The sequence below is a fragment of the Phreatobacter sp. genome (assembly GCF_016793595.1).
Taxonomy (GTDB): Bacteria; Pseudomonadota; Alphaproteobacteria; order Rhizobiales; family Phreatobacteraceae; genus Phreatobacter.
Genome location: NZ_JAEULY010000004.1, coordinates 608132 through 718781 on the forward strand (window position 1 = coordinate 608132; position 110650 = coordinate 718781).

The 110650-nt window shown below is 67.8% G+C and carries 110 protein-coding genes and 2 tRNA genes (2 of these 112 cut by a window edge); 58 read left to right on the forward strand and 54 right to left on the reverse strand.

Annotation, left to right across the window (positions count from 1 at the left end; genetic code table 11):
- From JNK84_RS07015 to JNK84_RS07030, 4 genes are all read left to right on the forward strand, one after another.
- Nucleotides 1-3 carry the final stretch of a pyridoxal-phosphate-dependent aminotransferase family protein gene (locus JNK84_RS07015; protein WP_293422027.1) on the forward strand. 1200 nt of this gene lie to the left of the window's left edge, so the window shows 3 of its 1203 coding nt (coding positions 1201-1203); its start codon lies off the left edge, out of view; the stop codon is at nucleotides 1-3.
- A 1-nt stretch (nucleotide 4) separates the two neighbouring features.
- Nucleotides 5-685, forward strand: coding sequence for a GntR family transcriptional regulator (locus JNK84_RS07020; protein ID WP_293422030.1), 681 nt, complete (start codon nucleotides 5-7; stop codon nucleotides 683-685).
- An 84-nt stretch (nucleotides 686-769) separates the two neighbouring features.
- A complete protein-coding gene (locus JNK84_RS07025) occupies nucleotides 770-1777 on the forward strand; it encodes an LLM class flavin-dependent oxidoreductase (protein WP_293422033.1) in 1008 nt (335 codons plus the stop codon).
- 72 nt (nucleotides 1778-1849) lie between these two features.
- Nucleotides 1850-3271, forward strand: a complete 1422-nt coding sequence (locus JNK84_RS07030; protein ID WP_293422036.1) for a protein adenylyltransferase SelO family protein — start codon at nucleotides 1850-1852, stop codon at nucleotides 3269-3271.
- Here the strand turns inward: JNK84_RS07030 and JNK84_RS07035 are convergent.
- A complete protein-coding gene (locus JNK84_RS07035; RefSeq protein ID WP_293422039.1) occupies nucleotides 3261-3860 on the reverse strand; it encodes a biotin transporter BioY in 600 nt (199 codons plus the stop codon). The two genes, JNK84_RS07030 and JNK84_RS07035, sit on opposite strands and share 11 nt — an antisense overlap.
- A 134-nt stretch (nucleotides 3861-3994) precedes the next feature.
- On the opposite strand from JNK84_RS07035, the gene JNK84_RS07040 reads away from it, so the two are divergent.
- Nucleotides 3995-4906, forward strand: coding sequence for an MBL fold metallo-hydrolase (locus JNK84_RS07040; protein WP_293422042.1), 912 nt, complete (start codon nucleotides 3995-3997; stop codon nucleotides 4904-4906).
- Between the two features lie 156 nt (nucleotides 4907-5062).
- Here JNK84_RS07040 and JNK84_RS07045 read toward each other — a convergent pair whose 3' ends face one another.
- The gene (locus tag JNK84_RS07045; protein WP_293422045.1) at nucleotides 5063-5539 is read right to left on the reverse strand and encodes an Lrp/AsnC family transcriptional regulator; all 477 of its coding nucleotides are present in this window, start codon (nucleotides 5537-5539) and stop codon (nucleotides 5063-5065) included.
- Nucleotides 5540-5671: 132 nt separating this feature from the next.
- On the opposite strand from JNK84_RS07045, the gene JNK84_RS07050 reads away from it, so the two are divergent.
- From JNK84_RS07050 to JNK84_RS07135, 18 genes are all read left to right on the forward strand, one after another.
- The gene (locus JNK84_RS07050; RefSeq protein ID WP_293422048.1) at nucleotides 5672-5929 is read left to right on the forward strand and encodes a DUF6356 family protein; all 258 of its coding nucleotides are present in this window, start codon (nucleotides 5672-5674) and stop codon (nucleotides 5927-5929) included.
- Nucleotides 5930-5982: 53 nt separating this feature from the next.
- Complete coding sequence (locus JNK84_RS07055; RefSeq protein WP_293422051.1) at nucleotides 5983-6990, forward strand: asparaginase; 1008 nt, start codon at nucleotides 5983-5985, stop codon at nucleotides 6988-6990.
- A gap of 214 nt (nucleotides 6991-7204) precedes the next feature.
- A complete protein-coding gene (locus JNK84_RS07060) occupies nucleotides 7205-8431 on the forward strand; it encodes an ABC transporter substrate-binding protein (protein ID WP_293422053.1) in 1227 nt (408 codons plus the stop codon).
- Nucleotides 8432-8541: 110 nt separating this feature from the next.
- Nucleotides 8542-10455, forward strand: coding sequence for an ABC transporter permease (locus JNK84_RS07065; RefSeq protein ID WP_293422056.1), 1914 nt, complete (start codon nucleotides 8542-8544; stop codon nucleotides 10453-10455).
- Nucleotides 10452-11246: an ABC transporter ATP-binding protein gene (locus tag JNK84_RS07070; protein WP_293422059.1), complete on the forward strand. Its 795-nt coding sequence runs from the start codon at nucleotides 10452-10454 to the stop codon at nucleotides 11244-11246. The genes JNK84_RS07065 and JNK84_RS07070 overlap by 4 nt, the downstream gene beginning before the upstream one ends.
- Entirely contained in the window at nucleotides 11246-11974 is a 729-nt protein-coding gene (locus JNK84_RS07075) for an ABC transporter ATP-binding protein (protein WP_293422062.1), read from the forward strand. Before JNK84_RS07070 ends, JNK84_RS07075 begins: the two co-directional genes overlap by 1 nt.
- Nucleotides 11975-12024: 50 nt before the next feature.
- Complete coding sequence (locus tag JNK84_RS07080) at nucleotides 12025-14076, forward strand: hydantoinase/oxoprolinase family protein (RefSeq protein ID WP_293422065.1); 2052 nt, start codon at nucleotides 12025-12027, stop codon at nucleotides 14074-14076.
- A complete protein-coding gene (locus JNK84_RS07085) occupies nucleotides 14073-15788 on the forward strand; it encodes a hydantoinase B/oxoprolinase family protein (protein WP_293422068.1) in 1716 nt (571 codons plus the stop codon). The genes JNK84_RS07080 and JNK84_RS07085 overlap by 4 nt, the downstream gene beginning before the upstream one ends.
- Complete coding sequence (locus tag JNK84_RS07090; RefSeq protein ID WP_293422071.1) at nucleotides 15788-16651, forward strand: FAD binding domain-containing protein; 864 nt, start codon at nucleotides 15788-15790, stop codon at nucleotides 16649-16651. The genes JNK84_RS07085 and JNK84_RS07090 overlap by 1 nt, the downstream gene beginning before the upstream one ends.
- The gene (locus tag JNK84_RS07095; protein ID WP_293422074.1) at nucleotides 16651-19404 is read left to right on the forward strand and encodes a molybdopterin-dependent oxidoreductase; all 2754 of its coding nucleotides are present in this window, start codon (nucleotides 16651-16653) and stop codon (nucleotides 19402-19404) included. The genes JNK84_RS07090 and JNK84_RS07095 overlap by 1 nt, the downstream gene beginning before the upstream one ends.
- The gene (locus JNK84_RS07100; protein ID WP_293422077.1) at nucleotides 19401-20909 is read left to right on the forward strand and encodes a 6-hydroxynicotinate reductase; all 1509 of its coding nucleotides are present in this window, start codon (nucleotides 19401-19403) and stop codon (nucleotides 20907-20909) included. The genes JNK84_RS07095 and JNK84_RS07100 overlap by 4 nt, the downstream gene beginning before the upstream one ends.
- Nucleotides 20906-21364: a MarR family winged helix-turn-helix transcriptional regulator gene (locus JNK84_RS07105; protein ID WP_293422080.1), complete on the forward strand. Its 459-nt coding sequence runs from the start codon at nucleotides 20906-20908 to the stop codon at nucleotides 21362-21364. The genes JNK84_RS07100 and JNK84_RS07105 overlap by 4 nt, the downstream gene beginning before the upstream one ends.
- A gap of 3 nt (nucleotides 21365-21367) precedes the next feature.
- Nucleotides 21368-22234, forward strand: coding sequence for a UPF0280 family protein (locus JNK84_RS07110; RefSeq protein WP_293422083.1), 867 nt, complete (start codon nucleotides 21368-21370; stop codon nucleotides 22232-22234).
- Nucleotides 22231-22812: an amino acid synthesis family protein gene (locus JNK84_RS07115; protein ID WP_293422086.1), complete on the forward strand. Its 582-nt coding sequence runs from the start codon at nucleotides 22231-22233 to the stop codon at nucleotides 22810-22812. The genes JNK84_RS07110 and JNK84_RS07115 overlap by 4 nt, the downstream gene beginning before the upstream one ends.
- Nucleotides 22812-23273, forward strand: a complete 462-nt coding sequence (locus tag JNK84_RS07120) for a GNAT family N-acetyltransferase (protein WP_293422089.1) — start codon at nucleotides 22812-22814, stop codon at nucleotides 23271-23273. The genes JNK84_RS07115 and JNK84_RS07120 overlap by 1 nt, the downstream gene beginning before the upstream one ends.
- Nucleotides 23274-23307: 34 nt before the next feature.
- Entirely contained in the window at nucleotides 23308-24441 is a 1134-nt protein-coding gene (locus tag JNK84_RS07125) for a CaiB/BaiF CoA transferase family protein (protein WP_293422092.1), read from the forward strand.
- A gap of 55 nt (nucleotides 24442-24496) precedes the next feature.
- The gene (locus JNK84_RS07130; protein WP_293422095.1) at nucleotides 24497-24754 is read left to right on the forward strand and encodes a type II toxin-antitoxin system Phd/YefM family antitoxin; all 258 of its coding nucleotides are present in this window, start codon (nucleotides 24497-24499) and stop codon (nucleotides 24752-24754) included.
- Entirely contained in the window at nucleotides 24751-25140 is a 390-nt protein-coding gene (locus JNK84_RS07135) for a type II toxin-antitoxin system VapC family toxin (RefSeq protein WP_293422098.1), read from the forward strand. The genes JNK84_RS07130 and JNK84_RS07135 overlap by 4 nt, the downstream gene beginning before the upstream one ends.
- 3 nt (nucleotides 25141-25143) lie before the next feature.
- On the opposite strand, the gene JNK84_RS07140 is transcribed toward JNK84_RS07135, so the two are convergent.
- Complete coding sequence (locus tag JNK84_RS07140; RefSeq protein ID WP_293422101.1) at nucleotides 25144-25770, reverse strand: histidine phosphatase family protein; 627 nt, start codon at nucleotides 25768-25770, stop codon at nucleotides 25144-25146.
- A 126-nt stretch (nucleotides 25771-25896) separates the two neighbouring features.
- Between JNK84_RS07140 and JNK84_RS07145 the strand changes: the two genes are divergently transcribed.
- Nucleotides 25897-26895 carry a WD40 repeat domain-containing protein gene (locus tag JNK84_RS07145; RefSeq protein WP_293422104.1) on the forward strand — a complete coding sequence of 333 codons (999 nt, stop codon included), beginning with the start codon at nucleotides 25897-25899 and terminating at the stop codon, nucleotides 26893-26895.
- Between the two features lie 3 nt (nucleotides 26896-26898).
- Here the strand turns inward: JNK84_RS07145 and JNK84_RS07150 are convergent, their stop codons facing one another.
- The 3 genes from JNK84_RS07150 to JNK84_RS07160 form a co-directional block, all read right to left on the reverse strand.
- A complete protein-coding gene (locus JNK84_RS07150) occupies nucleotides 26899-29709 on the reverse strand; it encodes a DUF2339 domain-containing protein (RefSeq protein ID WP_293422107.1) in 2811 nt (936 codons plus the stop codon).
- A 116-nt stretch (nucleotides 29710-29825) separates the two neighbouring features.
- Nucleotides 29826-30350: a tyrosine phosphatase family protein gene (locus tag JNK84_RS07155; protein WP_293422110.1), complete on the reverse strand. Its 525-nt coding sequence runs from the start codon at nucleotides 30348-30350 to the stop codon at nucleotides 29826-29828.
- Between the two features lie 62 nt (nucleotides 30351-30412).
- Nucleotides 30413-30982: a hydrolase gene (locus JNK84_RS07160; protein WP_441343209.1), complete on the reverse strand. Its 570-nt coding sequence runs from the start codon at nucleotides 30980-30982 to the stop codon at nucleotides 30413-30415.
- A gap of 185 nt (nucleotides 30983-31167) precedes the next feature.
- On the opposite strand from JNK84_RS07160, the gene JNK84_RS07165 reads away from it, so the two are divergent.
- Nucleotides 31168-32163 carry a DUF1624 domain-containing protein gene (locus JNK84_RS07165; RefSeq protein ID WP_293422116.1) on the forward strand — a complete coding sequence of 332 codons (996 nt, stop codon included), beginning with the start codon at nucleotides 31168-31170 and terminating at the stop codon, nucleotides 32161-32163.
- 6 nt (nucleotides 32164-32169) lie between these two features.
- Here the strand turns inward: JNK84_RS07165 and JNK84_RS07170 are convergent, their stop codons facing one another.
- Nucleotides 32170-32766 (reverse strand): DNA-3-methyladenine glycosylase I, encoded by a 597-nt coding sequence (locus JNK84_RS07170; protein WP_293422119.1) that lies wholly within the window; start codon nucleotides 32764-32766, stop codon nucleotides 32170-32172.
- A 160-nt stretch (nucleotides 32767-32926) separates the two neighbouring features.
- Here JNK84_RS07170 and JNK84_RS07175 point away from each other — a divergent pair, with 160 nt between their 5' ends.
- The 8 genes from JNK84_RS07175 (at nucleotide 32927) to JNK84_RS07210 (ending at nucleotide 39832) form a co-directional block, all read left to right on the forward strand.
- Nucleotides 32927-34105 carry an ABC transporter substrate-binding protein gene (locus JNK84_RS07175; RefSeq protein ID WP_293422122.1) on the forward strand — a complete coding sequence of 393 codons (1179 nt, stop codon included), beginning with the start codon at nucleotides 32927-32929 and terminating at the stop codon, nucleotides 34103-34105.
- A gap of 207 nt (nucleotides 34106-34312) precedes the next feature.
- Nucleotides 34313-35236 carry a branched-chain amino acid ABC transporter permease gene (locus JNK84_RS07180; RefSeq protein WP_293422125.1) on the forward strand — a complete coding sequence of 308 codons (924 nt, stop codon included), beginning with the start codon at nucleotides 34313-34315 and terminating at the stop codon, nucleotides 35234-35236.
- Between the two features lie 3 nt (nucleotides 35237-35239).
- A complete protein-coding gene (locus tag JNK84_RS07185; protein WP_293422128.1) occupies nucleotides 35240-36208 on the forward strand; it encodes a branched-chain amino acid ABC transporter permease in 969 nt (322 codons plus the stop codon).
- Nucleotides 36205-36960, forward strand: coding sequence for an ABC transporter ATP-binding protein (locus JNK84_RS07190; protein ID WP_293422131.1), 756 nt, complete (start codon nucleotides 36205-36207; stop codon nucleotides 36958-36960). The genes JNK84_RS07185 and JNK84_RS07190 overlap by 4 nt, the downstream gene beginning before the upstream one ends.
- Nucleotides 36957-37481, forward strand: a complete 525-nt coding sequence (locus tag JNK84_RS07195) for a MarR family winged helix-turn-helix transcriptional regulator (RefSeq protein WP_293422134.1) — start codon at nucleotides 36957-36959, stop codon at nucleotides 37479-37481. Before JNK84_RS07190 ends, JNK84_RS07195 begins: the two co-directional genes overlap by 4 nt.
- A gap of 1 nt (nucleotide 37482) precedes the next feature.
- Nucleotides 37483-38184 (forward strand): ABC transporter ATP-binding protein, encoded by a 702-nt coding sequence (locus JNK84_RS07200; RefSeq protein ID WP_293422137.1) that lies wholly within the window; start codon nucleotides 37483-37485, stop codon nucleotides 38182-38184.
- A gap of 12 nt (nucleotides 38185-38196) precedes the next feature.
- Entirely contained in the window at nucleotides 38197-39279 is a 1083-nt protein-coding gene (locus tag JNK84_RS07205; RefSeq protein WP_293422140.1) for a D-TA family PLP-dependent enzyme, read from the forward strand.
- Nucleotides 39280-39370: 91 nt separating this feature from the next.
- Nucleotides 39371-39832, forward strand: a complete 462-nt coding sequence (locus tag JNK84_RS07210) for a RidA family protein (RefSeq protein WP_293422143.1) — start codon at nucleotides 39371-39373, stop codon at nucleotides 39830-39832.
- Between the two features lie 85 nt (nucleotides 39833-39917).
- Here the strand turns inward: JNK84_RS07210 and JNK84_RS07215 are convergent, their stop codons facing one another.
- The 5 genes from JNK84_RS07215 to JNK84_RS07235 are packed head-to-tail and all read right to left on the reverse strand — an operon-like array spanning nucleotide 39918 to nucleotide 44846.
- The gene (locus tag JNK84_RS07215) at nucleotides 39918-40364 is read right to left on the reverse strand and encodes a RidA family protein (protein WP_293422146.1); all 447 of its coding nucleotides are present in this window, start codon (nucleotides 40362-40364) and stop codon (nucleotides 39918-39920) included.
- Nucleotides 40361-42013, reverse strand: coding sequence for an AMP-binding protein (locus JNK84_RS07220; protein ID WP_293422149.1), 1653 nt, complete (start codon nucleotides 42011-42013; stop codon nucleotides 40361-40363). The genes JNK84_RS07215 and JNK84_RS07220 overlap by 4 nt, the downstream gene beginning before the upstream one ends.
- A gap of 8 nt (nucleotides 42014-42021) precedes the next feature.
- Nucleotides 42022-43206: an acyl-CoA dehydrogenase family protein gene (locus JNK84_RS07225; RefSeq protein WP_293422152.1), complete on the reverse strand. Its 1185-nt coding sequence runs from the start codon at nucleotides 43204-43206 to the stop codon at nucleotides 42022-42024.
- A 1-nt stretch (nucleotide 43207) separates the two neighbouring features.
- The gene (locus JNK84_RS07230; protein WP_293422155.1) at nucleotides 43208-44050 is read right to left on the reverse strand and encodes an enoyl-CoA hydratase family protein; all 843 of its coding nucleotides are present in this window, start codon (nucleotides 44048-44050) and stop codon (nucleotides 43208-43210) included.
- 10 nt (nucleotides 44051-44060) lie between these two features.
- Complete coding sequence (locus tag JNK84_RS07235) at nucleotides 44061-44846, reverse strand: SDR family NAD(P)-dependent oxidoreductase (protein WP_293422158.1); 786 nt, start codon at nucleotides 44844-44846, stop codon at nucleotides 44061-44063.
- 121 nt (nucleotides 44847-44967) lie between these two features.
- Here JNK84_RS07235 and JNK84_RS07240 point away from each other — a divergent pair, with 121 nt between their 5' ends.
- Nucleotides 44968-47298, forward strand: coding sequence for a bifunctional salicylyl-CoA 5-hydroxylase/oxidoreductase (locus JNK84_RS07240; protein WP_293422161.1), 2331 nt, complete (start codon nucleotides 44968-44970; stop codon nucleotides 47296-47298).
- Here JNK84_RS07240 and JNK84_RS07245 read toward each other — a convergent pair whose 3' ends face one another.
- The 8 genes from JNK84_RS07245 to JNK84_RS07280 form a co-directional block, all read right to left on the reverse strand.
- On the reverse strand, nucleotides 47299-48099 hold the full coding sequence (locus JNK84_RS07245; RefSeq protein ID WP_293422164.1) for an SDR family NAD(P)-dependent oxidoreductase: 801 nt from the start codon (nucleotides 48097-48099) through the stop codon (nucleotides 47299-47301). It lies immediately after the preceding gene.
- 33 nt (nucleotides 48100-48132) lie between these two features.
- Nucleotides 48133-49449, reverse strand: coding sequence for a nicotinate phosphoribosyltransferase (locus JNK84_RS07250; protein ID WP_293422167.1), 1317 nt, complete (start codon nucleotides 49447-49449; stop codon nucleotides 48133-48135).
- Nucleotides 49450-49556: 107 nt separating this feature from the next.
- Nucleotides 49557-50252, reverse strand: a complete 696-nt coding sequence (gene modB / locus JNK84_RS07255; protein ID WP_293422170.1) for a molybdate ABC transporter permease subunit — start codon at nucleotides 50250-50252, stop codon at nucleotides 49557-49559.
- 66 nt (nucleotides 50253-50318) lie between these two features.
- Nucleotides 50319-51953, reverse strand: a complete 1635-nt coding sequence (locus tag JNK84_RS07260) for an ABC transporter ATP-binding protein (protein ID WP_293422173.1) — start codon at nucleotides 51951-51953, stop codon at nucleotides 50319-50321.
- Complete coding sequence (locus JNK84_RS07265; protein ID WP_293422176.1) at nucleotides 51950-52780, reverse strand: ABC transporter permease; 831 nt, start codon at nucleotides 52778-52780, stop codon at nucleotides 51950-51952. The genes JNK84_RS07260 and JNK84_RS07265 overlap by 4 nt, the downstream gene beginning before the upstream one ends.
- 3 nt (nucleotides 52781-52783) lie before the next feature.
- Nucleotides 52784-53761, reverse strand: a complete 978-nt coding sequence (locus tag JNK84_RS07270) for an ABC transporter permease (protein WP_293422179.1) — start codon at nucleotides 53759-53761, stop codon at nucleotides 52784-52786.
- A 30-nt stretch (nucleotides 53762-53791) separates the two neighbouring features.
- Nucleotides 53792-55393 (reverse strand): ABC transporter substrate-binding protein, encoded by a 1602-nt coding sequence (locus JNK84_RS07275; protein WP_293422183.1) that lies wholly within the window; start codon nucleotides 55391-55393, stop codon nucleotides 53792-53794.
- 94 nt (nucleotides 55394-55487) lie between these two features.
- The gene (locus tag JNK84_RS07280) at nucleotides 55488-56336 is read right to left on the reverse strand and encodes a VOC family protein (RefSeq protein WP_293422186.1); all 849 of its coding nucleotides are present in this window, start codon (nucleotides 56334-56336) and stop codon (nucleotides 55488-55490) included.
- Nucleotides 56337-56689: 353 nt separating this feature from the next.
- Here JNK84_RS07280 and JNK84_RS07285 point away from each other — a divergent pair, with 353 nt between their 5' ends.
- The 3 genes from JNK84_RS07285 to JNK84_RS07295 are packed head-to-tail and all read left to right on the forward strand — an operon-like array spanning nucleotide 56690 to nucleotide 58848.
- Complete coding sequence (locus JNK84_RS07285; protein ID WP_293422189.1) at nucleotides 56690-58018, forward strand: NAD(P)/FAD-dependent oxidoreductase; 1329 nt, start codon at nucleotides 56690-56692, stop codon at nucleotides 58016-58018.
- 3 nt (nucleotides 58019-58021) lie between these two features.
- Nucleotides 58022-58537 carry a cupin domain-containing protein gene (locus tag JNK84_RS07290; protein WP_293422192.1) on the forward strand — a complete coding sequence of 172 codons (516 nt, stop codon included), beginning with the start codon at nucleotides 58022-58024 and terminating at the stop codon, nucleotides 58535-58537.
- The gene (locus tag JNK84_RS07295; RefSeq protein ID WP_293422195.1) at nucleotides 58534-58848 is read left to right on the forward strand and encodes an NIPSNAP family protein; all 315 of its coding nucleotides are present in this window, start codon (nucleotides 58534-58536) and stop codon (nucleotides 58846-58848) included. The genes JNK84_RS07290 and JNK84_RS07295 overlap by 4 nt, the downstream gene beginning before the upstream one ends.
- Nucleotides 58849-58956: 108 nt before the next feature.
- Here JNK84_RS07295 and JNK84_RS07300 read toward each other — a convergent pair whose 3' ends face one another.
- The 12 genes from JNK84_RS07300 to JNK84_RS07355 form a co-directional block, all read right to left on the reverse strand.
- Nucleotides 58957-59937: an aldo/keto reductase gene (locus tag JNK84_RS07300; RefSeq protein ID WP_293422198.1), complete on the reverse strand. Its 981-nt coding sequence runs from the start codon at nucleotides 59935-59937 to the stop codon at nucleotides 58957-58959.
- Between the two features lie 83 nt (nucleotides 59938-60020).
- A complete protein-coding gene (locus JNK84_RS07305; protein WP_293422201.1) occupies nucleotides 60021-61298 on the reverse strand; it encodes a DUF3422 family protein in 1278 nt (425 codons plus the stop codon).
- Nucleotides 61299-61373: 75 nt separating this feature from the next.
- Nucleotides 61374-63005 carry an alkaline phosphatase family protein gene (locus tag JNK84_RS07310; protein WP_293422204.1) on the reverse strand — a complete coding sequence of 544 codons (1632 nt, stop codon included), beginning with the start codon at nucleotides 63003-63005 and terminating at the stop codon, nucleotides 61374-61376.
- A gap of 13 nt (nucleotides 63006-63018) precedes the next feature.
- Nucleotides 63019-63975 carry a Bug family tripartite tricarboxylate transporter substrate binding protein gene (locus JNK84_RS07315; RefSeq protein ID WP_293422207.1) on the reverse strand — a complete coding sequence of 319 codons (957 nt, stop codon included), beginning with the start codon at nucleotides 63973-63975 and terminating at the stop codon, nucleotides 63019-63021.
- Nucleotides 63976-64180: 205 nt separating this feature from the next.
- Nucleotides 64181-65827 (reverse strand): thiamine pyrophosphate-dependent enzyme, encoded by a 1647-nt coding sequence (locus JNK84_RS07320; protein WP_293422210.1) that lies wholly within the window; start codon nucleotides 65825-65827, stop codon nucleotides 64181-64183.
- A 90-nt stretch (nucleotides 65828-65917) separates the two neighbouring features.
- Entirely contained in the window at nucleotides 65918-66841 is a 924-nt protein-coding gene (gene hemF, locus JNK84_RS07325) for an oxygen-dependent coproporphyrinogen oxidase (protein ID WP_293422213.1), read from the reverse strand.
- Nucleotides 66842-66904: 63 nt separating this feature from the next.
- Nucleotides 66905-67801, reverse strand: coding sequence for an aminoglycoside phosphotransferase family protein (locus tag JNK84_RS07330; protein ID WP_293422216.1), 897 nt, complete (start codon nucleotides 67799-67801; stop codon nucleotides 66905-66907).
- A 109-nt stretch (nucleotides 67802-67910) separates the two neighbouring features.
- Entirely contained in the window at nucleotides 67911-68531 is a 621-nt protein-coding gene (locus tag JNK84_RS07335; RefSeq protein WP_293422219.1) for an SCO family protein, read from the reverse strand.
- Between the two features lie 7 nt (nucleotides 68532-68538).
- Nucleotides 68539-69516, reverse strand: a complete 978-nt coding sequence (locus JNK84_RS07340; protein ID WP_293422222.1) for a DUF1775 domain-containing protein — start codon at nucleotides 69514-69516, stop codon at nucleotides 68539-68541.
- 14 nt (nucleotides 69517-69530) lie between these two features.
- Nucleotides 69531-70619: a TonB family protein gene (locus tag JNK84_RS07345; protein WP_293422225.1), complete on the reverse strand. Its 1089-nt coding sequence runs from the start codon at nucleotides 70617-70619 to the stop codon at nucleotides 69531-69533.
- A gap of 67 nt (nucleotides 70620-70686) precedes the next feature.
- Complete coding sequence (locus JNK84_RS07350) at nucleotides 70687-72780, reverse strand: TonB-dependent receptor family protein (protein WP_293422229.1); 2094 nt, start codon at nucleotides 72778-72780, stop codon at nucleotides 70687-70689.
- A 65-nt stretch (nucleotides 72781-72845) separates the two neighbouring features.
- A complete protein-coding gene (locus JNK84_RS07355; protein WP_293422232.1) occupies nucleotides 72846-73244 on the reverse strand; it encodes a DUF2946 family protein in 399 nt (132 codons plus the stop codon).
- 125 nt (nucleotides 73245-73369) lie between these two features.
- Between JNK84_RS07355 and JNK84_RS07360 the strand changes: the two genes are divergently transcribed.
- Entirely contained in the window at nucleotides 73370-73774 is a 405-nt protein-coding gene (locus JNK84_RS07360; RefSeq protein WP_293422235.1) for a winged helix-turn-helix domain-containing protein, read from the forward strand.
- Here JNK84_RS07360 and JNK84_RS07365 read toward each other — a convergent pair.
- Genes JNK84_RS07365 through modA form a run of 3 tightly spaced genes read right to left on the reverse strand, consistent with a single transcriptional unit; the run spans nucleotide 73771 to nucleotide 76135 of the window.
- Nucleotides 73771-74196 carry a DUF3574 domain-containing protein gene (locus tag JNK84_RS07365; protein WP_293422238.1) on the reverse strand — a complete coding sequence of 142 codons (426 nt, stop codon included), beginning with the start codon at nucleotides 74194-74196 and terminating at the stop codon, nucleotides 73771-73773. The two genes, JNK84_RS07360 and JNK84_RS07365, sit on opposite strands and share 4 nt — an antisense overlap.
- On the reverse strand, nucleotides 74193-75296 hold the full coding sequence (gene modC, locus JNK84_RS07370) for a molybdenum ABC transporter ATP-binding protein (RefSeq protein WP_293422241.1): 1104 nt from the start codon (nucleotides 75294-75296) through the stop codon (nucleotides 74193-74195). Before modC ends, JNK84_RS07365 begins: the two co-directional genes overlap by 4 nt.
- Nucleotides 75297-75355: 59 nt before the next feature.
- Nucleotides 75356-76135: a molybdate ABC transporter substrate-binding protein gene (gene modA, locus JNK84_RS07375; protein WP_293422244.1), complete on the reverse strand. Its 780-nt coding sequence runs from the start codon at nucleotides 76133-76135 to the stop codon at nucleotides 75356-75358.
- A gap of 209 nt (nucleotides 76136-76344) precedes the next feature.
- Here modA and JNK84_RS07380 point away from each other — a divergent pair, with 209 nt between their 5' ends.
- From JNK84_RS07380 to JNK84_RS07390, 3 genes are read left to right on the forward strand one after another with little or no spacing between them, the layout of a single operon-like run.
- A complete protein-coding gene (locus JNK84_RS07380; RefSeq protein WP_293422247.1) occupies nucleotides 76345-76938 on the forward strand; it encodes a GbsR/MarR family transcriptional regulator in 594 nt (197 codons plus the stop codon).
- A gap of 2 nt (nucleotides 76939-76940) precedes the next feature.
- Nucleotides 76941-78320 (forward strand): cytochrome ubiquinol oxidase subunit I, encoded by a 1380-nt coding sequence (locus tag JNK84_RS07385; RefSeq protein WP_293422250.1) that lies wholly within the window; start codon nucleotides 76941-76943, stop codon nucleotides 78318-78320.
- Nucleotides 78321-78330: 10 nt separating this feature from the next.
- The gene (locus JNK84_RS07390; protein ID WP_293422253.1) at nucleotides 78331-79329 is read left to right on the forward strand and encodes a cytochrome d ubiquinol oxidase subunit II; all 999 of its coding nucleotides are present in this window, start codon (nucleotides 78331-78333) and stop codon (nucleotides 79327-79329) included.
- A gap of 12 nt (nucleotides 79330-79341) precedes the next feature.
- Here the strand turns inward: JNK84_RS07390 and JNK84_RS07395 are convergent, their stop codons facing one another.
- Nucleotides 79342-79725, reverse strand: coding sequence for a response regulator (locus tag JNK84_RS07395; RefSeq protein ID WP_293422256.1), 384 nt, complete (start codon nucleotides 79723-79725; stop codon nucleotides 79342-79344).
- 50 nt (nucleotides 79726-79775) lie between these two features.
- Entirely contained in the window at nucleotides 79776-81962 is a 2187-nt protein-coding gene (locus tag JNK84_RS07400) for a sensor histidine kinase (protein WP_293422259.1), read from the reverse strand.
- A 501-nt stretch (nucleotides 81963-82463) separates the two neighbouring features.
- On the opposite strand from JNK84_RS07400, the gene JNK84_RS07405 reads away from it, so the two are divergent.
- Both JNK84_RS07405 and JNK84_RS07410 read left to right on the forward strand, forming a co-directional pair.
- Complete coding sequence (locus tag JNK84_RS07405; protein WP_441343210.1) at nucleotides 82464-83945, forward strand: methyl-accepting chemotaxis protein; 1482 nt, start codon at nucleotides 82464-82466, stop codon at nucleotides 83943-83945.
- Nucleotides 83946-84098: 153 nt separating this feature from the next.
- On the forward strand, nucleotides 84099-84848 hold the full coding sequence (locus tag JNK84_RS07410) for a DUF6639 family protein (RefSeq protein ID WP_293422262.1): 750 nt from the start codon (nucleotides 84099-84101) through the stop codon (nucleotides 84846-84848).
- Between the two features lie 29 nt (nucleotides 84849-84877).
- On the opposite strand, the gene JNK84_RS07415 is transcribed toward JNK84_RS07410, so the two are convergent.
- The 5 genes from JNK84_RS07415 to JNK84_RS07435 form a co-directional block, all read right to left on the reverse strand.
- Entirely contained in the window at nucleotides 84878-86080 is a 1203-nt protein-coding gene (locus JNK84_RS07415; RefSeq protein WP_293422265.1) for a CaiB/BaiF CoA transferase family protein, read from the reverse strand.
- 114 nt (nucleotides 86081-86194) lie between these two features.
- A complete protein-coding gene (locus JNK84_RS07420; protein WP_293422268.1) occupies nucleotides 86195-87217 on the reverse strand; it encodes an amino acid ABC transporter substrate-binding protein in 1023 nt (340 codons plus the stop codon).
- A gap of 37 nt (nucleotides 87218-87254) precedes the next feature.
- Complete coding sequence (locus JNK84_RS07425) at nucleotides 87255-87887, reverse strand: L,D-transpeptidase (protein ID WP_293422271.1); 633 nt, start codon at nucleotides 87885-87887, stop codon at nucleotides 87255-87257.
- 17 nt (nucleotides 87888-87904) lie between these two features.
- Nucleotides 87905-88390 (reverse strand): hypothetical protein, encoded by a 486-nt coding sequence (locus JNK84_RS07430; protein ID WP_293422274.1) that lies wholly within the window; start codon nucleotides 88388-88390, stop codon nucleotides 87905-87907.
- A 381-nt stretch (nucleotides 88391-88771) separates the two neighbouring features.
- Nucleotides 88772-89038, reverse strand: coding sequence for a hypothetical protein (locus tag JNK84_RS07435; protein ID WP_293422277.1), 267 nt, complete (start codon nucleotides 89036-89038; stop codon nucleotides 88772-88774).
- Between the two features lie 284 nt (nucleotides 89039-89322).
- Between JNK84_RS07435 and JNK84_RS07440 the strand changes: the two genes are divergently transcribed.
- Both JNK84_RS07440 and JNK84_RS07445 read left to right on the forward strand, forming a co-directional pair.
- Nucleotides 89323-89766 (forward strand): response regulator, encoded by a 444-nt coding sequence (locus JNK84_RS07440; protein ID WP_293422280.1) that lies wholly within the window; start codon nucleotides 89323-89325, stop codon nucleotides 89764-89766.
- A 122-nt stretch (nucleotides 89767-89888) separates the two neighbouring features.
- A complete protein-coding gene (locus tag JNK84_RS07445; protein ID WP_293422283.1) occupies nucleotides 89889-90233 on the forward strand; it encodes a hypothetical protein in 345 nt (114 codons plus the stop codon).
- Between the two features lie 4 nt (nucleotides 90234-90237).
- On the opposite strand, the gene JNK84_RS07450 is transcribed toward JNK84_RS07445, so the two are convergent.
- A tRNA-Gln gene (locus tag JNK84_RS07450) sits at nucleotides 90238-90311 on the reverse strand.
- 225 nt (nucleotides 90312-90536) lie between these two features.
- On the opposite strand from JNK84_RS07450, the gene JNK84_RS07455 reads away from it, so the two are divergent.
- The 6 genes from JNK84_RS07455 to JNK84_RS07480 all read left to right on the forward strand — a co-directional run bounded on the left by JNK84_RS07455 (nucleotide 90537) and on the right by JNK84_RS07480 (nucleotide 97038).
- Nucleotides 90537-92162, forward strand: a complete 1626-nt coding sequence (locus tag JNK84_RS07455; RefSeq protein ID WP_293422286.1) for a long-chain-fatty-acid--CoA ligase — start codon at nucleotides 90537-90539, stop codon at nucleotides 92160-92162.
- A gap of 111 nt (nucleotides 92163-92273) precedes the next feature.
- Complete coding sequence (locus JNK84_RS07460) at nucleotides 92274-93647, forward strand: DUF898 family protein (RefSeq protein ID WP_293422289.1); 1374 nt, start codon at nucleotides 92274-92276, stop codon at nucleotides 93645-93647.
- Nucleotides 93648-93649: 2 nt separating this feature from the next.
- Nucleotides 93650-94756, forward strand: a complete 1107-nt coding sequence (locus JNK84_RS07465; RefSeq protein ID WP_293422292.1) for a M48 family metallopeptidase — start codon at nucleotides 93650-93652, stop codon at nucleotides 94754-94756.
- Between the two features lie 49 nt (nucleotides 94757-94805).
- The gene (locus JNK84_RS07470; RefSeq protein WP_293422295.1) at nucleotides 94806-95594 is read left to right on the forward strand and encodes a DUF1499 domain-containing protein; all 789 of its coding nucleotides are present in this window, start codon (nucleotides 94806-94808) and stop codon (nucleotides 95592-95594) included.
- Between the two features lie 6 nt (nucleotides 95595-95600).
- Nucleotides 95601-96746: a M20 family metallopeptidase gene (locus JNK84_RS07475; protein ID WP_293422298.1), complete on the forward strand. Its 1146-nt coding sequence runs from the start codon at nucleotides 95601-95603 to the stop codon at nucleotides 96744-96746.
- A gap of 97 nt (nucleotides 96747-96843) precedes the next feature.
- Nucleotides 96844-97038 carry a hypothetical protein gene (locus JNK84_RS07480; protein ID WP_293422300.1) on the forward strand — a complete coding sequence of 65 codons (195 nt, stop codon included), beginning with the start codon at nucleotides 96844-96846 and terminating at the stop codon, nucleotides 97036-97038.
- Nucleotides 97039-97153: 115 nt separating this feature from the next.
- Here the strand turns inward: JNK84_RS07480 and JNK84_RS07485 are convergent.
- Nucleotides 97154-97230 (reverse strand) — tRNA-Pro (locus JNK84_RS07485).
- Nucleotides 97231-97352: 122 nt separating this feature from the next.
- On the opposite strand from JNK84_RS07485, the gene JNK84_RS07490 reads away from it, so the two are divergent.
- Complete coding sequence (locus JNK84_RS07490; RefSeq protein ID WP_293422303.1) at nucleotides 97353-98198, forward strand: patatin-like phospholipase family protein; 846 nt, start codon at nucleotides 97353-97355, stop codon at nucleotides 98196-98198.
- Here the strand turns inward: JNK84_RS07490 and JNK84_RS07495 are convergent.
- Complete coding sequence (locus JNK84_RS07495) at nucleotides 98147-98908, reverse strand: HAD family hydrolase (protein WP_293422306.1); 762 nt, start codon at nucleotides 98906-98908, stop codon at nucleotides 98147-98149. The two genes, JNK84_RS07490 and JNK84_RS07495, sit on opposite strands and share 52 nt — an antisense overlap.
- A 126-nt stretch (nucleotides 98909-99034) precedes the next feature.
- On the opposite strand from JNK84_RS07495, the gene thrC reads away from it, so the two are divergent.
- Nucleotides 99035-100447, forward strand: a complete 1413-nt coding sequence (gene thrC / locus JNK84_RS07500; RefSeq protein WP_293422309.1) for a threonine synthase — start codon at nucleotides 99035-99037, stop codon at nucleotides 100445-100447.
- A gap of 4 nt (nucleotides 100448-100451) precedes the next feature.
- On the opposite strand, the gene JNK84_RS07505 is transcribed toward thrC, so the two are convergent.
- The 8 genes from JNK84_RS07505 to nth all read right to left on the reverse strand — a co-directional run bounded on the left by JNK84_RS07505 (nucleotide 100452) and on the right by nth (nucleotide 106459).
- On the reverse strand, nucleotides 100452-101156 hold the full coding sequence (locus JNK84_RS07505; protein ID WP_293423520.1) for an ABC transporter ATP-binding protein: 705 nt from the start codon (nucleotides 101154-101156) through the stop codon (nucleotides 100452-100454).
- Nucleotides 101157-101158: 2 nt separating this feature from the next.
- A complete protein-coding gene (locus JNK84_RS07510; RefSeq protein WP_293422313.1) occupies nucleotides 101159-101881 on the reverse strand; it encodes an ABC transporter ATP-binding protein in 723 nt (240 codons plus the stop codon).
- Nucleotides 101878-102897 carry a branched-chain amino acid ABC transporter permease gene (locus JNK84_RS07515; protein WP_293422316.1) on the reverse strand — a complete coding sequence of 340 codons (1020 nt, stop codon included), beginning with the start codon at nucleotides 102895-102897 and terminating at the stop codon, nucleotides 101878-101880. The genes JNK84_RS07510 and JNK84_RS07515 overlap by 4 nt, the downstream gene beginning before the upstream one ends.
- Before the next feature lie 10 nt (nucleotides 102898-102907).
- Nucleotides 102908-103777, reverse strand: coding sequence for a branched-chain amino acid ABC transporter permease (locus tag JNK84_RS07520; RefSeq protein WP_293422318.1), 870 nt, complete (start codon nucleotides 103775-103777; stop codon nucleotides 102908-102910).
- Between the two features lie 87 nt (nucleotides 103778-103864).
- On the reverse strand, nucleotides 103865-104008 hold the full coding sequence (locus JNK84_RS07525) for a hypothetical protein (RefSeq protein WP_293422321.1): 144 nt from the start codon (nucleotides 104006-104008) through the stop codon (nucleotides 103865-103867).
- Nucleotides 104008-104250 (reverse strand): type II toxin-antitoxin system Phd/YefM family antitoxin, encoded by a 243-nt coding sequence (locus JNK84_RS07530; protein WP_293422324.1) that lies wholly within the window; start codon nucleotides 104248-104250, stop codon nucleotides 104008-104010. The genes JNK84_RS07525 and JNK84_RS07530 overlap by 1 nt, the downstream gene beginning before the upstream one ends.
- Nucleotides 104251-104360: 110 nt before the next feature.
- On the reverse strand, nucleotides 104361-105587 hold the full coding sequence (locus JNK84_RS07535) for an ABC transporter substrate-binding protein (protein ID WP_293422327.1): 1227 nt from the start codon (nucleotides 105585-105587) through the stop codon (nucleotides 104361-104363).
- A gap of 116 nt (nucleotides 105588-105703) precedes the next feature.
- The gene (gene nth, locus JNK84_RS07540; protein ID WP_293422330.1) at nucleotides 105704-106459 is read right to left on the reverse strand and encodes an endonuclease III; all 756 of its coding nucleotides are present in this window, start codon (nucleotides 106457-106459) and stop codon (nucleotides 105704-105706) included.
- A 22-nt stretch (nucleotides 106460-106481) separates the two neighbouring features.
- Between nth and JNK84_RS07545 the strand changes: the two genes are divergently transcribed.
- Nucleotides 106482-107015, forward strand: a complete 534-nt coding sequence (locus JNK84_RS07545) for a DUF2244 domain-containing protein (protein WP_293422333.1) — start codon at nucleotides 106482-106484, stop codon at nucleotides 107013-107015.
- A gap of 29 nt (nucleotides 107016-107044) precedes the next feature.
- Nucleotides 107045-107509, forward strand: a complete 465-nt coding sequence (locus tag JNK84_RS07550; RefSeq protein ID WP_293422336.1) for a YbaK/EbsC family protein — start codon at nucleotides 107045-107047, stop codon at nucleotides 107507-107509.
- 14 nt (nucleotides 107510-107523) lie between these two features.
- Here JNK84_RS07550 and JNK84_RS07555 read toward each other — a convergent pair whose 3' ends face one another.
- On the reverse strand, nucleotides 107524-108180 hold the full coding sequence (locus JNK84_RS07555) for an NAD(P)H-binding protein (RefSeq protein WP_293422339.1): 657 nt from the start codon (nucleotides 108178-108180) through the stop codon (nucleotides 107524-107526).
- Between the two features lie 87 nt (nucleotides 108181-108267).
- Between JNK84_RS07555 and JNK84_RS07560 the strand changes: the two genes are divergently transcribed.
- From JNK84_RS07560 to JNK84_RS07570, 3 genes are all read left to right on the forward strand, one after another.
- A complete protein-coding gene (locus JNK84_RS07560; RefSeq protein WP_293422342.1) occupies nucleotides 108268-108648 on the forward strand; it encodes a VOC family protein in 381 nt (126 codons plus the stop codon).
- A gap of 137 nt (nucleotides 108649-108785) precedes the next feature.
- Nucleotides 108786-109673, forward strand: a complete 888-nt coding sequence (locus JNK84_RS07565) for a methylated-DNA--[protein]-cysteine S-methyltransferase (RefSeq protein WP_441343211.1) — start codon at nucleotides 108786-108788, stop codon at nucleotides 109671-109673.
- A gap of 72 nt (nucleotides 109674-109745) precedes the next feature.
- Nucleotides 109746-110650 carry the 5' portion of an MATE family efflux transporter gene (locus tag JNK84_RS07570; protein WP_293422345.1) on the forward strand. It continues 427 nt past the right edge of the window, so only the first 905 of its 1332 coding nucleotides appear in the window; its start codon is at nucleotides 109746-109748; its stop codon lies off the right edge, out of view.

The following is a 110650-nucleotide window of genomic DNA, read 5'->3' on the forward strand; positions in this document are numbered from 1 at the left end:
TGATATGAACGAGCACCCGCTCATCGCCCGCCGTTCTCTCGCAACGGAGCTGACCAGCCGCCTGCGCGACATGATCGTCGAGGGCACGCTGAAGGCGGGCGACAAGATCTCCGAACCGGACCTCTGCGCGCTGTTCGGCGTTTCGCGCACGCCGCTTCGCGAATCGCTCAAGGTGCTGGCTGCGGAAGGGCTGGTCGAACTCACCCCCAATCGTGGCGCGAAAGTCGCGCGCATCGCGCCCGAGGCGGTCGAGGAACTGTTCCCGATCATGGGCATGCTGGAGGCGCTGGCCGGGGAACTCGCCTGCGCCAGGCTGACGGCAGCCGATCTCGCGCGGCTCGAAACCATGCATGCCGAGATGGCCGGGCACTGGCGGCGCGGCGAGTGGGTGCCCTATTCGCGGCTCAACCGGGCGATCCACGAGGAAATCTTCCGCATCGCCGGCAATGCCACGCTCGCCGGCCTCTACCAGAGCCTGATGGTGCGCATCCATGCCGTCCGCTTCGTGGCGCGCAAGACGCCGGAACGCTGGGCCGAGGCGGTCGAGGACCACGAGCGGATGATGACGGCGCTCCGCGCGCGCGACGGCGCGGCGCTCTCCGCGCTGATGCGCGAGCATCTGAGGCACAAGGCCGATGTCGTGCACGAGGCGTTGCGACAGCTCGGCGCGCCGGAGCAGGGCTGATCCGCCCGGCGGGATATCCCTATCGGCGTCGCGCGACCTATCTTAAGGCACCCGACCACCGGCTCTTGACCCCGGATGCCCCGAATGACCGCATTCTCGATCCTCGACCTCGCCCCCGTGCCCGAAGGCAAGACCCCGGGCGACGCCCTGCGCAACACGATCGACCTCGCCAGACACGCGGACCGGCTCGGCTTCAACCGCTACTGGCTCGCCGAGCACCACAACATGACCGGCATCGCCAGCGCCGCGACCTCGGTGGTCATCGGGCAGGTCGCGGCGGCGACCAGCCGCATCCGCGTCGGCGCCGGCGGCATCATGCTGCCGAACCACGCGCCGATGGTGATCGCCGAGCAGTTCGGCACGCTGGAGAGCCTGTTTCCCGGCCGCATCGACCTCGGCCTCGGCCGAGCGCCGGGCACCGACCAGCGCACCATGCGGGCGCTGCGGATCGACCCGATGGAAGCCGACAATTTCCCGCAGGACGTGCTGGAGCTGCAGGCGTTTCTGGCCCCGGTTCAGGAGGGGCAGGCGATCCAGGCCGTGCCGGGCGCCGGAACCGAGGTGCCGCTCTGGATTCTCGGCTCGTCGACCTTCGGCGCGCAGCTCGCCGCGATGCTCGGGCTGCCCTACGCCTTCGCCTCGCATTTCGCGCCCGACGCGCTGATGCAGGCCCTCGCCGTCTATCGCGCCAAGTTCGAGGCATCGAAACAGCTCGGCGAAAGCTACGCCATGGCCGGCTGCAACGTCTTCCTCGCGCCGACCGACGAGGAAGCACGCCACCTCTTCACCTCGGCGCAGCAGCGGGCGGCCGGCATTTTCCGCGGCGCGCGCGGCCTTCTGCCGCCGCCGATCGACGATATCGAGGCCTTCTGGAGCCCGATGGAGAAGGCGCAGGCCTCGCGCATGCTGCACTACTCCTTCGTCGGCTCGCCGGAGACGGTGAAGCGCGGACTTCAGCATTTCATCGCCAATACGCAGGTGGACGAAGTGATGGTCGCGAGCGCCATTTTCGACCACGCCAAGCGCGTGCGCTCCTATGAGATGCTGGCGGACGTGGTGAAGGATCTCGCTGCCGCGAAGGCGGTCGCGTGAACACTGGGGTTTGGTTGACTCCCTGCATCAGTGAAGGGCGTCAATCCCCCGACGCGCAGCTATAGATCGATCATGACCTATCGTCCCTCGACGGCTCACACGGAACTCGGCCCCGGCTTCTACGATGCGGTGGAGGCCGCCTGCTTCCCGCGGCACACCCCGCGCTACCGCAACCAGCGCTGGGCCGAGGCGGTGGGTCTGGGCGACCTGTCGGACGATCAATGGATCGACCATTTCGGCCGGTTCCAGCCGCTGCCGGACAACCTGCCGGGGCCGCTTGCGCTGCGCTACCACGGCCACCAGTTCCGCTCCTACAACCCGGATATCGGCGACGGGCGCGGCTTCCTGTTCGCGCAGCTGCTGGACGCTGAAAACCGCCTGCTCGATCTCGGCACCAAGGGCTCGGGTAAGACGCCCTATTCGCGCTTCGGCGACGGCCGCCTGACGCTCAAGGGCGGCGTCCGCGAGGTGCTGGCGACGGCCCTCCTGGAGGCCTTCGGTGTCTACACCTCCAAGAGCTTCTCGCTGATCGAGACGGGCGAGGCGCTCCAGCGCAACGACGAGCCCTCGCCGACCCGTGCCGCGGTACTCGTGCGCCTGTCGCACAGCCATGTCCGCTTCGGCACGTTCCAGCGCCTGCTGGCGGAGAACGATCAGGCCCCCATCGCCAGGCTCGTCGCCCACTGCGTCAAGCACTACCACCCGCAGGCGGCGCGGGGCGGCGATGTGTCGAAGGAGGCCCCCGCCCTGCTCGAAGCGGCCGCGCGCGCATCGGGCGCGATGGTCGCGGAGTGGATGGCCGCCGGTTTCGTCCACGGCGTGCTGAACACCGACAATTGCGTCATCACCGGCGAGAGCTTCGATTACGGGCCGTGGCGCTTCCTGCCGCGCTACGATCCCGGCTTCACCGCCGCCTATTTCGACCAGACCGGGCTCTATGCCTTCGGCCGCCAGCCGGGCGCCATCGCATGGAATCTCGAACGCTTCGCCGAATGCCTGACGCTGGTCGCGCCGATCGCGCCGCTGGAAGATGCGCTGCGCACCTATGCGCCGGCCTTCCACGGAGGGCTGAGGCGGGCGATCTGCGGGCGGCTCGGCGTCAGGCAGGCCGGCGAGGCGGAAGACGATGAGCTTGCCGCCGCCCTGTTCCAGTTTCTTTTGAAGTCACAGGCGCTGTTCGAGCGGACCATGTTCGACTGGCACGGCGGCACGGACCGCAAGGCCTTCGCCATGGCCGGACCGCAAGCGGAACTCTATCAGGGCGAAGCCTTCGACCGCCTGTTCACGGCGCTCGCCGCCCACGAGCCTCTGCCGGCAAATGACAGGGCCGCCGCCTATTTCCAAGGCGACGGCCCCGCGACTTTGCTGATCGAGGACGTGGAAGGGCTCTGGGCCGACATCGCCGAGCGCGACGACTGGAGCCTGTTCCAGGCGAAGCTCGACCAGATCGAGCTCGCCCGGAAGGCCTATGCCCTCACGCCGGTCAGGCCCTGAAGCGCGAAACCAGGCTCCATGCGGAGGGCATGATCGCCGCGCCGAGCGCGGTCTTGACCAGCGTGCCGAGCGCGAAGGGCCAGAGGCCCGCCGCCAGCAGCTTTGCGCCATAGCCGGTGAAGGTACCGAGCCAGAGCAGGCCCGGAACGAAGACGAAGAGGTTGGCAACGGCCATGGCGACGAGAATCTTCGGCCAGGCCTTGTCCCAGCCGCGGTCGGCGGCGGCGCCGATGATGGCGGCCATGGCGAGGAAGCCGATCAGGAAGCCGCCGGTCGGGCCCATGAAGGGAGCGACGCCGACGCTCATGCCGGCGAAGACCGGCGCGCCGAGAAGGCCGGTCAGCAGGTAGAGGCCGACGGTGGCGACGCCGAGGCGCAGGCCGTAAGCGGCGGCGACGACGGACACCGCCAGCGTCTGCAGCGTCAGCGGCACCGGCCAGAACGGCACGGAGGCCTTGGCGCCGAGCGTGATCAGGCAGACGCCCACAGCGGCGAGGATCGCCGGGCGCAGAAGGCCGGCCGAGCGGGCGGGCCAGAGAGCGGCTGCCAGAGTCGCGTCGGCGCGCGCGCCGAGGGTCGCGTGGGTCATGTCATTGTTCCTTCGGAGCTATGCCGTTGCGGCAGCTTGCAAGCAGCCGTCCGGCGTGTTCGCTTGGGTCCGGCTTAGCCGAGCCGCGGGGCCTTCCGCAAGCCGGCCGCCCTCATCGTTTCGGCAGAGGCAGAATGGCAGACGACATCCCCTTCGAGCGCGAGGACGCGGCCGTTCCCGGTCGTCCAGAACAGCTCTCGCCGCTGATCCGCCGGGTGCTCTGCGACAATCCCGGGCCGTTCACGTTCAAGGGCACGGTCACCTACATCATCGGCACGGGCCGCGTCGCCATCGTCGATCCCGGCCCCGACAATGCCGCCCATATCGCGGCGGTCCTGGAGGCGGTGAAGGGCGAGACGGTCGAGGCGATCCTCGTGACGCATACCCACCGCGACCATTCGCCGGCGACGCCCGCGATCAAGGCCGCCACCGGCGCACCTGTCTATGCCGAGGGTCCGCACCGCGCCGCGCGCGCGCTCAATCTCGGCGAGACCAATGCGCTCGACGCCTCGGGCGACCGCGATTTCGTGCCGGACGTGGCGCTGAGGGACGGCGAGGTGGTGTCGGGGACGGGCTGGACCGTGGAGGCCGTGTTCACGCCGGGCCATACCGCCAATCACATGGCTTTCGCGCTGGCCGAGGAGAACACCCTGCTCTCCGGCGACCATGTCATGGCCTGGTCGACCTCCATCGTCGCACCGCCGGACGGCTCGATGGGCGATTACATGGCATCGCTCGACAAGCTGCGCGCGCGGTCGGAAGACATCTTCTGGCCGGGCCATGGCGGCCCCGTGCGCGAGCCCGCCAGGTTCATGCGGGCGCTGGCCCATCACCGCAAGCTGCGCGAGGCCGCGATCCTCCGGCGCATCGGCCTCGGCGACACCAGTATCCCGGACATCGTGACGGCGATCTACGAGGGCCTCGATCCCAGGCTGAAGGGCGCGGCGGGCCTGTCGGTCTTCGCCCATCTCGAGGACCTCGTCACCAAGGGCCTGGTCCTGACCGATGGCGCGCCGACGCTCTCCGCCGCGTTCCGGCCGGCTTGATGCGGACGATTTTCGACTGGCGACACCGCCCCGCTCGTCATGGCCGGGCTTGTCCCGGCCATCCACAACTTGAACACGACAAGGAAAGGAATTCGTGGATAACCGGCCCAAGGCCGGGCATGACGTGGTGAGCCTGGAGCATTCTCCGGCGGCCGCTCACACGAAGTCCAGCGGCAGCGCCGTCACTTCCTTGATCTCCTCCATGACGAAGCTCGCCGAGACATCCTGCATCTCGATGCGGGCGGTGAGCTTCTTGTAGAGGCGGTCATAGGCCGCGACATTGGGCACGCGTGCGTGGAGGATGTAGTCGATCTCGCCGGCCGTCCGATAGACGCCGAGCAGTTCGGGAATGTCGTGCACCGCCTTGTGGAAGCGCTCGGCCCAGTCGGCCTCATGGCGCGCGGTGCGGACCGCGATGAACACCGTCAGTTCGAGGTTGAGCTTCACCGGGTCGGCAAGCGCCACGCGGGCGCGGATCACGCCCTCGTCCTCCAGCCGCTTCAGCCGGCGCCAGCAGGCGTTGCGCGAGAGGTTCACCCGCTCGGCGAGCTGTTCGATGGACAGCGAGGCATCCTCCTGCACGAGCCGCAGCAGGGTCTTGTCGATCGAATCAATGGAGATTGATTGGGACATTGTCCCGCAATTATAAGTTCAAGTGGAACAATTTCCACCCATATCGTCATTTCAGATTCCGCTTTGGGACATCTTCCCGGCGCGCCCGCGCTACCATGGGCCATTCACCCGGCCTTCCCGCGGAGCACCCCGATGATCGAACGCGCCAAGACCGCCATGACTGCCCACCCGCACGCGGTCGGCGAGACCTATTTCGAGCATATGGGCGCGGCGCTCCGCTATGCCGGCACGTTCGCCTTCTGCGCCTTTGCCGCCTTCGTCCATGCCTTCCTGCCGTTCCTGTTCGAGAAGACGGCCTCGACCATCGTCAAGAAGATGGTCGCCAACATGAATGCGCGCATGGACGCGCCGCAGGGACAGGTCCAGCCGGGCACGCAGGCGGCCGAGTAAGGCTTTCTCGCGCCGCGGGGACATGGTCTAAGCGGGCATTCCCGGAGCCCGCCATGTCGCTCGCCGATCCCGTTCTTGTCGAAGTCGTCCGCGGCGATGCCGTCGAATGCGTCCACCGCGGCGCGGCAGTCGTGTGCGACGCCGACGGGCGCGTCGTGTTCTCGCTCGGCGATATCGACCGCTCCATCTATCCGCGCTCCGCGATCAAGACGTTGCAGGCCCTTCCGCTGATCGAGAGCGGCGCCGCCGATCGCTATGGCTTCGGGAACAAGGAAGTGGCGCTTGCCTGCTCGTCCCATGGCGGCGAGCCGCGCCATGTCGAGACATCAGCCGGCATGCTGGCCAAAGCGGGGCTGGACGAAGCGGCGCTCGAATGCGGCGCGCACTGGCCCTCGGGCGCGGCCGCGACCCATGCGCTGGCACGATCCGGCGGCAAACCCTCCGCCCTTCACAACAACTGCTCCGGCAAGCATGCCGGCTTCCTGTGCCTCGCCTGTGCCGAGGACATCGACCCGAAGGGCTATGTCGGCATCGGCCACCGCGTGCAGCGTTTCGTCGCGGAGGCAGTCGGTGAGGTGACCGGCCACCGGCTCGACCGTGACACCGCCATCGGCACCGATGGCTGCTCCATTCCGACCTATGCGGTTCCGCTGGCAAAGCTCGCGCATGGCTTCGCCAGGCTCGCGACCGGCCACGGTGTCGGACCCGAGCGGGCGAAAGCCTTCGGGCGGTTGCGGGCGGCCTGCGCGGCAGAACCCTTCATGGTGGCGGGGTCCGGCCGCTTCTGCACCGACGTGATGTTGCTGCTCGGCGGCCGCGCCTTCGTGAAGACCGGAGCCGAGGGCGTCTTCTGCGCGGCGCTGCCCGAACAGGGCCTCGGCATCGCGCTGAAATGCGCCGACGGAGCCTCGCGCGCCAGCGAGGTGATGATGGCCGCGCTGATCGCGAAACTGCTGCCCATGGACGAGGCAGAGGCCGCCAAATTCCGCCGCTTCGTGCGGCCTACCATGAAGAACTGGAACGGAATCACAGTCGGCGAGATCCGTCCGACCTTCTCGTAAGCTCTTGCGGAAGATCGCCTTTTGACGGGCGGCGGGGCGCCCCGGAGAACCGTCATCTCCCAGTTCGCATGAATTCCAAAAAAGACTCTTGCCAGCCCGCCGGGACACGGTATCGTTCGTTTACGAATGATCTTCCGAACAAAAATTACAACGGAAGTCTCGGTCGAGGTGGAATGCGGCTCCTGCCGCAGAGTTCTCAGGGGAGAGTCCTTCAATGGCGAAGCTCAATCTGTCGCGCCGTACAGTCGTCGGGGGCCTCGCCGCCACCGGCGCCGCGCTCACTACGAGGAGCGTCTCGGCGCAGGGCGCGCCGATCCGCATCGGCGAGCTCAATTCCTACAGCCGCATGGCCGCCTTCGCGGTGCCCTATCGCAACGGCATGCAGCTGGCGATGGAGCAGATCAACGCTGCCGGCGGCATTGCCGGAATGGGCAACCGCCCGATGGAGATCGTGTTCCGCGACGACGGCTCGACGCCTGGCGATGCGGTGCGTGTCGCCGAGGAGCTGATCACCCGCGAGCGCGTCAGCTTCATCGCCGGCGCCTTCCTGTCGAATGTCGGCCTCGCGCTCGCCGACTTCGCCAACCAGCGCAAGGTGCTCTATCTCGCCACCGAGCCGCTGACCGACGCGCTCACCATGGCGAGCGGCAACCCCTATACGTTCCGCGTCCGCCCCGGCACCTACATGCAGACCAAGATGCTGGTCGAGGCATCGAAGGCCAAGGGCATCAAGCGCTGGGCGGTGGTCGCGCCAAACTACGAATATGGCCAGTCGGCCGTCGCCGCCTTCAAGCGCCTGATGGGCGAGGCGGTGCAGGGCTTCGAGGTGGTCGCCGAACAGTTCCCGGCGCTCGGCCGCGTCGATGCCGGCGCCACCGTCGGCGCGCTGGCGCAGTCGCGGCCGGACGGCATCTTCAACGTGCTGTTCGGCGCCGATCTCACGGCCTTCGTGCGTGAGGGCAATACGCGCGGCCTGTTCGAGCGCCGCACGGTCGTCAGCCTGCTGACCGGCGAGCCGGAATATCTCCTGCCTCTCGGCGACGAGACGCCGGACGGCTGGATCACCACCGGCTACCCGCCGGAGCAGGTGACCACCAACAACCACCAGGCCTTCGTCGCCGCCTACAAGGCGAAGTTCAACGACACGCCGCGCCTCGGCACGGTGCTCGGCTATGTCGTGCCGTTCATGATCCGCGACATGCTGAACAAGGCGAAATCGACCGAGACGGATGCGATGATCGCGGCCTTCAAGGACCTGACGACCGAGACGATCTGTGGTCCGGTCACCATGCGCGGCATCGACCAGCAGTCGACGCTCGGCGCCTGGGTCGGCGAGACGACGCTCAACGGCAAGCTACCGACCATGAAGAACTGGCGCTATGTCGACGGCAAGGACGTGATGTTCCCCGAGGCCGAGGTGCGCGCCGCGCGCAAGAGCTGACGCAATTCGCATGACACCGCCCGGAGCCAGCGCTCCGGGCGCCCTGCCACCAATCCGGGCGCGGTCCTGCCGCGACCCCGTTCAGATCGTTTGCGCCGAGAGACCTGTCCATGGACCTCTCCTTCCTCGTCATCCAGGCCCTGTCCGGCCTCGCCAGCGCTTCCGCGCTGTTCGTGATCGCGTCGGGCCTGACCATCGTCTTCGGCGTGACGCGGATCGTGAATTTCGCCCATGGCTCGTTCTACATGCTCGGCGCCTATATGGCGGTGACGATCCTGCCCTGGCTGTTCGAGTTCGACCGCTCGCCGACGCTGTTCTTCGTCGGCGTGATCGCTTCCGCCGCTGTCGTCGGCGTGCTCGGCGTCCTGATGGAAGTTCTCCTGCTCCGCCGCATCTACAAGGTGCCGGAACTGTTCCAGCTGCTCGCCACCTTCGGCGTCGTGCTCATCGTGCAGGACGTGGTGCTGAAGGTCTGGGGCCCGGTCGACATTACCGGCCCGCGTGCGCCGGGCCTGCGCCACGGCATCGAGATCTTCGGCCAGCGCTTTCCCGCCTATGAATTGTTCCTGATCTTCGTCGGCCCGGCCGTGCTCGGCGCGCTGATGCTGATCATGCACAAGACCCGCTTTGGCGTGCTGATCCGCGCCGCGACGCAGGACCGCGAGATGGTCGGCGCGCTCGGCGTCAACCAGGCCATGCTGTTCACCGGCACGCTATTCCTCGGCGCCTTCCTCGCCGGCCTTGGCGGCGCGTTGCAGGTGCCGCGCGTCGCGGCCAATACCGGCATGGACCTGTCGATCATCACCGAGGCCTTCGTCGTCACCGTGATCGGCGGCATGGGCTCTGTGCCGGGCGCCTTCGTCGCGGCCCTGATCATAGGCCTGCTTCAGGCCTTCGGCATCCTGATCTTCCCGAAAATCACGCTGGTTCTGGTTTTCCTGCTCATGGCCGTGGTTCTGGTGGTCAAGCCCTGGGGGCTGATGGGCAAGCCGGACGTTGCCGCCGGCCGCGCGATCCTGCCCGAGGGCATCCTCAACCTGAAGCGCTTCGGCGGGGTGGAGAAGCTGTTCTGGGCGGCGGTGGTCGTGCTGGTGCTGGCCATCCCCTTCATCGGTGATGCCTACAAGGTGAAGGTCGGCATCGAGATCATGGTCTTCGCCCTTGCCGCCTTCTCGCTGAATCTCCTCATCGGCAATGGCGGCATCGTCTCCTTCGGCCACGCCGCCTATTTCGGGGTCGGCGCCTATGCGGCGGGCCTGCTCGTCACCGGCCCGCTGAAATTGCCGATGGAGGCGGCGCTGGTCGCGGCGCCCATCGCCGGCGGTCTGGCAGCAGCCCTGTTCGGCTATTTCGTCGTGCGCCTGTCGGGCATCTATCTCGCCATGCTGACGCTGGCCTTCGCCCAGATCACCTATGCGATCTGCTTCCAGTGGGTGGAGGTGACCGGCGGCGACAACGGCGTGGTCGGCGTCTGGCCGTCGCGCTGGGCCTCCGCCCGCGAGGTCTATTTCTACGTGGTGGCTGTGTTCTCGATCCTCGCCATCGTCGCGCTGCGCCATCTGATCTACGCGCCCTTCGGCTATACGCTGCGCGCCGCGCGCGACAGCGCGAACCGGGCGGATGCCATCGGCATCGACGTGCGCACCCATCGCTGGCTCGCCTTCATCGTCGCAGGCGCCGCGGCGGGCCTTGCGGGCGGCCTCTATGCCTTCTCCAAGGGCTCGATCGACCCGACCATGATCTCGATCGGCATGTCGATCGACTTCCTGATGATGATCCTCACCGGCGGCATCCAGACCGTGATGGGCGCACTGGTCGGCGCGGCGGCCTTCCACTCGGTGAAGGACTTCTTCATGCCGCTGACCGATTTCTGGCGCTTCTTCCTGGGGTCGTCGATCATCCTGATCGTTCTGCTGTTCCCGCGCGGCATCGTCGGAGCGGTGGACACCTTCCGCGAGCGGTTCGGCGGCAGATTCGCCGGGGCCGACGCGAAGGCGCCGGTCCTTGCGAAGGAGGCGGCATGACCACCCCTCTCCTCGTCGTGGACAATCTCCAGAAGCGCTTCGGCGGCGTCGTCGCCGGCAAGGATGTGTCGTTCACGCTGGCAGCCGGCGAGATGCTCGCCATCATCGGCCCGAACGGCGCGGGCAAATCGACCACGTTCAACATGGTCGGCGGCCAGCTGAGGCCCGATTCCGGCACGGTCACCCTCGCCGGCGAGGACATCACCGGACGGCCGCCGCGCGACATCTGGCGCAAGGGCGTCGGACGCACCTTCCAGATCGCCCAGACCTTCGTGTCGATGAGCGTCGCGGAGAACGTCCAGATGGCGCTGATCTCCCATCACGGCGAGACCCGCGCGGTCGTGCCGATGGCGCGAACGCTGCACCGCGAGGCCGCCATCGCCATCCTCGCCCGCGTCGGCATGGCCGACATGGCGGACAGGCCGGTGAGCGAACTCGCCTATGGCGACGTCAAGCGCGTGGAACTGGCCATCGCGCTCGCCTCCGAGCCGAAGCTGCTGCTGATGGACGAGCCCACCGCCGGAATGGCGCCGAAGGAGCGCGCCGCGCTGATGCAGCTCACCGCCGACATTGCCAGGGAGCGCGGCATCGGCGTTCTGTTCACCGAGCACGACATGGACTCCGTCTTCGGCCATTCCGACCGCATCCTCGTCCTCGTGCGCGGCGAGATCATCGCAGCCGGCACGCCGGACGAGGTCCGCTCCAACCAGCGGGTGAAACAGGTCTATCTCGGCGAGACCGGCGCGCAGGCCGCCCTCAAGGCGCGCCGGCAGGCGGCGGGAGCTGCCTGATGCGCGCGCCCTCCTCCACCACCATCCTCGAAACCGCCGGTCTGAAGGCCGCCTATGGCCATGCGCAGGTGCTGTTCGGCGTCGATATCGCGCTGAAGGCCGGCGAGGTCGTCGCCCTCATGGGCCGCAACGGCGCCGGCAAGTCCACGACGCTGAAGGCGATCATGGGCCTCGTGCCGCCGAACGGTGGCAACGTCACCTTCGAGGGGCGCGATGTCACCGGCTGGCAGTCCTACCGCATCGCCCGGCTCGGCCTCGGCTATGTGCCGGAGGAGCGGCGCATCTTCACCGACCTGACCGTCTACGAGAATCTCGAGGTCGGCCGGAAAGCCGCCGCCGGAGCGGGCAAGGAGCCCTGGTCGCCGGAGCGGCTGTTCGCGATCTTCCCGAACCTCGCGGAGATGAAGGGCCGCAGGGCCTCCGCCATGTCGGGCGGCGAGCAGCAGATGCTGACCATCGCCCGCACGCTGATGGGCAATCCGCATGCGGTGCTGCTGGACGAGCCCTCGGAGGGCCTCGCACCCGTCATCGTCGAGCAGATGGCCGATGCGGTGCTCGCCATGAAGGCCGAGGGCATCGCCGTGCTGCTTTCGGAGCAGAACCTCTATTTCGCCTCCGCCGTGTCGGACCGCGCCTATGTCATCGAGAAGGGCACGATCCGCTACGAGGGGACGACGCAGGACCTCGAAGCCAATGACGAGATCCGCGAAGCCTATTTGAGCGTGTGAATGGCGGGAGGGACGCCGCTGCGCGCCCCGACCGTTCGTAGGCGAACGATATGGAGAATGATGTGAGGCGCGTCGCCGGCATCGATGTGGGTGGAACCTTCACCGACCTGCTCCTGACCGAGCAGGACGGCACGGGCGTCGCCGTGAAGCTCGCCAAGGTGCCGACCAGCATCGCCAATCAGGCGGTCGGCGTGGTGAAGGCCATCGAGGCCGCAGGCGTGAGCCCGGCGGACCTCGACCTGATCATCCACGGCACGACCGCGACCACCAATGCCGTGCTGGAGCGCAAGGTCGCCAAGGTCGGCCTGATCACGACGGACGGCTTCAGGGACATCCTCGAGCTCGGTCGCCGCACGCGCCCGCGCGCCTACGGGATGACCGGCACGTTCGAGCCTCTGATCGAGCGGCCGTTCCGGCGCGAGGTTCCTGAGCGCATGAACGCGCAAGGGCAGGTCGTGACGCCGCTGGACGAAGCCGCCGTGAAGCGCGAGGCCGAGGCGCTGGTGGCGGCCGGCTGCGAGGCGGTGGTGATCCACTTCCTCCACTCCTATGCCAATCCTGCCCACGAGACCCGCGCCGGCGAGATCGTCAAGGACATCTGGCCGAACGCCTATGTCACCCTCGGCCACCAATTGCTCTCCGAGTATCGCGAGTATGAGCGCGGCACGACCGCGAGCGTGAATGCGGCCGTGCAGCCGATCCTCGACCGCTACGTGCAGCGGCTACAGGGCGACCTCTCGGCCAAGGGCTTCCGCCGTGACCTCCTGGTGATGAACGGCAATGGCGGCACCGTGCCGGCGACGCTTGTCGCGCGCGAGGCCGCCAAGACCGTCATGTCCGGCCCCGCCTCCGGCGTCATGGCGGCGGCGGCGACGCTGGCGCAGTCGAACCTCACCAATGCCATCACCTATGACATGGGCGGCACCTCCACCGACGTCGCGCTGATCCATGGCGGCGTGCCGGAGGTCTCGGCGGAACTGACCATCGATTACGGCCTGCCGATCCACCTGCCGATGGTCGACGTGCGCACGGTCGGCGCCGGCGGCGGCTCCATCGCCTCGGTCAACACGGCGGGCATGCTGCAGGTCGGGCCACATTCGGCTGGCTCCGAGCCGGGGCCGATCTGTTACGGGCGCGGCGGCACGCGGCCGACCATTACCGACGCCAACCTGATCCTTGGCCGGCTCGATCCTGACCGGCTGACGGCCGTGCAGTCCAAGGTGTCGCTGGACGATATCCGCGCCATCTTCGAGCGCGACCTCGCCAGGCCCCTCGGCATGAGCGTCGAGGATGTCGCAGCCGCCGTCATCCGGCTCGGCAATGTCCACATGTCCGGCGCCATCCGCATGGTGTCGCTGTCGCGTGGCTACGACCCCCGCGATTTCGTGCTGTTCGCCTTCGGCGGGGCCGGTCCGCTCCATGCGGTGGCCCTCGCCCGCGAGCTCGGCATTCCCGAAGTGCTGGTGCCGGCGCGGCCCGGCCTCACCAATGCGCTGGGATGCCTCGTGGCGGATCTCCGGCAGGACCGAGTCAACACGGTCAACAAGCCGCTCGATCAGGTCGACATGGACGAGGTGAAACGCCTGATGACCGCCCAGCGCGACAGCGCGCTGGCCGTGGTCGAGGAGGAAAAGGCCGAGATCGAGGAAACCGTGGTCATCCACGGCGCGGACATGCAGTTCCGCGGCCAGACCCATCTCATCCGCGTGCCGCTCGCCTCGCCCGACGTGACGTGCGAGGACATTCAGGCGGCCTTCGAGAAAGCCTATTTCCATCGCTTCCAGGTGCGCCTGCCGGAAATCCGCGCCGTGCTGGTCAATCTCGTGACATCGGTGATCGGCCGCCGCCGCGCCTTCCCGCTCTCCGCGCTGCTCGCGAGCGCAGACCGCAAGGCGAGCGCCGCCGAGGCGGTCATCGGCGAGCGGCAGGTCCACGCGGACGGCCGCTGGTGGCCGGCGAAGGTCTATGCCCGCGATGCGCTGCCGATCGGTGCTTCGATCACCGGGCCCGCCGTGATCCAGCAGATCGACGCAACCACGGTGATCGAGCCGGGTGCGGTCGCGACCGTCGATGCCATTGGCAATCTGAGGGTGAAGGCATGAACCTCCATTCCCCGCCTCCCGCAGCAAAAGCCATCGACGCTCTCACCCTCGCGGTGATCCAGGCCGGCCTCCAACAGGTTTGCAACGAGATGGACATCGCCTTCTCGCGTTCGGCCTTCTCGCCGGTCATCGCGGAAGCGGACGACCGCGCCGACGGCATCTACGACCGCGACTCCGGCGCACTGATTTCGCAGGGCGAGTTTGGCCTGCCGGTCTTTGTCGGCACGATGCAGCACTCGACCGGCCACATCATCCGCCTGATCGGCGAGGGCCGCGCCGGCAAGCCGGAACCCGGCGACATCTACATCGTCAACGACCCCTATCTCGGCGGCACGCATCTGATGGACGTGCGCTTCGCCAAGCCGGTCTTCGTCGAGGGCCAATTGTTCTGCTGGCTGCAGAACACCGGCCACTGGCCGGATATCGGCGGCATGGTGCCCGGCGGCTTCTCGGCGCACGCGACCGAGGTCGAGCAGGAGGGCCTGCGGCTGCCGCCGGTGAAGCTGTTCAAGCGCGGCGAGATGGACGCGGAAATCTTCGCGATCATCTCCTCCAACATCCGCATCGCCGACCAGCGCATCGGCGACATCAAGGCGCAGGCGGCGGCGCTGCTGGTCGGCGAGACCCGGCTGATGGACCTCGTCACGAAATATGGGGCGGCAACACTGGACGAGGCCATCCGCCAGATCCGCGCACGCTCGGCGGAGCGGATGCGCGCGGAAATTCGCGCCGTTCCCGACGGCGTCTACAAGGCCGAGAGCTTCGTCGATTCCGACGGTGTCGTGAACGAGCCGCTGCGCATCGCGCTCACCGTCACCAAGGCGGGCGAGACGATGCAGTTCGACTTCTCGGAATCGTCCCCGCCCTGTCAGGGGCCGATGAACTCGGTTTTCGCCACCACCTGCTCGTCGGTCTATCTCGGCGTGAAGCACATCTTCCCCGACGTGCCGATCAATTCCGGCGCGTTCGAGCCGCTGACCATCCTGAAGCCCGAAGGCACCTTCCTCGACGCGCAATATCCCCGCCCCGTCTCGGGCTGCGCGGCGGAAGTGTCCCAGCGCATCGCGGAGGCGGTGTTCCTGGCGCTGGTGCAGGCGATCCCGGAGAAGGTGACGGCGGCGCCAGCCGGCACATCCGGCAATTTCGCGCTCGGCGGCTTCGATCCTGCAAGACAAGCCGGCTACGTCATGTACCAGATCACCGGCGGCGGCTATGGCGGCAATGCCGGCCATGACGGGCTGACCAACGGCTGCTCAACCATCGGCATCTCAAAAACAGCGCCGGTGGAGGTGATGGAGCAGTATTATCCCGTGCTGTTCCGCCGCTTCGCGCTGCGTGAGGGCTCGGGCGGCGCTGGCAAAGCGCGCGGCGGCTTTGGCGTCCACTACGAGGTGGAACTGCTGCGCGGCGAGGCGCGCGCCTCCTTCGTCATGGATCACGGCCGCTTCGGACCGCCGGGCGTGCTCGGCGGCAGGGACGGCGCGCCGAACGTCGTGAAAATCCATCGCGACGGCGAGACGACGATCCCCGAGCACCTCTCCAAGGATCAGGGGCTCCGCATCCGCGCCGGCGACCGCGTCGAGGTGATGACGCCCGGCGGCGGCGGCTATGGCGATCCCGCGAAGCGCGATGCGGCCGACATCGCCCGCGACCTGGCGCGCGGCTACTACACGGCGGCCGAAGCCGAGAAACTCTGGGGCCGGAGGAGCTGATGCGCTACTTCCGCCCGACCAACCTCGCCGAGGCGCTCGACATCCGCGCCGGCCACGACGTGACCGTGCTGGCCGGCGGCACCGACGTCTATCCGGTCCGCACGGCGCGACGCGCATGGGGCGACCCGACTCACAGGGACGTGCTCGATATCTCCGCGGTACCCGGCCTCAGAGGCATTGCCGAGGAGGCCGGCCGCTGGCGTCTCGGCGCGCTGACGACATGGACCGATCTCGCCCGCGCCGACCTTCCCGCCCTGTTCGACGGTTATGCCAAAGCGGCGCGCGAGGTGGGCGGCGCGCAGGTGCAGAATCTCGGCACGCTGGCCGGCAATATCATCACGGCTTCGCCAGCCGGCGACGGCATTCCGAACCTGCTCGCGCTCGACGCGGGGGTTGAGCTTGTCAGCAGATCCGGTACGCGCACCCTGCCCTTCGCGGCCTTCGCTACGGGCTACCGGCAGACGGCGCTGGGGTCCGACGAGATCGTCACCGCGATCCTCGTGCCGAAGCTCGAAAGCGCGCGCTCGACCTTCCTGAAGCTCGGCGCGCGCAAATATCTCGTCATCTCCATCGCCATGGTCTCGGCCGTCGTCGCCACCGATGTGGCGGGCCGGATCACCACGGCCCGCATCGCGGTGGGCGCCTGTTCGGCGGTGGCGCAGCGGCTCGGCACGCTGGAAGCGAAGCTCGCCGGCATGCCGCTGGAGGAAGCAGCCAGCCTCGTCAGCGCGACCGATCTGACAAGCCTCGCGCCTATCGACGACGTGCGTGCCACGGCCGCCTATCGCCTTGCGGCGGCGGAAGCGCTGGTGCGCGACGCGCTTGCCGACCTCGCCGCGACCGAAGCCCGGAGGGCCGCCTGATGCTCGACCGCCCGTCGCTCGCAACGCTGACCCTCACCGTCAACGGCACTGGCCATCAGGTGGCGGCTCAGCCCTTTGCCAGCCTCGCCGATACACTGCGCGAGGGGCTTGGACTGACCGGCACCAAGATCGGCTGCGACGCCGGCGATTGCGGCGCCTGCACGGTGCTGATCGACGGCGAGCAGGCCTGCGCCTGCCTCATCTCGACGGCGCAGGCCGAGGGACGCGCCGTCACGACGATCGAGGCCGAGCACCCGCTGGTCGACAGGCTGCGCTCCGCCTTCCTCGCCCATGGCGCGGCCCAGTGCGGCATCTGCACGCCCGGCATGATCATGGCCGCGACCGACCTGCTCAGCCGCAATGCCGCGCCGACACGACAGGAGATCGAGGACGGCATCGGCGGCGTGCTCTGCCGCTGCACCGGCTACGCGAAGATCATCGAGGCCATTCAGGATGTGGCACGCGGCACCAATGCCCTCGCCCCTGTTGCCGATGCGGGCTGCGCGGTGGGCAGCCGCATCGCCCGTGCCGATGGCCTGCCGAAGGTGCAGGGCACCGACAGGTTCGGCGCGGATTTCGCCCCCGCCGATGCGCTGTGGCTGCGCGCCGTGCGCTCGCCGCATGCGAAGGCCCGCTTCACGCTCGGCGATCTCGATGCCTTCAGGGCAGCGCATCCGGGGCTCGAAGCCATTCTCGCGGCGAAGGATATTCCCGGCGAGAACTCCTTCGGCATTTTCCCGACCATCAAGGATCAGCCGGTTTTGGCGCCGGGCTTCGTGCGCTATCGCGGCGAGGCGGTGCTGGCGCTCGTCGGCACGCGCGAGGCAGTCGAGAGCGTGCGCGATGCCGCTCTGCCGATCCAGTGGACCATCGACCCACCGCTGATCGGCGTCGAGGCGGGCCTTGCGCCCGGCGCGCCGCCGCTCCATCCGAACATTCCCGACAACGTGCTGACGCGCGGCTATCTCGAATGCGGCGACGTTGCCGGAGGCCATCGTCTCGGCGCGGCGACGGCCGAGGGGCGGTTCCGCACCGGCTTCGTCGAACACGCCTATATCGAGCCCGAGGCGGGTTATGCCGTAAGGATCGGTGATCGCATCGAGGTCACCGCCTGCACGCAGGCCGCCGTCATGGATCAGGAGGAAGTCGCACGCGTCGTCGGCGTGCCGATGCGCCAAGTCCGCATCGTGCCGACCGCCTGCGGCGGCGGCTTCGGCGGCAAGCTGGACGTTTCCATTCAGCCGCTGATCGCGGCGGCCGCCTGGCTCCTGAACAGGCCCGTGCGCATCGTCTATTCGCGCACCGAGAGCATGGCCTCGACCACCAAGCGCCATCCCTCGAAAATCCACGCGCGGATGTCGGCGGACGCGGAGGGCCGTTTCACCGCCTACGAGATGACCGGCGACTTCAACACCGGCGCCTACGCCTCGTGGGGGCCGACGGTCGCGAACCGCGTGCCGGTTCACGCGACCGGCCCCTACAAGGTGCCGCACGTGCTGAACAAGACGCGCGCCGTGCACACCAACGAGGTGCCGGCCGGCGCCTTCCGCGGCTTCGGCGTGCCGCAGGCGGCGATCGCCGGCGAGACGCTGATCGACGATCTCGCGGAACGCCTGAACATCGACCGCTGGCAGATCCGCCGGATCAACGCCATCGACCATGGTGACGCGACACCGACCGGCCAGATTCTCCACGCCTCCGCCGGCCTGCCGCAATGCCTCGACGCGGTGAAGGCGGACTACGACGCGATGATGGCTGCCGCAGACGCACACAACGCTCGGGGCGGGCGTATCGCTCGCGGCGTTGGTGTCGCCTGCATGTGGTACGGCTGCGGCAACACCTCCATGTCGAACCCTTCGCGCATGCGGATCACGCTGACGCGGGACGGGCGGCTGACCTTCCTCAACGGCGCGGTCGATATCGGCCAAGGGTCGTCCACCGTGCTCTTGCAGATCGCGGCGGATGCGCTGGGACTGCCGACGACGCAGTTCGATTTCGTCGTCGGCGACACAGACCGCACCTACGACGCCGGCAAGACCTCGGCCTCGCGCCAGACCTTCGTCTCGGGCAATGCCTCGAAGCTCGCGGGGCTGGACCTGCGCGCGAAAATCCTCGCGCTCGCCAATGCCGGGCCGCAGGCGAAACTGAAGCTCGCCGGCGCGACGCTGTCGGTCGTCGACGGCGATGCCAGCCGCGTGATCGACCTCGCCGCTCTCGTCGCTGACGATGCCGGCATCGTGCTCGCGGGCGAGGGCCAGTACGACCCGCCGACCACCGTGCTGGACGCCAAGGGCCAGGGCATCCCCTACGCCACCTACGGTTTCGCCACGCAGGTCGCGGAGGTTGAGATCGACCGCCTGCTCGGCACGATCAAGGTGAAGCGCATCGTCGCCGCCCACGATGTCGGCCGCGCCATCAACCCGACGCTGACCGAAGGCCAGATCCACGGCGGCATCGCTCAGGGGCTCGGCCTCGCGCTGATGGAGGAATACATCCCCGGCCGCACCGAGAACCTGCACGACTATCTGATCCCCACCGCCGGCGACATGCCGGAGATCGACATCCACCTGATCGAGGATACCGAGCCGGAGGGGCCGTTCGGCGCGAAGGGCGTGGGGGAACCGGCGCTGGTTGCGACCGCGCCGGCCATCCTCGGCGCGATCCGGCATGCCGTCGGCGTGCGCATGACCGAAGTGCCCGTGCTGCCGCACAAGCTCTGGGAAGCGATGCAGACGAAGGAGGCCGCGGAATGACCGCCACCGACCATCTCTCCCTCGAAGCGCGCTCGAAGAAGTTCGGCGCCGACGAGGGCGACGGCATCCTGCGCTGCGACGCCTGCCCGGTGCTCTGCCGCATCCGTCCAGGCCGCTCGGGCGCCTGCTCGCGCTATGCCAACGAGAACGGCCAGCTCGTGCGCACCGACCCCGTCGTGCTGCTGGCCAAGGCGGTGGAAGACGGTGGCAAGCTGGTCGAATTCGGCCGCAACGACTGGGACGGGCAGGTGCTCGATCCCTCGCGCACCTTCGTCACCGCCATCGGCGCGGGCACCACCTATCCCGACTACAAGCCCGCACCCTTCATCGTCTCGGCTGTCCATGAGGGCGTCGACACGGTGACCGTCGTGACCGAGGGCATCTTCAGCTATTGCGGCGTCAAGGTGAAGATCGACACCGACCGCCACCTCGGGCCGGAGGCAGCGCCCATCCGCGTCAACGGCGAGCAGGTCGGCCATGTGACGACCGCCGAATATGGCAGCCAGATGCTCTCCGTCGGCGGCGTGAGGCACCTTACTGGCGGCTCCAAGAAGGAGGGCAACGTCACCTGCGACACCATGCTCAAGCTCTGCGCGGGCGAGCCGGTGACCATGACCATCGACGGCGGCCACGAAGTCATCGTACAGGCCGATGCCGCCCCCATCGTGGACGGCAAGCCCGAGAGCCGAATGCGCGTCGGCTGCGGCTCGGCCACCGTCGGCATCTTCGCCAAGCAGTGGCTCGGCCATGTCGACGAGGTGATCGTGGTGGACGACCACATTACCGGCGTCCTGACCGAGCATCAGGCGGGCCGCGTGCTCGACATGAAGCAGGCGGGCATCCGCGTGCGCGGGCGCAAGTCCACCCCCGGCCGCTATTTCCAGGTCGCCAATCCCGGCATCGGCTGGGGCGGCACGGATATCGAGGACCCGCTGTCGATCATCCAGAAGATCGATCCGGAGACGGCGTGGCCGGGCCTGCGCCTCCTCATGACCTCCACCACCGGCGAGCATTTCCTCTACTGCGTGCTGGACGAGAATCTCGTGCCCCAGCCCACGCCGATCCCCGATCCTGTGATGAAGGTCGTGGACCGCATCGGCGAGAACTGCGAACCCTCGCTCTGCACCGTGCTGTTCATGGCCGGTGCGGGCGGTTCGCTCAGGGCCGGCGTCACCGAAAATCCGGTTCTGCTGACGCGCTCCGTGGCGAAGGGCGAGACGCGCGTCACCATGGGCGGCGCGCCGGTCTATCTCTGGCCGGGTGGCGGCATCACGGTCATGGCCGATGTCACGCGCCTGCCAAAAAACGCCTTCGGCTACGTGCCGACCCCCGCCCTTGTCGCGCCGATCGAGTTCACCCTGCCCCGCGCGCTTTACGAGCGGCTCGGCGGCCATATGGAGGATGTCGTGGCCATCGACGACATCCTGCGCGATGTGGCCCCGCAGGCGCGCATCGACGGCTGGCACGGCGGCAATCCCTGGCCCTTCCCGGAGAAGCGTGCATGACGGCAAAGCGCGCGAAACAGCCGGCCGGCGACCTGTCCGGCAAGGCTTATGTCCTCGAGGACCAGATCGGCTTCCTGATCCGGCGCGCCCACCAGCGCGCCAGCGCCATTTTCGAGCAGGTCATGGACGGCATGGACGTGACCCCGGTGCAATATGCCGCGCTCGCCAAGCTCCACGATCTCGGGCCGACCTCGCAGAACCAGCTGGGCCGCATGGTCGGCATCGACCCGGCCACCATGTTCGGCGTCGCCGGCCGCCTGTCGAAGCGCGGGCTGGTCTCGCCGTCGGTCGACCCGAACGATGCCCGGTTGGTCCTTTTGACCTTGACCGAAAGCGGCCACGCCACCGTCGAGGCCATGAAATCGCTCGGGCCGGAAGTGACCCGCCGAACCCTCGACCCCCTGTCCGCCGGCGAGGCGGCGCAGCTTCTCGACCTGCTCGGCAGGATCGGCTGAGCCATGTGGGATGCGCCCGTCGTGCAGCGCCTCGACGGCGACAGGCTGCATCTCCAGCACGGCCCCATCGACGTGGTTCTGCGCGCCTGGGGCGCGGCGAACGCGGTGCGCGATGCCTATCAGGCGGCCATCGCGCGGTTCGGCGCCATCCTTCCGGAGCTCGCCGGCGAGCTCACGGAATTGCGCAGGCCGATGAGCGAGCGCCCGCACGTCGAGACGCCGGTGGCGAAGCGCATGGTCAATGCCTGCCGGCCTTATGCCGGCCTCTTCGTCACGCCCATGGCGGCGGTGGCGGGCGCGGTCGCCGACGAGCTCATGGAGACGATGGTCGAGGCCGCGCCGCTCGACCGCGCCTTCGTCAACGATGGCGGCGACATTGCGATCCACCTGACCGAGGGCGAGACCATGGAGATCGCGGTGGCGGCCGACTTCTCGCGCGGCGCCATTCCCGCGCTGAACGGCCGCATCACGCTGCGCGACACGGACGGCATTGGCGGCATCGCGACGTCGGGGGCGCAGGGACGATCCTTCTCGCTCGGCATCGCAGATTCGGTGACGATCCTCGCGCGCGACGCCGCCTCGGCCGATGTCGCCGCGACGCTGGTGGCCAATGCCGTCAATATCGACGACCCCGCCATCACGCGACGCGCGGCGCACGAGCTTGATCCCGACAGCGACCTCGGCGGCCTCATGGTGACGACCGGCGTCGGGCCATTGACGTCCGCGAGGATCGCCGAAGCGCTGGAAGCCGGGCGCGCCTGCGCCGAACAGTTCCGCCGGCGCGGCCTCATTCGCGACGCCGCGCTCGCCCTCAAGGGTGAGATGGTGACGCTTGGACAATTCAGAAGTCTCAGGGAGATGAAACCATGACCATCGATGTCAGGAAGATCGTCGTCGGCGTAGAGGAAGTCCGCCACGACGGCGGGCCGAAGCTGGCAAGGCCGATCCTCAAGGGCTGGGTGGCGGCGATCCTGAAGAACCCCTTTGCCGGCCGCTATGTCGAGGACATCCAGCCGTTCATGGACGAGTTGAAGCCGCTCGGCCTCGAATGCTCCACGAAACTGCTCAAGGCGCTCGGCGGCGACGCCAACGCCATCGAAGCCTACGGCAAGGGCTCCATCATCGGCGCGGCCGGCGAACTGGAGCACGGCGCGCTCTGGCATGTTCCCGGCGGCTACGCCATGCGCGAACTGCTCGGCGAGGCGCTCGCCATCGTGCCGTCCATGACCAAGGTCGGCCCCATGGGCGCCATCCTCGACGTGCCGACCCATCACCGGACCGCGGCCTATGTGCGCTCGCATTTCGACGGCGTGACGCTGATGGTGCAGGATTCGCCGAAGCCCGACGAAATCCTGTTCGCTCTCGCCATGACCACGGGCGGCCGCCCGCACCCGCGCATGGGCGGACTAACGCAGGATCAGATTTCCAGGCGCGACGGGCAGAGGTGATGGTCGCAGGCGTCGTCATCGGCGCCGAAACGCCGCTTCAGCCCGACATCCAACGGCTCATCGCGGCTTCGGACGACTTTTCGGCATCGCTCTATCCGGCTGAGGGGCGGCATCCCGTCGACGTCGCCCGCCTTGCCGCGCCGGACGTGCGTTTCCTCGTGGCGCGACGGGACGGCGTCGCCGTCGGCTGCATCGCCGTTCTGGTCGCACCGCCTGCCGGAGAGATCAAGCGGCTGTTCGTCGCATCCGAGGCGCGAGGCCTGAAGCTCGGCGCGGCGCTGCTCGCGGCGATCGAGGCGGAGGCCCGCCGGGAAAGGCTTTCGGTGCTCCGCCTGGAGACGGGTCCGCGCAATGCGAGCGCCCTCGCGCTCTATACCGCCGGCGGCTATCAGCCCTGCGGACCCTTCCCGCCCTATGGACCAAGCCCGCACAGCATCTTTATGGAGAAGCCACTGACCTGAAACCCTCGCCGCTCGGGCGGCCGGAGCCGACGACATGTCCTCGCAAACCGACCTTTCCGGCCTGCTGGTCGTCTCCGTCGAACAGGCCGTCGCTGCGCCCTATGCCGCCTCGCGGCTCGCCGATGCCGGCGCGCGCGTCATCAAGATCGAGCGCGAGGAGGGCGACTTCGCCCGCCGCTACGACAATGCGGTGGATGGCGAGAGCGCCTATTTCGTCTGGCTGAACCGCGGCAAGGAATCCGTCGTCCTCGACCTCAAGGAGGCCGGCGACCAGGCCCTGCTCGCCGCCATGGTCGCCAAGGCCGATGTGTTCATCCAGAACCTTGCGCCGGGTGCGCTGAAACGCATCGGCTTCGACCCCGAGGAACTGCGCCGCAAGCATCCGCGCCTCATCACCTGCTCGATCTCGGGCTATGGCGAGGAAGGCCCCTGGCAGCACCTCAAAGCCTATGACCTGCTGGTGCAGGCGGAGTCCGGTCTCTCCGAGATCACGGGGGAAGGCGACAGCCGCGCGCGCGTCGGTGTCTCCGTCTGCGACATCGCCGCTGGCATGACCGCCTATCAGGCGATCCTGCAGGCGCTGATCGGCCGGTCGATTACCGGCGAGGGCCGGCATATCGCGGTGTCGCTGTTCCACGCGCTCGCCGACTGGATGAACGTGCCCTACCTGCAATACGCCTATGGCGGCATCTATCCGCAGCGGTCCGGCCTCAACCACCCGACCATCGCGCCCTACGGCGCCTATCCCTGCGCCGACGGCAAGGCGGTCCTGTTCTCGATCCAGAACGAGCGCGAATGGGCCTCGCTCTGCGAGAACGTGCTGGGCGACAGCGCCATCGCCGCTGATCCTCGCTTCGACGCCAATGTGAAGCGGGTGGCGAACCGCGCCGCGCTCGACACGATCATCCTCGGCGTCTTCGCGCGCGAGCCGCGCGAGGCGATCATCGAGAAGCTGGAAAAGGCCAGGGTCGCCTATGGCCGGGTGTCGTCGCTGGACGACCTGAAGGCGCATCCGCAGAACCGCTACATGGAGGTCGACACGCCCGCCGGCCGCAAGCGGCTCCTGACGCCGGGCGCGCTGCACGACGGCGCGATCCCGCAATTCGGCCCGGTGCCGGCACTCGGCGAGCACACGGCGGCGGTGAAGCGGGAATTTGAATTGGCCTGATGGGCATTGATATGGACCATTAATTGGTCTATTTTTCGATACCGAGGAGGGCGGAATGAAAGTCTCCGTCAGCGAGGCCAAGGGGCAACTGACTGATCTCGTCCGCCGCGCCGAAGCCGGCGAAGAGGTCATTCTGACGCGCCACGGGCACCCTGCCGTTCGGCTTTTGCCCGTGCAGGAGCGCCCTGACCGCGCGCGCCGCCGCGCTGTCCTGAACTCGGTTAGAGCTATGGCCATTGCCAAGGCCGCTGCCGGGTCTTCCGCTGCGCGAAGCCAGGACTTTCTCTACGGCGACGACGGCATGCCTGAATGATGGTGGTCGATACCTCCGCGCTGATGGCGATCGCGCTGAACGAACCCGCGGCGAACGCCTGCTCAGCAGCTCTTGAGCACAGCGATGACTGCCTGATCTCGGCAGCGACCGTGGCGGAAGCCATGATCGTTGCCGCACGCAGGAATGTCACCGACGAGATGGAGGCGTTGATCGGCGAGCTCGGTATTGAAGTCGTTCCAGTCAGCGTTGCGACGGCACGCGCTGTCGCAGCAGCGTACGGTCAATGGGGCAAGGGCGTTCACCCGGCTGGACTGAATTTCGGCGACTGCTTCGCTTATGCCCTGGCTCGGGAGCGAGGCTGCCCACTATTGTTCGTCGGCGACGACTTCAGCCGAACGGACATCATATCTGCGCTCGTCGGCTGAGCCTCACCCCGCCGCGGTGGCCTCCCAGCCGCCGCTGGTGTGGGTGAACAGGATCGGCGTCGCATTGCGGCGCAGTTCCGTGTGGACATCGACGCCGGTCAGCGCCGCCAGAACCAGCAGCACGCCGCCATGGGCGACCAGCAGCAGGTCGCCGTCCGGATCGTCCTCCCGCCCCAGCCAGCGCGCGAGGCTATTGCCGGTCCGGTGGACGAAGGTCTGCAGCGTCTCGCAGGCCGGCGGATCGACGCGCCAGTCGAGCGTGCCGACGGGCGTGCCGAACAGGCCGACATAGAGGCGCTCCTGCAGGCCGCCATCCGGCTCGGGCGTGATATCGCGGCCATCGGTGACGACGGCGGCGGTGCGCCAGGCCCGCATCATCGGGCTCGCGACGACGCGGCTGATGGAGGCAAGCGCCAGGACAGCGGCGGCTTCCGCCGCCTGCGCCTCGCCGGCGGGGTTCAGCGGCGTCTCCGGAAACTGGTAGACGCCCTTGCGGTTACCCTCGGTCTCGCCGTGGCGCAGAAAGATGAAGCGTGACAGGCGCGGCTTGAACGGAATCGCGCGCGCCAGATCCTGGATCGCGTCGAAGCCGAGAGTGGGGGCTACCTGTGTCGGGGTTCCGCTGGCCAAATGCTCGTCTCCTCGCAAAGCGGGCGCTGGCATGAACGAGAGCCGCACGGATGTCAAAGGGGAAGGTGGCCGCCGGCCATGCGGCTCGCCCTCGCCTTTGGGCAAGGCTTGAGATAGCAAGGCGCCATGACGACCGCATCCCGCCCCTCGGTCCGCGACCGCATCCGCCATCTCGAAGCCGGCGAGCAGGTCCTATCGGCCCATTTCCTCAAATCCGTGCCGATCCTGGTCCTCGTCTCCGGCGAGATCATCGTCGCGGACGGCAATGACGCGCGCGTGAGCCTGCACGATGGCGGCATTCTCGACTCGGCCTCCAACGGCAACATGCTGCTGACGTCAGGCGACGACGGCCGCGTCGTCAGCTTCACGCCCAAAGCCGGCGCGACGACCGTTCACGACACGGGCGGAACCTGGGTCGACCATGTCGCGCTCGGCCCGAACGGCGCGCTGGCCTGGAGCGCCGGGCGCAAGGTGTTCGCGAGCCAGGGGAAGGGCGAGCCGAAGACGCTGGCGCTGCCATCGGCCGCCGGCGGTCTCGCCTTCTTCCCCAAGGGCTTCCGCCTCGCCATCGCGCATTATAACGGCGCAAGTCTCTGGTATCCGAACACCGACGGCAAGCCGGTCTCGCTGGAGTGGAAGGGCTCGCATCTCGGCATCACGGTCAGCCACGACCAGCGCTTCGTCGTGACCACGATGCAGGAGCCGCAGCTCCACGGCTGGCGGCTGGAGGACAACCAGCACATGCGCATGTCCGGCTATCCCGGCAAGGTGCGGTCGGTGTCGTGGACGACCGGCGGCAAATTCCTGGCGACCGCTGGCGCGGCCGAAGCCATCCTCTGGCCGTTCACCGGCAAGAACGGGCCGATGGGCGCGAACCCAACCATGATCGCGCCGGGCGCGAAGGCGGGCGTGAAGGTGACGCAGGTCGCCGGGCACCCGATCGCCGGCATCTGCGCGGTCGGCTTCGCCGATGGCCTGATCCTGCTGGCGCGGATCGAGGACGGCGCGGAAATCCTCATGCGCGAGCCGGACGGCGATGCCGTCACGGCGCTGGCCTGGCGGGACGACGGCAAGTCCGTCGCCTTCGGCACCGAGGCTGGCAAGGCCGGCATCGCCGACCTCTAGGCCTCAAGCCGGGCCGCCCGGCTGAGCGGTGGCGCGCACCTGCGCGATGCCCAGCACCCGCTGGTAGATGCGCCCGACGAGCAGCAGGACAAGGCCGAGGCCGATGAAGGACAGGGCGCGCCAGAGCCCGGTCAGCCCCGCCATGTCGATCAGGAACACCTTCAGCACCGCGAGCGCCACCAGCGCCGCCGAGGTGAGCCGCAGCGTCCGGCTGCCGAGCCACGCGCCCGCGCCAAGCAGGGCCAGCCCGACCGCAAGCCACAGGGCCGAGTAGGTGTAGAGCTCGGCGCTGGACATGTCGTGGAAGCCGACCTCGCCGGAGAACAGCATCGAGACCGTGATGTTCAGGTAATTGAACATCATGCCCGTGCCGATCAGGCCCATGATCCGCCCCTCGGTGCGTCGGCCCGCCGCGCGCTCGAACATGGCGGAGCCGACCGCCAGAACCGCGCCGAAGCCATAGCCGAGCAGCGCCCAGTTGAAGACAGGATGGGCGCCGACCTGGGCGCCCGACGCCCACGGATTCATCACCACGCCCATGACCAGCACGATCCACGCCCATGACAGGTAGCGGACGATCAGTGTCGCGTTCTGCCAGAACCCGGAAGTGCGGATCGCCGCGATGCGCGACAGGCCGAGACCGAACGCGAGCATCGTCACCGTGTGGGTCGCGGCCTCGGCGAAGCTCATCCGCGCGCTGAGCAGACGGAAACCGTGAACGCCGAAGGCGTGGCGCACCTGCACGATGATCAGCAGCGCCGAGAAGACCATGGCGAGCGCTTCGAGGATTTGCACAGGCGCGTCCTCGCCACGACGGCGGCGCAGCAGGAAAGCGGCAGCGGCGGTCGACAGCGCCGGCAGGCCGTAGCCGGGCAAGAGCCAGTTGAAGACGATGGTCTGGCCGATATCCGCGCCATTGATGCCGGGGTCCCAGAGAACGCGCACCAGGACGCCGATACCGGCAAGGGCGGCGACCCAGCGGAGCTGCGGCAGCGGCCGGAACGTGTAGACCCAGGCAATGCCGGCGACGAGGGCGGCCAGCGCCAGCGTCAGCCAGGCGCGCTCCAGCAGCAGGGTGAGCGCGAAGGCGAGCGCCGCGAGCGCGCCGATGGCGTAGATCGCCGACGCTCCGGCCAGTCCGGGCCGATAGCCCGAGCGCAGGCGATGGGCAGCTTCCGTCGCCGCGCCGAAGCTTGCCGCCAGCACCATGGCGAGCGCCGCAAAGCGCGGGGAGATGACGAAGCCCTCCACCTTGCCATAGACGATGGCGAGGATCGCCAGCGGCATGGCCACCGAGGTCGCGGCCAGAACCAGCACGGTGCGCGCCTCCGGCTGGCGGCGCCAGATGCCGATGACCGCCGGACCGATGCCAAACATCAGAGCGAAGGCCGTCCCGGCCCAGACGATGCGCGACAGGACGCCGGGGAAATCGGCGGGCACGCCCAGCGGGTCGGCGATGGCGACCGACGGGCGCATGCCGGCGGCCCATGAGAGCAGCATCAGCAGGGTGAACAGGCCCGTCGCCGGCACCGCCAGGACGATGCTCGGCGTGCGCCACGTGAGCACCATGACCCCGGCTGCGAAGAGCCCGAACAGGACGACGGCGGCGGTTTCCTGCCGGCCCTCCATCACGGCGAGCATGCCGAGGGCGGCGAAGACGATCAGCACGGCGGTCGCGAGCGGTTCGATGCCGCGTTCGCGATCCGGCGCGAAGCGGATACCGGGAACGACGAAGACGGCGGCCGTGGCAAGGCCGGCCAGCACCTGAACGAGGGTCGGCAATGCGCCGCCGCTGCCCGCCACCATCACCAGTGCGCCCAGCAGGGCGGAGGTCAGTGTCGCGGCGACGGTCAGCCAGGGCCAGTTCCTGATCCAGGCAAGCGTGAAGCAGGCGGCGGTGATCACGGCCGCATAGACCGGGAACACGTAGGGGTTCGGATTCTCGGAGGCGACAAGGAACGGCGCGGCAAAGGCGGCGATCAGGCCGATACCGCCGAGCAGCGGCCCGTGCAGGCCCGCGAGAACCAGCGTGCCGAGACCGACCGCGCCGAGGAGCACGAAGGTCACGGCTGGGCCGATGAACTCGTAGAGCGCATGGGCGGCATAGACCGTGCCGAAAGCCGCGACCGCGCCAGCTCCCGTCAGCGCCGAGGGAATATCGGCGACGGGGAGCGTCGGCAGGCCCTTGTCGGTGCGGCGCAGCCATTCGCCACCGGCCAGCAGCGCCAGCGAGAAGAGGAAGCCGAGCGCGATGCGCATGCCGGGTCCGACGAGCCCCTGCTCGATCGAATAGCGGACGAGGAAGATGCCGCCGAGACCGAGCGCCAGCGCGCCGACCCAGACGGCCCAGCGGGAGCCGATGGTTTCCTCAAGCCCCCCGAGACCGGTGGGCGTCGCCGGCTGGGCCGGAACCGACGATTCAGTGACCGGATCGACCGCCGCCACGGGCTCGCTGCTGATGAATGCAGGCACCGTGCGGCCGAACCGAGCGGGCTCTGGTGCTGACGTCTCAATCGGCGTTTCCGGCTCAACGACGAGCGGCTGCTCGACGGCGGCAGGCGGCGGTTCCGCAACAACCGGCGGCGCGACCTCGGCCACTGGCTGCGACACAGCCATGGAACCGGCCTGCATGCCGGCGGCCTGCATGCCGGCGGCCTTCATCAAGGCCAGCTCGGTTTCCACCTGTTTCAGACGGATATCGGTATCGGCCAGGCGACGCCGCAGTTCGCCCGACCTGACGAAGGCGATCACCGCCAGTACCGGGAAGGCCAGCACCAGAGCCAGGGCAAAGAGGATGCCGACGACGAAATCCATGGTTCAGCGGCTCCGGATTGCCGATTCTTGCGACGGGTGCCGCAGCATACGGCAGTTTCACCACCTCAGGAGCCTGACGAACGTTTCGCCGCGATGCCGCGCGCCGGCGCGACGTTTCAGCGCGCGAGCCTGAGGCTGAACGGATCGCCCTCGAAAGCGTCGCGGCCGCGGCCGATGGCCTCGATGGCCGCGACCATGCGCCCGTCGCGGCGGAGCATGTCGTCGGCGAGCGCAACGAGGCGGATATTTGGCGTCGCGCTCGGACTCAGACGCCTGAGTTCGCTGGCGATCAGCGCCTCGTCGTCGCCCGGATTGACCATGCAGGCGGTGATGAAGGCCGCCGCCGTCGAGCGGCTGATGCCGGCCCAGCAATGGATGACGATGGGGCTTTCCCGTCCATGATCGCGCCACCAGCCATCGACGAAGCCGAGCAGCTTCTCGACATGGGCGGCTCCCGGGGCCACATATCCGTCCATCGGCGCGACGATGTCGTTCATGCCGAGGAACAGGTGATCCGCCTCCGCGACCGAAACCGGCCGCGGCACCACGGTATTCTGGTTGATGAGGGTCACGACATGGCGCGCGCCGGTCGCCTCGACGGTGGAGGCAAGACGCGACAGCGAGCAGACGTGAACTTCCACGGTGGTTCCTCGGAGGTGGTTGGCGTCATCGAATCAACACTGATTCGATGACGGCGCGAATGTCAGCCGCCGAGGGCTGAGATGCGCTCCAGAAAAGCCGCCTTGGCGGCCTCCGCGTCAAGAGGCGACAGCCGCGGCGGCACGCCTTTCGCGCCGCCGAATATTCCGGCGGGAGCCCCGAAGATGGCCGTCGCCTCGTCCACCGAGAAACCGGCGAGCTGCGTCGCCTCCAGGAAGGCGGCGACCTTGTCGGCCCGCTTGGTCAGAGCGGCGATCCCGGCCGGCGGTTCCGGCGGCAGGCCAAAACGGATGTGGATCGCTGCCATCAGCCGCGCCTCGACCGCCTTGTAGTCGCCACCGATCACCGCCTTGAACGGCGAGATCATGTCGCCGACGACATATTCCGGCGCGTCGTGCAGCAGCACAGCGAGGCGCCAGCGCGGTTCGAGGCCCGGCTCGATCCTGACCGCGATGTCCTCGACCAGCACGCTGTGCTGCGCGACCGAGAAGATGTGCGGACCCGTCGTCTGGCCGTTCCAGCGCGCCACGCGCGCGAGCCCGTGCGCGATGTCCTCGATCTCCACGTCCAGCGGCGAGGGATCGAGCAGGTCCAGGCGGCGGCCGGACAGCATGCGCTGCCACGCACGCGGGCTTGCGGATTTCGCGGCCTTGCGGACCGAAGGCAACCTTGGCGGCATGCGCCGCGTTGTGACCGGTTCGCCCCGCGCCGGCAAGGGGCGATTGCGGCGCCGCTGCCGGTGGACGGCAGCAGCCCTGCGGGCTAGGCATTCCCGGCCCCGGCCAGCGAGGAGACGACATGACACCAGCCGCCTTCGAGCGTCCGGCACCGAGCGCGCCACCGCCGCGGATCGCGGGAATCGACGTGGCGCGCGGCATCGCCATCGTCGCCATGGTGATCTTCCACGCCGCCTATGACCTTTCGACCTTCCGGCTGATCGCCACCGATGTTGCGAACAGCCCGGGCTGGCGGCTGTTTGCCGGAGCCATCGGCGGCTCGTTCCTGACGCTGGTGGGTGTCAGCCTCGTGCTGGCGACGCAGCAGGAGATCAACTGGCCGGCCTTCCTGAGGCGGCTGGCGCTGGTCGCGGGCGGCGCGGCGCTGGTGACGCTCGGCACATGGCTGTGGATGCCGGACTTTTTCGTCTTCTTCGGCATCCTGCACCTGATCGCCCTCGGCAGCGTCATCGCCCTGCCGTTCCTGACCCTGCCACCGGTCCTGACGCTGGCCGCGGCCGGCCTGTGTTTCGCATTGCCGCTGCTGATCGCGATTCCGGCACTGGATCAGCGCTGGCTGCTCTGGACCGGTCTCAGCCAGCTGCCCATCGACACCGCCGACTATTATCCGGTCCTGCCGTGGTTCGGCTTCGTGCTGCTCGGCGTGGCGCTTGCCCGCATTGCGGTTTCGCAGGGCTGGACCGCACGTCTTGCCGCCTTCCGGGCCGAGGACCGTCCGTCGCGGCTGCTCACGTGGATGGGGCGCCGCAGCCTGCCGATCTACCTGATCCACCAGCCGGTCCTGATCGGGCTGATTAGCGCCTTCGTCTGGTTGCGCCCGACGGCCGCGCTTCCCCCTATGCGGGCGGATGCCGAAACGCGACCATTCGTCGAGGCCTGCATGCGTACCTGCGTCAGCAACGGCAAGGCGGCCGACGAGTGTCAGGACGCCTGCCAATGCACGGCGGATGGTCTCCGGCGCGACGGGCTCTGGCGCCAGGCGCTCTCCGGCCAGATGAGCACGACGGAGCGGACGCGGGTCGGCGAGATCGCCCGTGTCTGCACGCAGGGAGAGTGAGGCGCCTCAGGCCAGCGCCTTCACCTCCTCATGCCGGAAGCAGCCGGTCATGTGGTCGTTGGTCATGCCGACCGCCTGCATGAACGCATAGACGATGGTCGGACCGACGAAGGTGAAGCCGCGCTTCTTCAGGTCCTTCGATATCCGCTGCGCGACCTCGGTCTCGGTCGGCACCTGCGACCGGTCCTTGAAATTCGGCTGAAGCGGGCGACCGTCGACATAGCCCCAGAGATAGTCCGAGAAGCCCTGCCCCCTTGCCATCATGTCGCAGTAGATGCCGGCGGACTTCACGGTGCCGACGATCTTGGCACGGTTGCGGATGATGCCGGGATCGGCCATCAGCGCCTCGACCTTGTCCGGTCCGTAGCCGGCGATGACATCCGGCCGGAACCCGTCGAAGACGTTCCGGAAATGCTCGCGCTTCCTGAGGATGGTGATCCACGACAGGCCGGCCTGGAAGCCGTCGAGGATCAGCTTCTCGAACAGCGCGCGGTCGTCGCGCTCCGGAACGCCCCAGTCGGTGTCGTGATAGGCGACATACAGGGGATCATGGCCGGGCCACCAGCAGCGGGGCTTGCCGTCTGCATGATCGGTAAGCAACATTCGGTCTCTCCTGCCGAATTATTTTACACTTAAAATATTTTGCGCGGGCGGGCTTGTTCACGGCGATTCCGCAACGATAATGCCTTGGCATCGGCCGCGACCACGGACAAGCCCGGGAGCGGCTTTGGACCTGAGGCATCCTCGGGGTGGGAGGTTTTCGATGAAGCGTATCCTTGCAACACTGGCGCTCGGCGCCGCCGGCCTGTTCGGCATGGCCGCCGCCCATGCGCAGGAGCCGATCCGCATCGGCGTGATCCAGACGCTATCGGGTCCTGCTGCCGTGCTGGGTCAGCAGGCGCGTGACGGCCTCCAGCTCGCGGTGCGCCAGCTGGGCGGCCGGATGGGCGGGCGCGAGGTGCAGGTCATCGTCGTGGACGACGAACTGAAGCCCGATGTCGCCGTGCAGCGCGTTCAGGCACTCCTCGACCGCGACCGCGTCGATTTCGTCGTCGGCCCGATCTTCTCGAACATCCTCCAGGCCATCCACGCGCCGGTGGTCAATTCGCAGCGCGCCTTCCTGATCAGCGCCAATGCCGGCCCGTCGAGCTTCGCCGGCCGCGGCTGCCACGAGAACTTCTTCGTCACCTCCTACCAGAACGATCAGGTTCACGAGGTTCTCGGCGCCTATGCCCAGCGCCGCGCCATGAAGAAGGTCTTCCTGCTGACCCCGAACTATCAGGCCGGGCGCGACGCCATGGCCGGCTTCAAGCGGCATTTCCGCGGCGAGATCGCCGACGAGGTCTATGTGCCGCTGAACCATCTCGACTTCGCCGCCGAACTCGCCCGCATCGGCTCCTCTGGCGCCGACGGCCTGTTCACCTTCATGCCCGGCGGCATGGGCGTGAACCTGGTGCGCCAGTACGGACAGGCGGGCCTCACCCAACGCGTGCCGTTCCTCTCGGCCTTCACGGTGGACGAATCCACCCTGCCCGCCCAGCAGGACGCCGCGATCGGCATGATCGCCGGCATGACCTGGGCGCCGAACATGGACAACCCGCAGAACAAGAAATTCGTCGCCGACTACGAGGCGGCCTTCGGCTCAGTGCCGGGGTCCTACGCCATGCAGGCCTATGACGCCGCCATGCTGATCGACAGCGCGGTGCGCGCCACCAACGGCAACCTCACCGACCGCGCCGCCGTGCGCACGGCGCTCCGCAAGGCCGACTTCACCTCGCTGCGCGGCCGCTTCCGCTTCGCCAACAACCACTATCCGATCCAGGACTTCTACACCGTGCGCGCCGCCAAGCGGCCGGACGGCAAGTTCCAGACCGAGATCGTGGAGCGCATCTTCGAGAACTACACGGACGTCTACGCCGCGCAGTGTCCGATGCGGTGGTGAGCGGGCTCGATGCGATGAACCACCCTCTCCCGTGAGGAAAGGGTGGTGCCGGAGGCGCCGGGTGAGAGGTGCGGACCATCCGGTCTTTTGCCACCAAGTTCCCTAGCAGGCATCGGCCCCGACGCGTTCCAACGAAGGGCATTCCCCTCGCCCGCCTGCCCCGCAGGCACCCTCTCCCCATGGGAGAGGGTTCACAAGACGGTGCCCATGTCCTCCACCCTCCTCATCATCCAGACGCTGAACGGGCTGCAGCTCGGCATCCTGCTGTTCCTGATCGCGGCCGGGCTAACGCTGGTCTTCGGCGTCATGGATTTCATCAATCTCGCCCATGGCGTGCAGTACATGCTGGGCGCCTATCTCGCGGCGATGTTCGTCGCCTGGACCGGCGATTTCTTCATTGGCCTCGTGCTCGCGCTGATCACCGCCCTCGCCTTCGGCCTGCTGCTCGAAGTCGCAGTGATGCGCCATCTCTATGACCGCGACCATCTCGACCACGTGCTGGCGACCTTCGGCCTGATCCTGTTCCTCAACGAGGGCGTGAAGATCGTCTGGGGCGCCGCGCCCCTGCAGGTGCCGATTCCCGCCGCACTGTCCGGCTCGATCCGCATCGCCGACGGCGTGCTCTACCCCGTCTGGCGGCTGGCGATCATTCTGTCCGGGCTCGCGGTCGCGCTCGGGCTCTATCTGGTCGTCGCCAAGACCAAGGTCGGCATGCTGATCCGCGCGGGCGCGACCAATGCGCCGATGGTCTCGGCGCTCGGCGTCGATATCCGCCGCCTGTTCATGATCGTCTTCGGCTTCGGCGCCATGCTGGCGGGCTTTGCCGGCAGCATGGCCGCGCCGGTCTTCTCGGTCGAACCCGGCATGGGCGACAACCTCCTGATCCTCGCCTTCGTCGTCATCGTCATCGGCGGCATCGGCTCGATCCGCGGCGCCTTCATCGGCGCGCTGCTCGTCGGCCTCGTCGACACGCTGCTGCGCTCCTTCTCGGTCGATCTCCTGCGCATGACCGGCCTCTCGCCCTCCGACGCGCGCACCATCGGGCCCGCCATCGCCTCCATGTCGATCTACATCCTGATGGCCGCCGTGCTGTTCTTCCGGCCGACCGGCCTGTTTCCGGCCAAGGGCTGAACCATGGCCGACATCACCCTCGCCGCACCCACTGCCGCCCCGCCGCTCTGGCGGCGCTGGTGGCTGCCCGCGCTCGTCTTTCTCGCCCTCGCCGTCGTGCCGCTGATCTGGCCGGAACGCTTCGTGCTCGGCCTCGTCTCGCGCGCCATGATCATGGGCATCGCGGCCCTGTCGCTGGACCTGATCCTCGGCTACGGCGCGATGGTCTCCTTCGGCCACGCCGCCTTTCTCGGGCTCGGCGCCTATGCGGTGGCGATCCTGTTCGAGCACGGCATTGTCGAGGCGGGCATCGCCTTCCCCGTGGCTATCCTCGTCGGCGCGGCTTTCGCCCTCGTCACGGGCGCGATCTCGCTGAAGACGCGCGGCGTCTATTTCATCATGATCACGCTGGCCTTCGGGCAGATGGCCTTCTTCACGGCCACCAGCCTCTCCGCCTATGGCGGCGACGATGGCTTGCGCATGTTCCACCGGTCGGAACTGTTCGGCACGCGCATCCTCGCCAACGAGGCCACCTTCTATTTCGTCGTGCTCGGCACGCTCGCCGGCTGCTACCTGCTGCTGAAAGCCATCGTCGCCTCGCGCTTCGGCCGGGTGTTGCGCGGCGCCAAGGAGAACGAGCGGCGGATGCGCGCGCTCGGTTTCGACCCGTTCCGCTATCGCCTCGCCGCTTATGTCATCTCCGGCGCGATCTGCGCGCTGGCGGGCGCGCTGTTCGCCAATCTCGGCCTGTTCGTCGCGCCCGCCTACATGACCTGGCAGCGCTCCGGCGAGTTCATCGCCATGGTGGTGGCCGGCGGCATGGGCACGCTGCACGGTGCGATCATCGGCGCCATCGGCGTGACGCTGATCGAAGAGTGGCTGGCGGGCGTGACGCAGCACTGGAAGGCGATTTTCGGCCCGCTGGTGGTGCTGGTCGCGATCTTCGCGCGCGGCGGCATCGTGAAGCTGCTGGACCGGGGGGGCGGACGATGACCGCGCCCATTCTCTCCCTTCGCGGCCTGCACAAATCCTTCGGCGCTCTGAAGGTCACCGACGGCGTGACGCTCGACATCGCCCCCGGCGAAATCCATGCGGTCATCGGACCGAACGGCGCGGGCAAAACGACGCTGATCGGCGAGATCACCGGCGAGGTGCCGCTGGACGCCGGCGCAGTGACCTTCGCGGGCGAGGATATCACCCGCTGGCCCGTTCACCGGCGGGCGCTGGCGGGCCTCACCCGCTCGTTCCAGATCACGCAGGTTCTGCCGGGCTTCTCGGTCATCGAGAATGTCGCGACCGCCGCGCAGGCTCATGCCGGATCGTCGTTCTGCTTCTTCGGCCGGGCCGACGCCGAAGACACGCTCAACGATCGGGCGATGGCCGCGCTCGCGCAGGTCGGCCTCGCCCCGCGCGCGCGGGCGGGCGCGGCAAGCCTCTCCCACGGCGAGAAGCGTCAGCTCGAGATCGCCATGGCGCTGGTCGCCGAGCCGAAGCTGCTGCTACTCGACGAGCCGATGGCCGGTATGGGCCGCGAAGAGACCGAGCGCATGGTCGATGTGCTCATGGCGCTGAAGGGGCGCTACCCCATGGTGCTGGTCGAGCACGACATGCACGCCGTGTTCCGTCTCGCCGACCGCATTTCCGTGCTGGTCTACGGCCGCGTCATCGCGTCCGGCACGCCGGATTTGGTGCGCGCCGATCCCGTCGTGCGCGAGGCCTATCTGGGCGAGGAGGAATTCGCATGAGCGATGCCGACCTGCCCGAGACACTGGACGCCGAAACTCGCCTCGCCCACCAGCCGCGCGACGCGCGCCCCGAACTCAGGCTGTGGCTGCGGCTTCTGACCTGCACGAACATGATCGAGCGCGAGATCCGGCGGCGGCTCGCCGACCGCTTCCAGATCACCCTGCCGCGCTTCGACCTGCTGGCGCAGCTCGACAAGTCGCCGGAGGGCATGACGCTCGGTGAGATTTCCCGGCGCATGATGGTCACCAACGGCAATGTCACCGGCCTCGTCGCCCGCATCGCCGAACAGGGCTATGTCGAGCGCCGCCGCGACGAGAAGGACGGACGCGTGCAGCGCATAGCCATGACCGAGAAGGGTCATGAGGATTTCGTCCGTATGGCGCGCGAGCACGGCGCCTGGGTGCGCGAATTGCTCGGCGATCTGGAGCCCGGCGAGCGCGAGGCGCTGATGAGCCTTCTGGCACGCACCAAGGCGAGTGTCGCGCGCGCCTCGGCGCCCCGCGTGGAGGCGGCGGAATAGCATGCTGAGCGTTTCCAACCTCGAAGCCGGCTACGGCGACGTGCAGGTTCTGTTCGGTGTCTCGTTCGGCATCGCCAGGGGCGAGGTGGTCACGCTGCTCGGCCGCAACGGCATGGGCAAGACGACCACCGTCAAATCGGTCTTCGGCCTGCTGAAGCCGGCCGCCGGCGCGATTGACGTGGACGGTGTCGCGCTCGCGGGCCGCCCACCCTTCAAGGTGGCGCAGGCCGGGCTTGGCCTCGTGCCCGAGGGGCGCCAGATTTTCCCGAACCTCGACGTCGAGGAAAACCTCGTCGCGACCGCCTCGGACCGTCTCGCCAGCGCGAAACCCTGGACGCTGGAACGCGTCTACGCGTTCTTTCCGCGCCTGAAGGAACGCCGTCGCAACATGGGCAACCAGCTCTCCGGCGGCGAACAGCAGATGCTGGCCATCGGCCGCGCGCTGATGACCAATCCGAAGCTGCTCGTGCTGGATGAAGCGACGGAAGGGCTGGCCCCCGTCATTCGGGCCGAAATCTGGGCCTGCCTCCAGCGCCTCAAGCAGGACGGCCAGTCGATCCTGGTCATCGACAAGAACGTCGATGCTCTGGTCAAACTGGCGGACCGGCATCTGATCCTGGAAAAGGGCCGGATCGTCTGGGAAGGGACCGGCGCGGATTTCATCGCCAGCCCCGACCTGAAGGACCGCTACCTGCACGTTTGAACGGGACATGACATGACGACGACGCTCGCCGCCAAGATCGCCCGCGAATATGGAACGCCCGCTCTTGTGATCGACATGGATCGCGTGGAGGCCAATATCGCCCGCGTGCAGGCCCAGTGCGACAAGGCGGGCCTTGCCAACCGGCCGCACATCAAGACCCACAAGAGCCCGGAGCTCGCGAAGCTACAGATCGCGGCAGGCGCGAAGGGCATCACCTGCCAGAAGATCGGCGAGGCCGAGGTGATGGCGGCCGCCGGCATCGACGACATCCTGATCAGCTACAACCTCCTCGGCGAGGAGAAGATGGCACGCCTCGGCCGGCTGCTTGAGACGGCCACCGTGACCGTCGCCGCCGACAACGCCACGGTCATCGGCGACCTGCCGAAAGCCGCCGGCATTGCCGGCCGGCCGCTCGGCGTCGTCATCGAATGCGACACCGGCCGCAAGCGCGCGGGCGTCGAAACGCCGGGCGAGGCGATCGAACTCGCCAAGCTGATCGCCGCCTCGCCCGGCCTCGCCTTCAAAGGCTTCATGATGTACCCGACCGAGGATGGCTGGCCGGAGGCGCAGAAGTTCCTCGACACGGCGCTGGCCGGCATCCGCCTCGAAGGACTTGAGGCCGAGATCGTCTCGACTGGCGGCTCGCCGAACCTGAAGAACCTCGGCAAACTGAAGGGCGCGACCGAACACCGCCCGGGCACCTACATCTACAACGACCGCATGCAGGTGGCGGCGGGCGTCGCGACGCTCGATGACTGCGCGCTCACCGTCTACGCGACCGTGGTCAGCCGCGCGGGCGCCGACCGCGGCATCCTCGATGCCGGCTCCAAGACGCTGACGTCGGACCCCGGCGGCGGGCTCGACGGTTTTGGCCTGATCCTTGAGCACCCCGAGGCGCGGATCGCGAAGTTCGCCGAGGAGCACGGCTTCCTCGACCTCGCCAAATGCAACGAGCGGCCCAAGGTCGGCGACGTCGTGCGCATCGTGCCGAACCATGTCTGCGTCGTCGTCAACATGGTGGACGAGGTGGTGATGGTGCGCGGCGAGGAAATCGTCGGCATCCTGCCCGTCGCCGCGCGCGGCAAGCTGCGCTGATCCGCCACCGGGACGCGCGCCGACCCCGGCCTTGCCAGACGAGGCCGCGGCCGGCCACAGTCCCTGCCCCGCATGCCGGAGAGACAGTCCGATGAGCCCCGAAGACAAGCTTGCCCAGATGGGCCTGATCCTGCCGGCGACGCCGACGCCCGCCGGCAACTACGTGCCGTTCAAGCGCGACGGCGATATCGCCTATCTCGCGGGACAGGGGCCGCGGAAGGCCGACGGCTCGCTGCATACCGGCAAGGTCGGCGGCAATGTCACGGTGGAGACCGCCTATGAGCACGCCAAGCTCGTCGGCCTCCAGCTTCTCGCCTCGGCCAAGGCGGCGGCCGGCGGGGATCTGTCCAAGGTCGAGTTCCTGAAGGTGCTCGGCATGGTCAACGGCACGCCCGACTTCGGCGATCATCCGCGCGTCATCAACGGCTTCTCCGACCTTGTCGTGGCGGTGCTCGGCGAGCGTGGCCGCCACGCCCGCTCTGCGGTCGGCATGGGCTCGCTGCCGATGGGGATCACGGTCGAGATCGAGGCGGTGATCCGCATTCACGACTGAGCGGCATCGACGCTTCTTCGTCGCGAAAGACACTTCCCGTCATGGCCGGGCTTGCCCGGGCATGGCGGCGTAGGAACGGCTACCGCTACTCCGCAACCACCGCCGTCGCCTCGATCTCGATCTTCGCGGCCTTCTCCACCAGCCGCACCACCTGCACCACGGCCATGGCCGGATAGTGCTGGCCGAAGATCGCCCGGTAGGCCTTGCCGAGCGGCTTCAGGTTGGCGAGGTACTCCTCGACATCGGTCACGTACCAGGTCAGCCGCACGATGTGCGAGACGCTGGCGCCGCCCGCCTCGATGATCGCCTTGATGTTGCTGAAGCACTGAAGCGCCTGCCCCGCGAAGTCCTCCGGAAACTTGCCCATCAGATCCCAGCCAACCACGCCACCGGTGACGACGATGCGCCCCTTCGCGCTCATGCCGTTGGCATAGCCGACAGGCTTCAGCCAGCCCTCGGGGTTGAGGGTGACGGGGCGCTCGTCCTCGTCGGCGAGCAGCATGGGGATCACGGGTTTCACGGGCTTGCTCATCTCGTTCGTTCCGCCGCCTTGGTGGCATCGCGTTCAACCGCCTCGCGCGCGGCTTCGGCGCGCAGCGCGAAGCGCTGGAGCTTGCCGGTCTCGGTGCGCGGCAGCCGGTCCACGAAGGCGATCTCGCGGGGATATTTGTAAGGCGCGATCTCGTTCTTGACGAAGATCTGCAGCTCGACGGCGAGCGCCGGGGTCACCGTCGCGTCGGGTTTCACCACGACATAGGCCTTCACGATCATGCCGCGCTCGGGGCATGGCTGACCAACGACGCCAGCCTCGGCCACCGCCGGGTGCGCCATCAGCGCCGCCTCCACCTCGGGGCCGGCAATGTTGTAGCCGGCGGAGACGATCATGTCGTCGTTGCGTGCCTGGTACCAGAAATAGCCGTCGGCATCGGCCAGATAGGTGTCGCCGGTGATGTTCCAGCCATTCTCGACGTATCTTGCCTGCCGCTCGTCGGAGAGATAGCGGCAGCCGGTCGGTCCGCGTACGGCAAGGCGGCCGGGCGCGCCGGGCGGAAGGTCTTCGCCCGCAGGGCCGACGACCTTCGCTTCATAGCCCGGCACGGGAAGGCCGGTCGCGCCCGGCCTGATCTTCCCCTCCGGGGCGGCGATGAAGATGTGCAGCATTTCGGTCGCGCCGATGCCGTCCATGAGCTCCATCCCGGTCGCCTCCCGCCAGGCGTCGAAGGTCGCCTTGGGCAGGGCCTCACCGGCCGAGACGCATTTCCTCAAGCTCCGCCAGTCGTGCTCCTTCAGCGAGGAGATCATGGCGCGGTAGGCGGTCGGCGCGGTGAAACAGATGGTCGGCCGGTACTGGGCGATGGCGGGCAGCAGCTCGCCGGGCGGCGCCTTCTCCAGAAGCACTGTGGACGCCCCGACACGGAACGGGAACAGCACGAGGCCGCCGAGCCCGAAGGTGAAGGCGAGCGGCGGCGAGCCGATGAAGCGATCATCGGCCGTGGGCTTCAGCACGTTGCGTGCATAGGCGTCGCAGATGGCGAGCAGGTCGCGATGGAAATGCATGGTGCATTTCGGCTGGCCGGTGGTGCCCGACGTGAAGCCGAACAGGCAGACGTCGTCGCGGGCCGTGTCGACCGCGACGAAAGTGTCGGGGGCAGAGGCCGCCATCACCTTCAGTTCGCCGAAGGACACGATGCGCTTCAGGACGGCCGAGGTGCCCACCGTCTTCTGCAATTCGTCGATGAGGCGATCGTCGCAGAGTGCCAGCGCCACCTCGGCCTTGTCGACGATCTGGCGAAGTTCCTTGGCGCGCAGCAGCGGCATGGTGGCCACCACGATGCCGCCTGCCTTGATCACCGCCAGATAGGCCGCGACCATCATCGGATTGTTGGGCGCGCGCAGCAGCACGCGATTGCCCGTGACGAGGCCGAGATCGCTCACCAGCACATTGGCGACGCGATCTGTTTCGCGGGCGAGGTCCACGTAGGTCCAGCGCGTGCCATCGGGCGCGATGACAGCGATCCGGTCGCCACGTCCCTCGGCGACATGGCGATCGACGAACTCGGTCACGCAGTTGAGGCGCTCGGGATAGACAAGCTCCGGCCGGTCGAACAGGAAGACCGGCTGCGCTTCGGCGGCAGGCAAGCCACGGGCCGCGAACGTGTCGACATGGGCTGAGGCGACCATCGTTCCTCCTAGCCGGCGACTTTCGCCACTTCGGCTTCCGCCAAATGCGCGCGCGCGATGACGACCTTCTGAACCTCGGTCGCCCCCTCGTAGATGCGCAGCGCCCTGATCTCCCGGTACAGTTCCTCCACCTTCTCGCCCTTCTTGACGCCCAGGCCGCCGAAGACCTGGATCGCCCGGTCGATGACCTTCTGGGCATTTTCTGTCGCGACCATCTTGGCGATGGCCGCCTCTTTCGTGATGCGCGGTTTGCCCTGATCCTTGGCCCAGGCGGCCCGGAACACGAGCAGCGCCGAGGCTTCGAGCTCGGCGACGGAATCGGCGAGCGAAGCCTGCGTCAGTTGAAGATCGGCGAGCGGCGCGCCGAACATGTGGCGATCCTTCGCGCGGCGCGTTGCCTCGTCGAGCGCGCGATAGCCCATGCCGAGGGCGGCGGCGGCCACCGTCGGGCGGAAGATGTCGAGATTGGCCATGGCCATGGCGAAGCCGCCACCCGGCTTGCCGATCAATGCGTCCTCCGGCAGGCGGCAGTCGTCGAATTTGAGCGTCGCCAGCGGATGCGGGGCGATCACGTCGATCCGCTCGGCGACCGTGAAGCCCGGCATGTCCGGAGTGACGATGAAGGCGGATATGCCGCGCGCCCCCGGTGCCTCGCCGGTACGGGCGAAGACGACATAGCGATCGGCGATGCCGCCGTTGGAGATCCAGGTCTTGGTGCCGTCCAGCCGCCAGCCGCCATCGACCTTCGTTGCCGTCGTGGACAGGGCTGCCACATCCGAGCCGGCATCGGGCTCCGACAGGGCGAAAGCCGCGATGGCCGTGCCGTCGCGAACCGGCGGGCAGGCAGCAGCCTTTTGCGCCGCCGTGCCGAACAGCGAGATGACGCCGGTGCCGAGCCCCTGCATGGCGAAGGCGAAATCCGCGAGCCCTTCGACATAGCCGAGCGTGGCGCGGGTGATGCACAGCGTCCGGACGTCGAGGTTCTCGGTCAGCCCGCCCTGATCGCCCGGCACGCAGGCCCTCAGCCAGCGCGCGGCGCCCATGGCCGCGACAAGGCGGCGGCATGAGCCGTCCACGTCATGGTGATCGACCAGCGGCGGCACTTCGCGGGCCGCCCATTCGGCCAGCCGCGCCGCGTAGTCGCGGTGGCGATCCTCGAAGAAGGGCAGCGCGAGGAGATCGGCGGGGAGCATGTCAGTCCCCCTCGAAGACCGGCTTGGTCTTCGCCGCGAAGGCCTCGAAGGCGCGGCGGAAGTCCTTGGTGTCCATGCAGATGGCCTGCGCCATGGCCTCGGCCTCGATGGCCTCGTCCACCGACATGGTCCATTCCATATGCAGCATGCGCTTGGTGATGCCGTTGGCGAAGGTCGGGCCGGCGGAGATTTCGTCGGCGAGCGCGGTTGCTTCGGCGAGCACGGTTTCGGATGTTGCGAGGCGGTTGAAGAAGCCCCAGGCATGGCCTTCCTCGCCGCCCATCATGCGGCCGGTGTAGAGAAGCTCGGCTGCCCTGCCCTGCCCGATGATCCTCGGCAGGATCGCGCAGGCGCCCATGTCGCAGCCGGCCAGACCGACCTTGTTGAACAGGAAGGCGACCTTGGCCTTCGGCGTGCCGACGCGCAGGTCCGAGGCCATGGCGATGATCGCGCCCGCGCCGACGCAGATGCCGTCAATGGCGGAGACGATCGGCTGCGGGCAGGCGCGCATCGCCTTCACCAGTTCGCCGGTCATGCGGGTGAACTGGAGGAGGCCCGGCATGTCTCGGCCGGTCAGCGGTTCGATGATCTCGAACACATCGCCGCCGGCACAGAAATTGCCGCCCGCGCCGGTGACGACGATCGTCTTGATCGATGTATCGAAAGCGAGCGCGCGGAACAGGTCGCCGAGCTCGGCATAGCTCTCGAAGGTCAGCGGATTCTTCCGCTCGGGACGGTTCAGCGTGATGGTCGCGACCTTGCCCTTCACCTCCCAGAGGAAATGCGTGGACTGCCAGTCGGCGAGCTTCTGGCGATGGGGGATGCGGTGGGTCGCTGAAAGCATGGCGTTTCCTTCAGATTTCTCCGCCGGCCACCGGCAGGGCGATGCCGGTCACGGCTGCTGCCACGTCGGACACGAGCCAGAGGACGGCGGCGGCCACCTCCTCCGGCTTCACGAGGCGGCCGATGGGCATGGTCTTGGTGAGGTCGGCGAGCGCGGCATCGGGGCTCCGGCCGGTCTTCGCGACGATGGTGTCGATGGAGCCGGCAACGAGGTCGGTCTCGGTGAAGCCGGGACAGACGCAGTTGATGGTGACGCCCGAAGTCGCCACCTCCTTCGCCAGCGCGCGCGTGAGGCCGACGACGCCGTGCTTCGCCGCGCAATAGGCTGAGACATAGGGATAGCCGGTGAGGCCCGCCGTCGAGGCGACCGAGACGATGCGGCCCTGTCCCCGTTCCACCATGCCCGGCAACGCGAGGCGGATGCCGTCGAAGACAGAGGTCAGGTTGATAGCGATCATGCGGTCGAACAGCGCGCGGTCCATGCGCTTTGCCGGTGCGGTCTCGGCATGGCCGGCATTGTTGACGAGAATGTCGAGCGGACCGGCAAACGCGATGGCGGCGTGCAGCGCCTCCGGGTCGGTCACGTCGGCGACGACATGAGCGGCCGCATCGCCCGCTTCCACGGCCTCGCGGAGCGGCCCCTGACTGCGGCCGAGTACGGTGACATGGGCACCCTGCCCCGTCAGCGCCCTGGCGATGGCCCGGCCAATGCCGCGCCCGCCGCCGGTGACGAGGGCGCGCTTGCCGGCGAGCGGCAGGCAGGCGGATGATCCGGCATCGTCGGGTCGGGTCGGCATCGCGGCCTCCTGACAGAATGTTTTAGGCTTCAAATATTTTCGGGCAAGAGGCATCCGCGCGCTTGCCGGCAATTATTTTAAGCCTAAACTATTTTCCGGCGACCGGGACGAGGATCAGGCCATGCGCATCGCGGTGATCGGCGGCGGCCCCGGCGGGCTCTATTTCGCCATCCTGATGAAGAAATGGCGGCCGGCAGCCGAGATCACCGTCGTCGAGCGCAATCGCCCCGACGATACGTTCGGTTTCGGCGTGGTCTTCTCCGACGCAACGCTGGACATTTTCGAGCGTTACGACGCCGAGAGCTACCGGGCGATCACCGACCATTTCGCCTATTGGGACGACATTGAGGTCCGCTTCAAGGATACGGTCCATCGCATCGGCGGCAACGGTTTCTGCGGCTGCTCACGCCAACAATTACTTGTCCTGCTGCAGAACCGCGCGAAGGCGCTGGGCGTCGAACTGAAATTCCAGACCGAGGTGGAACCGGACCTCGCCGCCTTCGCGGGCTACGACCTGATCGTCGCCGCCGACGGCATCAATTCGCGCATCCGCGAGGCGAACCGCGATCACTTCCTGCCTGAGGTTGACCTGCGCCCCAACAAGTTCACCTGGCTCGGCTCGACGCGCGAGCTCGACGCCTTCACCTTCTTCTTCCGCGAGACGCCATACGGCATCTTCATCGCCCACACCTACCAGTACGAACCCGGCCGCTCGACCTGGGTGATCGAGACCGATCCCGACACTTTCGCCCGCGCTGGCCTCGACGCGATGGACGAGGAAGCGTCGGCGCGTTTCCTCGAAGGCATTTTCGCGGAGGAACTCGCCGGTCATCAGCTGATCACCAACCGCTCGCTGTGGCGGCAGTTTCCGATGATCCGCTCGAAGCGCTGGGTGAAGGACAATGTGGTCCTGATCGGCGATGCCAAGGGCACGGCGCATTTCTCTATCGGCGCCGGCACCAAGCTCGCCATGGAGGATTCCATCGCCCTGTTCGACGCGTTCCGGGCGAAGGGCGCCGTGAAAGAAGCGCTCGCGAGCTACGAGACCGACCGGCGCGAAGAGGTGGAGCGTACCCAGCACGCGGCCGATGTCTCGCTTGTCTGGTTCGAGCATCTCGACCGGTTCTGGGACATGGACCCGCGCCAGTTCGCCTTCGGCCTGATGACCCGCTCCAAGGCCATCACCTACGAGAACCTGAAGCTGCGCGCGCCGGATTTCATCGCCACCGCCGACCGCATGTTCGCCGAGGGTGTGCCGGGCGCCGATCTCGAAAAGCCGCGCCCGCCGCTGTTCCAGCCGCTGCGGCTCCGCGACATGACCATCGAGAACCGCGCCGTGGTCTCGCCCATGTGCATGTATTCCGCCGAAGACGGCATGCCGACCGACTGGCACACCGTGCATTATGGCGCGCGGGCCATCGGCGGCGCTGGGCTCGTCTATACCGAGATGGTCTGCATCGCGCCGGATGCGCGCATCACACCCGGCTGCGCGGGCCTTTGGACCGACCCGCAGGAAGCGGCGTGGAAGCGGATCGTCGCTTTCGCCCATGCCAACTCAACGGCGAAGATTTGCCTCCAGCTCGGCCATGCCGGGCGCAAGGGCGCGACAAAGCTGATGTGGGACGGCATGGACCGGCCGCTGGCCGAAGGTGCGTGGCCCGTCGTCTCGGCCTCGCCCATCCCCTACTACCCCGACAGTCAGGTGCCGGCGGAACTCGACGAGGCCGGCATGGCCCGGATCGTCGGGGAGTTCGTCGCGGCGACGGAACGCGGCATCCGCTGCGGCTTCGACATGCTGGAACTGCACTCGGCCCACGGCTACCTGCTCGCCTCCTTCCTGTCACCGCTCACCAACACCCGCACGGACGGCTATGGCGGCCCCATTGAGAACCGCCTGAAATTCCCGCTCCGCGTCTTCCAGGCGATGCGGGCGGCATGGCCGGCGAAGAAGCCGATGTCGGTGCGCATCTCGGCGACCGACTGGGCCGAAGGCGGCATCACGGAAGCCGATTCCATCGCCATCGCCCGTGCATTCACGGAAGCCGGCGTCGATCTCATCGACGTCTCGACCGGCCAGACCACGCCGAAGAGCAGGCCGGTCTATGGCCGCATGTTCCAGACGCCGTTCTCCGATGCCATCCGCAACGAGGCCGACGTGAAGACCATGTGCGTCGGCAACATTACCTCGGCCGACCAGATGAACACGATCCTCGCCGCCGGCCGCGCCGATCTCGTCGCCCTCGGCCGGCCGCATCTCGCCGATCCCTCCTTCATGCTGAAGGCGGCCGCCTGGTACGGCATCGACATTCACCAGCCGCCGCAATACCTGCCCGGCAAGGATCAGGCGCTGCGCAACGCCGTGAAGGACCGCGCGGATTTCGAGGCGCTCAAGGTCGCAGCGAAGCCGAAGCGGCACGCGCGCGGCAGTTTCGACAAACAGGCGGCGGAATAATCAGCGGCTGATCGCTGACAACCCGCCATCCACCGCGATCTCGGCGGCGGTGACGTAGCGCGCCTCGTCCGAGACGAGGAACAGCACGGCCTGCGCCACGTCCCAGGCATCGCCCATCTTGCCGGTCGGCACCTGCGCGTTGCGGGCCGCGATTAGCGCCTCCGCGTCGCCGCCCGCCACCGTCTTCGCCAGACGGTGCTCCACCAGCGGCGTATGCATCAGGCCGGGGATCACCGTATTGCAGCGGATGTGCTGCTTCGCATAGGTCACGGCGATCGAGCGCGAGAAGCCGAGAATGCCGAGCTTGGTGGTCGTGTAGGCGACATGCGGCCGGCCCGCCAGCACACGCACGCCGGCGATCGACGACAGGTTGACGATGGCCCCGCCGCCCTGCCGCTCCATGGCGGGGATGACATATTTGCAGGCGAGGAAGGCGGTCTTCAGGTTGAGGTCGAGCTGGAAGTCCCAGACCTCCTCGGTCATCGAGACGGGATCGCCGGGCGCCGAGCCGCCGACATTGTTGATCAGGATGTCGATGCGCCCGAAGCGCGCGAGGCAATCGGCCACCGCCGCCTCGACATCGGCGGCCCGGGTCATATCGACGCCCGTCGCGAAGCAGGTGCCGCCCCCGGCCTCGATCAGCCGCCTGGTCTCCTCGGCCGCTTCCTTGTCGATGTCGGTGCCGTAGATCGTCGCGCCCTGGCGCGCCAGCAGCACGGCGGTGGCCTTGCCGTTGCCCCAGCCCTCGCCCACCGATCCAGCGCCGGAGATGAAGGCGACCTTGCCCGTCAGGTCATGCATGCTGCGATTTCCATCTCGTGACGAACCCGGCGGTCAGACGAGCACCGCGTGCTGCTTCATACCGACCGTGCCGAAGACGCGGCGGTAACGCTCGATCTCGTCCTTGGGGCCGGTCGCCTTCAGCGGATTGTCGGAGAGCTTGACCGCCGGGCGGCCGTTCGCCTCGATCACCTTGCAGACGACGGAGATGGGCGCCAGAGCATCGGCGTCGCCGTTCGGCACGCAGCCCTTGAAATCATTGGTGAGATTGGTGCCCCAGCCGTAGCCGATGCGCACCCGATCCTTGAAGTGGCGCGCCGTCTCCTCGATGGAATCGATGTCCATGCCGTCGGAAAGGATGACCAGCTTCTTCGTGGGGTCGCGGCCCTTCTCGCGCCACCACCGGATCAGTTCCTCGCCGCCCTCGATGGGCTCCTTGGAATCCGGCCGCGCGCCGGTCCAGTCGGCCACCCAGTCCGGGGCGTGGGCGAGGAAATGGGCGGTGCCGAAACAGTCCGGCAGGATGATGCGCATGTTCTGATCGTAGATGCGTGCCCAGTCCTCCAGCACCCGGTAGGGCGATTTCAGGAGTTCCTCGTCGGTCTTCGCCAGCGCGGCATAGACCATGGGCAGCTCGTGGGCATTGGTGCCGATGGCCTCGATGCCGAGATCCATGGCGAGCTTCATGTTGGAGGTGCCGGTGAAGACGTCGGCGCCGAGCGCGTCGGTCATCGCCTCCATCATCCATTGCTGCCAGAGAAAGCCGTGGCGGCGGCGGGTGCCGAAGTCCGAGATCTTCAGCGTTCCGACCTCGTCCTTGAGACGGCGCAGGCGCTTGATCTTGTCCCAGGCCTTGGCCTTGGCATTGGCGTAGAGGATATCGAGTTCGAGCTTCGAGAGGTCGCGCATGGTGGCGCGGGCGCGCAGCTCGTTGATGATGGCGAGGGACTGCACCTCCCACATCGTGGTCTCGGCCCATCGCCCCGCGAAGGTCAGCTCGTACTGGCCGTCGCGCCGCGTCAACTCGTAGTCCGGCAGCCGGAAATCCTTGAGGAAGGCGAGATAGTCCGGCGTGAAAATGCGCTCGCGGCCATAGAACGTGTTGCCAGCGAGCCAGATCAGCTCCTTCGGGGTGAAGCACAGGCTGCGGGCGTGGTCGAGCTGCTCGCGCAGCTCGCGCTCGTCGATGATGTCGGCGAGGCGCACGGTCTTCGTGCGGTTATTCAGTGCGAAAGTCGCGGTCACATCCGGGTGGAAACGCCGGATCAACTGCTGCATGGCGAACTTGTAGTAGTCCGAATCCAGTAGCGACCGGATGATCGGGTCGAGCTTCCAAGTGTGATTGTAGACGCGGGTGGCTATATCGACCATCGGCGGCCCGATTGCGTTGCAGCAGGGGCGCGGACCTTAGCAGGGCACCGCAGGATGAATAGTCTCCCTTGGGTCCGATCCGTGCAAGGCTGCCCTTCGCCGACTTCTCAGGCACCGTGAATCTTGGCACCGGCCCTTCGCGCGAACCATTCCGACGCCACCAGCGCAACGAGCGCGATGACGATGGCGATGACGGTCAGGCGCATCGCCGCCTCGTCGCCGCCGGGCGCCTGCGTATAGGTATAGATCGCCGCCGAGATGGTCTGCGTCTCGCCGGGAATGTTCGAGACGAAGGTGATGGTCGCGCCGAACTCGCCTAGCGCCTTGGCGAAGCAGAGCACCATGCCGGCGAGGATGCCCGGCAGCGCCAGCGGCAGGGTGACGGTGAAGAACACGGCGAGGGGATTGGCGCCGAGCGTCGCGGCGGCGCGTTCAAGCTTCACGTCCGAGGCTTCGATGGAGAGGCGGATGGCACGCACCAGCAGGGGAAAGCCCATGACCGCGCAAGCGAGCGCCGCGCCGGTCCAGCGGAACGAGAAGACAATGCCGAAATGCTCGGCGAGGAAGGCGCCGACCGGGCCGCGCCGGCCCATGACGACGAGCAGCATGTAGCCGGTGACCACCGGCGGCAGCACCAGCGGCAGATGGACGATGCCGTCGAGGATCGCCTTGCCCCAAAATTCCTTGCGGGCCAGCAGCCAGGCGATGGCGAGGCCGAAGGGCAGCGCGCAGAGCGTCGCCCAGGACGCGATCCGCAGCGACAGCTCGACGGCGGTCCATTCCTCCGAGGTCAGCGAGAACATGCGGCGGTTCCGGTTGGCGCTATATCACCCGAGGTATAGCGCTAAACGTCGCCGGCCGTCAGTAGCCTAGATGGCGACCGCCTCGCGCTTCACGCCGAACTCGCGGCCGGGGATCGAGGCGAGCAGCGCCTGCGTATAGGGATGCTGCGGATCGCCGAAGACCTTGCCGATGGGGCCGGCCTCGACCACCTCGCCGTTTTTCATCACCGCGACGAGGTCGCAGACCTGCGCGGCCACCCGGAGATCGTGGGTGATGAAGACGATGGAGAGGCCCAGCCGCTGGCGCAGCTCCGCGAGGAGCCGCAGCACCTGCGCCTGAACCGAGACGTCGAGGGCGGAGACCGCCTCGTCCGCCACCAGCACTTCCGGCTGGAGCGCGAGCGCGCGCGCGAGGCCGATGCGCTGGCGCTGACCGCCGGAGAACTCGTGCGGATAGCGGTCTGTCGCGGCGGGATCGAGCCCGACAAGGGCGAACAGTTCCTTGGCCTTGGCCAGCGCCTCGGCGCGATCCATGCCGTGAACGATGGGACCCTGCGCCACCAGTTCGCCGGCCTTTCGGCGCGGATTGAGCGAGGCGAAGGGGTCCTGGAAGACCATCTGGATATGGCGGGTCGCCCGCCGCATCTCCTCGCGCGAGAGCTTGGCGAGGTCGCGGCCGCTGAGGTTGATGACGCCGGTATCCGGGTCGATCAGGCGGACGATGCAGCGCGCCAGCGTCGACTTGCCGGAGCCCGACTCGCCGACGATGCCGATCGTGCCGCCCTTCGGCAACGACAGAGTCACGTCCTTCACGGCATGGGTGACGCGCACGCCGCGGCCGAGGAAGCCGCCGGTGCGGAAGGTCTTGGACACATGCTCGACGGCGAGGATCGTCTCGCCCGAGAGGGGGCGCGGCGGCGGCGCCTTCAGCGGCGGCACGGCCGCGATGAGCTGCTTGGTATAGGGATGCTGCGGATCGTCGAGGATCTGCTCGGCCGGCCCCTGCTCCACCACGAGGCCGTGCTGCATCACAGCGACGCGATCGGCGATCTCGGCGACGACGCCGAAATCGTGGGTGATGAACAGGACCGCCGTGCCCTTGCGCGCCTGAAGGTCGCGGATCAGCGCGAGAATCTGCGCCTGCGTCGTCACGTCGAGCGCCGTGGTCGGCTCGTCGGCGATCAGCACCTTCGGATCGAGGGCGAGCGCCATGGCGATCATGGCGCGCTGGCGCTGGCCGCCGGAGAGTTCGTGCGGATAAGCGCGCGCGGCAAGCTTCGGGTCCGGAATGCGGACCTCCTCCAGCAGCGAGAGAACCCGCTCGGTGATGGCCGCGCCCTTGAGCTTGGTGTGGATGGCGAACATCTCGCCGATCTGGTCGCCGATGGTGCGCAGCGGATTGAGCGCCGTCATCGGCTCCTGGAAGATCATGGCGATGCCGGCACCGCGGACGTCGCGCATCTCGGCTTCGGTCAGCCGCGTCAGGTCGCGCCCGTCGAACAGAACCTTGCCGCCGTCGATCTCCACGCCGCCCGGCAGCAGCCGCATGATGGCATTCGCGGTCATCGACTTGCCGGAGCCGCTCTCGCCGACGACGCAGAGGATCTCGTTCGACGAGATCGCCAGCGACACATCCTTCATGGCGTGCGGGCGGTCGGCGCCCGCAGGCAGGCGGACGCTCAGGGCATCGAGCGTCAGGACAGCGGGGGATGCTTCGGTCATCGGCCCTTCAGCCTCGGGTTGAGGGCGTCGTTCAGGCCCTGGCCCACCAGCGAGACGGCGAGCACGGTGACGAGGATGGCGATGCCGGGAATGGCAGAGACGTACCACTGCACGCGCAGCACATCGCGGCCGAGGCCGATCAGGTTGCCCCAGGAGGCGACGTTCGGATCGGACAGACGCAGGAAGGCGAGCGCGCTTTCGAGCAGGATCGACACGGCCATGACCACGCTTGCGTAGACGATGACCGGCGGCAGGGCATTGGGCAGGATTTCGCCGAAGATCAGCTTCATGTCCTTGAGGCCGAGCGTGCGCCCCGCCTGCACGAATTCGCGGCTGCGCAGCGACAGGAATTCCGCGCGCGTCAGGCGCGCCGGCGCCGGCCATGAGACGATGCCGATGGCGATGATGACCGTCGTGATGTTGGAGCCGAACACCGCGACGAGCACCAGCAGCAGCAGGAAGTTCGGCAGCGTCTGGAAGGCCTCGGTGATGCGCATCAGCACGTTGTCGACCCAGCCGCCGTAATAGCCGGAGACCGCGCCGATCACGATGCCGATGACCACGGCGATGACCGTCGCCACTCCGCCGATCAGGAGCGAGATGCGCGCGCCGTAGAATATCTGCGCGGCGATGTCGCGGCCCGAATTGTCAGTGCCGAGGGGAAAGCGCGGATTGGCGAAGGGCCAGACCAGCGGCCGGCCGGCCAGCGCCAGCGGATCGCGCGGAAAGAACCAGCCGGCGCTGATCGCCATGGCGACGACGCAGAGCAGCAGGAACAGGCCGATGACGGCGGGCGGCGAGCGGAAATAGGCGCGAACGAAAGCCACCGTTCAGCCCTCCGACTTGATGCGGGGGTCGAGCCGCGCATAGACGAGGTCGACGATGAAATTGACGGCGATCACGAGCAGCGCCGAGACGAAGATGATGCCGAGCAGGGTGTTGAGGTCGCGCTGCACGACGCTCTCGTAGGCGAGACGCCCCAGCCCCGGCAGCGAGAACACGCTCTCCACCACCACCGAGCCGCCGAGCATGGTGCCGGCCTGAAGGCCGATCAGCGTCACCATCGGCAGCAGGGCATTGCGCAGCACATGCCGGACGACGACGCGCGTCTCGTCCAGCCCCTTGGCGCGGGCGGTGCGGACGAAGTCGAGCGTCAGCACCTCCAGCATGGAGGCGCGCATGATGCGCAGGTAGATAGCGAGGAAGATCAGGCCCAGCGTCAGCGTCGGCAGAACGAGATGCCGCGCCGTATCCAGCACCAGCCAGATGCCCTCCTTGACCTGCGTGATGTCGCTTAAGCCCCCCGCCGGCAGCCATTGCAGGTAGATGGAGAAGACGACGATCGCCATCAGCCCGAACCAGAACGAGGGCGTCGCGTAGAAGATCAGGCCGAGCGTCGAGATCAGCGTGTCCGGCCAGCGGTTGACGCCGCGCGCGGCGATCACGCCGAAGACGATGCCGAAAAAGAAGGCGAAGGAGAGCGACGCCGTCATCAAAAGGATGGTCGCCGGCAGGCGCTCGGCAATGACGGTCGCCACGGGCTTGCCGTAGATGGCCGAGAAGCCGAGATCGAAGCGGATGAGCCGCCAGAGATAATTGCCGAGCTGGGCCGTCACCGAGAGGTCGAGGCCGTAGAAACGGCGCAGGTCCTCGGCGGTGCGGGCGTCGCCGCCGCCCATCTGCGCCATCATGGCGTCCACCGTGTCGCCGGGCGCGAGCTGGAGCAGCAGGAAGACGCCGACCAGGATCAGGATCAGCGTCGGGATCGAGGCGGCCAGTCGCCGCCCCGCGAGTCTCAGGATATGCATGGCTTCAGGCCGCCCGTGACATTCGTGCCGTCACTCGGCCAACCAAAGATCGTGCCAGGAGGTGGAGCCCCAGCGCGGCGTGTTCGAATGGTTGCGCGCCTTGGAGGTGATGACCGTGACGAAGATCTGCTCGATCGGCATCCAGATCATCAGCTCGCCATTGGCGCGCTTGACGAAGTCGCCATAGAGCGCCTTGCGCTTGGCCGCATCGACCTCGGTCGCCGCGTCGTCGATGATCTTGTCGAGGGTCGCGTCGGCGACACCCCACTGGTTGGTCCAGGGCGCGCCGACCGGCTGGCCGGAACGGTACCAGACCGTCGTCGAGACAGCGGGGTCGTTGCGGTACTGGTGCCAGCCCGTCGCCAGGTCGAAAGCGTGGTCCGCATAGACCGATTTCAGGAAGCCGCCGCCATCGTTGCGGACGATCTCGACCCTGACGCCGACCTCGCCCAGCGACTGCTGGATGAAGGTTGCCCAAAGCGAGATGTCCTCGCCCCACGGCGCCGGCAGGAGACGCAGCGTCAGGCGCGTGCCGCCGGCGCCGGGGCGCAGCCCCGCCTCGTCGAGCAGCTTGATGGCCTTGGCCTTGTCATAGGGATATTGCGGCGTGTTGGCGCCCGGATAGAAATCGGTCGAGACCGACGGGATCGGACCGGTGCCGATCTTGGCGAAGTCGCCAAGGAAGTTCTCGATGAAGAACGGCACGTTGATCGCGTGGGCGAGTGCCTGACGGACCTTGATGTCGGCCAGTTCCTTGCGCCGGAAGTTGAACTCCAGCGTGTTGGTGCGGGCATTGCCCTCGTTGCCCTTGGTCGAGACGACGAAGCGCGGGTCCTTGCCGAGGCGCGCCATGTCGGAAATCGTCAGGCCCGAGAACGGCGAGTAGTGCAGCTGGCCGGCCTCCATCTGCGCGGCGGCGGCGGCGCGGTCGGTGATGACGCGCCAGACGATGCGGTCGAGATGGGCGGGTCCGCGCCAGTAGCCGTCGTGACGTTCAGCGATGACGTGCTGACCGCGCTCGTAGCTGACGAATTTGAACGGGCCGGTGCCGACCGGGGCGAGGTTCACCGGGTTCTGGCGGATGTCGCCCTTGCCCTCATAGAGGTGGCGCGGCGAGATGTAGCCGAGGTCGGGCAGCGCGCGCAGGAGCAGGTTCAGCGGCATGGGCCGCTCGTAGCGGAAGATCGCGGTATGCGGATCCGGCGTGTCGACGGCGGTCAGGAACAGCTGCAGCGTGGAGCCGTAGTTGAGGATCTTCTTCCACATCTCCATGGCGGTGAACTGCACGTCCGCCGAGGTGAAGGGCTTGCCGTCGTGCCAGGTTACGCCCTGACGCAGCTTGAAGGTGATGGCCTTGCCGTCGGGCGTCGATTCCCAGCTCGTCGCCAGCACGCCGACCGGGTTGCCGGCGGCGTCCAGATCGACCAGCGGCTCCTGGATCTTGCCGCCGATGATGTAGACGCCGGTCGAGGCCTGGAGGCTCGGATTGAGCTGGCGCTGCTCGGCGCCGTAGTGGACCACGAAGACGCCGCCCTTGCGCGGTGCCTGCTGGGCGAAAGCACGGAACGGATCGACGACATTGGCGGCGATCGCCGCCGAAGTCATGAGCGCGGCGCGGCGGGTGAAGTCCATGGCAGGGGCTCCTGGCGAATAGGCTTGGAATGTACGATGCGGAACGGGGAAATCCCCGTCAATCATGCGAATGCTCGAAAAGCGGGCGCGCCCGTCAGTTGGGCACGAAGCTCACGATGACGCCATTGACGACCTTCGCGGGCACGCTGACCTGCTCCTCGCCATGGGCGACGCCGCCGGAGGCAGCCTTGGCCTTGGCAAGATCGGCCGTGCCGAGCACGAGCGCGACAGCGCCTTCCGAAGCCGCGCCGTCGCGGACGGCGGCGGGATAGGCCTTCTCGAATTGCGCCTGATCGTAGAACAGGAAATCGGCGCGCTTGCCGCCCGAGGGCACGCGCCAGCCGTCCGGCGTCTGAACAGCCGGCTCGTCGATCAGGCCGGCCATCTTCTGCGCGGAGCCCTTCGGATCGGCGGAGAGGACCTCGATGCGGACGATGCGCTTCGCCTCGTTGGCGTGCTTCTGGATCTCCGGAATCCACACCGTCTCGCGGGTCAGGTGCTGACAGGCGAAGATGCGCATGCCACCGGGGTTCTGGTCGAGCGGCCAGCGGAAGACGTTGAACCTGGCCTCGCCCGTCGAGCCGTTCGGCAGGTCGACCGGACGGCCGAAATGGACGGGGCCGAGCGGCTCCAGCCCACGCGCCTTGAGCTCGGCGGCGCCGCCGGCGGCGTCGTCCGTGGTGAAAGCGGTGCGCTCGATACCCTCCCGCCTGGCGAGGAAGTCGCGCGTCGGCTTGTTCTGATCGGTCTCGGTGAGGACGCCGAGCAGCTCCAGATAGTCGTCGCCGAACATGGTCGTGTAATTGCCGGTGCCGAGCAGCGGCGAATGCGTGCCGCGCGGCGACATGGTGAAGCCGATGCGGCCCCAGGCCTTCGCAGCCGCATCCAGATCACGCACCGTGACCACCACGTGGTCGACGCCCAGAATATGCTTCAGCGGCATGTAACGCCCCTACCCTTCACGAACCAGCGATCCCGAGTTCAGCCCAAGCCGCCGTCCAACGCAACGCGCCCAGACCGGCATTTCCGCCGTAGGGCTGCTGCGCTGCACTCATAGCTCGCAGGAGACGAAATTTCCAATACACCGAAAGAAATATAGGACAAAAAGAATGTACATTCTACAACAGGCAATACAAACAGAATATTTTATCTCATATGCCGGACTAATGCAGTGAAATGAGAATGCCCACGAAAACCGCCGTGCGACCTCTGCACGAACGCGGCTTGTCGCCCTCGCGCAGCCCCGCTTTCATGGGCGCCGAACCGGATCATGACACATCCACCGGGAAAGTCTCCATGACACAGACATCGTCCGCACCCTGGCCGCCCTCGCTCTGGGCAGCAACCGCCCCGCCCGGGCCCGTGCTGCAGCCGGTCAGCGGTGACGAGACGGCGGATGTCGTGGTCATCGGTGCGGGCTTCACGGGACTGTCGACCGCCATCCACCTGCGCGAGATGGGCGTGGGCGTGACCGTGGTGGAGGCCGTCGAACCCGGCTGGGGTGCCTCCGGACGCAATAACGGGCAGGTGATCCCGACCCTCGCCGGCCACGATCCCTCCGGCATGACCGCCCGCCACGGAGAAGCCGGCGAGCGATTCAACGCGGTGCTGCGCGACAGCGCGCAATATCTCTTCGAGACCGTGCGGAAATACGACATCCCGGCGGAGGCCGAGCAGGCCGGCTGGGTGCAGCCGGTCCACTCACCCGGTCGGTTCAAGATCGCGGAAAAGCGCGTGCGCGAATGGTCGGCGATCGGCGCGCCGGTCGAACTGCTCGACCGCGCCGCCACCGCGAAGATGCTGGGCTCCGACGCCTGGTTCGGCGGCTTCTGGAACCCGACCGGCGGACATATCAACCCGCTCGCGCTCGCGCGCGGGCTCGCGCACGCGGCGCTGCGTCTCGGCGCCGTCATCCGTTCGCGTTCGCCGGTGCAGTCCTATGCGCGCGTCGGCGACAACTGGGTGGTGAAGACCGACAAGGGCACGGTGACGGCCAGGGCGCTGGTGCTGGCCACCAACGCCTATACCGGCGAGTTCAGCGACGGGCTCAACCGCGACATCGCCCGCGAGGTGATTCCGGTCCTGTCATGGCAGATGGCGACGCGACCGATCAGCGACAACATCGCCAAGACGATCATCCCCGACCGGCAGGCCATGTCCGACACCCATCGCGAGCTCTATTTCGCCCGCTGGGACGCTCGCAACCGCCTCGTGACCGGCGGCGCGGCCATGGTGCCGGGGCGCGACGGCGACAACCTGCGCCCGCAACTCGCCGCACGGCTGAAGAAGCTCTGGCCCCAGCTCGGCGACATCGAATTCGACTTCGTCTGGTCTGGTTATGTCGGCATGACGCCCGATAGCCTTTTGAAGCCGCAGGTGGCCGGTTTCCCGCGCTTCCACCGGCTCGGTCCGAACGGCTATGCCTGGGCGGGCTGCAACGGCCGCGCGGTCGCGCTCTCGGTCTCGCTCGGGCGGGAACTGGCGAAGATCACGCAAGGCACGCCGGACAGCGAACTCGGCCTGCCATTCTCCGAGCCGACGCCCCAGCCGCTGCAGCCGATCATCCGCCGGATCGCGCCGTTCGCCCTGCCGCTGTACCGGCATCTGGACGCACGGGAGATCTAGACCATGAGCGGTTCGAATCAGGCCGAGGTAAAGGTCATCGGTCCCGAGGACAGCGCTTCCTACTGGCAGCCGGTGCCCGCCAACGGCTTCGTCCGCTGCATCCTCAACCCCGGCACCGTGAAATCGGAAAACCGTTTCGCCATGGGCACCCAGACGGTTGCCCCCGGCTGCCATATCCGCGAGCACACGCATGACCGGCACGAGGAGGTGATCCACGTCACCTCCGGCCGTGGCTTTGCGCGGGTCGACGGAATTAATCAGCCGATGGAACCGGGCTCGACGGTGTTCATCGGCCGGGACCGCAAGCACGGCTTCGTCAATCCGGGGCCGGAGCCGATGAGCTTCGTGTGGTTCCTGATGCCAGGCGGGCTGGAGGATTTCTTCGCCGCCATCGGGCGCGAGCGCAAACCCGGCGAGCCCGCGCCGGAACCGTTCCCGCGCCCCGCCGATGTCGAGGCGATCGAGAAGCGCACGGTGTTCGGCTGGGCCGACCAATCTCACGGCAAGGACAAGCGATGATCGTCGAGGAGCGCGACTACCGCATCAAGGCAGGCCACCTCGCCGAATTCGTCGGGCTCTACGAGGAGCACGGCCTCGCCATCCAGAAGGAGATGCTCGGCACCTTCCACGGCTATTTCACGTCGGAGACGGCTGAGCTCAACCACGTCGTCGCCTGGTGGTCCTACGAGAGCCTCGACGACCGGCTCGCCCGCCGCGACCGGATGATGGCCGACCCGCGCTGGCAGGATTATCTGGCGAAGGTGAAGGGGCTGGTCGAAACGCAGCACGTGCGGTTTCTCCGGCCGACGCGGTTTTCGCCGCTAAAGTGAGGCATGGAATGCGTCGAGGGCCGGGCTTGTCCCGGCCATCGACGTCTTGAACAGGCTTTCCGAGAAGGTCGTCGATACCCGGCACGAGGCCGGGCATGACGTTGCGGCCTATTTGAACCCCGTCACCGTGTGCGGCGCGTAGGGCGCCTCCAGCTCCGCGATTTCCTCCGCCGTCAGCTTCACCGACAGCGCCGCGACGGCATCGTCGAGATGGCCCATCTTGGTCGCCCCGACGATCGGCGCTGTGATGACCGGTTTCGACAGCACCCAGGCGAGCGCGACCTGTGCGCGCGGAATGCCGCGTGCTTTCGCCACCTTCGCCACGGCTTCCACCACCCTGCGGTCCGCATCGGCCGTGTTGGCGTAGAGCGTCTTGCCGAACTCGTCCGTCTCCGAGCGGGCGCTGGTCTCGTCCCAGTCGCGGGTCAGGCGTCCGCGCGCCAGCGGGCTCCACGGGATGACGCCGATTCCCTCTTCACGGCAGAGCGGCAGCATTTCGCGCTCCTCCTCGCGGTAGAGCAGGTTGACGTAGTTCTGCATGGTGACGAAGCGCGTCCAGCCATTGGCCTCCGACGTCTTCAGCATCTTCATGAACTGCCAGGCGTGCATCGACGAGGCACCGATGTAGCGGGCCTTGCCGGCCTTCACGATGTCGTGGAGCGCCTCCAGCGTCTCCTCGATAGGCGTTGAATAATCGAACCGGTGAATCTGGTAGAGGTCGACATAGTCGGTGCCGAGCCGGCGCAGCGACTGGTCGATCTCGGTCATGATCGCCTTGCGCGACAGGCCCATGCCGTTCGGCCCCGGGCGCATGCGGTTGAACACCTTGGTCGCGATGACGAGATCCTCGCGCCTGCCGAAATCCTTCAGCGCCCTGCCGACGATCTCCTCGCTGGAGCCGATGGAATAGACATTGGCCGTGTCGAAGAAATTGATGCCGAGATCGAGCGCCCGCCTGATGAAGGGGCGGCTCTCCTCTTCGCCCATGGACCAGGGATGGGTGCCCTTGTCGGGCGCGCCATAGGTCATGCAGCCGAGGCAGAGGCGCGAGACGTCGAGGCCGGTGCGGCCAAGCTTCACATAGTCCATGGCGAAATCTCCGGATGCGCGGTCAGGCTAGCGGATCGCAACCGGGCGCGGAACCGCGCCGCCCGGATCGCCCCCATGCGCGCTCAATGCTCGCCGTGGGAGCGGCGGATGCGGCGAACCACCATGGCCATGGCGATCACCACGAAGGGCAGAACCGCCGCGGTCGCGACTGTCGGCTCGAACGGCAGGAAGCCGGCATCCTTGCCGCCCTTGAACAGGTAGCCGAGAAGGCCGAGGACATAATAGGACACCGCCGCGATGGAGAGCCCCTCCACCGTCTGCTGTAGCCGGAGCTGCAGGCGCGCGCGGTCCGACATGGTCTGGAGCAGCGTGCGGTTCTGCTCCTCGAGCGCGATGTCGACGCGGGTGCGGAGCAGGTTGGCGGCGCGGGCGAGTTTTTGCGACAGTTCGGCCTGACGGTCGGCCATGGTCTGGCAGGTCCGCATCGCCGGCGCGAAGCGGCGGTCGAGAAAGGCGACCCAGGTCGAGTGCCCCTCGACGGGGATCTCGCCGATGACCGCGAGCCGCGAGCGCACCAGCGCCTCATAGGCGCGCGTGGCGCCGAAGCGGAAGCTGGACAGCGCCGCCTCGGCCTCCAGCTCCGCTGCCTGCGCCACGAGCGTATCGAGAAGCGCCGCATTGCTTTCGAGGCCGGTCGCCGTCTTCATGCGCTGCGCGACAGCCACCAGTTCCCTTTCGATACGGCCGATGACCGGCGCCATGCGCTGCGCCTCCGGCAAGCCCAGCAGGGCGAAGCAGCGATAGGTCTCCACCTCCAGCAGGCGCTGGATCAGGGAGCCGGCCGCCACCGGCGTGAGGCTGCGGTCAACGACAAGGATGCGGGTGAAACCGCGCGCGTCCTGCCGGAAATCCGTGGCGATCAGCGCCGTCTCGTCCTTCAGCGCCGAGATGCAGAGCGAAGCAGGATCGAACAGGTCGTGCCAGCCGGGCGGCAGATCGGCGGCCCTGACCAGCGCGAGGTCGATCGCCACCAGCAGCGGGCCCGGCGGATCGATCGAGACGCCGACCGGCGACGGTTCCGCAAGCGGCCAGTGGAAAGGGTCGCCGCCCGGCGCCGGCACGTCCCAGCCATAGGTCGAGAACTCGCTGTGGCGCTCCCACCGCAGGTGCGACGTCGGGAATGCCGCGCGATGGAAGTTCGCGCCGTCCTCGGGGCGTGCCGCGCCCGTGGCCTCGCACCAGCGGGCGAGCGCGGCCCGCTCGGCCGCCGCCGGCCGCTCGGCGGTCGAGAAGGCGAGATGTAGGACACGGCGCGGCGCATCAACCAGCTGGAAGGGCCGGGCGTGCAGTTCGTCCAGCACCTGGCGCCTCAGCGGATGAGGGGCGAGATCGTGGCTCACGTCTGTAGCGTCCTGATCGACATCGTGGCCATGGAGCCCCGGCGCGGCCGTCTTGGCAAGACCGGGGTTGGCCGGTCACTCGATGCCGTAGGCCTTCTTCGCCTTGACCACTTCCTGTTCGTCCCAGTAGCCGATGAGTATGCCGCCCTTGAGCTGCCGCGCGGGGCCGTAGGTCTCGATCTGCTCATCCGAGAAGGTGATGCGGTTGTGGTCGGCGAGCGCCCAGCGGAGCAGGTGCTCCTTCATGCGCAACCGGTCGGCCTCGAAATCGGCGTCGTCGCCGAGGTCGCGGTACTCGTTCGGGTCGGTTTCCAGATCCCACAACATGGGGCGGAAACCCGGTGCGTGGACATATTTGAACCGGCCGTCGAAGACCATGAACAGCCGGCATTCGTCGGGTTTTCGACCGAGGGCGCGGCGGGAATCCAGCATGGAATAGTCGTATTCGGAGATCGCGACCTCGCGCCAGCCGAGCGGCTTCTCGCCAGCGAGAAGGGCCTTAAGCGAGCGTCCCTCGACGATGTGGCGCGGCACGGCGCCGCCGAAATGCTCGATGAAGGTCGGGGCGAGGTCGATGGCCTCGACCAGCGCGTCGGACACCGTGCCGCGCGTGGCGTCGGCCTCCTTCGACGGGTCGGCCACGATCAGCGGCACCTTCACGGAGACCTCGTGGAACAGGTCCTTCTCGCCGAGCCAGTGATCGCCGAGATAGTCGCCGTGGTCGGAGGTGAAGACGATCATGGTCTTGTCGGTCAGCCCCTCCTCGTCGAGGAACTTGAACAGGTGCCCAAGCTGGTCGTCGATCTGCTTGATCAGGCCCATATAGGCGGGGATGACGCGGCGGCGGACATCCTCCCGCGAGAAATTGCGGGAAACGCGCATGTCCATGAAGGCGCCATAGACGGGGTGCGGGTTCTGCCGCTCGCCGTCCGAACGGATCGCCGGCTGGACGTCAGCCTCCGAATACATGTCGTGGTAGGGCGCCGGCGCGATATAGGGCCAGTGCGGCTTGATGTAGGAGAGATGCAGGCACCAGGGCCGGCCGTCGTCCTTTGCCTCGCGGATGAAATCCATGGCCCGGCGGGTCATGTAGGGTGTCTCGGAATGCTCCTCCGGGACGTTGGCCTCCTTGTCGGCATGGGCGAGCAGCCAGCCGTTCTGCTTCTCGCCATCGGGGCCGACGCCGGAATTCGCCCGGTCCTCCCAGGGATTGCGCGCGGGGAAGCCCTGCTCCTCGAGATACTTGTCATAGGCCGGGCGCGGCCCGCCGGGCCTCAAGGGATGCAGGCCGTCGTCGCGCTCATAGGGCTCGAAGCCGCATTGCGCGGCCTCCACGCCGATCACCGAGCCCTTGGGGATTCCCAGCCGTTCCATGCCCTCGTCGTCGGCGGTCATGTGGGTCTTGCCGACGAGCACATTGCGCACGCCGAGGGCCTTCAGATGCTGGCCCAGCGTCGGCTCGCCGATGCGCAGCGGCATGTTGTTCCAGTTGGAGCCGTGGGAGCGCATGTAGCGGCCGGTATAGGTGCTCATGCGCGAGGGCCCGCAGACCGGCGACTGCACGTAGGCGCGGGTGAAACGCACGCCGCGCGCCGCCAGCGCGTCGATGTTCGGTGTCTTCAGCGTCGGATGGCCGTAGCAGCTCAGGTAGTCGAACCTCAGCTGGTCGCACATGATGAAGAGGACGTTCCTGTCGGCATGCGGCATGAGGCGGGCTCTTTCAGCTCGGCTTGAAGCCGGAGGCGCGGACGGCCGGCGTCCAGGCCTCGTGATCGGCCTTCTGGATGGACGCCAGTTCCTCCGGCGTCGAGCCGGTCGGCACCATGGAGAGACCCAGCACTTTCGCCTTCACGGCCGGAGCACGCATCGCCGCCATGACGGCCTGGCTGACCTTGCCGATCATGTCGGCAGGCGCGCCGGCCTTGGTGTAGAGCGCGTACCAGGCGCCGCCGACGATGGGCACGCCTGCCTCCGTGAAGGTCGGCACGTCGGGCAGGAAGGGTGAGCGCTCGCGGCCCGAGACAGCCAGCACGCGGATACGGCCCGCCTTGGCGAGTTCCGTGACGTCGGAGGTGGTGGTCATCACCATGGGCACCTGCCCGGCGACGAGGTCGGTCAGCGCCGGCGCAGAGCCGCGATAGGGCGCGTGCTGCATGGCGATACCGATCTTCTCGCCCATCAGCGCGCCGAAGAAGTGCGGCAGGTTGCCGACGCCGGGCGAACCGTAGGTCGCGCGGCGCGGGTCGGCCTTCATCCACGGCACCAGTTCGGCCAGCGTCTTCACCGGCGTCTCCGGATTGACCGCCAGCGCGAAATCAAAGGTGGTGACGAGGCTGATCGGGGCCAGATCCTTGAACGGATCGTAGGGAAGCTGTGGGAAGACGATCGGGTGGATGATGACCGGCGCGACCGGCGTCAGCAGCAGGGTGCGCCCGTCCGGGGGCGCGTTGATCACCGCCTGCGTGCCGATCTGGCCTCCCGCGCCGGGGCGCGCCTCGACAATGGCCGTCTCGTTCAGCGCACGGCCAACCTCGTCGGCGACGATGCGCGTCAGGCCGTCGCCGGCTCCGCCGGCGGCGAAGGGAAAGACGAAGCGCAAGGGACCGGACTGGGCGCGCGAGGCGCCGACAATGAGCGGCGCGAGTGCCGCGCCCGCGATGACCTGCCTGCGGTCCATGCCCATCCTCCCGCTCCGCCGTTGAAGACGACGCTAGTCAACGGTCACCCGGGCTACAAGCGGCTATGGCGGAAGGTGCCCGCGCAGATCGGGTAGGACGGAGAGCCGATCCGTGGGTAAGGGGGACTCACACAGCTCCTCCCCCTCGCGAGCGACGACAGAATAATGCACGAGGGACCGACGCGCAGCCCCTCGCCAACCGAAGTCAATACGCCTTCACCGGATGGATGAACGGCCAGGGGGCTGCTTCCGAACCGCGCGCTACCTTCACTTCGATCAGTGCCGGTACGCCTTTGGCAACAGCGGCAGCGAGAACCGGCCTCAGCTCCTGCGGCGAAGACACCCGGAACCCGTCAAGGCCGAAAGCTTTGGCCAGGGCGAGAAAGTCCGGATTGACGAGATCCGCGCCGATCAGGCGATTGCCATAGCGCTGCTCCTGGTCGCGCCGGACATTGCCGTAGGCTTCGTTGTTGAACACCACGGTTACAAGGCCGATGCCGTATTGAACGGCCGTCGCCAGTTCCTGCACGCCGAACAGGAAGCCGCCATCGCCGATGATGGAGACGACCGGCTTGTCGGGATGGGCGACCTTGACGCCCAGCGCCGTCGGGAAGCCGTAGCCGAGCGTGCCCTGAAAGCCGGTCGAGACATAGGTGTAGGGCTTGCGGACGGGGTAGCCGAAATAGCTGGCGAACCCGGCCTGGCAGAGCTCCTCGACCAGCAGGCCGTCCGGGGGCAGCACGCCACGGATCACGTCGAGATAGTCCATCTCGGGCTGCACCACGCGGATGGCCCCGGCCGCATCGGTGCGTGCCTTCTCGATAGCGGCCCAGTTGTCCGGCGCGCGGTGGCCGGCGAGCGCCGCGACAAGCGCCGAAACGCCATCGGCGCTGTCGGCGACGATGCCGGCATCGGCCTCAAGCCGGATCATCTCCTGCGGATCGATATCGATGCGGATCAGCTTCCTGCCACCGTCGAGGCGGGTCATCACCGCCATCATGTTGCCCCAGCGCATGGTCGGCATTTCCAAGCGCGTGCCGATGCCGATGACGAGGTCGCACTGCTCGTAGAGCCGGAACGCGGCGTAGGAGGAAAGCCCCCAGGGCCCGGCCTCGTCGGTCACGCCGCGGCCGCCGCGGAAGGCCGCCACCGGCGCGCCGATCAATTCCGCGAGGCCGGTGATTTCCGCACTCGCATGCTGTGCGCCGGAGCCGGTCATGATGATGGGGCATCGCGCCGAGCGGATGAGGCGGGCAGCCTCGGCGACGACGGAAGGGTCAGGGTTCGGCGCCTTGTCGAGGACCGCCTCCTGCGCCTCCGGCACGTCCTCGGACGAGGCCATCGTGTCCCAGGCCATTTCGAGCGCCACGGGGCCGGGCCGGCCGGACTGCGCCTGCCGGAAGGCTTCCGCGACGAGGGCCGGGGCATCGGCCGGCCGCTCGATCCGCTCGGCCCATTTGACAAGGCTTTTCAGCGTGCCCAGCTGGTCCGCGATCTCGTGCAGGTGGCCGCGCCTCCGGCCGATGAAGGCGGAGGGAATCTGCCCCGTCAGGCAGACCATGGGCGTGTTGCATCCCCAGCCAGTGGCGAGCGCCGCCGTGGTGTTCAGGAGCCCCGGCCCCGGCACGACCGAATAGACGCCGACCTTGCCCGTCGAACGGCCGTAGCCGAAAGCCATGTAGCCGCAGGCCTGCTCATGCCGCGCGCCCACCGTGCGGATGCTGTCGGCGTTCTGCGCCAGCGCATCGAACAGCGGATACATCTGCGCGCCCGGCAGACCGAACACGGTGTCGACGCCGTTGGCGATCAGGCCGGAGACGATGGCTTCGCCTCCCGTCATCAGGCGCGTCATCCAATCCTCCGCCGGTCACCGCCGCCGGAGCGGCACGCCCATACAATTAACGTGTTAAATTAGACCCGGCAAGCGCCGGCCCGCCGCCGGTCACGGCCACTTCACCACTGGCGGCATGGAGGACAGGATGCTCTCGACATTGCCGCCGGTCTTCAGCCCGAAAACCGTCCCGCGGTCGTAAAGCAGGTTGAACTCGACATAGCGGCCGCGACGCACGAGTTGCTCTTCGCGATCCGCCTCGCTCCAGGCCTCGCCGAAATTGCGACGCACGAGATCGGGATAGACGATGGCGAAGGCGCGCCCGACATCCTGCGTGAAGGCGAAGTCCTCGTCGCGGCTGCCGGAATCCAGATAGTCGAAGAAGATGCCGCCGACGCCGCGCGGTTCGTTGCGGTGTTTCAGGAAGAAGTAGTCGTCGCACCAGGCCTTGTAGCGGGCGTGATCGGCGACGCGGTGGCGGTCGCAGGCCGCCTGCATGGCCGCGTGGAAGGCGACGGTGTCGGCATCGTTCTGCGTCCTGCGCCGGTCGAGAACCGGGGTCAGGTCCGCGCCACCGCCGAACCAGGCGCGCGTGGTGACCACCATGCGCGTGTTCATGTGGACGGCGGGAACATTGGGGTTCACGGGATGGGCGATCAGCGAGATGCCGGTCGCGAAGAAGCGCGGGTCGTCGGAGGCTCCGGGGATCTGCGCGCGGAACTCGGGCGCGAACTCGCCATGCACGGTCGAGCAATGGACGCCGACCTTCTCGAAGACGCGGCCAGCCATCATGCTCATCACACCGCCACCACCCGCAACGCCGGAATGGTCGGTGCGCTTCCACGGCTTGCGCACGAAGCGGCCGGCCGGCTTGTCATGCCCCGGCAGACCCGGCGGCAGATCGTTCTCCAGTGCCTCGAATCTGGCGCAGATATCGTCGCGCAACGCCTCGAACCAGAGGCGCGAGGCCGCCTTGCGGGCGTCGAGGTCCGGCGGCAGCGGCGATGGGTCGGGGCGCGGGGCGTTTACGGTCATGCCAGCGGGTCTAGACCCGCAGCCGCGAGCCTTCAAGTTGCCCCTGCCGGAGGATGATCCAGGTCAAGCCCTGTCGAGTTCGGCAGCTGCCGCTTCGGCGACGGCGAGCGGCAACCTCGCTCCGGCCTCGTCATGGTCCTGGACATACCAGGCGGCAGACAGGCCGGCATAGGCCATGATCCACATCAGCAGCCGTCTGCGGTCGAGACCGCCGGCTTCGGCGACCACGTCCACCCGCCACGCCAGCCGGCCGGGCGTGATCGGGATATCAGTGCCTTCGGGGTTGCAGAAGATGTTGGCGTAGTCAAAGCCGCGCTCGCCGACGAGGGCGTGGGGGTCGATGGCGAGCCAGCCGCGAGGTCCGCCGTCGAGGACATTGTCATGGTGCAGATCGCCGTGCAGCACCGTGATGTCCTGCGGAGTCGTCAGCAGCCGGCGCGCCACCTCCGCCGAACGGGCGAGGATACCGCCTCGGCTATCCGCCGCCGGCCAGAGATCAGCCAGCCACTGCTCGATCGGCACCAGCATGTGCGGCGGCGTGCCGCGCGGCGCGTGAAGACGCGCGAGCGCGTCGCAAAGGATGCGTGTCGCCTCCTCGTCGCCGGCTTCTCCGCCGCGCGCCATGGCGTTGAGCGAGCGGGGGCCGGCAAGGCGCTCCATGACCAGCACGCCGTCGTCGTGAGCCAGAACCCGCGCCGCCCCGTCGCCGTCCCACCAGACCATCAGGCGGCAGGCGCGCTGTTCCTGCTGCGCAAGGGCGATCTTCAGCATCGCGGCCTCGTCGCCATGACGAACCGGCAGAAGGCGGCTGGAATGAGTCTGGAACGGCTCCCCGTCCGGCGTCAGCTTCCAGCGCGTCAGATAGGGCTCGAAATCACCCGGCATGAGATGGGAGACGGCGCGCGGTCGCCGCCGGTCGGCAAGCACCACGATGGTTTCGGTCGTTCTGCCTGCCGCCATCGACGCGTTTCTCCGCTCTCGGGCTTCAGATCTGCGGCGATGACATGGTGGCCTCGCGCCGTCCGCGCAACGGCAGGCGCCGACACGCTCGCGAGGCTGCTGCCACCTTTCAGCTACCGGCGAGCCGCCGCATCTTGGCGAGCGCCGCCTCGTTGTCCTCGTGGTGATCGATCGTGCCGGCGAAACGCCCGGCTGAGTCCACCATGAACACCGAGGCCGTGTGGTCCATCGTGTAGCCGCCGTCCTCGAGCGGCACCCGGCGGGCGATCACGCGATAGGCGGCGGAGGCCGCCTCGACCTCGGCGCGGCTGCCGGTCAGTCCGACGATGCGCGGATCGAACGACCCGAGATAGAGCGCCATCTGCGCGGCCGTGTCGCGCTCGGGATCGACGGTGACGAACAGCGCCTGAAGCTTCGCGCCCTCTTCCCCAAGCGCCGCGAGCCGCGTGGTCATCTCGAACAGCGCGGTCGGGCAGACGTCCGGGCAATGGGTGAAGCCGAAGAAGACCAGCATGGGACGGCCGGCAAAGTCCTTCTCGGATACCCGTCTGCCACGGTGGTCGATCAGGCTGAACGGCCCGCCGATCTGCGGCATGGCGCGCGGCAGGGACGTCACTTCCTGCGCCACGGTCGGGCCATCGACGCGCCACCAGCCGATGCCCAGCGCCACCGACAGGAAGAGCAGGACGGCGATGCCCGCCCACGCGGCAATCCGGACTGCACGCAGCATGGCGACCTCAGTGGTGGCTGTGGTCATCGCCGCCGGGCGCTGCCCGCCCGCCGATCGAACCGATGCGGAAGTTCAGCTCGACAGTGCCGGCGCGCTCGAAGGTCAGCGTCACCTTGACGGTCTGGCCCTCCGCCAGTGGCCGGCGCAGCCCCACGAACATCAGGTGATAGCCGCCCGGCTTGAGCTCCACCGTCGCCCCGGGCGAGATCTCGAGACCGCCTCCGAGACCGCGCATGGTCATGACGCCGTTCACCGTCGCCATTTCATGGACCTCGACGCGCTCCGCGAAATCAGCGCTGCCGCCGGTCAGCCGGTCGGGCTGGGCGCCGCGGTTCGTCACGGCGAGGTAGCCACCGGCGACGCGCGCGCCGCCGGGCGTCGCCCGCGACCAGGGTTGCGCGACGACGATGTCGCCCTTCGTCACGGATGCGGCCGCGCCATGACCTGCACCCTGCGCCGGCCTCTCGCCGGACGCCGCAAGAACGCGAAGCGCCGGGGCGGGCCGTTCCAGCCGCGCCGTGCTGCCTGCCTCACGCACCTGATCCCAGCGCGCCTCGCCGCTGGCGCAGGTCTGTACCACAGGGAAATGCACCTGACCGGCGCCCGCCAGGGACGCATCGACCTGCGCGACGAAGACGAACTCGTCATAGCGATCGTCTGCCAGCGAGCCGCCGGTCCAGGCGATCTCCTTGACGCCCTCGCGCAGTTCCCTGCCGTGGCTCTGGTAGCCGCGCGCATAGGGGCCGCTGACGGTTGCCAGCTGCCAGCCGGGCTTCGGCTGCGGCTTCACGGAAACCACGCCTTCGGGAATGGTCACGCGAATGCCGGTGGTGGGCGACGAGCCGCAGCCATGCGGCACGGTCAGCACAGCCTTGTAGCTGCGGCCGGCCGTCGCTTCGCGGTTCTCCAGTGTGACGTGGGCGACGGCGGCGGAGCCCAGAAGCGGCGCGGTGGCCAGCGCGATGACGATACGGGGGAGGTTCATGACGGGGCCTCGTTTCAACGAAAGGAAATGGGGACGGTGAGCGGCATGACCGCCGGGCCGAACTCGGCCGGCAGTGGCGGGAAGGGCGCGGCGCGGCGCACCAGCGCCGTGGCGGCCTGGTCGAGCGCGCCATTGCCGGAAGAGCGCACGAGCCCGATGCCGGTGGCGGCACCGGCGCGGGTGATCGCGAAACGCACCATGGCGACGCCCCGCTCGCCGTTGCCGGGCAGCTTGGCGCGATGAAGCTGCGCCGTGACACGGGCGAGGTAGCTCGGCGGCGGCGTGGCCGTGCGCTGCGTCTGGCTCGCCATCACGCCCCGCCCCTCCGATGCGGCGGACGGTGGCGCCGACGCCTGCCGCCGTGGCGGCTGCGGCCTCGGCTCCTGCCGCTCGGCTTCGCGCCGGGGTGGCGGCGGGCGGCGCTGCTGCGGCCCGGATCGCCGGGCCTGCAGCGGCAACTGCGCCGCGACGGGCGGCGGCGGCTCCACCTGCGGGCGTGCGGGCGGGGTTAGTTCGGCGGGCAAGGCCATGTCGATATCGGGGGGCGGATCGATCATCACCTGCGCGGGCGCGACGGCCGCGACCTGTCGCTCGGCGGGAGGCTCCACAGGGGGGGCCTCCGTGGCGAGCGGTTCGGGCGGGATGAGTTCCGGCGGCAGCGGCATCTCGGCCATGGGCGGCGGGTCGATCTGGACATCCGGCGCCTCCGTCGCGGGCGTTTCCGGCGCGGCTGCGGCCGGTGGCGGCGAGGCTTCCGGTTCCACCAGTTCGACCTCGACCGCCGGCAATTCGGTTTGCGGCAGCGTGGGCGCCGTGAAGGCGACGAAGGCCGCGAGAAGCGCGCCATGCAGGAAGGTGGACAGCACGGCAGCCGCCGGTGCGAGGACGCGCCCGCGCGGCAGGGTGACGAGGGGCGACGCCTGCGGCACGACCTCGAATTCCGGCGCGCCCGCATGATCGATCGCGGCCTGAACGACGATCTCCGGCGCGGCGGCAACGACGGCCTCCCCCAGCCCCGGCCGAAACGCGAACAGGGCACGCAGAGCCGCGTCGCCATCCGGCAACGGGCTTGCGGTCTCTGTTCGGATGCCGTCGAGGAGCATTGGTCCGATCGTCCGGGGTTGTCAGGCACCGGGCCATGACGGCCCGGCGCAATGATACATTATTACATCAAAACTTCATGCGGACGCCGCCGTAGATGCTGCGTCCCGTGCCGGGATAGAAGGTCGCCGTGGTCGCGGGATTGTAGAGCACGACGGGGCCGAAATCCGAGATGGTGCGCCTGTCGAGGATGTTGCGTAGATCGACGAAGAGTTCGCCGCCGTTGGGCAGCTTCGCGCTCGCGGTCACCCCGAGCAGCCAGTAGCCGGGAACGCGGAACGTGTTGCGATAATCGACGAAAGCGCCTTCCGGCACGATGTCCACCGCCGGCGTGACCGTGAACAGCGGATGCTGGTAGCTCAGCGCCGTGCGCAGGACGTGGCGCGGCACCAGCGGCAGCGCGTTGTTGCCGTAGACAGGGTCGTCCGCGAACCGGAAGTCCGACCAGGTCCACACCTGCCTGAGTGTCAGCCTGTCGCCGTTGCCGGTGAGGTCCCGTGCGAGATCGACAGCGCCCGCGAGTTCCAGCCCCTGAAGCTGCGTGCGCGGCGCGTTGAAGGTCGAGGCGGGAATGCCTGGCCCGGTATTGAACTGCAGCATCTGATTGCGCAGGTCGGAGCGGAAGGCAGTAACCTCCCACGAGAGACGGTCATGACGGCCGCGCGTGCCGATCTCGAAAGTGGTGCCGGTCTGGGCCTTCAGCGGCACGAAGGCCGTGGTCGCCGCCGTTGTCTGCATCAGGTCGGAGAAGTCCGGCACGTCGGACGAGCGCGTGACATTGGCGAAGACCTGCACGTCGCGCAGCGGTTCCCAGAGGATGCCGACACGGGGATTGACGCCGGAATAGGTCACGCTCCGGTCGATATTCACCGGGATCGCGTTGAGGTTCAGCCCGCCATTGTAGCGCCGCTCGGCGACATAGGCCTTCGCGCCGGCGGTCAGGGCGATCTGCGGCAGGACGAAGAAACGGTTCTCGAACCAGGCCTCGTAGTTCGCGGCATTTTGCCGGCCGTTGACGGTCTGCGGGCCGCGCGCCCCCGTGCCGTTGTTCAGGTTGACGAATTGCTGGACCTGATTGCTGCCGGCGAAGATGCGCGCGCCGACCACGACATCATTGCGAAAACCGCCGAGATTGAACGAGCCCGTGAAGCGCGGCGAGATGCCATAGGTCCAGCCGTCCTGATCCAGCACCTGGAAGACCGGGTGATTGAGGTGCTTGTGAATGGCCCAGGTGGTGATGTCGAGCTTGCCGAAGTCGAAGGCAATCGATGTCACGTTGGCGAAGCGCTGGACATAGGTGTTGCGGGCCTGATCGCCCGCGATCGCGCTGGCGCTGGCCGCGCGGGGATTGGTCATCGCCTGCCCGTAGGTGACCGAGCCCGGCAGTTTCACGTCCGTGTAATAAGCGCCGAAATAGAAGCGCGTCTCGACGCGCTCGGACAGGCGGCGACCGACATTGGCGTTGAAGTGACCGAGATTCTGCGTCTCGTGCTGCCGCCAGCCGTCGGAATGCGTGAGGGTGCCGGAGGCGCTGAAGTCCCAGTCGCCCATGACGCGCGACACCGAACCGTAGGCGCGAACCGTGCCGAACGAGCCGGCATCGAGGCGGAAGACATTGGGCGCGACCGCCGTGTGCCCCGTGGGCGTGACGAAATTGACGGCGCCGCCCAGCGTCGAGGAGCCGAAGGGCAGCGCATTGCCGCCACGAAACACCTCGATGGCCCGGAGCGCCGATGGGTCGATCTGATAGAAATCGCCGGAGCCATCCGCAAGGTTGGTGGGGATGCCGTCCTGCAGGATCTCGATGCCGCGCGTATGGAACGAGCGGGCAAGCCCCGAGCCACGGATCGAGAGGCGGATTTCCTGGCTGTACCGGTTCTGCACCAGAACACCCGGCGTTTCCTGCAGCACGTCACGCAGGTTGGCCGCATAGGTGCTGGCATAGGCTTCGGCATCGACATGCGAGACCGCACCGGCGGTGCGGTTCACTTGTTGGCGCTGGGTCTCGATATCGGGCGAGGTCAGCGAGCCGCGCGCAGGGCGCGACCCCTCGATGGTGATGGTCGGCAGTTCGGTCGTCTGGGCAACGGCGGCGATTGGCGCGGCAACGAGGCCGGCAGACAGGACGAGCCCGGCGCGGACCCGCATGGATGGGATGAACATGGGAATGGATTTCGGCGCATGATGGCGAGAAGCGCTTGGGAGCCCAAGCGCGGTTCAGTCTCGGATCAGGCGGCGAAGGGGGGCGCTCTCGGCGATCTGGTGCCGAGCCAGCCGGCAAAGGCATAGGACGGCAGGATCGGCGCATAGCTGCGGCCAGGCGCGCGGGCCGCAACGGGCGGCTCGACAGCCTTGCCGGCCGAGGCCGGGACCGGCACGTCGACCCCGCCGGTGACGTTGCAGAACATGCAGTGCTGCGAAACCGGGGCAGGCTTCGCGGGCTGCGAACCGTCACTGACCGTCGCGAACCCGTCGGTGGTGCAGAGCACGATGGCCCCGGTCGCGTCGAAGCCCTGGGCTGTTCGCGTGACCGCGCCGAGCAGGCCGGTCGCCGCGACGAGATAGACCAGCACGCCAACCATCAGGTTGCGCGCGGCCGACCATCGATCGCTGCGGAAGACGCCCATGGGCGAGAGCTAGCGTCCCGATGCCGTTCAAGTCAATCGGTCGCGAACCGATTGCACCATGCGACCTTGCGCCGCTAGGCTCATCGCCAACGCCTCACCCGTCCGCTCCATCGAGGAAACACGCCTTGCCTTCGCGCCAGCCCGCGCCTGCCGATCAGGCATCCGCCGAGACCCCCGGCCTTGCCGGCGCGATCCCGCGCATCCGCATCCTCTTCGGCGACGAGGCCCGGCTCGGCCCGGGCAAGATCGACCTGCTGGAGGCGATCGGCCGCACCGGATCGATCTCGGCCGCCGGCCGCGAACTCGGCATGTCCTATCGCCGCGCCTGGCTGCTGGTCGATGCGGTCAACGCCCTGTTCCGCACGCCCGCCGTCACGGCCTCCGCTGGCGGCGCGCATGGCGGCGGCGCCAAGCTCACCGCCTTTGGGCACGACCTCGTCGCGGCCTACAGGCGCATCGAGGCGCGGATGGGCGATGTCGTCCGCGAGGAACTCGGGCCCTTCGAGACGGAACTGCGCGAGCGGCCCTAGAAGGCCACGCAGGCGCGACGGGTGATCACCCCGACCGATTCCTGCCGGAAGCGGCGCTTGTAGGCCTCCGCCACTTCCGCCAGACGCGGCAGGTCGCGCGCCTCGTCGGCGAGAACGATGGTGATGACCTTGCCGGGCTCGCGGATCAGCGCGCCGTTCGCCGAGCGGTACTGCCCGCGCGTATCGAGGATCGTCAGCCCGTCGGGAAAGCGCGGCGTCACCTCCGCATCGACGAAGCGCGCGAAGCTGCGCTCCGAGACACCGAGCGCGCCGCCGATGTTCCGGCCGAACATCAGGTCGGCTACGACCCGGTCGCGGCCGCCCGGCGGACAGGGCGGCGCGCCGACCGTCGCGCAGCCGGCGAGCGCCAGGGCAGCGAGGACCAGCGCCGCCCGCGCGAGGAGCGCCTGTTCCCGACTCATGACCCGACCACCTTCAGCCCCGGAACGCCGCGCTCGTCCACGGCGGCCGTCTTCACCAGCGCCGTGACATCGTCGCCGACATCGAGGCCGAGATCGTCCACCGCGAGGCGCGTGAGATAGGCGACCAGCCGCTCGCCGCCTGCGAGTTCCACGGTTGCGAGCGCCAGAGGTCCCTCGCCCCGGTCCATCGCGACGATGCGGCCGGCGAGCAGTGTCCGGACGCTGATCTGGCCGGGCCGGCCGACCGCCAGCGTCACATCCGTCGCACGGATGGCCACGCGCACCGGGCCATCGCCCTCGACGATGCCGGGCACGACGATCTCGCCGGCGGGATGCCGGAGCGCGGTCACGCCGAACCGAGGCAGGATGCGCGCCTGCGTGCCAGTGATGAACGACACGGCGGCGAAGCGGTCGGCGGAGGCCGCGACCGTCGTCGGCGTCAGCACGGCGGAAGGAGACCCGGCGGCCGTGACGCGCCCCTGGTCCAGCCGCACCACGTGCGCGGCGAGCCGCGCCACCTCGTCAACCGCATGACTGACATAGATGATCGGGATGGCGAACTCGTCGCGCAGCCGCTCGATGAACGGCAGAACCTCCAGCTTGCGGGCGGTGTCGAGCGAGGCGAGCGGCTCGTCCATCAGCAGAAGACGCGGCGAGGTCAGCAGCGCGCGGCCGATAGCGACGCGCTGGCGCTCGCCGCCGGACAGGGTGGCCGGCCGCCGCTTGAGAAGATGGCCGATGCCGAGAACCTCGACCACCGTGTCGAGGTCGATCCGCCGCTCGGCGCGCGGCGTGAACCAGCGTCCATAGGTGAGGTTCTGGCGCACGGAGAGATGTGGAAAGAGCAGCGCATCCTGAAAGACCAGGCCGATGCGCCGCGCGTGCGGCTTCATCGCGATGCCCGCCTGCGTGTCGAGCAGCGTCTCGCCATTGACAAGGATGCGCCCGCGCGTCGGCGCCTCCAGCCCGGCGATCAGGCGGATCGCCGTCGACTTGCCGGAACCTGACGGTCCGAACAGGGCGGTGACGCCCGCGCCTGCCTCGAAGGCGGCATCGAATGTGAAGTCCGGCCGTTCCAGCCGGCAGTCAAAGATGATCATGGCGGCGCGCCCGCAGCTTGCGCGGACGCGCGCCTGGCATGGTCGATCAGCACGTCATCCTACCGCCGGACAGTAAAGCCTTCCGCCTCGAAAATCCGGGTTGCGGCCGGAGAACGCAAGTAGGCGAGAAAGGCCGCGGCATCGGCGTGGCGCGCCGAGGCGGTCAGGGCGAAGGGATATTCGACCGGCGGGTGGCTGCCGGCCGGGAACGTGCCGACCACCTTCACGCGCGGCTCGGTTCTGGCATCGGTCGCGTAGACGATGCCGTAGCGGGCTTCGCCACGGGCGACGAGGGCAAGCGCGGCGCGCACATTGTCGGCGCCCGCTACCTTCGGCTGGACGTCGTTCCACACACCGAGATGGGTGAGCGCGGCCTGCGCATAGCGGCCGACGGGGACAGCGCGGGGGTCGCCGGTGGCGAGGCGCGAATCGCCGATGGCCGCGGCCAGCGGGAAATTCGGCGCGATCGTCAGGCTGGACTGGACGTCGGGGGCAGCGATCAGCACCAGCGAATTGGCGAGCAGCGTCGAGCGCGTCTCGACCTTGATCAGATTGCGCTGCTGCATCCAGTTCATCCATTCGAGGTCCGCCGAGGCGAAGAGGTCGGCCGGCGCGCCCTGCTCGATCTGGCGGGCGAGCGCGGAGGAGGCGGCATAGGAGAAGGTCACCTGCTTGCCGGTCTCCTTGCGCCATTCGGCGCCGATCGCGTTGAGCGCGGTCTGGAGGCTGGCGGCTGCGAACACGACCACGCCCCGGTCCTGCGCGGCGGCGGGCTGCGGCGCGGCCGCCAAGATGAGAAGGGCCGCGGCAGCGGCGAGGCGGGACAGCATGCGGATCATCGGAAACTCCCGGAGGCACTGGCAGGGGGCACCCGCTATATCTATTGGAACATAGCGTGGAGTCGAGAGGGGATTGTCCGGCTGGCTGCGGGATCATCTGGATCCCAGGTCGTCTCGGTTGAATGCAGCCCTGCCCTGACAAACTGTCGCATGTTCGGCCGCCTCAATTTCTCTATTTTCAGTTTTGACTGAAAATTCGGAATGCGCCGATGACCCTCCCCCCGCTGGTCCAGGCTTTCGTGCTCCATTTCGGCGAGATGGGATCTCGCTGGGGCATCAACCGCACTGTCGGACAGATCTACGCCGTGCTGTTCGCATCGGACCGGCCGCTTTGCGCGGACGATCTCGTCGAGCGGCTCGGCGTCTCGCGCTCCAACGTTTCCATGGGCCTGAAGGAATTGCAGGCCTGGAATCTCGTGCGGCTGAAACACGTTCCCGGCGACCGGCGTGACTTCTTCACCACGCCCGAGGATGTCTGGGCCATCGTCCGCACATTGGTCGAGGAGCGCAAGAAGCGCGAGATCGACCCCACCCTCACCATGCTCCGCGAACTGCTGATGCAGGCGCCGGCCTCCGACGAGGAGCGCCACGCGCAGGCGCGCATGCGCGACATGCACGAGCTCATCGAACTCCTGACCGGCTGGTATGCCGACATGCAGCGGCTGGAGACCGAAAGACTTGTCCAGCTTCTGACGCTCGGCACAAAGGTCGTGAAAGTGCTGGAAATGAAGGATAGGCTCTTCGTCATGCCCGGAGGGCGCGCGAAGAAGACCGAGACCAGAACCGCCAAGCCGGAGGCTTGATGATGTCGGACCTCGACCCCACCCTGCTCGCCCGCATCCAGTTCGGCGCGAACATCTCGTTCCACATCCTCTTCCCGACGATCTCGATCGCGCTGTCGTGGGTGCTGATCTACTTCAAGGTCCGCTATGCGCGCTCGGGCGACGAGAAATGGATGGAGGCCTACCGGCTCTACGTGAAGGTCTTCGCCCTCACCTTCGCTCTTGGCGTCGTCTCCGGCATCACCATGAGCTTCCAGTTCGGCACGAACTGGCCGGGCTACATGGAGAAGGTCGGCAATATCGCGGGCCCGCTGCTGGCTTACGAGATTCTCACGGCCTTCTTCCTGGAGGCCGGCTTCCTCGGCATCATGCTGTTCGGCTTCCGCCGCGTGCCGGGCTGGCTGCACACGCTGGCCACCGTGCTGGTCGCGTTCGGCACGGCGCTATCGGCTTTCTGGATTCTCGCGCTCAATTCGTGGATGCAGACGCCTGTCGGCCACGAGATGCGCGACGGCGTTGCCCATGCGGTCGACTGGTGGCAGATCGTCTTCAACCCCTCGATGCCCTACCGGCTGACGCATATGGTGCTCGCCTCGGGGCTGACCGTCGCCTTCCTGATCGCCGGGCTGTCCGCCTATCAGCGCCTGAAGGGCGACGAGCGGCCGGCGGTGAGCGCCGCGCTGACGACCGGCGTGGTGCTTGCCGCGATCCTCATTCCGATCCAGATCTTCGTCGGCGACCAGCACGGCCTCAACACGCTGAAGCATCAGCCGCAGAAGGTCGCGGCCATGGAGGCGAACTGGGAGACGCGGCCGGCCGTGCCGCTGGTCCTGTTCGCCTGGCCTGACGAGCAGGCGCGCGACAACCACTACGAGATCGCGATCCCCTACGGCGCAAGCCTCATTCTCGGCCATTCGCCGAACGCGGTGGTGCCGGGTCTCAACGATTTCCGCGGCAACCACCCGCCGGTGAAGCCTGTCTTCTTCGCCTTCCGTATCATGGTCGGCATCGGCCTGCTGATGCTCGCGGTCTCGTGGCTCGCGACCCTCCAGATCTGGCGGCGCGGCGAGCCGATCCCGCTCGTCAACCGCGCGCTGGTCGCCATGACCTTCGCCGGCTGGGTCGCGACGCTGGCCGGGTGGTACGTGACCGAGATCGGGCGCCAGCCCTGGCTCGTCTCCGGCGTCCTGCGCACCGCCGACGCGGTCTCGGCGGTTCCCGCCCCGATGATCGCAGCCACGCTGGCGGCCTATCTGGCCACCTACGCCTTCCTGCTCGCGGCCTATGTCAGCGTGCTGTTCTATCTCGCCCGCAAGGCGCGCATCCCCGGCACAACCGTCAAGGACAAGGATCAGATTCCCTTCGTCCACGAAGGTCTGCCCGGCGAAACCGCCAAGGCGTGAGGAGGAAACCATGGACCAGGCTGTCTGGCTGCCCGTCGCCTTCGCCGTCCTGATGGGCGTGTCGATCCTGCTCTACGTCATCCTCGACGGCTACGACCTCGGGGTCGGCATCCTCCTGCCGCAGGCGACGCAGGAGGAAAAGGACCGGATGATCGCCTCCATCGGGCCATTCTGGGATGCCAACGAGACCTGGCTGGTCATGGCGGTCGGCCTGCTGCTGGTCGGGTTCCCGACGGCGCACGGCGTCATCCTCTCGACGCTCTACGGGCCGGTCGCCTTCCTGCTGATCGCGCTGATCGTGCGCGGCGTCGCCTTCGAGTTCCGGGCCAAGGCCGGAGCACCGTTCAAGCCGTGGTGGGATCGCGCCTTCTTCGCGGGATCGCTGGTTGCGGCGCTGTCGCAGGGCTACATGCTCGGCCTCTACATCAACGGTTTCGCCGGCGGCTTCACAGCCCATGCCTTCGCGGTGCTGACGGCGCTGTGTCTTGCCGCGGCCTATGCCTTCATCGGCGCCTGCTGGCTGGTGATGAAGACCGAGAAGGACCTGCACGTGAAGGCCGTGCGCTGGGCGCGGCTGACGCTCGGCGCGGTCATTCTCGGCATGGCGGCCGTATCGATCGCGACGCCGCTCGCCTCGCCGCGGATCTTCGCCAAGTGGTTCTCGTTCCCGGAAATCATCGCGCTGGCGCCCATCCCGCTGATGAGCGGGGCCATCATCGTCGGCGTCTGGATGATGCTGCAACGCATGCCGCGCGCCGATCACAGCCTCGATTTCGTGCCCTTCGTCGGCGCGGTGCTGCTCAACGTGCTCGGCTTCACCGGGCTCGCCTATTCCTTCTACCCCTATGTGGTGCCGGACCGCCTGACCATCTGGCAGGCAGCCTCCGCCCCGGAAAGCCTGATGATCATCTTCGCCGGCGCCTGTTTCGTCCTGCCGGTGATCATCGCCTATTCCGTGCTGGCCTACTGGGTGTTCCGGGGCAAGGCGACCGAGCTGCGCTACGACTGACGAACCGCGCCGTCAGACCCGCGCGGTCTCGTACCAGAACCGCTCGATATTCTCGGCAAGCTGGCGATAGCCGTCCGAGGACCGCGGTTTGACCACGTAGGCGTTGGCATGGGCGCGGTAGGACCGCTCGATGTCGTCCTCGCGCTCCGAGGACGAGAACATCAGCGTCGGCAGGCCCTGGGTGGCCTTGCCGCCCCGGATGCGGTCGAGCACGTCGTAGCCGTCCATGCCGGGCATGTTGATGTCGAGAAGAACCAGATCGGGGATGGCACGTGCGATCTCGTCGAGCGCCGCCTCGCCGCTTTCCGCGTGGCGTATGTCGAGCCAGCCGGCGCGCCCGCTGAAGGCGTTGCGGAGGAACAGCGCCTCGTTCGGATCGTCATCGACGATCAGCATGCACCGTCTCGTCCTGGTCATCGTTCCCGGCCTCCCGGCTCATGGGTCGATCAAGCGTGCGGTCCTTTGGCGCGCGGGAGTGTAAACCGGAAGCAGGCGCCCGGCGAGTGGTCCGTGTCGAGCCAGATCTCGCCGCCGTGGCTCTCGACGATGCGCTTGCCAAGCGCGAGCCCGAGACCCATGCCGGCATAGCGGCTCTCGTCCTTGTGAAGCCTGCGGAATATCTCGAAGATCCGGTCGCGGTACTGCGGGTCGATGCCGATGCCGTTGTCCTCGACGGACAGCTCCCAGAACTGTCCCGCCGCGCGGGCGCGGATGTGGATAACGGGGGCCGAGGCGCTGCGGTACTTCAGCGCATTGGCGAGCAGATTCTGAAACAGCCGGCAGAGCAGGTCCGCGTCGCCCGTCACGACCGGCAGCCTGGAGACCTTCACCTCGCCGCCGCTGTCGCGCAGGTCGGCGGCGACCAGCGCCATGGCGTCATCCACCACCCGCGTCAGCGGCACCTCGTCGGCGCGCACGGTGGCATAGGCGACCTGGGTGTAGGCGATCAGGCTCCGGATCAGGCGCTGCATGCGCTCGACACTGGCCATGATGTGGGTGGCATAGCCGGCGGCCTCGGCATCGCTCGCTTCCACCTTCAGCTTCAGCATGTCGGAGAACATGTTGATGTGGCGCAGCGGCGCCTGCAAATCGTGCGAGACGATGGCCGAAAACTGGCGCAGCGCCTCGTTGGACTGGTTGAGGCGCATCTCGTGCTGCTGGCGCTCGGTGTCGTCGCGCACGATGACCATGATGTTCGGCTGGTCGGGGCCGACGCCGCTCAGCCGGCTGTAGGCCGCCTGGATCCAGACCCAGTGGCCCGCCTTGTGGCGCAGCCGATGGATGGAATAACCGAGTTCGTCGCCCGCCCCGATGGCGCGATTGATCGCATCGACGCGCAACCAGTCGTCCGGATGGACCATGGTCGAGGGCGTGACATCGAGCATTTCCGCCGGGGTGAAACCGAGCAGCTTCAGCGATGACGGCGAGGCGTAGAATATCTTGCCGGCGATATTGCGCAGGATGATCAGGTCCGAGGCGTTTTCGGCGAGGAGCCGATAGCGCTCCTCGCTCTCCCGCAGCTCCTCAGTGCGCTGCTCGACCCGCTGTTCGAGCTCGCGGTTCGCGCGCGCCAGCGCGGTCGCCTGCACGTGCAGCTTGATGGAGGCCTGCGCGAAGGCATCGCCAGCCTGGTTGATCTCCTGGATACCGGTTCGCGGCGCCACGGTGAGCTGGCCGCGCGCGAGCGCACCCGCCGCCTCGGTCATCGCCGTCGTCGCGCTGGTCAGACGCCGCAGGATCAGGGTGGCAAGCCCGACGGACGCCACCAGCAGCACTCCGGCGATGCCGAAGAGCCAGATGAGCGAGCGCGTCAGCGAGGCGTTGAGGACGGCCTGATCGACGCCAACGGTCATCAGCCAGCCGGATACCTGCGAACGCCGATAGAAGGCGGAGACCTTGACACCCTGTGGATTGACCCCCGTCCAGTGGCCGCTCTCTCCCACCGCGCGCGCAAAGCCGGGGAGCGGCCTCCCGAGTGTCTCTTCGTGGCGTTCCGAGCGCGCGACAATGAGGCCCGCGCGGTCCGCGAGGGATGCGAAATAGGGCGCGGCGATACCGCGATCGACCATCGCCCGCGAGAAGACCGACGGATCGAAGATCGTGCTGATCAGGTACCTGGTCGTGCCGTCGCGCAGAACGGGCACGAAGATCGACACGGCGAAACGGCCATTGCCGCGGCTCACGAACAGATCGCTGAACACCGGCTGGCCCGAAGCAATCGCTTCACTCATCGGCGCAAGCATCGGCCATTGCGGCAGCGTCTGCCCCTTCGGCACGCCGGTATCGACGACAAGCTGCCCATCGAGCCGCCGCAGCCTGATCTCGATGCCCATGCCGGCGAGCGACCGCGCCTGGACGTCGAACCGGTCGAAATCGGCGGCATCGATGGCCGGTGACGTCGCCAGCGCCTCCAGAATGGCAAGGCGCGTGGTCAGCAGCCGGTCGATCTGTTTGATGATCTCGTCGTTGCGACGAGCCGCGATCTCCTCCAGCCGGGCACGCTCGCCGGCCGTGAAGCTCCAGGCGAAAAGGCCGGCGACGATCAACAACGGAATGGCGAGCGCCGCGGCAAAGGCAGCAAGATAGAGCGTCAGCGAGCGTTCCCGTGGCAGGGCGTTCACGCCATTCCCCATGCCCAGCCTCGCCGAATCGCGAGAGTTTCTGTGGCAACGGTAGCACGGAGCGTACTTCACAAGGCCGTTACCACGGCTCGGCAGTCGGGCAACGAGGGGCGATGGGTCCGGTTGCGCTCAAATCAACCTGCACGTGTAACAGCTATAAATCCAAGTATGATACATTTAAAATAACAATTGCCACATTTTTCCATAATATTTGATCTATATGACAAAAAGTTCAGGAAAACCCTGCGGAAGACCTGCACATACTCGCGACCGGAACAACAAGATCGCGCCATGATAGACTAATGAAACTCTTGGTAATGCGTCATGAAATAATTGTTTCAGCTCATATTTTAGGCATTCTCGAACAGGCTGCGCCAAATCTCTGATCGCCATTCCCTCTTAAGTAACTCTTAACCAACCAAGGATCAGGCTTTTCGAACGCATCGCATGCACGGAATCCTGTGATTTCGACCTTGAGACGTCCTGCCGCCCGAAGAAATTGAGGCACGCCAGATGCTCCGCATGTTCGCCAATTCCGCCGACGACGCCGCCGCCAAGCTCACCGCTCTCGACCGCGTTCAGGCAATCATCGAATTTGATCTCGACGGGGTCATTCTCAACGCCAATTCCAACTTTCTCGGCGCGGTCGGCTACTCGCTGGCCGAGATCAAGGGGCGGCATCATTCGATGTTCGTCGAGCCCGCCTACCGGGACAGCGACGACTACCGTGGCTTCTGGCAAAGGCTGCGGACGGGGCAGTTCGAAGCCGCCCAGTTCCGGCGCATCGGCAAGGACGGACGGGAAATCTGGATCGAGGCCTCCTACAATCCGCTGCTCGACCGCTCCGGCAAACCCTACAGGGTGGTGAAATTCGCCACCGACATCACGGCGCAAAAGACGACGGACGCCGACCGCGCCGGGCAGATCGCGGCCATCGGCAAGGCGCAGGCGGTGATCGAGTTCACGCTCGACGGCATCATTCTGAACGCCAACGACAATTTCCTCGGCGCGGTCGGCTATTCGCTGGCCGAGATCAAGGGCCAGCACCATTCGATGTTCTGCGAGCCGGCGCTCAAGGCGAGCGCGGAATATGCGGCTTTCTGGGCTGCACTGAAGCGCGGTGAGTATCAGGCGGCGCAGTACAAGCGGGTCGGCAAGGGCGGGCGCGAGATCTGGATCCAGGCTTCCTACAATCCGATCCTCGATGCTTCGGGCCGGCCAACCAAGGTGGTCAAGTTCGCCACCGACATTACCGAGCAGATGAATCTGCTCGCGACGCTGCGCACCATGATCGACCGGAACTTCAGCGAGATCGACCAGGCAGTCGGACGATCGTCGCAGGAATCGAACAATGCGCTGGCCGCGGCCGACGCGACGCGCGACAGCGTGCAGACCATGGCCGCCGCCTCGGAGGAGCTTGCCGCCTCCGTCGCCGAAATCTCGCAGATGATGTCCAAGTCGCAGAGCGCCACCGACAGCGCGCTGGAGCAAACCAACGCGGCCGGCGGCTTCTCGCAGAAGCTGTCGGATGCGGCCGCCGCCATGGGCGGCATTGTCGGCCTCATCAACACCATTGCCGGGCAGATCAACCTGCTGGCGCTCAACGCCACCATCGAGTCGGCGCGTGCCGGCGAGGCTGGCCGCGGGTTCGCGGTCGTGGCACAGGAGGTGAAGAATCTCGCCAATCAGGCGGCCAAGGCCACCGAACAGATCGGCGCGGAGATCAACGGCGTGCAGTCGATCTCGTCCGATGTGGTCAAGGCGCTGGATTCCATCCGCGCCTCCATCGAGATCATGCGCAACAACGTGGTCGCCACCGCCGCCTCGGTCGAGGAACAGAGCGCGGTAACGCGCGACATGTCGGAGAACATGCAGCAGGCCGCCCGCGCCGTCGGTGAAATCTCCGAGAACATCTCCGGCATTTCAGCCTCGGTCACGCAGGTCTCGCAAGCCGTGGCGACCACCCGCGAGGCGGCCGTGGTCCTGGCCCGCTGACGCCGGGAACCACGTCCCGGTCGCCCGTGGCGGCCGGCGTCAACATGCGAACGAACGGCGACAGCCGTTTCCCGCGTCACTAGCGTCCGCGCCTCTTCCCCGATCATCCCTCTCCCAGCCCGTCCGGCCGGCTCACCGATGGAGGTGCTGGCGATGGCGCATCATCACGTCCATCAGGCTCAGCTGCAGGTCCTGCATCTGACCGTCATCATGCTGCTCGCGATCGCCGCGCCAGCCCCCGCGCATGCCGATTGCGGCCGCGACGGCGTCACCATCAACGGCAGTCCCGACGAACACGACGAGGCCTGCGCGGCGCTCGGCGAGGTCATCGGCCATTTCGCCGATGGCGGCCTTGTCATCGACCTGCGCGTGACGATCCGGTTCCAGCCGTCCGTCGCCATCGAACGGGACGGCGATGAGGCGGCTTCTCCGACGAGCGGCGAGCCGCGGCTCGCCAGCGGCTTCTACCACGTCGCCCGCAGGGAGATCTGGATGACCCGCTCGACCTCGGTCTGGGCGCATCGCCGGCGGCCCTGGAACCTGCCATGGGACCGGCCGCTCGCCCTATCGATCCTGAAGCACGAAATCGTCCACGCGATCATCTATCAGCTGCTGGGAGCCGATCACCGGAAGCTCCCCCGGGCATGGCACGAAGCCCTGGCCTATGCGGTGCAGATCGAACTGATGGACCCCGATCTTAGGGCGCGGGTTCTGGCGCAGTATCCGCACCGCGAGGCCTTTTCCAGCACGCTGCACGTCAACGACATCGTCTACGGCATCGACCCCGACAGCTTCGCGGTGGCCGCCTACTGGGCCTATGTGCAGGGTGGGAGGATGGCCTTCCTCAGGCGCGCCATCGGCTTCCAGCTCGAGATGATCGACATGGACCACATGCCGCCATGAGCGGGCAGGCGGATCGCCTGTTCCGGTCCCTAGCCCGCCACGATGCCCTTGGCGCGCATCTCGGCCACCGCCTCGTGACTGAAGCCGAGTTCGGCAAGCACCTGATCCGAGTGCTCGCCGATGGCGGGCGCCCTGCCCGGCTGGCGCTTCGTCTCGCCATCGACGAAGATCGGGCTGTTGACCGTCATCAGCTCCTCGTTCTCGAAGCGCACGAGCGTCTCGGTCGCCGCCACCTGCGGGTCGGTCAGCATATCGTCGAGGTTCGCGACGAAGCCGAAGGTAAGGCCGTGGCCATCAAGGATGGCGCGCCATTCGCCAAGCGTGCGGCCGGCGACGATACCGTCGACGATGGCGATCAGTTCCGGCGCATTCTCGGCCCGCAAGGTGCCGGTGGCGAAACGCGCATCCGCCTTGAGCGCGCCGAGGCCCAGCCTCTCGGCGAAGACCGGCCACTGCTCATCGCCATTCAGCAGGGAGACGATCAGCCAGCGGTCGTCGCGCGTGCGGTAGTGGCACATCAGCGGGTTGGGCGACTGTTCGCGCGGCACGCGCCTGGGGATGTCGGCTCCGCACAGTTTGGCCTGCGCGAGATAGGCATTCGACCACAGCCCGTTGACCATCAGATGCGAGGAGACGTGGCCGCCCTTGCCGGTCCGTTCGCGCCGATAGAGCGCGGTCACGATCGCGCCGTAGAACGCCATCGCCGAGGGATAGTCGCCCATGCCCGGCACCGAGCGGCCGGGAGGCAGGCTGGCATCGCCCTTCACCTGGTCCATGAGCCCCGAGCGCGCCCACCATGCGAGGCTGTCGAAGCCCGGTTTGTCGGCCTCCTGCCCGGTCTCGCCATAGGCTGTGAACGAGGCATAGATCAGCCGCTCGTTCAGCGGCGCCAGGGTCTCGTGGTCGATGCCGAGCCGGCGGCGGGCCGGAAGCGGCGTATTGGTGATGAAGACATCGGCGCCCTCGACGAGGCGGTGCAGAACCGCATTGCCGTCCGGCGTGCCAAGCTTCAGCGCCAGCCCCCGGCGCGAACGGTTCGCCTGCAGCCATGGGTAATTCTCCGCGGCGCGGGGCTGGCCCTGCGTCTGCCAGAGATTGCGGAACGTGTCGCCGCCGATCGGCTCCACTTTCACGACATCGGCGCCGAAATCGGCGAGCACGGTGGCAGCCCCCGGAGCTGCGATGAAGCTCGCGCAGTCGATGACCTTCAGGCCGGCGAAGATCGCGGACATGGGCCTCCCGATATCGTGCGTCCTGCCTGTCAGCCGCAGGTTCAAGGGAAGGCTAGCAAAGCGCCCACGGGGGCACAACGCCGCTTCATCGAATGAAACGGCATTTCGCCGACATCAGCGCATGGGCGGCGCGTAGAGGATGCCGCCCATCGACCAGAGCTGGTTCAGGCCGCGGGGAATGCCGAGGCTGGAGCGCGCGCCGACATTGCGCTCGTAGACCTCGGCATAATTGCCGACGGCCCTCACTGCCCGGATGGCGAAGGTGGCGTCCAGCCCGAGCTTGACGCCGAGGTCGCCCTCGGCCCCGACGAAGCGCCGCACGTCGGGCTTGGCCGAGCGCATGGCCTCATCGGCCGTCGCGGCGGAAATGCCGAGCTCCTCGGCGTTGACCAGCGCGAAATTGACCCATTTGACGATGTTGAACCAGTGCAGGTCGTCGGCGCGCGTCACCGGGCCGAGCGGCTCCTTGGAGATAACGTCGGGCAGGATCACAGCCCCGCCGGGCTGGCTCAGCTTCAGCCGCTCGGCGTAGAGGCCGGACTGGTCGGTGGTCATGGCGTCGCAGCGGCCGCCATCGAGCGCCTGCACCACTTCCGCAGCGGTCGGCAGGGTGACGAGTTGCAGCTTCATCGAATTGGCGCGGAAATAGTCGGCGACATTGTCCGCGCTGGTCGTACCTGCCTGTACGCAGACCGTGACGCCATCGAGCTCCAGCGCCGAGGTGATGTTCGGGCGGCGCAGCACCATGAAGCCCTGCCCGTCATGGAAGGTGATGCCCGCGAACATCAGGCCAAGCGCCACCTCGCGCTCCAGCGTCCAGGTCGAATTGCGCGACAGCACGTCGATACGGCCGGCCCTCAGCGCCTCGAAGCGCTCGGTCGCCGAGAGCGGGACATAGGTGACCTTGGCCGGATCACCCAGCACGGCCGCCGCAACGGCCTTGCAGAAGTCGACGTCGAACCCGGCCCAGACGCCCTGTGCGTTGCGGTCGGAGAAGCCGGCCAGTCCCTGGCTGACGCCGCAGTTGAGCGTGCCGCGCGCCTTGACCGCCGCGAGCGTCTGGGCGCTGGCGGCAAAAGCGCCGAGGCCGAGAACGGCGGCAATGGCGAGGAACCCGGCTCTCAGGGCATTCGGCATGGGCGAAATCTCCGGAGGGTTGGATCGCGGCTGCGGTTCAAAGCGCGGCGGCGTGGCGGATGACGACCTTGGTGCCGGCCGGCACGCGCGAATAGAGGTCGATCACGTCGCCATTGGCGAGGCGGAAGCAGCCGGACGACACCGCATGGCCGATCGTCTCGGGTTGATTGGTGCCGTGGATGCGGTAGATGGTCGAGCCGAGATAGAGCGCGCGCGAACCCATCGGATTGCCGGGACCGCCGGCCATGAAGCGCGGCAGGTAGGGCTGGCGCTGGATCATCTCCGGCGGCGGCGTCCAGTCCGGCCATTCCGCCTTGCGCGACACGCGGACGAGGCCGGACCAGGTGAAGCCTTCGCGGCCGACACCGATGCCGTAGCGGAGCGCGCGGTTGTTGCCGAGCACGAGATAGAGGAAGCGCTCCGAGGTATGGATGACCAGCGTGCCCACCGGCTCGTTGGAGCGGAAATAGACAAGCTGCCGGGCGAAGGCTCCCTCGCGGATGATGACCTCCTCGGTGGAGACGCGGCCGGGCTCGTCGCCAATCGCCATGGTCTCGCGCATGGCAGCGGGCGGCGCGGCCTGCGCCAGAGCCGCGCCGGTGGCCATAAGGCTCGCGAAACCTGCCGCGGCGACCAGCGACAGCCGCCGGATCAAGGACGATTGGGTCATGCTGTTCCCTCGAAGCTTCAGGTCCGGCGGGGCGGCGCCGCCGCGGCGCCGCCGGGGCAGCGCACATAGACGAAGGTGCCGTAGCGGGCGTGGACGTCCGGCGCGATGAAGCGCATGACGACGACGTTCTCGGTGAGCGACAGGATCTCGCGGTCCTGGGCATGCGGCGGCGGCGTCTCGAAGCCGAGATAGGTCTTGCCGTCGGAACCGCCCTTCAATGTGAGCTCATAGGCCTTCGGGTCGTCGGCGACGTGCATCATAATGCCGTCAGTCGGGCCGGGCGTGATGACATAAGGCGTGCGGCAGTGCTGGCGGGCCATGGTTTCGGTGCGCGGCCGATCGCGATCCTCGCGATAGCTGGCGATGCCCCAGGAGCCGACCAGCGCTGACACGGGATAGGCGGCGGGCCGGATCTGCGGCCTCTGCGGCTGTGCGACCGGGGCCGGCGTCGAGGCGCAGCCGGCAAGGGCGAAGGTTGCGGCGAGCATCGACAGAACCGTCAAGGGCCGATGGGCCCTCGTGGCGAGACAGGACACGGCGACGCTCCCTCAACTCCCGGCAGTAATTGCAGTGAAGATAAATCCGCGTCGCTTGGCAATGCCGGAACGGGGAGCATCAGGCCGACGGGTTCGCATCGCGAATTTCGCGCGCCGGCGACCGGCGCGTGCACGGAATGAGAAGACAAGCGCCCAGCAACTCCTATCGTGCGCCCGCCCATGCCAGCTCCAATTCCGACCGCGCTGGGCAGGCAGGGATTCCCGATGCAGGTTTCGGCACAGCCGGCGCGCCGCCGCCCGCCAATGCGCGGGTTGCCGGCCATGGCTGGTCTGGCCACCGGCGCCGGCCACGAACAGCGTTGGACTGGAACTGATCCGGGAAGGCCGTCAGCCGAAGAAGGTCAGCGAGCGCTTGGGCACGTTGCGTCCGACGATGCGGCCGGTTTCGAATGCCGCGGCCACGAGACGCGCACGCTGGCGCAGGCCAAGCTCGTAATGCTGCGTCACCACCAGCGCGACCGCGTGGCGCACGCGCCGATCCTCGGCAAGATCGCCCAACTGGAGGCAGGCCGCGTCGAATGCCTTGCGCATGGCGCTGAGGTCGGCGCCGGCATAGATGCCGTCGGCGGAGAGATCGGGATCGAGCCGGTCCATTCGCGCGCTCCCTCAAGTTCCGGGGTTCTTGTGGTTTCGCCCCATTTTCAGACAACTCGTAACACAGCTCGATGCGATCACCAAGTTCCCTGCAAGGGAACCCGCAATGCGCGCGCCGAATGCCTCAGCGTGAGCCGCCCGAATGCTGCAGAAGCTCAAATTGGCGGCCTTTTCTCCCCATTGCCTACGCCCTCCATGCGCCGTAGTCTGGTAACGGCGGCTCGGCTGAAGCCGCCGTTCATGCACAGTCACAGCTTTCCATCCCTGCGATCCGGAGACGGACCATGCGGCAACTGACGCGCCTCATGATCATCGACGATGAACTGCATGACATCGGCTTCATGGTGCAGTTCTTCCAGGAGCGGATCGAAGGCTGCAGTTTCGAGACGTTCTCCTCGGCGGAAGAGGCGCTCGCGCGGCTGCACTTCGAGAGCGAGGACAGCGACAACCCCGTCCTGGCCGAGGATCCCGACATCATCATCCTCGACCTCAAGCTCGGCGCGATGAACGGCTTCGATTTCCTCAAGGTGCTGCGCAAGGACGAACTGACGCGGCACATTCCGGTCATCGTCATTTCTGGCGACAATTCCAGGCAGTCGGTGGATCAGGCCTACGAGATCGGCGCCAACGCGATGTTCCGCAAGCCGGCTTCGCTGGACGGTTATCGAGCGATGATCAGTTCCATCGTCGACTACTGGCAGAAGACCGCGCGTCACGCCGCCGCCTGAACGCGGGCGGCGGCGCGACAGCGCCCGGCCAAGCAATCATTCCGAAATCTTCTCCGGGCAAGGGATGCATTGCGGCCGGCGACGCGATTGCTGTCGCCCGCGACATTGCCCTGGAGAATGCCATGAACCGCCCGCTTCTCGCCGCCCTCGTGATCGCCGCGGCCGCGACGCCTGCGCTCGCCCGGGATGCAGGCTGCCGCATCGAGCAGGCCGGCCGGGTGGTGCTCGATCGGACCTGCGACTTCCAGGCCGAGGGCCGTGACGGCTCGTTCTCGCTTTCCGCACGCGACGGCGGCAGCCTGTTTCCTGGTATCTCGGTCGTCACGCTGTCGGTGATCGAGCCCGGTCTTGCCGAGGTCCGCGGCCTCACGCGCGACGGCATCAATTCGCGCTGGGGCACGGCGCGCCGTTCGGCGCGCGACGGCGCCTGCTGGCAGGGTGACGATTTCAGGATCTGCGCGCGCTAGACGCTGGCTGGGTCGCTAGGATTCGAACCTAGATAGCGGGTACCAAAAACCCGAGTCCTACCGTTAGACGACGACCCAACCGTTCGCCCAAGGGCGACGCGCGGCGGACCATAGCGATGTGCCCGGCAAGGTTCAACGGCCGCCCCGCAACCATCAACGACCTCTTTGACGCCGCGGCGCGGCCTTCGGCCGAACGGCGCAGGCGCGCGCCTGTGGACGCGCAGCGCCCCGCTCGTCTAGCTTGCGGCCCGACAAGGGCTCGCGAACGCGCGCCCGGAGAAACGTAGCATCCGGAGAAACGCCATGCTTGGTCTGATGCAGGACTGGCCGCTGCTGATCCCGAAGATCATCGATCATGCGGGCCTCTATCACGGCAACCGCAAGGTCATCTCGCGCTCCGTCGAGGGGCCGATCGTCGAGACGACCTATTCGGCGATCCGGCGCAACGCCCTGCGTGTCGCCAAGCGCCTGGAAAAGGACGGCATCAGGCTGGGAGACCGGGTCGGCACGGTGGCCTGGAACACCTGGCGTCATCTCGAGGCCTGGTACGGCATCACCGGGCTCGGCGCGGTCTATCACACGCTCAATCCGCGCCTGTTCCCCGAGCAGATCGCCTGGATCGCCAACCATGCGGAAGACCGCATGATGATGCTCGACCTGACCTTCGTGCCGCTGTTTGAAAAGCTGCAGGACAAGCTGCCGCTGGTCGAGCGCTACATCGTGCTCACCGACGCGGCGAACATGCCGCAGACGAGCCTGAAGAACGCGGTCGCCTACGAGAGCTGGCTCGACGAGGTGGACGATGATTTCGCGTGGGGTTCGTTCGACGAGAACACCGCGGCGGGCATGTGCTACACGTCGGGGACGACCGGCAATCCGAAGGGCGTCGTCTATTCGCACCGCTCGAACGTGATCCATTCGCTGGTGGTCAACGGCCCGGACATGTTCGGCATGGCGTCGAAGGACGTGATCCTGCCGGTGGTGCCGATGTTCCATGCCAATGGCTGGTCGCTCGCCTTCACCGCGCCCATGGCCGGGACGACCATGGTCATGCCCGGCCCGAAGATGGACGGCGCCTCCATCTACGAACTGCTCGACACCTACAAGGTGACGCTGTCGGCCGCGGTGCCCACCGTCTGGCTGATGCTGCTCCAGCACATGGAGCAGAACGGGCTGAAGCTGCCGCATCTCAACAAGACGGTGATCGGCGGCTCCGCCTGTCCGCGCGCGGTGACCGAGAAGTTCCGCGACGTCTACGGCGTCGAGGTCCTGCACGCCTGGGGCATGACCGAGATGAGCCCGCTCGGCACGGTCTGCTCGCTGAAGCCCGAAGTCGCGAGCCTGACCGGCGATGCCTGGCTCGACATCAAGGAGACCACCGGGCATCCGCCCTTCGGCGTCGAGATGAAGATCATCGACGACGAGGGCGCCGAGCTCGCACGCGACGGCAAGGCCTTCGGCCGGCTGATGGTGCGCGGCCCCTCGGTCGCCGGCGCCTATTTCAAGGGCGAGGGCGGCCAGATCCTCGACGACAACGGCTTCTTCGATACCGGCGACGTCGCGAGCATCGACCCGAACGGATACATGCGGATCGTCGACCGCTCCAAGGATGTCATCAAGTCCGGTGGCGAGTGGATTTCCTCCATCGATCTGGAGAACCTCGCCGTCGGCCATCCCGATGTCGCCGAGGCAGCGGTCATCGGCATCGTTCATCCCAAGTGGGACGAGCGGCCGCTGCTCGTGGTCGTCCCGAAGGCCGGGAGACAGCCGACCCGTGACAGCCTGCTCGCCTATATGGACGGCAAGATCGCCAAGTGGTGGATGCCGGACGACGTGGTGGTGGTCGACGAGATCCCGCACACCGCCACCGGCAAGATCCAGAAGACGGCGCTGCGCGACCAGTTCAAGGCCTACCGCTTCCCGGGCTGACCTGGACCGCGACGCAACCGTGCGGCGACAGGGCCGTCGCACGGCGGCAACGATGGCACGGCATCAAGGCTGCGGATAAGCTCGCGAACTGCGAGTCAGTCGGAGGCGTTCATGACGGATGCGACCCAGCCAGGTTCCGGTGCCGTGGGTCCGTGGGGCGCGCGCTCGACGGCGGCGGCGGTGGCCGCGGCGGAACAGGCCGCGCGGGCAAGCGTCCCGCCGATCGCGCCCGGCGCCTCGCAGCCGGCGAGCGGCGTCTCAAGGATCGGCTTCACCGGCGCGGGCGGCCAGCTTCTCGGCCTGCTCGTCAAGGGCATGCTGCTGCAGCTGGTCACCCTCGGCATCTACCGCTTCTGGTTCATCACCGACATGCGGCGGTTCTACTGGAGCCATACGCGCGTCGGGCCGGAGGAGATCGCCTATACCGGCCGCGGCCTCGAGCTGTTCAAGGGCTTCCTCGTCGCCCTCGCCATCATCGTGCCGATCCAGGCCGCCGGCTTCTTCGTCGTGCTCGGCCTGCCATCGGCCGAGGTCATCGTCTCTTTCTCGGTGACGATCATCTTCCTGTTCCTCAGCCAGTACGCGGCCTATGCCGGCCGGCGCTACCGGCTGACGCGCACGGCCTTCCGGGGCCTGCGCCTGCGCATGGTCGGCTCCGCCTGGACCTATGCCGCCAAGGCCTTCGGTCTCTGGATTCTCGTCATCCTGTCGCTCGGCCTCGCCTATCCCTGGGTCGCGGCGATCCTGGAGCGCATCAAGATGCGCGACACCTGGTACGGCGACGCGCAGGGCGCCTTCGTCGGCACCGCTGGCACGCTGTTCCGGCGCGGCATCCTGATCTGGGCGCTCGGGTTCGGCCTGCCGCTGCTTATGATCGGCTCGACCATCGCCTCTGTCCCCTATGAAGTGTGGCGCGAGTTCGGCGCGACGATCGCCGCGGGCAATATCGAGCCCGCAGGCCGCCTCGCGGTGGCCATCTACATGCTCATGGGCGCGGTCTTCACCGCGCTGGTGATCCCCATCCTGCTCTTCCCGGCCTTCCAGGCCGTCGTCTTCCGCTGGCGGATGGAAGGCGTCAGGCTGGGCGGCGCGGCGCTCGCCTCCGATTTCAGGATCAGGGCCGCCTACCGCGTCTATCTCCTTGGCGCGCTGGGTCTCATCGGGATCGGCTTCGTCATCGCGCTGATCGTCGGCCTGCTGTTCGGCGGGCTGATCGCGGCCGTGTTCTTCGGCGGCGGGAGCGACTTCGCCTCGCCGGCCAGCGGCATCGTCGGCATCGCCACCATCGCCCTCGCCTACCTCTTCGTCTTCGGCGGCTTCTGGGTCGCCAAGCAGATCCTGATCACGCTCAGGCTCTACCGCGCGCAGGCGCGCTCGGTCTCGGTGATGAACCTAGCCGCGCTCGACAACGTGCGCGCCAACAATGTCGATGCCTCCGCCATGGGCGACAGCCTCGGCGACGCCGTCGACGTGCTGGGCTTCTGACCATGCCGGAAACAGCGGCGATCTATTACGACGGGCTGGTCAGCCGGCGGCAGGCCGTGGAGGTCTCGCTACATCCGGAGGGCCTTGCGATCTTCACGCCGGACGGGCGGCTGGCGACCACCTGGCCCTATGCCGCGATCCGGCGGATCGAGGGCTTTGCCGGCGAGGGCCTTGCCATCACCCGCGTGCCCGAGCCTGGCTCAAAGGCGGAGCCGCGGCTTGAGATCGCCGACCAACGTTTCGCCGCCGATCTCGCGGCCCGTGCGCCGCTGACCCTGACGCAGGGCATGGCGGCGCGGCGGGAGCGGCGCAACGTCGTGCTCTGGGCCATCGCCGCGGCTGCCTCGCTGGTCGGCCTTGCCTATATCGGCCTGCCGGCGATCGCGGGCCGCGTCGCACCGCTGGTTCCCGCCAGCATGGAAGAGCGGCTCGGCGCCGCCATGGATCCGCAGATCCGCCAGCAGTTCGGCAGCTCCGCGCCGCTCAAGACCTGCACCAATCCGGAAGGCGTCGCGGCGCTTGCCGATCTCGCCGGCCGCTACGAGCGCGCAGCCGGGCTGCACGTGCCATTGCGGGTGGTGGTCCTCGACCACCGCATGGTCAACGCCTTCGCCCTGCCCGGCGGCTACGTCTATGTCATGAACGGGCTGATCCAGCGCGCCCGCGGGCCGGACGAGGTGGCGGGCGTGCTCGGCCACGAGATCGGCCACGTGCGCTACCGCCACGGCCTGCAATCGGCGATCCAGTCGGGCGGCCTCGGCTTCCTGCTCGGCACGGTGTTCGGCGACTTCGCGGGCGGCACCGCCGTCGTCCTCGCCTCGCGCGCGCTGATCCAGAGCGCCTTCTCGCGCGATGCCGAACGGCAGGCCGATGCTTTCGGCGTCGATCTGATGCTGAAGGCCGGCGGCAATCCGGAAGGCCTCGCGGGCTTCTTCACCTCGCTCGGGGCCGGCGCTCCCGGCGCGCTGTCGTGGATCACCAGCCACCCGGCCAATGCCGAGCGGGAACGCGCCATTCTGGAGATGGCGCGCGGACGGGCGCGCTCAGCGCCCGCGCTGACGCCGGAACAATGGACAGCCCTCCGGGCGATCTGCCAGAAAACGGAATAGGATCGCCGCCGGGCGGTTCGCACGCGACAATGCCGGTTCCAGCGCCTTCATGAGCCTTTCCCGCCGCGCCTTCGTCGAGCCGACCTCGCGCCTCGCGGTCTGGAGCCTGCGCGTGGTGCTCGTCGGCTGCGCCTGTGGGGCGGTGGCCGTGCTCGCGGCGCGTTCCGACTGGCTCGACGGCGCGCAGGCCGTAACCGCTCTGACCATCGGCCTCGCCGTCGTGGCCCTCGGAATGGTCATGGCCCTCACAGCCGGTACGACGATCTGGTTCACCGGCTATCGCGGCGCGCGCTTCGCTGCTCTCGCGGTGCTCGCCGGCCTCGCGGTCTCCGCCTATCCGGCGACGCTCACGGCCATCGGCTGGACGCTGCCGGCCATCACCGACATCACCACCGATGCGATGGACCCGCCGGCCTTCGAGGTTGTCGCGGCCGTCCGGCCGGCGGGCGCCAATCCGCTGCGCTATCCGGCGGCGCTCGCGCCGGTCCAGCGGCGGCTCTATCCCGAGATCCGGGCGATCGAGGTGGACCTGCCGGCCAGCGACGTCAACGACATCGTCACCGAACTGATCGACGGCCAGCGTTGGCGCATCCTCGACCAGGCCGACTATCGCGGCCCCGGTCGCGACGGCCGTTTCGAGATGGTCACGCGGTCGCTGATCCTTGGCCTCAGGGACGATATCGTGATCCGCATTCGCCACGTGAATGGCAGGTCCCGCATCGACATGCGCTCGGCGGCGCGCTACGGGGCCCAGGATTTCGGCGTCAATGCGCGACGGGTCATCGCCGCGCTGGATGAGATGCGGACGGCCGCGCGGCGCGTCCAGCGGGAGCGATAGGACATCATGAGCCTGAAGGCAGCCACCATTCCCCTCCACGAGGACGAGGTGATCGAGGGCATCCGCCGCTGGGTGACCATCGAGAGCCCGACCTACGACGCCTCCGGCGTCGAAGCGGTGCTGGACGAGGTCGAGAGGGACTTCGAGGGACTGCCTGTCACCTTCGACCGGCGGCCGGGCGTGGACGGCTATGCCGGCATCCTGAAGGTCTCGACCGAGGAGCCGTCGAACGAGAAGTCGATCCTCGTCCTCACCCATATGGACACGGTTCACCCGAAGGGCACGCTGACCGGCCGCCTGCCGTTCCGACGCGACGGCGACAAGCTGTTCGGCCCCGGCCTCTACGACATGAAGGGCGGCGCCTATCTCGCCGTCGCCGGCTATCGCGCTCTGGTGCGGGCCGGCATCGCGCCGGCACGGCCGGTCACCTTCCTGTTCACGCCGGACGAGGAGGTCGGCAGCCCCTCGTCACGCGCGGCGATCGAGGAGGAGGCGTGCAAGGCCGCCTACGTCCTGGTGACCGAGCCCGCCCGCGACGGTGGCAAGATCGTCACCGCGCGCAAGGGCGTCGGCCGGTTCCACCTGGTCACCCACGGCCGGCCGGCCCATGCCGGCGCGCGGCACCAGGACGGCCGCAGCGCGATCCGCGAGATGGCGCACCAGATCCTCGCCGTCGAAGGCATGACCGATTATTCGCGCGGCATCACCACCACGGTCGGTCTGGTCAAGGGCGGCTCGGCCGCCAATGTCACGCCCGAGACCTGCACGGCGGAGATCGACCTGCGCGTGCCCGATCCGATCGTCGGCAAGGAGATGGTCGAGCGCATCCTCGGTCTGACGGCGGTCGATCCGGACGTCGCGGTGCGTGTCGAGGGCGAGATCAACCGCCCCGCCTATCCGAAAACAGCCGATATCGTGAGCATGCTGGAGCGGGCGCAGGCTGTCGCGCGCTCGATCGGCTTCGATCTCGAGGACTGCCCGATGACCGGCGGCGGCTCGGACGGCAATTTCACCGCCGCGCTCGGCGTGCCGACGCTGGACGGCCTCGGCATCGACGGCGCGGGCGCCCACACGCTGGAGGAGCACGGACTGGTGTCGTCGATCCTCCCGCGCGCGCGCCTGCTCGCGGGCCTGATGGAAACGCTCCGCTAACGACGCCGGCAACTCGGCTCGATGCCAGCCGCCCTGGAAACGGGGCAGTAAGGCGCCTGCGGCAACCTGCCCGGATCACTTCCGAGGAGGCGGTTCGATGGCCGAGATGTGCGGGAACTGCAAGAATTTCTTCGAACCGCGCGCCGGCGGCGTCTGCCGTGCGCATCCGCCAGTCGCGCGTGCCGACGGCACGGCGACGTGGCCGGCGGTCTCGCGCAGCGACTGGTGCGGCGAGTACAAGGTCGCGCCGCCGCCGGTGAACCCCGGCATCCGCCGGCTGGCGACGGCCTGAGCGCACGCCGTCAAGGCGTCGAACTGGCGCGGTGCCAGCCCGTCGTTCGGCTTCCATTCAGCATGGTGAAATCTGTTCGCCGAGGCGTCCAACCTGCGCAAATCCATGGGTGCGCTGGTCGGAGTGGCAGGATTTGAACCTGCGACCCCCACGTCCCGAACGTGGTGCGCTACCAGACTGCGCTACACTCCGCCTCGCGAACAGGCCGCGTGTATAGCGGCGGCTTCGGCGGCGCGCAACCCCATCGCGACACCCAATTCACGGCAATAGGCAAGCACTCGACGGCAGCCTCGCCCTCCCCCTAGATTGCTGACATGACGACGCATTCCTTCGACGCCGTCGCCTTTGCCGGGGGCGGCAACCGCTGCTACTGGCAAGGCGGCTTCTGGGACGCGCTGAACGCCGCCCGCCCGCAGAGGCCCGGCCTGGTCGTCGGTGTCTCGGCCGGCGCCTTTCAGGCCTGTTTCTCGCTGATCGGCGAAGGTGACCGCGTCCGCCGCATCGTGATCGATGCCTGCGCCACCATCGAGAAGGAAATGGACTGGCGGCAGGTGCTGAAGGGGCGCTCGCCCTTCGTCGTTGCCGGCCTCTACCGCGACCTGCTGACCGAGATCTTCGGCGAACTGGAGCTGGCTGCGTTGAAAGCCGCGCCCGAAGTGCTGATCCAGCTGACCCATCCGCCGCGCTTCATGCCCGCGCTGGTCGCGGCCTACGCGGCCATCGGCGCCTACCAGATCGAGAAGGTCTGGATGGGGGCGGCCCATTCGCGCGCGGGCCGGCATGTCGGGCTGTTCCCCAGCTGGGTTTCGACCCATGAGGTCGCGGGACCGGCCGATCTCGTCGCCGCGCTGATGGGCACGGCCGCCGTGCCACCCTTCATGCCGGTCGGCGAGGTCAACGGCCGCCCTGCCCTCGATGGCGGGCTGGTCGACAATCCACCTGTGGACAAGATCGCCGAGGTCGAGGCTCGCGGCGGGCATACGCTGGTGCTGACGACGCGGGCGGGGCGGTCCATGGCCGAGGTCGAGAACCGGACCGTGGTGCGCCCCTCGGTGCCCATCCTCACCAGCCGGTTTGCGGTGACCGATGGCGCCGCGATCCGGGCGGCCTATGAACTGGGCGTGAGGGACGGCGAGACCTTCGCAAAGGGGCTTGGCTGAGCCGCAGCGGCGAGACCGTCCAGCCAGCCGCCGAGCTCCATGAAGGAGGGCAGCACGACATCGGCATGCAGGTGGAAATCGTCCGGCACCAGCGGCCCGGACGTCACGCCAACCGCGACGACGCCGGCCGCGCGCGCCGCGTGCATGTCGTGGAGGCTGTCACCGATCATCGCGACTTCATGCGGCCGCATGCCGAAAGCGTCCAGGAAGGCGGTGATCTGGCCGGGCGCGGGCTTGCGGCCATGACCTGAATCCCAGCCGACGATGTAGTCGAAATGGTGATCGATGCCGAGCCGGGCAGTCTGGTGGCGCGCGCCCTTCTCGGAATCGTTGGTGACAACGCCCAGCGTCAGGCCGCGTGCCTTGAGCGCGCCGATGGCGCCGGCGGGGTCGCCGATCGGGGTCAGCCCCGCGAGACCCTCCTCGACGAACAGCGCCTCCATTTCGTCGGTCACGGCCGACGAGAAGGGCAGTTCCAGCGCCTCGGCCCAGAGCGGGCCATAGTCAGCCGCAGAGCCGGCGACCAGCGGCGAGGTCGGATGGAAGCGCATCGCCGCCTCGTCGAAATGCGAGACCGCCATCAGCCGTTCGATGCCGGCGCGGTCGCCCTTCGCCATGCGTAGCATGACGCGGAAGGCGGCAGGGCCCCAGGTGCGGTCGAAGTCGACGAAGGTGCCGTCCTTGTCGAGGAGAATGGCGCGAATGGTCATGGTGGCTTCCTGAAGCCCGGCTGTGACAGGACGATGACCGCCTGTCCAGCTCCCGTGAGACTTGCCTTGGCTGGCCCGCCGGCCTAATCCCCCGGGCAACGACCGACCGGCCCGATGGAGGCTCGCATGCGCTACATCTCCACCCGGGGCGAGGCTCCGGCGCTGAACTTCCCCGACGCCCTGCTCGCCGGCCTCGCGCGCGACGGCGGCCTCTACGTGCCCGAGACGTGGCCGGCCATCGCGCCCGAAGCCATCGCGGCGCTGTCCGGCCAGCCCTATCAGGAAGTGGCGCGGCGGGCGCTCGCGCCCTTCGTGACGGACACAATTCCCGCCGCCGACCTGTCGCGCATGATCGACGAGGCCTATGCGAGCTTCCGCCACCCGGCGGTGACGCCGCTGGTGCAGCTTTCGGCGTCCGAATGGGTGCTGGAGCTGTTCCACGGGCCGACGCTTGCCTTCAAGGACTGCGCGATGCAGCTCCTCGGCCGGCTGATGGACCATGTGTTGAAGGCCCGCGGCCAACGCGCGACCATTGTCGGCGCGACCTCCGGCGACACCGGCGGCGCGGCGATCGAGGCGTTTCGCGGGCTCGATCAGGTCGACGTGGTGATCCTGTTCCCGGACGGCCGGGTGTCCGACGTGCAACGGCGCATGATGACGACGGTGGACGCGCCGAACGTCCATGCCATCGCCATCGACGGCACATTCGACGACTGCCAGGCCATCGTGAAGGCGCTGTTCAACAACCACGCCTTCCGCGACCGCGTGCGCCTGTCCGGCGTCAACTCGATCAACTGGGCGCGCATCGTCGCGCAGGTGGTCTATTACTTCGCCGCCGGCGCCGCGCTCGGCGCGCCGCACCGGGCCGCGCGTTATGTCGTGCCGACCGGCAATTTCGGCGATGTCTTCGCCGGTTATGTCGCCAAGCGCATGGGCCTGCCGATCTCGGAGCTGGTGGTCGCGACCAACGTCAACGACATCCTGGAGCGGACGATCCGCACCGGCCGCTACGAGGTGACCGGAGTGGTGGCGACCTCATCGCCCTCCATGGACATTCAGGTCTCGTCCAATTTCGAGCGGCTGCTGTTCGACGCCCATGGCCGCGATGCCGGCACCGTGCGCCGCCTGATGGCAGGCCTCGCCCAGTCCAAGAGCTTCACCATCGCCAACGATGCGCTCGGCTCCATCCGCGCGGAGTTTGCGGCCTCGCGCGCCGACGAGGCGGAAGTCTCAGGCATGATCCGCGACACGCTGGACAAGGCCGGCTATCTGCTCGATCCGCATACGGCGGTCGGCATGGTGGCCGCGCGCAAGGTCAAGGCCGATCCGGCCGTGCCGACAGTCGTGCTTTCGACCGCCCATCCCGCCAAATTCCCCGATGCGGTGGAAGCCGCCTGCGGCACCCGCCCCGCCCTGCCCGCCTGGCTCGGCGACCTGATGGAGCGGCCGGAGCGCATGGCGCATCTGCCGGCCGACGAGAAGGCTGTCGAGGACTATGTGATGAGCAAGACCCGCGCGGCGGTGGCCGGCGCGGCGTGAGGCTTCACATGCCGAGATAGGCCTTGCGTACCCGGTCGTCGGCGAGCAGTTCCTCGCCGGTGCCGGACAGTGTCATGCGGCCGTTCTCCAGCACGTAGCCGCGGCTGGCGAGCCTGAGCGACACCGCGACGTTCTGCTCGACGAGGACGCAGGTCAGCCCGCCCTCGGCGAGGTCGCGGATGGTGCGCAGTACGTCCTGCACGACGGCCGGCGCAAGGCCGAGCGAGGGCTCGTCGAACATGACCAGTTCCGGTTCGCCCATCAGGCAGCGGCCGATGGCGAGCATCTGCTGCTCGCCGCCGGACAGCGTGCCGGCCGCCTGCCCGGCGCGTTCCAGAAGGCGCGGGAACATGGCGTAGACCCGCTCGATATTGCGGACCTTGTGGCGCCGGGCGCGCGGGATCATCGCGCCCATGGCGAGGTTTTCGGCAACGGTGAGCGTCGGGAAGACCTGCCGGCCTTCCGCCACTTGTCCGATGCCGAGGTCGCAAACCTCGTGGCTCGGCAGGCCCGTGATGTCGCGGTCCTTGAAGCGGATCGTCCCGCGCGCGGGCGCGTGCATGCCCGCGATGGTGCGGATCAGCGAGGTCTTGCCCGCGCCGTTGGCGCCGACGATGGCGACGATGGAGCGCTCCGGCACCTCGAGCGACACCTTGTCGAGAGCCTGCGCGTCGCCGTGGAAGACGTCGATGTCGTGGACGAGCAGCATGGTCACAGAGCCTCCGCCCCGAGATAGCTCTCCAGCACCTTCGGATGCCGCGTCACCTCGTCCGGTGTGCCTTCGGCGATGGTCGCGCCGTGATGGAGCACGTGGATGCGCTGGGCCAGCGCCATGGTCGCGCGCATGACGTGCTCGATCAGAAGGATGGTCACGCCCTCGCGGTTGATGTCCTTGAGGATGGCGACGATGCGGTCGACCTCGGTGGGCCTCAGACCCGCCATGACCTCATCGAGGAGGAGGAGGCGCGGCTCGGTCGCGAGCGCGCGGGCGCATTCGAGCCGCTTGCGGTCGGGCAGGGTCAGCGACTTCGCCTTGGCCTCGCGCCGGTCCCAGAGGTCGAGGCGGCGCAGCACCTCGGCCGCCTGCTTCCGCGCCGCGTCCATGTCGGCAGCGCGCATCATCGCGCCGATGGTGGCGTTCTCCATCACCGTCAGCTCGGGGAAGGGCCGGACGATCTGGAACGTGCGTGCGAGGCCGCGTCGGCACAGCTCGTGCGGCGGCACGCCCGCAGCAGGCGCGCCTGCAAAGGTGATGCTGCCGGCGTCAGGCTTCATCACACCGGCGATCAGGTTGAACAGCGTGGTCTTGCCCGCGCCGTTCGGACCGATGACCGCGAAAATCTCGCCCTCGACCACCGATAGCGAGACATTGTCCACGGCGGTGAGACCGCGAAAGCGCTTGGTCGCGCCCCTGACGTCGAGAAGCGTCTTCACGAGCGCTCCTCCGGAATGCCGAGCTTCTTCTTGAGCCAGGGCCAGATACCGTTCGGCGCAAACCAGATCATCACCATCAGCGCCGCGCCGTAGAAGACGAGATTGACGCCGGGAATGGCGCGGCCGGCGATCTTCTCGACGAGCGCGATGAGCGTCTGGCCGAGCGGGGTCAGGATGAAGGCGCCGAGGATCGGCCCGAACAGCGTGCCGAGGCCGCCGATGATCGGCGCGAGGATCATCTCGATGGACCGCGCAATGTCGAAGCTCTGACTGGGGAACAGGTTGTTCTGGTAGAAGGCGTAGACGACGCCGGCGACCGCCGTCATGGCCGATGAGACGAGCACCGCCGCCATCTTGGCGCGGAACACGTCGATGCCGAGCGCGCGAGCCGCCTCCGGGTCCTCGCGCACCGCGAGCCAGGCATGGCCGAGGCGCGAGCGGCGGAGCGCCGCGCAGATGACGAAGGCCGCCACCATCAGGGCAAGCGCCACGTAGTAGAACAGCAGCGGCCCGCCGCGCAGATTGATGGCCGAGCCGCCGCCCGCCGTGACCGGTATGAAGAACCCGGCGGCGCCGCCGACATAGCTCCAGTTGTCGAAGCCGATGCGCGTCACCTCGGCAAAGGCAATGGTCAGCAGGGCGAAATAGACGCCCTCGATGCCGAAACGGAAGCCGAGCCAGCCGATGGCCGCGCCGAAGGCCATGGCGACAAGCATGGCCGGCACGATGGCGATGGCCGGCGATATCCCGAACTTCACCCACAGCACCGCGCCGACATAGCCGCCGAGGCCGACATAGAGGGCATGGCCGAGCGAGAGCTGGCCGCAGAGCCCCATCATGACGTTCCAGGCCTGCCCGACGGTGGCGAACCAGAAGATCAGGAAGAAAACCGAGAGCAGGTAACGATCGAGAACGGCCGGCGCGACCAGCAGGACGACGACCAGGGCGGCCAGCAGGATGAGTGCGCGGCGGGGCGCTTCATCGACAAGGCGGGCGAGGAGGGTGAAGGGGTTCATGGAGCCGACCTCACGCCCGCCTGCCCAGCAGGCCCTGCGGGCGCAGCGCCAGCACGAGAACCAGCAGCCCGAAGGAGACCATGGTCTTCATCGACGGGGCGATGACCACCGAGGCCATCGCCTCGGCGATGCCGATCAAGAGGCCCCCGACGATGGCACCGGCCATCGAGCCCATGCCGCCGATGATGACGATGGTGAAGGCGAGCAGCGTGAAGGCCGGCGCGATCATCGGCGTCGCGTCGGTCAGCGTCACCATCAGCGCGCCGGCCGCGCCGACGCAGGCAAGGCCAAGGCCGAAAGTGAGCGCATAGAGCTGCTTGACGTTGAGGCCCACGACGGCCGCACCCACCAGATTGTCGGCGCAGGCGCGAATGGCGACCCCGGTCGCGGTGAAGCGGAAGAAGGCGAAGAGCAGCGCCGCCACGGCGAGCGCGGCGATGGCCGCGTAGACACGCACCTTGTCGAGGATGATCGGGCCGATCTCCCAGCTGTCGAACGAATAGGGGAGGTTCGCGCTGCGGGCATCCGGCCCGAAAATCATCAGCGTGCCGTTGACCATGATGATCGCGAGACCCACCAGCAGGATGAACTGCTCGTGTTCGGGGCGCGAGACGAAGGGGTTGATGAGCGTGCGCTGGAGCCCGTAGCCGATGACGAAGAAGGCTGCGGCGATCGGCAGCATCGACAGGAACGGGTCGAGGCCGAACGAGCGAAACAGCACGAAGGCCGCATACATGGCGACCACGGCGAACTCGCCATGCGCGAAATTGACCACGCGCACCACGCCGAAGATCACCGACAGGCCGAGCGCCATCAGGCCATAGACGAGGCCGGTCAGGATGCCCTGGACGAGCACGTTGCCATAAAGCGACCAGAGCATGCCAAGCTTCGCGGGAAAGAGGGGGTCGCTCCGGGAGTTAGCGCGGCAGGGCGGGTTCGGCAACCCGGCGCGCGGCGCGGCAGCCGGTCACGGCGTCGCAGCGAGCAACCGGGTCGGTATGCCGAGCACTGGGCCAGCCTCGGCGAGACGGCGGTCGAGCGTGTAGACGGCCGGCGTCATTGCTTCCTGCGACAGGGCCGCGACGATGAACGACGTGTCGAGATAGACCATCAGTAGCGGTCGCTATCCCGCATGGCTCGCACCAGATCGGCAGCACTTTCCGCCTGCGGCGGCAAACTGTCCGTCAAGGCACGCAGCCGCCCCACATCGACCGGCTTGCGTGGACGGGAAATGGCAGCGAGGCGGGCAACCGGCTTGCCGCGGCGCGTGATATCGACGCTCTCGCCGGCCTCGACGCGATCGACGAGCTCGCTCAGATGGGCTTTGGCGTCCGCCAGATTGACCGTGGCCATACCGCTCTCCTGACCATGTAGATAGTCATATCGCCGATTGACCCTCATTTTTCCAGCGCGACCGCCGGACCGACTCGTAGCGGCCCGGCAGCGTACTGTCGTTCAGGCGTTTAGCTGCGGCCCTGCCAGGCCGGCAGCGGCAGGACCGGCTCGGCCAGCGCCACGTCCTTGGGCAGGACGACGGTCGGCACGCGCTTCAGGTTCTGCACCAAGGCCGAGCCGATATTGGGATTCTGGCCCTTGGCATCGAAGGTGATCGGGCCGCCGATCATGATGTGCTCGGGAAGATTGGTGGCGCGCACCGCCTCCATGAGCTGCGGACCGGCCGTGGTTCCAGCGCGCTTGAAGGCGTCGGCGGCGATCAGCATGCCCTCGAAGGAGAAGCCCGCATTGAAGCTGTCCACCGCGAAGCGGTTGTTCGGGTTCGCCTTGGCGAAGCTCTTCTCGAAAGCCTGCGTCATGTTGGACTTCGGGTTGGCCCAGGGCAGGCCGAACATGACGAAATCCGCCAGCGGGCCGAGGGCCTGATAGAACTCCTCGTCATAGAAGCCGGGCGAGCCGGGCGAGATGATCGCCTTCGGCTGGAAGCGCTGGCGCACCATGTCGCGCACCATCTTGATGGCGTCGGAGGCGCGGGTGACACACATGACGAGGTCGGGATTGAGCGAGCGAATCTTGGTCACCTCGACCGAGAGGTCCTGCGCGCGCGGGTCGTAGGCGATCTTCTCGACCAGTTCGATCGGCAGGTTCACGCGCGGCCAGATGGCGTCCATCGCGCCGCGCTGGGCGGTGCCGAACGTGTCATTGGCGTGCAGGAACACGGCCTTCTCGAACTTGATGCCCTTGGCATCCATCACGTCCTTGATCAGGCGCAGGCCGTTGGTGACGAGCTGGCCGCCGGTCTGGAAGTTGCGGACGAGATACTTGTAGCCCTGCTCGGTGATCTGCGGGGCGGCCGCGACATTGACCACGAAGGGGATCTGGCGCTGCTCGGTGACCTGCGCGATCGCCAGCGTATGACCGGAATCGAAAGCGCCGGTCAGAACATGGCAGCCGTCGTTGATGGCGCGCTCGGCCTGGGTGCGGGCGACGTCGGCATTCGATTCCGTATCGATATGGACGATCTCGACATTGTAGCCGAGCTCCTTGAGCAATTCGGGCGCGGCCAGCACGCCGCGATGCATCGACTGGCCGGCCTGAGCGAAGAAGCCGGAGCGCGGCAGAAGCGAACCGATCTTCAGCGTGCGCGCCTGCGCCCGCGCGATGCCGGGCGCTGCGAGCGTCGCGGCGGCGCCCGCCATGACGGTGCGGCGGGAAAAGGTTGTCGTTGCGATCATTGTCGTCCTCCCTGCCCCCGCCGGGGCTCAGGCCCGACGCGGTATCATCGCGATTTCGGCGGCGATCTTACGCAAATGCGCGCCCGGGGAAAGGCGGGCGCGACGCATGGCCGCTGTCACGCCGCCGTCTTGTGCTCGAAGCGGCAGATGTCGCGGATGATGCAGCGCTGACAGAGCGGCTTGGCCGCCTTGCAGATGTAGCGGCCGTGCAGGATCAGCCAGTGATGGGCGTGCAGGCGGTACTGGTCGGGCACGACCTTCTCCAGCCCGAGTTCCACCGCCAGCGGCGTCTTGCCCGGCGCGAGGCCCGTACGGTTGGCGACGCGGAAGAGATGAGTGTCGACCGCGATGGTCGGAATGCCGAAGGCGATGTTCAGCACGACGTTGGCGGTCTTGCGGCCGACACCGGGCAGCGTTTCCAGCGCCTCGCGGTCTGCGGGCACCTCGCCGCCATAGGCGTCGATCAGCCGCTGCGACAGCGCGATGACGTTCTTCGCCTTGTTCCGGTAGAGGCCAATGGTCTTGATGTAGCCGGTCAGCCCCTCCTCGCCGAGGGCGAGCATCTTTGCCGGCGTGTCGGCGATCTTGAACAGCGGCCGCGTCGCCTTGTTGACGCCGACATCGGTCGCCTGCGCCGACAGGGCCACCGCCACCAGCAGCGTGTAGGCGTTGACGCTTTCGAGTTCGCCTTTCGGCTCGGGATCGACCTGGTGGAAGCGGAAGAAGATCGCCTCCACCTCCTGTGGCGTGAGGCCGTCGCGCTTGCGCCGTTTCGCCGCCACCTTGGCAGCGGCGGCATTGGCCAGCGCCTTGCCCGGCCGCTTGCGCACGGTTTTCGGCTTTGACGGCTTGGCGGTGGTCGCGGGCGGCATTCAGGTCGTATAATGCGGCGCCATGACCCCCGGCAACCCGACAGTTGCAGACGCATCCGAGACCGAGAGCCGTCCGCTCCTCGCGGCGATCCTGACGCCGCACCGCTCGCTCGGCTGGCCCGGCTTCATCGCGGTGATGGCCGCCGTCGGCGTGCTCAACCTGATCGCCGCGATCATGTTCGCCGCCATGGGCGCCTGGCCGGTCGTACCCTTCCTCGGGCTCGACGTGCTGATCATCTTCCTCGCCTTCCGGGCCAATTACCTGCACGCCCGCGCCTACGAGGAGGTGATCGTCACGCCGACCGAAATCCGCATCCGCAAGGTGACGTTCCACGGGCGGTCACGCGAATGGCGGTTCAACCCGGCCTGGACGCGGGTGACCCAGGTGGTGGACGAGGATGACGGACAGGTCCTGTCCCTCACCCTCGACGAGGGCCGCCGCAAGCTCGACATCGCGACCTTCCTGCCGCCGGTCGAGCGCGAAGGCTTCGGCAAGGCGCTGCGCATCGCACTGGCTGAAGCCAGGCGCGGACCGACCCGCACGCGGTTCGACTGACGGCTCACGGAATTCAGGGAGAGAGCAGGATGGCCAGATCGGTCGAACGGGTCAGGGCGGCGCTGCGCGAGGCGGGGCATGACGACAATCTCACCACTTTCCCGGCCGGAACCCGCACGGCCGCCGACGCCGCGGCGGCGGTCGGCTGCGCCGTCGCGCAGATCGCCAAGTCGATCGTGCTGAGGGCCGGGGAGACGCCGGTCCTCGTCGTTGCCTCGGGCGTCAACCGGGTGGATGCGGTAAAGGTCTCCGCCCTCGTCGGCGGCGAGGTGGCAAGGCCCGATGCAGGCTGGGTGCGCGCGACGACCGGCTTCGCCATCGGCGGCGTCTCACCGGTCGGGCATATGATCGCTCCCGTCGTCATTATCGACCGCGACCTCGCCGAGGTCGGGCCCATCTGGGCGGCGGCCGGCGCGCCTGACACGGTATTCCAGACGGATTTCGACGCGCTCGTGCGGATCAGCGGCGGACGCGTCGGCGACATCCGCGAATAGGACCGCGCGCCCGTTCAGAGCGCATTGATATCGGCAGGCTCCAGCACTCGTTTCGAGGCGCCCTGGCGCGCCACCCTGATCATCGCGCGACCGAACTGCTCGCTGGTGATGACCATGTCGGGCGCCAGCCGCTTGATCAGCGGCAGCAGCACGCCCATCGTCGCATAGACTGCCCGGTACAAGCCGGTCTTCGACGTGATCCCCGGCGTCGGCTGGATGATGCTCGGGCGGAACACGTAACCCTTGAACGGCAGGGCGAGGACGGCGTTCTCCGCCGCGCCTTTCACCCGCGCCCACATGACCGATCCCTTCTCGGTGGAATCCGCGCTCTTGCCGGACACGAACACGAAGGTCATCTGCGGATTGAGACGGGCGAGCGTGGAGGCGGCGGCGACGGTCAGGTCGTAGGTCAGGCGGCGATAGTCCTCCTCCTTCATGCCGACCGAGGTCACGCCGAGGCAGAAGAAACAGGCATCGTAGCCCGCAAGGTCGGCCTCGATGAGGGAATAGTCGAAGAAGTCGCGATGGATCAGTTCGCGCAGCTTCGCATGCTGTCGCCCGGTCGGCGAGCGCAGGACGGCAAGCACTTCCGCGATGCCCTCGTCCTTGAGGCATTCGGCGAGCACGCCCTGCCCAATCATGCCGGTCGCGCCGAAGATGATGACCTTCATGCGTCCCTCCGCCTCCTGGGCGCGCTTCTGCCCGGCTGCGTCCGGGACTATCATTGCCATTGTCCGGTGCATATGGAAGGCGCAGCGATGATCGACCATGTCTCCGTCGCCGTCAGCGATCTGGCGTGCTCCACCGCCTTCTATGATGCTGTTTTCGCACCGATCGGCCTTGCCCGCCTGGTGACACGCGAGCGGAGCGTCGGCTATGGCAAGACCTATCCGGAATTCTGGATCAACCTGCGCGAAGGGTATCAGCCGCCGCCCGGCGATCCCGGCACCCATATCTGCCTGCGGACTCGCGGCGAGGCTTCGGTCATCGCCTTCCATGCCGCCGCGCTCGCCCATGACGGCGAGGACAGCGGTGCGCCCGGCCCGCGGCAGGCCGCGATGACCACCTATTTCGGCGCTTTCATCCTCGATCCCGACCGCAACAAGATCGAGGTCCTGACCTTTCCGAATGCCTCATAAGCGGCGTCTGTGATTTCCTCCGAAGACCGCTTGAACGGCGGTTGTGATTTTCCCTGTCCGGGCTCAGAAATCGGGTGGTTGCGCGCCTCGGGACACGCCACATTCGGCTCACGTTCAAGAGATCAGGAGCCAGTCCCATGCTCAACGTCGTCCAACTCGAAAAGCATGGCATGCCCATCCGCCTCGCCGAGGCCGCCGACGATTACGAGATCGTCCGGCGCACGCTCGCCTTCATCACCGACCACTGGCGCCGCCAGCCGACGGTGGAGGAAATGGCCGAGCATGTCGGCCTCTCCCCCGGCCACCTGCACCACCTGTTCCGCCGCTGGGCCGGCCTCACCCCGAAGGACTTCCTGCAGGCGATCACGCTCGATGCCGCGCGCGCCCTGCTGCGCGACGAGGCGACCGTGCTCGATACCGCCTACGAGGTCGGCTATTCCGGGCCGGGGCGGCTGCACGACCTGTTCGTCACCCACGAGGCCATGTCGCCCGGCGAGTTCAAGACGGGCGGCGAGGGCCTGACCATGCGCTACGGTTTCCACCCCTCGCCCTTCGGGCAGGCCATCGTGGTGGCGACGGAGCGGGGCCTCGCCGGCCTCGGCTTCTGCGATGCCGGTGGCGAGCCCTCGGCGCTCGCCGACATGAAGGGCCGCTGGCCGAAGGCCGCCTTCGTCGAAGACGCGGCGGTGACCGGGCCGATGGCCCAGCGCATCTTCGACCCGAAAGCCTGGGCCGGCGAGCGGCCATTGCGCGTCTGCCTGATCGGCACCGATTTCGAGGTGCGCGTCTGGGAGACGCTCTTGCGCATCCCGATAGGCAAGGCGACCACCTATTCGACTATCGCCAGTCATATCGGCAGGCCGACCGCCGCTCGCGCGGTGGGCGCGGCGGTAGGCAAGAACCCGATCTCCTTCGTGGTACCCTGCCACCGGGTGCTCGGCCGCTCCGGCGCGCTGACCGGCTATCACTGGGGCCTGACGCGCAAGCAGGCCATGCTGGGCTGGGAGGCCGGTCACGCGGGGTGATCCATCGGCGCGCCATGGCTCCCCTGCCCGGCCGCCTCTGGATTTCCCGGTCATGCGGGCTAGAAGGGCGGCGTGACCGCCCTTCCCTCCGCCGCCCCGCCCATCGTCACCCACGCCCGCGTGCTCGGCATCGCCGTGCCGATGATCTTCGCGCATGTGACGACGCCACTGCTCGGCATTGTCAGCGCGACCGCCATCGGCCGACAGGGCGATGCGACGCTGCTCGCCGCCGTCGCGCTCGGCGCGGTCATCATCGATGTCATCTTCTGGGCCTTCGTCTTCCTGCGCATGGGCACGATCGGCCTGACCGCGCAGGCGCTGGGCGCGCGCGACGAGACCGAGCGGCGCGCCGTCATCGCCCGCGCCCTGCTGCTCGGCATCGCCATCGGCCTCATCATGATCGTACTCCAGCGGCCGATCGTCACCGGCATGCTGGCGCTGATGGGTCCGTCAGCGAACGTGAGCGCCGCCGCCGACACCTATGTCTCGCTGCGCCTCTGGTCGGCGCCGGCGACCTTCGTCAACTACGCCATTCTCGGCTGGCTGATCGGGCAGGCGCACACGGTCACCGGCCTCGTCCTCCAGATCGTCATCAACGTCGCCAACATGGCGCTGACCGTGCTGCTAGTCAGCCATCTCGGCTATGGGGTCGCGGGCGCGGCGACGGCCAATGCCATCGCGGAGATCGGCGGCGCGCTCGCAGGCTTCGCCGTGGTGCTGAAGCTGCTCGGCGGGCGGTTCGCCGTCTCGCGGCAAACGGTGCTCGACCGGACGAAAATCCTCCGCACCATCGCGATCAATCGCGACATCATGATCCGCACGGCGGCGCTGGTCGGCTCCTTCGCCTTCTTCACGCGGCAGGGCGCCGTCGGCGGCGACACGGTGCTTGCCGCCAACGCCATCCTGATGAACCTCGTCGGTGTCGTCGCCTTCTTCCTCGACGGCTTCGCGACATCCGCCGAACAGCTCGGCGGACA

What these genes read in the sequence shown, in the direction of transcription:
- JNK84_RS07020 (WP_293422030.1), top strand. Translation starts at nt 5, where the DNA reads ATGAACGAGCACCCGCTCATCGCCCGCCGTTCTCTCGCAACGGAGCTG.
- JNK84_RS07025 (WP_293422033.1), top strand. Translation starts at nt 770, where the DNA reads ATGACCGCATTCTCGATCCTCGACCTCGCCCCCGTGCCCGAAGGCAAG.
- JNK84_RS07030 (WP_293422036.1), top strand. Translation starts at nt 1,850, where the DNA reads ATGACCTATCGTCCCTCGACGGCTCACACGGAACTCGGCCCCGGCTTC.
- JNK84_RS07035 (WP_293422039.1), bottom strand. Translation starts at nt 3,860, where the DNA reads ATGACCCACGCGACCCTCGGCGCGCGCGCCGACGCGACTCTGGCAGCC.
- JNK84_RS07040 (WP_293422042.1), top strand. Translation starts at nt 3,995, where the DNA reads ATGGCAGACGACATCCCCTTCGAGCGCGAGGACGCGGCCGTTCCCGGT.
- JNK84_RS07045 (WP_293422045.1), bottom strand. Translation starts at nt 5,539, where the DNA reads ATGTCCCAATCAATCTCCATTGATTCGATCGACAAGACCCTGCTGCGG.
- JNK84_RS07050 (WP_293422048.1), top strand. Translation starts at nt 5,672, where the DNA reads ATGATCGAACGCGCCAAGACCGCCATGACTGCCCACCCGCACGCGGTC.
- JNK84_RS07055 (WP_293422051.1), top strand. Translation starts at nt 5,983, where the DNA reads ATGTCGCTCGCCGATCCCGTTCTTGTCGAAGTCGTCCGCGGCGATGCC.
- JNK84_RS07060 (WP_293422053.1), top strand. Translation starts at nt 7,205, where the DNA reads ATGGCGAAGCTCAATCTGTCGCGCCGTACAGTCGTCGGGGGCCTCGCC.
- JNK84_RS07065 (WP_293422056.1), top strand. Translation starts at nt 8,542, where the DNA reads ATGGACCTCTCCTTCCTCGTCATCCAGGCCCTGTCCGGCCTCGCCAGC.
- JNK84_RS07070 (WP_293422059.1), top strand. Translation starts at nt 10,452, where the DNA reads ATGACCACCCCTCTCCTCGTCGTGGACAATCTCCAGAAGCGCTTCGGC.
- JNK84_RS07075 (WP_293422062.1), top strand. Translation starts at nt 11,246, where the DNA reads ATGCGCGCGCCCTCCTCCACCACCATCCTCGAAACCGCCGGTCTGAAG.
- JNK84_RS07080 (WP_293422065.1), top strand. Translation starts at nt 12,025, where the DNA reads ATGGAGAATGATGTGAGGCGCGTCGCCGGCATCGATGTGGGTGGAACC.
- JNK84_RS07085 (WP_293422068.1), top strand. Translation starts at nt 14,073, where the DNA reads ATGAACCTCCATTCCCCGCCTCCCGCAGCAAAAGCCATCGACGCTCTC.
- JNK84_RS07090 (WP_293422071.1), top strand. Translation starts at nt 15,788, where the DNA reads ATGCGCTACTTCCGCCCGACCAACCTCGCCGAGGCGCTCGACATCCGC.
- JNK84_RS07095 (WP_293422074.1), top strand. Translation starts at nt 16,651, where the DNA reads ATGCTCGACCGCCCGTCGCTCGCAACGCTGACCCTCACCGTCAACGGC.
- JNK84_RS07100 (WP_293422077.1), top strand. Translation starts at nt 19,401, where the DNA reads ATGACCGCCACCGACCATCTCTCCCTCGAAGCGCGCTCGAAGAAGTTC.
- JNK84_RS07105 (WP_293422080.1), top strand. Translation starts at nt 20,906, where the DNA reads ATGACGGCAAAGCGCGCGAAACAGCCGGCCGGCGACCTGTCCGGCAAG.
- JNK84_RS07110 (WP_293422083.1), top strand. Translation starts at nt 21,368, where the DNA reads ATGTGGGATGCGCCCGTCGTGCAGCGCCTCGACGGCGACAGGCTGCAT.
- JNK84_RS07115 (WP_293422086.1), top strand. Translation starts at nt 22,231, where the DNA reads ATGACCATCGATGTCAGGAAGATCGTCGTCGGCGTAGAGGAAGTCCGC.
- JNK84_RS07120 (WP_293422089.1), top strand. Translation starts at nt 22,812, where the DNA reads ATGGTCGCAGGCGTCGTCATCGGCGCCGAAACGCCGCTTCAGCCCGAC.
- JNK84_RS07125 (WP_293422092.1), top strand. Translation starts at nt 23,308, where the DNA reads ATGTCCTCGCAAACCGACCTTTCCGGCCTGCTGGTCGTCTCCGTCGAA.
- JNK84_RS07130 (WP_293422095.1), top strand. Translation starts at nt 24,497, where the DNA reads ATGAAAGTCTCCGTCAGCGAGGCCAAGGGGCAACTGACTGATCTCGTC.
- JNK84_RS07135 (WP_293422098.1), top strand. Translation starts at nt 24,751, where the DNA reads ATGATGGTGGTCGATACCTCCGCGCTGATGGCGATCGCGCTGAACGAA.
- JNK84_RS07145 (WP_293422104.1), top strand. Translation starts at nt 25,897, where the DNA reads ATGACGACCGCATCCCGCCCCTCGGTCCGCGACCGCATCCGCCATCTC.
- JNK84_RS07150 (WP_293422107.1), bottom strand. Translation starts at nt 29,709, where the DNA reads ATGGATTTCGTCGTCGGCATCCTCTTTGCCCTGGCTCTGGTGCTGGCC.
- JNK84_RS07160 (WP_441343209.1), bottom strand. Translation starts at nt 30,982, where the DNA reads ATGCTGTCCGGCCGCCGCCTGGACCTGCTCGATCCCTCGCCGCTGGAC.
- JNK84_RS07165 (WP_293422116.1), top strand. Translation starts at nt 31,168, where the DNA reads ATGACACCAGCCGCCTTCGAGCGTCCGGCACCGAGCGCGCCACCGCCG.
- JNK84_RS07170 (WP_293422119.1), bottom strand. Translation starts at nt 32,766, where the DNA reads ATGTTGCTTACCGATCATGCAGACGGCAAGCCCCGCTGCTGGTGGCCC.
- JNK84_RS07175 (WP_293422122.1), top strand. Translation starts at nt 32,927, where the DNA reads ATGAAGCGTATCCTTGCAACACTGGCGCTCGGCGCCGCCGGCCTGTTC.
- JNK84_RS07180 (WP_293422125.1), top strand. Translation starts at nt 34,313, where the DNA reads ATGTCCTCCACCCTCCTCATCATCCAGACGCTGAACGGGCTGCAGCTC.
- JNK84_RS07185 (WP_293422128.1), top strand. Translation starts at nt 35,240, where the DNA reads ATGGCCGACATCACCCTCGCCGCACCCACTGCCGCCCCGCCGCTCTGG.
- JNK84_RS07190 (WP_293422131.1), top strand. Translation starts at nt 36,205, where the DNA reads ATGACCGCGCCCATTCTCTCCCTTCGCGGCCTGCACAAATCCTTCGGC.
- JNK84_RS07195 (WP_293422134.1), top strand. Translation starts at nt 36,957, where the DNA reads ATGAGCGATGCCGACCTGCCCGAGACACTGGACGCCGAAACTCGCCTC.
- JNK84_RS07200 (WP_293422137.1), top strand. Translation starts at nt 37,483, where the DNA reads ATGCTGAGCGTTTCCAACCTCGAAGCCGGCTACGGCGACGTGCAGGTT.
- JNK84_RS07205 (WP_293422140.1), top strand. Translation starts at nt 38,197, where the DNA reads ATGACGACGACGCTCGCCGCCAAGATCGCCCGCGAATATGGAACGCCC.
- JNK84_RS07210 (WP_293422143.1), top strand. Translation starts at nt 39,371, where the DNA reads ATGAGCCCCGAAGACAAGCTTGCCCAGATGGGCCTGATCCTGCCGGCG.
- JNK84_RS07215 (WP_293422146.1), bottom strand. Translation starts at nt 40,364, where the DNA reads ATGAGCAAGCCCGTGAAACCCGTGATCCCCATGCTGCTCGCCGACGAG.
- JNK84_RS07220 (WP_293422149.1), bottom strand. Translation starts at nt 42,013, where the DNA reads ATGGTCGCCTCAGCCCATGTCGACACGTTCGCGGCCCGTGGCTTGCCT.
- JNK84_RS07225 (WP_293422152.1), bottom strand. Translation starts at nt 43,206, where the DNA reads ATGCTCCCCGCCGATCTCCTCGCGCTGCCCTTCTTCGAGGATCGCCAC.
- JNK84_RS07230 (WP_293422155.1), bottom strand. Translation starts at nt 44,050, where the DNA reads ATGCTTTCAGCGACCCACCGCATCCCCCATCGCCAGAAGCTCGCCGAC.
- JNK84_RS07235 (WP_293422158.1), bottom strand. Translation starts at nt 44,846, where the DNA reads ATGCCGACCCGACCCGACGATGCCGGATCATCCGCCTGCCTGCCGCTC.
- JNK84_RS07240 (WP_293422161.1), top strand. Translation starts at nt 44,968, where the DNA reads ATGCGCATCGCGGTGATCGGCGGCGGCCCCGGCGGGCTCTATTTCGCC.
- JNK84_RS07245 (WP_293422164.1), bottom strand. Translation starts at nt 48,099, where the DNA reads ATGCATGACCTGACGGGCAAGGTCGCCTTCATCTCCGGCGCTGGATCG.
- JNK84_RS07250 (WP_293422167.1), bottom strand. Translation starts at nt 49,449, where the DNA reads ATGGTCGATATAGCCACCCGCGTCTACAATCACACTTGGAAGCTCGAC.
- modB (WP_293422170.1), bottom strand. Translation starts at nt 50,252, where the DNA reads ATGTTCTCGCTGACCTCGGAGGAATGGACCGCCGTCGAGCTGTCGCTG.
- JNK84_RS07260 (WP_293422173.1), bottom strand. Translation starts at nt 51,953, where the DNA reads ATGACCGAAGCATCCCCCGCTGTCCTGACGCTCGATGCCCTGAGCGTC.
- JNK84_RS07270 (WP_293422179.1), bottom strand. Translation starts at nt 53,761, where the DNA reads ATGCATATCCTGAGACTCGCGGGGCGGCGACTGGCCGCCTCGATCCCG.
- JNK84_RS07275 (WP_293422183.1), bottom strand. Translation starts at nt 55,393, where the DNA reads ATGGACTTCACCCGCCGCGCCGCGCTCATGACTTCGGCGGCGATCGCC.
- JNK84_RS07280 (WP_293422186.1), bottom strand. Translation starts at nt 56,336, where the DNA reads ATGCCGCTGAAGCATATTCTGGGCGTCGACCACGTGGTGGTCACGGTG.
- JNK84_RS07285 (WP_293422189.1), top strand. Translation starts at nt 56,690, where the DNA reads ATGACACAGACATCGTCCGCACCCTGGCCGCCCTCGCTCTGGGCAGCA.
- JNK84_RS07290 (WP_293422192.1), top strand. Translation starts at nt 58,022, where the DNA reads ATGAGCGGTTCGAATCAGGCCGAGGTAAAGGTCATCGGTCCCGAGGAC.
- JNK84_RS07295 (WP_293422195.1), top strand. Translation starts at nt 58,534, where the DNA reads ATGATCGTCGAGGAGCGCGACTACCGCATCAAGGCAGGCCACCTCGCC.
- JNK84_RS07300 (WP_293422198.1), bottom strand. Translation starts at nt 59,937, where the DNA reads ATGGACTATGTGAAGCTTGGCCGCACCGGCCTCGACGTCTCGCGCCTC.
- JNK84_RS07310 (WP_293422204.1), bottom strand. Translation starts at nt 63,005, where the DNA reads ATGCCGCATGCCGACAGGAACGTCCTCTTCATCATGTGCGACCAGCTG.
- JNK84_RS07315 (WP_293422207.1), bottom strand. Translation starts at nt 63,975, where the DNA reads ATGGACCGCAGGCAGGTCATCGCGGGCGCGGCACTCGCGCCGCTCATT.
- JNK84_RS07320 (WP_293422210.1), bottom strand. Translation starts at nt 65,827, where the DNA reads ATGACGCGCCTGATGACGGGAGGCGAAGCCATCGTCTCCGGCCTGATC.
- hemF (WP_293422213.1), bottom strand. Translation starts at nt 66,841, where the DNA reads ATGACCGTAAACGCCCCGCGCCCCGACCCATCGCCGCTGCCGCCGGAC.
- JNK84_RS07330 (WP_293422216.1), bottom strand. Translation starts at nt 67,801, where the DNA reads ATGGCGGCAGGCAGAACGACCGAAACCATCGTGGTGCTTGCCGACCGG.
- JNK84_RS07335 (WP_293422219.1), bottom strand. Translation starts at nt 68,531, where the DNA reads ATGCTGCGTGCAGTCCGGATTGCCGCGTGGGCGGGCATCGCCGTCCTG.
- JNK84_RS07340 (WP_293422222.1), bottom strand. Translation starts at nt 69,516, where the DNA reads ATGAACCTCCCCCGTATCGTCATCGCGCTGGCCACCGCGCCGCTTCTG.
- JNK84_RS07345 (WP_293422225.1), bottom strand. Translation starts at nt 70,619, where the DNA reads ATGCTCCTCGACGGCATCCGAACAGAGACCGCAAGCCCGTTGCCGGAT.
- JNK84_RS07350 (WP_293422229.1), bottom strand. Translation starts at nt 72,780, where the DNA reads ATGTTCATCCCATCCATGCGGGTCCGCGCCGGGCTCGTCCTGTCTGCC.
- JNK84_RS07355 (WP_293422232.1), bottom strand. Translation starts at nt 73,244, where the DNA reads ATGGGCGTCTTCCGCAGCGATCGATGGTCGGCCGCGCGCAACCTGATG.
- JNK84_RS07365 (WP_293422238.1), bottom strand. Translation starts at nt 74,196, where the DNA reads ATGAGTCGGGAACAGGCGCTCCTCGCGCGGGCGGCGCTGGTCCTCGCT.
- modC (WP_293422241.1), bottom strand. Translation starts at nt 75,296, where the DNA reads ATGATCATCTTTGACTGCCGGCTGGAACGGCCGGACTTCACATTCGAT.
- modA (WP_293422244.1), bottom strand. Translation starts at nt 76,135, where the DNA reads ATGATCCGCATGCTGTCCCGCCTCGCCGCTGCCGCGGCCCTTCTCATC.
- JNK84_RS07380 (WP_293422247.1), top strand. Translation starts at nt 76,345, where the DNA reads ATGACCCTCCCCCCGCTGGTCCAGGCTTTCGTGCTCCATTTCGGCGAG.
- JNK84_RS07385 (WP_293422250.1), top strand. Translation starts at nt 76,941, where the DNA reads ATGTCGGACCTCGACCCCACCCTGCTCGCCCGCATCCAGTTCGGCGCG.
- JNK84_RS07390 (WP_293422253.1), top strand. Translation starts at nt 78,331, where the DNA reads ATGGACCAGGCTGTCTGGCTGCCCGTCGCCTTCGCCGTCCTGATGGGC.
- JNK84_RS07395 (WP_293422256.1), bottom strand. Translation starts at nt 79,725, where the DNA reads ATGCTGATCGTCGATGACGATCCGAACGAGGCGCTGTTCCTCCGCAAC.
- JNK84_RS07400 (WP_293422259.1), bottom strand. Translation starts at nt 81,962, where the DNA reads ATGGGGAATGGCGTGAACGCCCTGCCACGGGAACGCTCGCTGACGCTC.
- JNK84_RS07405 (WP_441343210.1), top strand. Translation starts at nt 82,464, where the DNA reads ATGCTCCGCATGTTCGCCAATTCCGCCGACGACGCCGCCGCCAAGCTC.
- JNK84_RS07410 (WP_293422262.1), top strand. Translation starts at nt 84,099, where the DNA reads ATGGCGCATCATCACGTCCATCAGGCTCAGCTGCAGGTCCTGCATCTG.
- JNK84_RS07415 (WP_293422265.1), bottom strand. Translation starts at nt 86,080, where the DNA reads ATGTCCGCGATCTTCGCCGGCCTGAAGGTCATCGACTGCGCGAGCTTC.
- JNK84_RS07420 (WP_293422268.1), bottom strand. Translation starts at nt 87,217, where the DNA reads ATGCCGAATGCCCTGAGAGCCGGGTTCCTCGCCATTGCCGCCGTTCTC.
- JNK84_RS07425 (WP_293422271.1), bottom strand. Translation starts at nt 87,887, where the DNA reads ATGACCCAATCGTCCTTGATCCGGCGGCTGTCGCTGGTCGCCGCGGCA.
- JNK84_RS07435 (WP_293422277.1), bottom strand. Translation starts at nt 89,038, where the DNA reads ATGGACCGGCTCGATCCCGATCTCTCCGCCGACGGCATCTATGCCGGC.
- JNK84_RS07440 (WP_293422280.1), top strand. Translation starts at nt 89,323, where the DNA reads ATGCGGCAACTGACGCGCCTCATGATCATCGACGATGAACTGCATGAC.
- JNK84_RS07445 (WP_293422283.1), top strand. Translation starts at nt 89,889, where the DNA reads ATGAACCGCCCGCTTCTCGCCGCCCTCGTGATCGCCGCGGCCGCGACG.
- JNK84_RS07455 (WP_293422286.1), top strand. Translation starts at nt 90,537, where the DNA reads ATGCTTGGTCTGATGCAGGACTGGCCGCTGCTGATCCCGAAGATCATC.
- JNK84_RS07460 (WP_293422289.1), top strand. Translation starts at nt 92,274, where the DNA reads ATGACGGATGCGACCCAGCCAGGTTCCGGTGCCGTGGGTCCGTGGGGC.
- JNK84_RS07465 (WP_293422292.1), top strand. Translation starts at nt 93,650, where the DNA reads ATGCCGGAAACAGCGGCGATCTATTACGACGGGCTGGTCAGCCGGCGG.
- JNK84_RS07470 (WP_293422295.1), top strand. Translation starts at nt 94,806, where the DNA reads ATGAGCCTTTCCCGCCGCGCCTTCGTCGAGCCGACCTCGCGCCTCGCG.
- JNK84_RS07475 (WP_293422298.1), top strand. Translation starts at nt 95,601, where the DNA reads ATGAGCCTGAAGGCAGCCACCATTCCCCTCCACGAGGACGAGGTGATC.
- JNK84_RS07480 (WP_293422300.1), top strand. Translation starts at nt 96,844, where the DNA reads ATGGCCGAGATGTGCGGGAACTGCAAGAATTTCTTCGAACCGCGCGCC.
- JNK84_RS07490 (WP_293422303.1), top strand. Translation starts at nt 97,353, where the DNA reads ATGACGACGCATTCCTTCGACGCCGTCGCCTTTGCCGGGGGCGGCAAC.
- JNK84_RS07495 (WP_293422306.1), bottom strand. Translation starts at nt 98,908, where the DNA reads ATGACCATTCGCGCCATTCTCCTCGACAAGGACGGCACCTTCGTCGAC.
- thrC (WP_293422309.1), top strand. Translation starts at nt 99,035, where the DNA reads ATGCGCTACATCTCCACCCGGGGCGAGGCTCCGGCGCTGAACTTCCCC.
- JNK84_RS07505 (WP_293423520.1), bottom strand. Translation starts at nt 101,156, where the DNA reads ATGCTGCTCGTCCACGACATCGACGTCTTCCACGGCGACGCGCAGGCT.
- JNK84_RS07515 (WP_293422316.1), bottom strand. Translation starts at nt 102,897, where the DNA reads ATGAACCCCTTCACCCTCCTCGCCCGCCTTGTCGATGAAGCGCCCCGC.
- JNK84_RS07520 (WP_293422318.1), bottom strand. Translation starts at nt 103,777, where the DNA reads ATGCTCTGGTCGCTTTATGGCAACGTGCTCGTCCAGGGCATCCTGACC.
- JNK84_RS07525 (WP_293422321.1), bottom strand. Translation starts at nt 104,008, where the DNA reads ATGGTCTATCTCGACACGTCGTTCATCGTCGCGGCCCTGTCGCAGGAA.
- JNK84_RS07530 (WP_293422324.1), bottom strand. Translation starts at nt 104,250, where the DNA reads ATGGCCACGGTCAATCTGGCGGACGCCAAAGCCCATCTGAGCGAGCTC.
- JNK84_RS07535 (WP_293422327.1), bottom strand. Translation starts at nt 105,587, where the DNA reads ATGATCGCAACGACAACCTTTTCCCGCCGCACCGTCATGGCGGGCGCC.
- nth (WP_293422330.1), bottom strand. Translation starts at nt 106,459, where the DNA reads ATGCCGCCCGCGACCACCGCCAAGCCGTCAAAGCCGAAAACCGTGCGC.
- JNK84_RS07545 (WP_293422333.1), top strand. Translation starts at nt 106,482, where the DNA reads ATGACCCCCGGCAACCCGACAGTTGCAGACGCATCCGAGACCGAGAGC.
- JNK84_RS07550 (WP_293422336.1), top strand. Translation starts at nt 107,045, where the DNA reads ATGGCCAGATCGGTCGAACGGGTCAGGGCGGCGCTGCGCGAGGCGGGG.
- JNK84_RS07555 (WP_293422339.1), bottom strand. Translation starts at nt 108,180, where the DNA reads ATGAAGGTCATCATCTTCGGCGCGACCGGCATGATTGGGCAGGGCGTG.
- JNK84_RS07560 (WP_293422342.1), top strand. Translation starts at nt 108,268, where the DNA reads ATGATCGACCATGTCTCCGTCGCCGTCAGCGATCTGGCGTGCTCCACC.
- JNK84_RS07565 (WP_441343211.1), top strand. Translation starts at nt 108,786, where the DNA reads ATGCTCAACGTCGTCCAACTCGAAAAGCATGGCATGCCCATCCGCCTC.